Origin of the sequence: Minwuia sp., from assembly GCF_048007105.1 — a bacterium.
Lineage (GTDB): Bacteria > Pseudomonadota > Alphaproteobacteria > Minwuiales > Minwuiaceae > Minwuia.
The window spans coordinates 3704196-3815398 of sequence record NZ_CP180352.1 but is presented as its reverse complement, the minus strand read 5'-3'; the positions used below and the strand labels follow the sequence as shown (position 1 = coordinate 3815398).

Annotated in this window: 101 protein-coding genes, 1 tRNA gene, 9 pseudogenes and 1 riboswitch (2 of these 112 cut by a window edge); of the genes and pseudogenes, 53 read left to right on the top strand and 58 right to left on the bottom strand. The window is 65.7% G+C overall.

What is annotated here, in order from left to right; translation table 11 throughout:
- The 5 genes in view from ACMVY4_RS18515 to ACMVY4_RS18495 are tightly spaced (at most 8 nt apart) and all read right to left on the bottom strand, a layout consistent with a single transcriptional unit that may run on beyond the window.
- Positions 1 to 682, bottom strand: partial view of an NAD-dependent epimerase/dehydratase family protein gene (locus tag ACMVY4_RS18515; protein ID WP_416897445.1) — the 5' portion only. 410 nt of this gene lie to the left of the window's left edge; 682 of the gene's 1092 nt are visible here — the first part of the coding sequence; its start codon is at positions 680 to 682; its stop codon lies beyond the left edge, outside the window.
- Positions 669 to 1904: a DegT/DnrJ/EryC1/StrS family aminotransferase gene (locus tag ACMVY4_RS18510; RefSeq protein ID WP_416897444.1), complete on the bottom strand. Its 1236-nt coding sequence runs from the start codon at positions 1902 to 1904 to the stop codon at positions 669 to 671. Before ACMVY4_RS18510 ends, ACMVY4_RS18515 begins: the two co-directional genes overlap by 14 nt.
- Positions 1819 to 2832, bottom strand: a complete 1014-nt coding sequence (locus ACMVY4_RS18505; RefSeq protein WP_416897443.1) for a Gfo/Idh/MocA family protein — start codon at positions 2830 to 2832, stop codon at positions 1819 to 1821. Before ACMVY4_RS18505 ends, ACMVY4_RS18510 begins: the two co-directional genes overlap by 86 nt.
- A complete protein-coding gene (locus ACMVY4_RS18500) occupies positions 2829 to 3518 on the bottom strand; it encodes a cytidylyltransferase domain-containing protein (protein ID WP_416900348.1) in 690 nt (229 codons plus the stop codon). The genes ACMVY4_RS18505 and ACMVY4_RS18500 overlap by 4 nt, the downstream gene beginning before the upstream one ends.
- Positions 3519 to 3526: 8 nt before the next feature.
- A complete protein-coding gene (locus ACMVY4_RS18495) occupies positions 3527 to 5299 on the bottom strand; it encodes a tetratricopeptide repeat protein (protein ID WP_416897442.1) in 1773 nt (590 codons plus the stop codon).
- 197 nt (positions 5300 to 5496) lie between these two features.
- Here ACMVY4_RS18495 and flbT point away from each other — a divergent pair, with 197 nt between their 5' ends.
- From flbT to ACMVY4_RS18480, 3 genes are all read left to right on the top strand, one after another.
- Complete coding sequence (flbT, locus tag ACMVY4_RS18490) at positions 5497 to 5901, top strand: flagellar biosynthesis repressor FlbT (protein WP_416897441.1); 405 nt, start codon at positions 5497 to 5499, stop codon at positions 5899 to 5901.
- Positions 5882 to 6241: a flagellar biosynthesis regulator FlaF gene (gene flaF / locus ACMVY4_RS18485; protein WP_416897440.1), complete on the top strand. Its 360-nt coding sequence runs from the start codon at positions 5882 to 5884 to the stop codon at positions 6239 to 6241. The genes flbT and flaF overlap by 20 nt, the downstream gene beginning before the upstream one ends.
- Before the next feature lie 61 nt (positions 6242 to 6302).
- Positions 6303 to 7061, top strand: coding sequence for a glutathione S-transferase family protein (locus tag ACMVY4_RS18480; protein WP_416897439.1), 759 nt, complete (start codon positions 6303 to 6305; stop codon positions 7059 to 7061).
- 63 nt (positions 7062 to 7124) lie between these two features.
- Here the strand turns inward: ACMVY4_RS18480 and ACMVY4_RS18475 are convergent, their stop codons facing one another.
- The 5 genes and pseudogenes from ACMVY4_RS18475 to ACMVY4_RS18455 all read right to left on the bottom strand — a co-directional run bounded on the left by ACMVY4_RS18475 (position 7125) and on the right by ACMVY4_RS18455 (position 12878).
- The gene (locus ACMVY4_RS18475) at positions 7125 to 9227 is read right to left on the bottom strand and encodes a sodium-translocating pyrophosphatase (protein ID WP_416897438.1); all 2103 of its coding nucleotides are present in this window, start codon (positions 9225 to 9227) and stop codon (positions 7125 to 7127) included.
- 140 nt (positions 9228 to 9367) lie between these two features.
- Positions 9368 to 9946, bottom strand: a complete 579-nt coding sequence (locus tag ACMVY4_RS18470; protein ID WP_416897437.1) for an MFS transporter — start codon at positions 9944 to 9946, stop codon at positions 9368 to 9370.
- A gap of 64 nt (positions 9947 to 10010) precedes the next feature.
- Positions 10011 to 10469, bottom strand: a pseudogene (locus tag ACMVY4_RS18465) (MFS transporter); the annotation flags it as partial.
- A gap of 177 nt (positions 10470 to 10646) precedes the next feature.
- Positions 10647 to 12158 (bottom strand): M81 family metallopeptidase, encoded by a 1512-nt coding sequence (locus ACMVY4_RS18460; protein WP_416897436.1) that lies wholly within the window; start codon positions 12156 to 12158, stop codon positions 10647 to 10649.
- A 3-nt stretch (positions 12159 to 12161) separates the two neighbouring features.
- Entirely contained in the window at positions 12162 to 12878 is a 717-nt protein-coding gene (locus ACMVY4_RS18455) for a pyrimidine 5'-nucleotidase (protein WP_416897435.1), read from the bottom strand.
- 107 nt (positions 12879 to 12985) lie between these two features.
- Between ACMVY4_RS18455 and ACMVY4_RS18450 the strand changes: the two genes are divergently transcribed.
- The gene (locus ACMVY4_RS18450; protein WP_416897434.1) at positions 12986 to 14212 is read left to right on the top strand and encodes a DUF2336 domain-containing protein; all 1227 of its coding nucleotides are present in this window, start codon (positions 12986 to 12988) and stop codon (positions 14210 to 14212) included.
- A 40-nt stretch (positions 14213 to 14252) separates the two neighbouring features.
- Positions 14253 to 15248, top strand: coding sequence for an NAD-dependent epimerase/dehydratase family protein (locus ACMVY4_RS18445; protein ID WP_416897433.1), 996 nt, complete (start codon positions 14253 to 14255; stop codon positions 15246 to 15248).
- Positions 15249 to 15251: 3 nt separating this feature from the next.
- On the opposite strand, the gene ACMVY4_RS18440 is transcribed toward ACMVY4_RS18445, so the two are convergent.
- From ACMVY4_RS18440 to ACMVY4_RS18430, 3 genes are read right to left on the bottom strand one after another with little or no spacing between them, the layout of a single operon-like run.
- Positions 15252 to 16103, bottom strand: a complete 852-nt coding sequence (locus ACMVY4_RS18440; protein WP_416897432.1) for a TauD/TfdA dioxygenase family protein — start codon at positions 16101 to 16103, stop codon at positions 15252 to 15254.
- Positions 16085 to 16879, bottom strand: coding sequence for a class I SAM-dependent methyltransferase (locus ACMVY4_RS18435; protein ID WP_416897431.1), 795 nt, complete (start codon positions 16877 to 16879; stop codon positions 16085 to 16087). Before ACMVY4_RS18435 ends, ACMVY4_RS18440 begins: the two co-directional genes overlap by 19 nt.
- Positions 16880 to 16892: 13 nt before the next feature.
- Entirely contained in the window at positions 16893 to 17774 is an 882-nt protein-coding gene (locus ACMVY4_RS18430; RefSeq protein ID WP_416897430.1) for a DMT family transporter, read from the bottom strand.
- 37 nt (positions 17775 to 17811) lie between these two features.
- Here ACMVY4_RS18430 and ACMVY4_RS18425 point away from each other — a divergent pair, with 37 nt between their 5' ends.
- From ACMVY4_RS18425 to ACMVY4_RS18405, 5 genes and pseudogenes are all read left to right on the top strand, one after another.
- Complete coding sequence (locus tag ACMVY4_RS18425; protein WP_416897429.1) at positions 17812 to 18675, top strand: amidohydrolase family protein; 864 nt, start codon at positions 17812 to 17814, stop codon at positions 18673 to 18675.
- A gap of 8 nt (positions 18676 to 18683) precedes the next feature.
- The gene (locus tag ACMVY4_RS18420; protein ID WP_416897428.1) at positions 18684 to 19289 is read left to right on the top strand and encodes a hypothetical protein; all 606 of its coding nucleotides are present in this window, start codon (positions 18684 to 18686) and stop codon (positions 19287 to 19289) included.
- A gap of 91 nt (positions 19290 to 19380) precedes the next feature.
- On the top strand, positions 19381 to 21675 hold the full coding sequence (locus ACMVY4_RS18415) for a bifunctional salicylyl-CoA 5-hydroxylase/oxidoreductase (RefSeq protein WP_416897427.1): 2295 nt from the start codon (positions 19381 to 19383) through the stop codon (positions 21673 to 21675).
- Positions 21676 to 21677: 2 nt separating this feature from the next.
- A complete protein-coding gene (locus ACMVY4_RS18410; protein WP_416897426.1) occupies positions 21678 to 22154 on the top strand; it encodes a MarR family winged helix-turn-helix transcriptional regulator in 477 nt (158 codons plus the stop codon).
- Positions 22151 to 23768, top strand: a pseudogene (locus tag ACMVY4_RS18405) (benzoate-CoA ligase family protein). The gene ACMVY4_RS18410 and the pseudogene ACMVY4_RS18405 overlap by 4 nt, the downstream one beginning before the upstream one ends.
- Here the strand turns inward: ACMVY4_RS18405 and ACMVY4_RS18400 are convergent.
- On the bottom strand, positions 23765 to 24607 hold the full coding sequence (locus tag ACMVY4_RS18400) for an endonuclease/exonuclease/phosphatase family protein (protein WP_416897425.1): 843 nt from the start codon (positions 24605 to 24607) through the stop codon (positions 23765 to 23767). The pseudogene ACMVY4_RS18405 and the gene ACMVY4_RS18400 overlap by 4 nt on opposite strands.
- Before the next feature lie 188 nt (positions 24608 to 24795).
- Between ACMVY4_RS18400 and dnaK the strand changes: the two are divergent.
- The 6 genes and pseudogenes from dnaK (at position 24796) to ACMVY4_RS18370 (ending at position 34625) form a co-directional block, all read left to right on the top strand.
- Positions 24796 to 26735: pseudogene (gene dnaK / locus ACMVY4_RS18395) on the top strand (molecular chaperone DnaK).
- Between the two features lie 77 nt (positions 26736 to 26812).
- Positions 26813 to 27955: a molecular chaperone DnaJ gene (gene dnaJ / locus ACMVY4_RS18390; RefSeq protein ID WP_416897424.1), complete on the top strand. Its 1143-nt coding sequence runs from the start codon at positions 26813 to 26815 to the stop codon at positions 27953 to 27955.
- 24 nt (positions 27956 to 27979) lie between these two features.
- Positions 27980 to 29701: a phosphoribosyl-ATP diphosphatase gene (locus tag ACMVY4_RS18385; protein ID WP_416897423.1), complete on the top strand. Its 1722-nt coding sequence runs from the start codon at positions 27980 to 27982 to the stop codon at positions 29699 to 29701.
- The gene (locus tag ACMVY4_RS18380) at positions 29694 to 30116 is read left to right on the top strand and encodes a DUF1489 family protein (protein WP_416897422.1); all 423 of its coding nucleotides are present in this window, start codon (positions 29694 to 29696) and stop codon (positions 30114 to 30116) included. The genes ACMVY4_RS18385 and ACMVY4_RS18380 overlap by 8 nt, the downstream gene beginning before the upstream one ends.
- Positions 30117 to 30186: 70 nt before the next feature.
- Entirely contained in the window at positions 30187 to 32184 is a 1998-nt protein-coding gene (locus ACMVY4_RS18375) for an HD-GYP domain-containing protein (RefSeq protein ID WP_416897421.1), read from the top strand.
- Complete coding sequence (locus ACMVY4_RS18370) at positions 32181 to 34625, top strand: heparinase II/III domain-containing protein (protein ID WP_416897420.1); 2445 nt, start codon at positions 32181 to 32183, stop codon at positions 34623 to 34625. The genes ACMVY4_RS18375 and ACMVY4_RS18370 overlap by 4 nt, the downstream gene beginning before the upstream one ends.
- Here ACMVY4_RS18370 and ACMVY4_RS18365 read toward each other — a convergent pair.
- Together ACMVY4_RS18365 and ACMVY4_RS18360 are read right to left on the bottom strand one after the other, a co-directional pair.
- Entirely contained in the window at positions 34622 to 35308 is a 687-nt protein-coding gene (locus tag ACMVY4_RS18365; protein WP_416897419.1) for a glycerophosphodiester phosphodiesterase family protein, read from the bottom strand. The genes ACMVY4_RS18370 and ACMVY4_RS18365 overlap by 4 nt on opposite strands.
- 14 nt (positions 35309 to 35322) lie before the next feature.
- Positions 35323 to 35790 carry a RidA family protein gene (locus tag ACMVY4_RS18360; protein WP_416897418.1) on the bottom strand — a complete coding sequence of 156 codons (468 nt, stop codon included), beginning with the start codon at positions 35788 to 35790 and terminating at the stop codon, positions 35323 to 35325.
- Positions 35791 to 35876: 86 nt separating this feature from the next.
- Between ACMVY4_RS18360 and ACMVY4_RS18355 the strand changes: the two genes are divergently transcribed.
- Together ACMVY4_RS18355 and ACMVY4_RS18350 are read left to right on the top strand one after the other, a co-directional pair.
- A complete protein-coding gene (locus ACMVY4_RS18355; protein ID WP_416897417.1) occupies positions 35877 to 37103 on the top strand; it encodes an adenylate/guanylate cyclase domain-containing protein in 1227 nt (408 codons plus the stop codon).
- Complete coding sequence (locus tag ACMVY4_RS18350; protein ID WP_416897416.1) at positions 37096 to 38106, top strand: agmatine deiminase family protein; 1011 nt, start codon at positions 37096 to 37098, stop codon at positions 38104 to 38106. Before ACMVY4_RS18355 ends, ACMVY4_RS18350 begins: the two co-directional genes overlap by 8 nt.
- A 7-nt stretch (positions 38107 to 38113) precedes the next feature.
- Here ACMVY4_RS18350 and ACMVY4_RS18345 read toward each other — a convergent pair whose 3' ends face one another.
- Both ACMVY4_RS18345 and ACMVY4_RS18340 read right to left on the bottom strand, forming a co-directional pair.
- Complete coding sequence (locus ACMVY4_RS18345) at positions 38114 to 38812, bottom strand: GGDEF domain-containing protein (protein ID WP_416897415.1); 699 nt, start codon at positions 38810 to 38812, stop codon at positions 38114 to 38116.
- 138 nt (positions 38813 to 38950) lie between these two features.
- Positions 38951 to 39913 carry a 2-hydroxyacid dehydrogenase gene (locus ACMVY4_RS18340; RefSeq protein WP_416897414.1) on the bottom strand — a complete coding sequence of 321 codons (963 nt, stop codon included), beginning with the start codon at positions 39911 to 39913 and terminating at the stop codon, positions 38951 to 38953.
- A 76-nt stretch (positions 39914 to 39989) separates the two neighbouring features.
- Here ACMVY4_RS18340 and ACMVY4_RS18335 point away from each other — a divergent pair, with 76 nt between their 5' ends.
- The 6 genes from ACMVY4_RS18335 (at position 39990) to rplS (ending at position 44468) form a co-directional block, all read left to right on the top strand.
- Positions 39990 to 40790: an EipB family protein gene (locus ACMVY4_RS18335; RefSeq protein ID WP_416897413.1), complete on the top strand. Its 801-nt coding sequence runs from the start codon at positions 39990 to 39992 to the stop codon at positions 40788 to 40790.
- Between the two features lie 173 nt (positions 40791 to 40963).
- On the top strand, positions 40964 to 42316 hold the full coding sequence (ffh, locus tag ACMVY4_RS18330; protein WP_416897412.1) for a signal recognition particle protein: 1353 nt from the start codon (positions 40964 to 40966) through the stop codon (positions 42314 to 42316).
- A 42-nt stretch (positions 42317 to 42358) separates the two neighbouring features.
- The gene (gene rpsP, locus ACMVY4_RS18325; protein ID WP_416897411.1) at positions 42359 to 42811 is read left to right on the top strand and encodes a 30S ribosomal protein S16; all 453 of its coding nucleotides are present in this window, start codon (positions 42359 to 42361) and stop codon (positions 42809 to 42811) included.
- Positions 42812 to 42838: 27 nt separating this feature from the next.
- Entirely contained in the window at positions 42839 to 43384 is a 546-nt protein-coding gene (gene rimM / locus ACMVY4_RS18320; RefSeq protein ID WP_416897410.1) for a ribosome maturation factor RimM, read from the top strand.
- The gene (gene trmD, locus ACMVY4_RS18315) at positions 43381 to 44094 is read left to right on the top strand and encodes a tRNA (guanosine(37)-N1)-methyltransferase TrmD (RefSeq protein WP_416897409.1); all 714 of its coding nucleotides are present in this window, start codon (positions 43381 to 43383) and stop codon (positions 44092 to 44094) included. The genes rimM and trmD overlap by 4 nt, the downstream gene beginning before the upstream one ends.
- On the top strand, positions 44091 to 44468 hold the full coding sequence (rplS, locus tag ACMVY4_RS18310; protein ID WP_416897408.1) for a 50S ribosomal protein L19: 378 nt from the start codon (positions 44091 to 44093) through the stop codon (positions 44466 to 44468). Before trmD ends, rplS begins: the two co-directional genes overlap by 4 nt.
- 51 nt (positions 44469 to 44519) lie before the next feature.
- Here rplS and ACMVY4_RS18305 read toward each other — a convergent pair whose 3' ends face one another.
- A complete protein-coding gene (locus ACMVY4_RS18305; protein WP_416897407.1) occupies positions 44520 to 44906 on the bottom strand; it encodes a VOC family protein in 387 nt (128 codons plus the stop codon).
- On the opposite strand from ACMVY4_RS18305, the gene soxA reads away from it, so the two are divergent.
- Entirely contained in the window at positions 44905 to 45678 is a 774-nt protein-coding gene (gene soxA, locus ACMVY4_RS18300) for a sulfur oxidation c-type cytochrome SoxA (protein ID WP_416897406.1), read from the top strand. The genes ACMVY4_RS18305 and soxA overlap by 2 nt on opposite strands.
- Here the strand turns inward: soxA and ACMVY4_RS18295 are convergent.
- Genes ACMVY4_RS18295 through ACMVY4_RS18285 form a run of 3 tightly spaced genes read right to left on the bottom strand, consistent with a single transcriptional unit; the run spans position 45675 to position 48421 of the window.
- The gene (locus ACMVY4_RS18295) at positions 45675 to 46952 is read right to left on the bottom strand and encodes an FCSD flavin-binding domain-containing protein (RefSeq protein WP_416897405.1); all 1278 of its coding nucleotides are present in this window, start codon (positions 46950 to 46952) and stop codon (positions 45675 to 45677) included. The two genes, soxA and ACMVY4_RS18295, sit on opposite strands and share 4 nt — an antisense overlap.
- A 12-nt stretch (positions 46953 to 46964) precedes the next feature.
- Positions 46965 to 47249, bottom strand: coding sequence for a c-type cytochrome (locus ACMVY4_RS18290; protein ID WP_416897404.1), 285 nt, complete (start codon positions 47247 to 47249; stop codon positions 46965 to 46967).
- A 5-nt stretch (positions 47250 to 47254) separates the two neighbouring features.
- Positions 47255 to 48421 (bottom strand): serine hydrolase domain-containing protein, encoded by a 1167-nt coding sequence (locus ACMVY4_RS18285; protein WP_416897403.1) that lies wholly within the window; start codon positions 48419 to 48421, stop codon positions 47255 to 47257.
- Between the two features lie 63 nt (positions 48422 to 48484).
- Between ACMVY4_RS18285 and ACMVY4_RS18280 the strand changes: the two genes are divergently transcribed.
- Positions 48485 to 49423, top strand: coding sequence for an alpha/beta hydrolase (locus tag ACMVY4_RS18280; protein ID WP_416897402.1), 939 nt, complete (start codon positions 48485 to 48487; stop codon positions 49421 to 49423).
- Here ACMVY4_RS18280 and ACMVY4_RS18275 read toward each other — a convergent pair.
- The 9 genes and pseudogenes from ACMVY4_RS18275 to hemB form a co-directional block, all read right to left on the bottom strand.
- Positions 49420 to 50112, bottom strand: coding sequence for a B3/4 domain-containing protein (locus tag ACMVY4_RS18275; protein WP_416897401.1), 693 nt, complete (start codon positions 50110 to 50112; stop codon positions 49420 to 49422). The genes ACMVY4_RS18280 and ACMVY4_RS18275 overlap by 4 nt on opposite strands.
- On the bottom strand, positions 50109 to 50987 hold the full coding sequence (locus ACMVY4_RS18270) for a heme-dependent oxidative N-demethylase family protein (RefSeq protein ID WP_416897400.1): 879 nt from the start codon (positions 50985 to 50987) through the stop codon (positions 50109 to 50111). The genes ACMVY4_RS18275 and ACMVY4_RS18270 overlap by 4 nt, the downstream gene beginning before the upstream one ends.
- Entirely contained in the window at positions 50984 to 51580 is a 597-nt protein-coding gene (locus tag ACMVY4_RS18265; RefSeq protein WP_416900347.1) for a septation protein A, read from the bottom strand. Before ACMVY4_RS18265 ends, ACMVY4_RS18270 begins: the two co-directional genes overlap by 4 nt.
- A gap of 37 nt (positions 51581 to 51617) precedes the next feature.
- The gene (gene ftsY, locus ACMVY4_RS18260; protein ID WP_416897399.1) at positions 51618 to 52556 is read right to left on the bottom strand and encodes a signal recognition particle-docking protein FtsY; all 939 of its coding nucleotides are present in this window, start codon (positions 52554 to 52556) and stop codon (positions 51618 to 51620) included.
- Positions 52556 to 53800 carry a tRNA (N(6)-L-threonylcarbamoyladenosine(37)-C(2))-methylthiotransferase MtaB gene (gene mtaB, locus ACMVY4_RS18255; protein ID WP_416897398.1) on the bottom strand — a complete coding sequence of 415 codons (1245 nt, stop codon included), beginning with the start codon at positions 53798 to 53800 and terminating at the stop codon, positions 52556 to 52558. The genes ftsY and mtaB overlap by 1 nt, the downstream gene beginning before the upstream one ends.
- Positions 53797 to 54648 carry a diaminopimelate epimerase gene (dapF, locus tag ACMVY4_RS18250; RefSeq protein WP_416897397.1) on the bottom strand — a complete coding sequence of 284 codons (852 nt, stop codon included), beginning with the start codon at positions 54646 to 54648 and terminating at the stop codon, positions 53797 to 53799. Before dapF ends, mtaB begins: the two co-directional genes overlap by 4 nt.
- Before the next feature lie 52 nt (positions 54649 to 54700).
- The gene (locus ACMVY4_RS18245; RefSeq protein WP_416897396.1) at positions 54701 to 55489 is read right to left on the bottom strand and encodes an SDR family NAD(P)-dependent oxidoreductase; all 789 of its coding nucleotides are present in this window, start codon (positions 55487 to 55489) and stop codon (positions 54701 to 54703) included.
- Positions 55490 to 55540: 51 nt separating this feature from the next.
- Positions 55541 to 56149, bottom strand: a complete 609-nt coding sequence (locus tag ACMVY4_RS18240) for a Panacea domain-containing protein (RefSeq protein ID WP_416897395.1) — start codon at positions 56147 to 56149, stop codon at positions 55541 to 55543.
- A gap of 35 nt (positions 56150 to 56184) precedes the next feature.
- Positions 56185 to 57178: pseudogene (gene hemB, locus ACMVY4_RS18235) on the bottom strand (porphobilinogen synthase).
- A gap of 86 nt (positions 57179 to 57264) precedes the next feature.
- Between hemB and ACMVY4_RS18230 the strand changes: the two are divergent.
- The 5 genes and pseudogenes from ACMVY4_RS18230 to ACMVY4_RS18210 form a co-directional block, all read left to right on the top strand.
- Positions 57265 to 57495, top strand: a pseudogene (locus ACMVY4_RS18230) (hypothetical protein); the annotation flags it as partial.
- A gap of 74 nt (positions 57496 to 57569) precedes the next feature.
- Positions 57570 to 58844: pseudogene (locus tag ACMVY4_RS18225) on the top strand (molybdopterin-dependent oxidoreductase); the annotation flags it as partial.
- A gap of 21 nt (positions 58845 to 58865) precedes the next feature.
- Positions 58866 to 59510, top strand: a complete 645-nt coding sequence (locus ACMVY4_RS18220; RefSeq protein WP_416900346.1) for a molybdopterin dinucleotide binding domain-containing protein — start codon at positions 58866 to 58868, stop codon at positions 59508 to 59510.
- Positions 59507 to 60295: an enoyl-CoA hydratase/isomerase family protein gene (locus ACMVY4_RS18215; RefSeq protein WP_416897394.1), complete on the top strand. Its 789-nt coding sequence runs from the start codon at positions 59507 to 59509 to the stop codon at positions 60293 to 60295. Before ACMVY4_RS18220 ends, ACMVY4_RS18215 begins: the two co-directional genes overlap by 4 nt.
- A gap of 118 nt (positions 60296 to 60413) precedes the next feature.
- Positions 60414 to 61865 carry a M81 family metallopeptidase gene (locus tag ACMVY4_RS18210; RefSeq protein WP_416897393.1) on the top strand — a complete coding sequence of 484 codons (1452 nt, stop codon included), beginning with the start codon at positions 60414 to 60416 and terminating at the stop codon, positions 61863 to 61865.
- A 3-nt stretch (positions 61866 to 61868) separates the two neighbouring features.
- On the opposite strand, the gene ACMVY4_RS18205 is transcribed toward ACMVY4_RS18210, so the two are convergent.
- The 3 genes from ACMVY4_RS18205 to ACMVY4_RS18195 all read right to left on the bottom strand — a co-directional run bounded on the left by ACMVY4_RS18205 (position 61869) and on the right by ACMVY4_RS18195 (position 65142).
- The gene (locus ACMVY4_RS18205; protein WP_416897392.1) at positions 61869 to 63188 is read right to left on the bottom strand and encodes a Rieske 2Fe-2S domain-containing protein; all 1320 of its coding nucleotides are present in this window, start codon (positions 63186 to 63188) and stop codon (positions 61869 to 61871) included.
- A gap of 66 nt (positions 63189 to 63254) precedes the next feature.
- Positions 63255 to 64130: a hypothetical protein gene (locus ACMVY4_RS18200; protein WP_416897391.1), complete on the bottom strand. Its 876-nt coding sequence runs from the start codon at positions 64128 to 64130 to the stop codon at positions 63255 to 63257.
- A gap of 88 nt (positions 64131 to 64218) precedes the next feature.
- Positions 64219 to 65142 carry a ketopantoate reductase family protein gene (locus tag ACMVY4_RS18195; protein WP_416897390.1) on the bottom strand — a complete coding sequence of 308 codons (924 nt, stop codon included), beginning with the start codon at positions 65140 to 65142 and terminating at the stop codon, positions 64219 to 64221.
- A gap of 98 nt (positions 65143 to 65240) precedes the next feature.
- Between ACMVY4_RS18195 and ACMVY4_RS18190 the strand changes: the two genes are divergently transcribed.
- The 6 genes and pseudogenes from ACMVY4_RS18190 (at position 65241) to ACMVY4_RS18165 (ending at position 71061) form a co-directional block, all read left to right on the top strand.
- Entirely contained in the window at positions 65241 to 65873 is a 633-nt protein-coding gene (locus ACMVY4_RS18190) for a biliverdin-producing heme oxygenase (protein WP_416897389.1), read from the top strand.
- A pseudogene (locus ACMVY4_RS18185) lies at positions 65870 to 67129 on the top strand (GAF domain-containing protein); the annotation flags it as partial. The gene ACMVY4_RS18190 and the pseudogene ACMVY4_RS18185, both read left to right, overlap by 4 nt.
- Positions 67083 to 67313, top strand: a pseudogene (locus ACMVY4_RS18180) (hypothetical protein); the annotation flags it as partial. The pseudogenes ACMVY4_RS18185 and ACMVY4_RS18180, both read left to right, overlap by 47 nt.
- A 33-nt stretch (positions 67314 to 67346) precedes the next feature.
- Entirely contained in the window at positions 67347 to 68462 is a 1116-nt protein-coding gene (locus ACMVY4_RS18175) for an HWE histidine kinase domain-containing protein (protein ID WP_416900345.1), read from the top strand.
- A gap of 82 nt (positions 68463 to 68544) precedes the next feature.
- On the top strand, positions 68545 to 69303 hold the full coding sequence (locus tag ACMVY4_RS18170; protein ID WP_416897388.1) for a response regulator: 759 nt from the start codon (positions 68545 to 68547) through the stop codon (positions 69301 to 69303).
- A gap of 96 nt (positions 69304 to 69399) precedes the next feature.
- Positions 69400 to 71061: an AMP-binding protein gene (locus tag ACMVY4_RS18165; protein WP_416897387.1), complete on the top strand. Its 1662-nt coding sequence runs from the start codon at positions 69400 to 69402 to the stop codon at positions 71059 to 71061.
- Positions 71062 to 71065: 4 nt separating this feature from the next.
- Here the strand turns inward: ACMVY4_RS18165 and ACMVY4_RS18160 are convergent, their stop codons facing one another.
- Positions 71066 to 72268: a CaiB/BaiF CoA transferase family protein gene (locus ACMVY4_RS18160; protein WP_416897386.1), complete on the bottom strand. Its 1203-nt coding sequence runs from the start codon at positions 72266 to 72268 to the stop codon at positions 71066 to 71068.
- A gap of 311 nt (positions 72269 to 72579) precedes the next feature.
- Here ACMVY4_RS18160 and katG point away from each other — a divergent pair, with 311 nt between their 5' ends.
- On the top strand, positions 72580 to 74772 hold the full coding sequence (gene katG, locus ACMVY4_RS18155; protein WP_416897385.1) for a catalase/peroxidase HPI: 2193 nt from the start codon (positions 72580 to 72582) through the stop codon (positions 74770 to 74772).
- 103 nt (positions 74773 to 74875) lie between these two features.
- Here katG and ACMVY4_RS18150 read toward each other — a convergent pair whose 3' ends face one another.
- The 7 genes from ACMVY4_RS18150 to ACMVY4_RS18120 all read right to left on the bottom strand — a co-directional run bounded on the left by ACMVY4_RS18150 (position 74876) and on the right by ACMVY4_RS18120 (position 81787).
- The gene (locus tag ACMVY4_RS18150) at positions 74876 to 75256 is read right to left on the bottom strand and encodes a response regulator (RefSeq protein ID WP_416897384.1); all 381 of its coding nucleotides are present in this window, start codon (positions 75254 to 75256) and stop codon (positions 74876 to 74878) included.
- Positions 75249 to 77150, bottom strand: a complete 1902-nt coding sequence (locus ACMVY4_RS18145) for an ATP-binding protein (protein WP_416897383.1) — start codon at positions 77148 to 77150, stop codon at positions 75249 to 75251. Before ACMVY4_RS18145 ends, ACMVY4_RS18150 begins: the two co-directional genes overlap by 8 nt.
- Before the next feature lie 49 nt (positions 77151 to 77199).
- A complete protein-coding gene (locus ACMVY4_RS18140; RefSeq protein WP_416897382.1) occupies positions 77200 to 77616 on the bottom strand; it encodes a response regulator in 417 nt (138 codons plus the stop codon).
- Between the two features lie 47 nt (positions 77617 to 77663).
- Complete coding sequence (locus ACMVY4_RS18135) at positions 77664 to 79049, bottom strand: aminotransferase class I/II-fold pyridoxal phosphate-dependent enzyme (protein WP_416897381.1); 1386 nt, start codon at positions 79047 to 79049, stop codon at positions 77664 to 77666.
- Between the two features lie 543 nt (positions 79050 to 79592).
- On the bottom strand, positions 79593 to 80378 hold the full coding sequence (locus tag ACMVY4_RS18130; protein ID WP_416897380.1) for a transporter substrate-binding domain-containing protein: 786 nt from the start codon (positions 80376 to 80378) through the stop codon (positions 79593 to 79595).
- A 24-nt stretch (positions 80379 to 80402) separates the two neighbouring features.
- Positions 80403 to 81110 carry an amino acid ABC transporter permease gene (locus ACMVY4_RS18125; RefSeq protein WP_416897379.1) on the bottom strand — a complete coding sequence of 236 codons (708 nt, stop codon included), beginning with the start codon at positions 81108 to 81110 and terminating at the stop codon, positions 80403 to 80405.
- Positions 81107 to 81787, bottom strand: coding sequence for an amino acid ABC transporter permease (locus ACMVY4_RS18120; RefSeq protein ID WP_416897378.1), 681 nt, complete (start codon positions 81785 to 81787; stop codon positions 81107 to 81109). The genes ACMVY4_RS18125 and ACMVY4_RS18120 overlap by 4 nt, the downstream gene beginning before the upstream one ends.
- Positions 81788 to 81969: 182 nt before the next feature.
- On the opposite strand from ACMVY4_RS18120, the gene ACMVY4_RS18115 reads away from it, so the two are divergent.
- The 7 genes and pseudogenes from ACMVY4_RS18115 to ACMVY4_RS18085 all read left to right on the top strand — a co-directional run bounded on the left by ACMVY4_RS18115 (position 81970) and on the right by ACMVY4_RS18085 (position 88255).
- On the top strand, positions 81970 to 82866 hold the full coding sequence (locus ACMVY4_RS18115) for a MurR/RpiR family transcriptional regulator (protein WP_416897377.1): 897 nt from the start codon (positions 81970 to 81972) through the stop codon (positions 82864 to 82866).
- 41 nt (positions 82867 to 82907) lie between these two features.
- On the top strand, positions 82908 to 83738 hold the full coding sequence (locus ACMVY4_RS18110; protein ID WP_416900344.1) for a bifunctional allantoicase/(S)-ureidoglycine aminohydrolase: 831 nt from the start codon (positions 82908 to 82910) through the stop codon (positions 83736 to 83738).
- The gene (locus tag ACMVY4_RS18105) at positions 83735 to 84244 is read left to right on the top strand and encodes an ureidoglycolate lyase (protein ID WP_416897376.1); all 510 of its coding nucleotides are present in this window, start codon (positions 83735 to 83737) and stop codon (positions 84242 to 84244) included. The genes ACMVY4_RS18110 and ACMVY4_RS18105 overlap by 4 nt, the downstream gene beginning before the upstream one ends.
- Before the next feature lie 180 nt (positions 84245 to 84424).
- Positions 84425 to 85471, top strand: a complete 1047-nt coding sequence (gene dctP / locus ACMVY4_RS18100) for a TRAP transporter substrate-binding protein DctP (RefSeq protein WP_416897375.1) — start codon at positions 84425 to 84427, stop codon at positions 85469 to 85471.
- A gap of 132 nt (positions 85472 to 85603) precedes the next feature.
- Positions 85604 to 86194: a TRAP transporter small permease subunit gene (locus ACMVY4_RS18095; RefSeq protein WP_416897374.1), complete on the top strand. Its 591-nt coding sequence runs from the start codon at positions 85604 to 85606 to the stop codon at positions 86192 to 86194.
- A 22-nt stretch (positions 86195 to 86216) separates the two neighbouring features.
- Positions 86217 to 87562: pseudogene (locus ACMVY4_RS18090) on the top strand (TRAP transporter large permease).
- Positions 87563 to 87796: 234 nt separating this feature from the next.
- Positions 87797 to 88255 (top strand): hypothetical protein, encoded by a 459-nt coding sequence (locus ACMVY4_RS18085; protein ID WP_416897373.1) that lies wholly within the window; start codon positions 87797 to 87799, stop codon positions 88253 to 88255.
- Between the two features lie 25 nt (positions 88256 to 88280).
- On the opposite strand, the gene ACMVY4_RS18080 is transcribed toward ACMVY4_RS18085, so the two are convergent.
- The 5 genes from ACMVY4_RS18080 to ACMVY4_RS18060 all read right to left on the bottom strand — a co-directional run bounded on the left by ACMVY4_RS18080 (position 88281) and on the right by ACMVY4_RS18060 (position 92490).
- Positions 88281 to 88356 (bottom strand) — tRNA-Ala (locus ACMVY4_RS18080).
- 79 nt (positions 88357 to 88435) lie between these two features.
- The gene (locus ACMVY4_RS18075) at positions 88436 to 89728 is read right to left on the bottom strand and encodes an O-acetylhomoserine aminocarboxypropyltransferase/cysteine synthase family protein (RefSeq protein WP_416897372.1); all 1293 of its coding nucleotides are present in this window, start codon (positions 89726 to 89728) and stop codon (positions 88436 to 88438) included.
- A gap of 235 nt (positions 89729 to 89963) precedes the next feature.
- Positions 89964 to 90482: a PAS domain-containing protein gene (locus tag ACMVY4_RS18070; protein ID WP_416897371.1), complete on the bottom strand. Its 519-nt coding sequence runs from the start codon at positions 90480 to 90482 to the stop codon at positions 89964 to 89966.
- 118 nt (positions 90483 to 90600) lie between these two features.
- The gene (ribB, locus tag ACMVY4_RS18065) at positions 90601 to 91257 is read right to left on the bottom strand and encodes a 3,4-dihydroxy-2-butanone-4-phosphate synthase (RefSeq protein ID WP_416897370.1); all 657 of its coding nucleotides are present in this window, start codon (positions 91255 to 91257) and stop codon (positions 90601 to 90603) included.
- A 104-nt stretch (positions 91258 to 91361) separates the two neighbouring features.
- A riboswitch (FMN riboswitch) is annotated at positions 91362 to 91519 on the bottom strand.
- Positions 91520 to 91617: 98 nt separating this feature from the next.
- Positions 91618 to 92490, bottom strand: coding sequence for an alpha/beta fold hydrolase (locus ACMVY4_RS18060; protein WP_416897369.1), 873 nt, complete (start codon positions 92488 to 92490; stop codon positions 91618 to 91620).
- Positions 92491 to 92663: 173 nt separating this feature from the next.
- Here ACMVY4_RS18060 and ACMVY4_RS18055 point away from each other — a divergent pair, with 173 nt between their 5' ends.
- From ACMVY4_RS18055 to ACMVY4_RS18035, 5 genes are all read left to right on the top strand, one after another.
- Positions 92664 to 93467 (top strand): enoyl-CoA hydratase/isomerase family protein, encoded by an 804-nt coding sequence (locus tag ACMVY4_RS18055; RefSeq protein ID WP_416897368.1) that lies wholly within the window; start codon positions 92664 to 92666, stop codon positions 93465 to 93467.
- Between the two features lie 65 nt (positions 93468 to 93532).
- Entirely contained in the window at positions 93533 to 93730 is a 198-nt protein-coding gene (locus tag ACMVY4_RS18050; RefSeq protein WP_416897367.1) for a ferredoxin, read from the top strand.
- 2 nt (positions 93731 to 93732) lie between these two features.
- The gene (locus tag ACMVY4_RS18045; protein ID WP_416897366.1) at positions 93733 to 94938 is read left to right on the top strand and encodes a cytochrome P450; all 1206 of its coding nucleotides are present in this window, start codon (positions 93733 to 93735) and stop codon (positions 94936 to 94938) included.
- A gap of 100 nt (positions 94939 to 95038) precedes the next feature.
- Complete coding sequence (locus ACMVY4_RS18040) at positions 95039 to 96100, top strand: phosphotransferase (RefSeq protein ID WP_416897365.1); 1062 nt, start codon at positions 95039 to 95041, stop codon at positions 96098 to 96100.
- 257 nt (positions 96101 to 96357) lie between these two features.
- Positions 96358 to 97176 carry a flagellin gene (locus tag ACMVY4_RS18035; protein WP_416897364.1) on the top strand — a complete coding sequence of 273 codons (819 nt, stop codon included), beginning with the start codon at positions 96358 to 96360 and terminating at the stop codon, positions 97174 to 97176.
- Between the two features lie 84 nt (positions 97177 to 97260).
- Here ACMVY4_RS18035 and ACMVY4_RS18030 read toward each other — a convergent pair whose 3' ends face one another.
- The 3 genes from ACMVY4_RS18030 to ACMVY4_RS18020 are packed head-to-tail and all read right to left on the bottom strand — an operon-like array spanning position 97261 to position 102165.
- On the bottom strand, positions 97261 to 100434 hold the full coding sequence (locus tag ACMVY4_RS18030) for an efflux RND transporter permease subunit (protein WP_416897363.1): 3174 nt from the start codon (positions 100432 to 100434) through the stop codon (positions 97261 to 97263).
- 36 nt (positions 100435 to 100470) lie between these two features.
- Entirely contained in the window at positions 100471 to 101610 is a 1140-nt protein-coding gene (locus ACMVY4_RS18025; RefSeq protein WP_416897362.1) for an efflux RND transporter periplasmic adaptor subunit, read from the bottom strand.
- Positions 101611 to 101628: 18 nt separating this feature from the next.
- On the bottom strand, positions 101629 to 102165 hold the full coding sequence (locus ACMVY4_RS18020; RefSeq protein WP_416897361.1) for a PadR family transcriptional regulator: 537 nt from the start codon (positions 102163 to 102165) through the stop codon (positions 101629 to 101631).
- A 149-nt stretch (positions 102166 to 102314) separates the two neighbouring features.
- Between ACMVY4_RS18020 and ACMVY4_RS18015 the strand changes: the two genes are divergently transcribed.
- Positions 102315 to 102797, top strand: coding sequence for a PAS domain-containing protein (locus tag ACMVY4_RS18015; RefSeq protein WP_416897360.1), 483 nt, complete (start codon positions 102315 to 102317; stop codon positions 102795 to 102797).
- Here the strand turns inward: ACMVY4_RS18015 and ACMVY4_RS18010 are convergent.
- The 5 genes from ACMVY4_RS18010 to panB form a co-directional block, all read right to left on the bottom strand.
- Positions 102785 to 103984, bottom strand: a complete 1200-nt coding sequence (locus ACMVY4_RS18010) for a mandelate racemase/muconate lactonizing enzyme family protein (protein ID WP_416897359.1) — start codon at positions 103982 to 103984, stop codon at positions 102785 to 102787. The two genes, ACMVY4_RS18015 and ACMVY4_RS18010, sit on opposite strands and share 13 nt — an antisense overlap.
- 73 nt (positions 103985 to 104057) lie before the next feature.
- Positions 104058 to 105458 (bottom strand): class II fumarate hydratase, encoded by a 1401-nt coding sequence (gene fumC / locus ACMVY4_RS18005; RefSeq protein WP_416897358.1) that lies wholly within the window; start codon positions 105456 to 105458, stop codon positions 104058 to 104060.
- A 140-nt stretch (positions 105459 to 105598) separates the two neighbouring features.
- Positions 105599 to 106492: a phytanoyl-CoA dioxygenase family protein gene (locus tag ACMVY4_RS18000; protein WP_416897357.1), complete on the bottom strand. Its 894-nt coding sequence runs from the start codon at positions 106490 to 106492 to the stop codon at positions 105599 to 105601.
- A gap of 11 nt (positions 106493 to 106503) precedes the next feature.
- A complete protein-coding gene (locus tag ACMVY4_RS17995) occupies positions 106504 to 107340 on the bottom strand; it encodes a phytanoyl-CoA dioxygenase family protein (RefSeq protein WP_416897356.1) in 837 nt (278 codons plus the stop codon).
- Positions 107337 to 108203, bottom strand: coding sequence for a 3-methyl-2-oxobutanoate hydroxymethyltransferase (gene panB / locus ACMVY4_RS17990; RefSeq protein WP_416897355.1), 867 nt, complete (start codon positions 108201 to 108203; stop codon positions 107337 to 107339). The genes ACMVY4_RS17995 and panB overlap by 4 nt, the downstream gene beginning before the upstream one ends.
- Before the next feature lie 89 nt (positions 108204 to 108292).
- On the opposite strand from panB, the gene ACMVY4_RS17985 reads away from it, so the two are divergent.
- Positions 108293 to 108760, top strand: coding sequence for a MarR family winged helix-turn-helix transcriptional regulator (locus ACMVY4_RS17985; protein WP_416897354.1), 468 nt, complete (start codon positions 108293 to 108295; stop codon positions 108758 to 108760).
- A gap of 3 nt (positions 108761 to 108763) precedes the next feature.
- Here ACMVY4_RS17985 and ACMVY4_RS17980 read toward each other — a convergent pair whose 3' ends face one another.
- The 3 genes from ACMVY4_RS17980 to ACMVY4_RS17970 are packed head-to-tail and all read right to left on the bottom strand — an operon-like array spanning position 108764 to position 110998.
- Positions 108764 to 109699 (bottom strand): LLM class flavin-dependent oxidoreductase, encoded by a 936-nt coding sequence (locus tag ACMVY4_RS17980; protein WP_416897353.1) that lies wholly within the window; start codon positions 109697 to 109699, stop codon positions 108764 to 108766.
- A 3-nt stretch (positions 109700 to 109702) separates the two neighbouring features.
- Positions 109703 to 110698 (bottom strand): NAD-dependent epimerase/dehydratase family protein, encoded by a 996-nt coding sequence (locus ACMVY4_RS17975; RefSeq protein WP_416897352.1) that lies wholly within the window; start codon positions 110696 to 110698, stop codon positions 109703 to 109705.
- Between the two features lie 12 nt (positions 110699 to 110710).
- Complete coding sequence (locus ACMVY4_RS17970; RefSeq protein WP_416897351.1) at positions 110711 to 110998, bottom strand: DUF1330 domain-containing protein; 288 nt, start codon at positions 110996 to 110998, stop codon at positions 110711 to 110713.
- A 65-nt stretch (positions 110999 to 111063) separates the two neighbouring features.
- On the opposite strand from ACMVY4_RS17970, the gene ACMVY4_RS17965 reads away from it, so the two are divergent.
- Positions 111064 to 111203, top strand: the start of a protein-coding gene (locus tag ACMVY4_RS17965) for an enoyl-CoA hydratase/isomerase family protein (protein WP_416897350.1). Its footprint extends 646 nt past the window's final position; only the first 140 of its 786 coding nucleotides appear in the window; its start codon is at positions 111064 to 111066; its stop codon lies beyond the right edge, outside the window.

The following is a 111203-nucleotide window of genomic DNA, read 5'->3' as shown; positions in this document are numbered from 1 at the left end:
GCAGCGCATTCTCGATCAGCGCCTGGCCGACCCGGCGGCTGACGCAACGCTCGCCGTAGAGCGCCGAGGGGCGGATGATCGTGAACGGCAGGTCAAAGACCTGATTGTAGGCGATCACCATCTTCTCGCCGGCGAACTTCAGCGCGCCGTAGATGCCCATCGGGTTGCAGGCGGTCTCCTCGCTGACGACGCCGTCTGCGAAGGTGCCGTAGACCATCGACGAAGAGAAATAGACGAAGCGCTTCACGTTGAGCCGCGTCGAGCGGGCGACGTCGAGCGCGTTCTCCAGCGTGCGCAGCGAATGGTCGAAGGTGGAGTAGGGGTCCTTGTTCGACCGGTTGGCGTGGGCGACGGCGGCCAGATGCACGATGGCGTCGGGGTTCAGGTCCTCCATCGCCTCCGACAGGCCGTGATAGTCGCGGGCGTCGATTTCCACGAAGGGCACGCGGGCCTGGTGGAGCAGGTTCATCCGCTGCTTGATGAAGTTGAGATAGATCTCGCCGTTCGGGTTCGTGTACCGCTCCCGCTCGATGGCGTAGTAGTTGTTGACGCCCAGGCTGTCGATGACGGCGACGTCCACGCCCTCCGACTTCATCTTCAGCGCCATGTTGTGGCCGATGAAGCCCGCGCCGCCGATGATGACGACCTTCTGACCCTTCAGCGGGTGATTACCGGATGACATCGTTGATGGCTCCCTTCAGCGAGCTGGCGATACGGTCCATGTCGGCCTCGTCGAGATGCGGGCCGACCGGCAGGGCGATCGACTGGTTGGAAATGCGCGAGGCGACGGGGTAGTCCGCCGGGTTGAGGTCGTACTTCTCGCGGTAGTAGGTCAGCATCGGCACCGGGCCCGGGTAGTAGACCGAGCTGCCGATGCCGCGGTCCTTGAGGCCCTGCACGATCTCGGAGCGGCGGCCTTCGGCGCGGCCCTTCAGGATCACGCTGAGGCAGTAGTGGCTGCTCTCCAGATGTGCATGGTTCGACTGGAACAGATCGATCTCGTCGATCTCCTTCAGGCCGGCCTCCAGGCGCCAGTAGTTGCGGTGACGCGCGGCCAGGAAATCCGGGATCCGCTTCAGCTGCTGGATGCCGATGGCGGCCTGCAGTTCGTTCATGCGGTAGTTGAAACCGAGCTGGGTGACGTCGTAGATGCCCGGCTCCTTGCGCTCGACCACGGTCCGGTCCAGGCCGAAGGCCTTCTGACGGCGGACGCGGGCGGCGATTTCGGAATCGCGGGTCAGCAGCATGCCGCCTTCGGCGGTGGTCATGTGCTTGACCGGGTAGAAGGAGAAGCAGCCCAGGTCGCCGATCAGGCCGGCATGGACGCCGTTGACATAGGAACCGACGGCTAGCGCCGCGTCCTCGATCACCGGCAGTCCGTACTTCGCGGCGATGGCCATGACACGGTCCATGTCGACCGGCATGCCGAGATAGTGGACCACCGAGATCGCGCGGGTCCGGTCGGTGATGGCGTGCTCGATGCGGTCGATGTCGATATTGCCTGTCTCGGGTTCGGCATCGACGAAGACCGGCTTCGCACCGCAGTACTCCACCGCATGGGCGGTGGCGGTATGGGTCTGCGCCGGAACGATGACCTCGCCGCCGGCGCCCAGCTTCATCTGGAAGTAGCCGAGATGCAGGCCCGCGGTGCAGGAGGAGACTGTGATCGCCTCGCCGCCGCCGCACCATTCGGCGAAATCGGCCTCGAACAGTTCGGCGCGGGGGCCATGAACCAGCTGCGGGCTGTCCAGAACCTCCAGAACGGCCTGCCGTTCCTCGTCGCCCAGGATCGGGCGGCCGAAGTGGATCGGCGGCAGCTCAGATTGGCCGGACGGGCTCGGGCTGGCCGGAATGGACGGCGCGCTCGATGGCGAAGCAGAGGGAGAGGGCGTCGAATACGGCATCCTGTCCTACCTCCGGCTCGCGGCCATGCAGGACCGCATCAACGAAATCTTCGAGAAGATCGCCTTTGTCGACACCGGGATACGCCTCCGTGATTGGCTCCGGCCGAACGCCGGGATCACGGGAACGGTAAACAAACGCGCTTTCCAAACCGTTAACGAAGGTCGCCTCTGTTCCATGCACCTCGAGGCGGTGGAAATGGGGATGTACGCAGCCGCCATTGCAGCCGATCGAGGCGACCAGCCCGCTCTCGAAACGCACGAGTGCGCGCACCAGGTCGAAGTTCCGGAAGGCGCTGCCCTCGGTCGCGATGCGGTTGCCGAATGCGGTGACCTCGACCGGCCTGTCGCCGGTGAGCCAAATGACCAGATCGGCCATGTGAACCGCGCCCCCCATCACCAGCGAGTAGCCCGGAAGCTCGCCGCGCCAGCCGGAAATCAGCTTGTGGATGCGGCCGTACTGATACTCGGCGTCGATGTTGAACAGCCGGCCCATACGGCCCGAGCGGATTTCCTTGCGCAGCCACAGGAAGCGGGGGCAGCGGCGCAGGATCAGGTTCGAGGAAATGCGCAGATGCGGCTTTGCGCGCAGCGCGGCGCGGACCTCGTGCGCATGATCTTCCTGCAGCACCAGCGGCTTCTCGACAAAGAGATGCTTGCCGGCGTCGATGGCCCGCATGACCTGCTCGTAGTGGTGCTGGTCGTAGGAGGCGATCGAAACGATCTCGATGTCCGGATCGTCCAGGATCTCGTCGGCGCTGGCCGTCATCGACCGGTCAGGATGGCGGGTCGCCACATCGGCGCGCTTTGCATCGGAGAAATCGGCAAGCCGGGTGACACGGCAGTTGGGATGACGTTCGTAGCCGGAGATGTGCCGCTCGCCGACGCCGAGGCCGATGATGCCGGCGCGGATCAGGACCTCGCCGTTCATCCGGCTTCGGCGATCCGGGGCGCCAGTTCGTGCCAGCGGTAGCGCCAGGCCGGGCTGTCCAGCTGATGCGCCAGCTTCCGGAATCGCCGGAATTCCTCTTCGGTGTCGATCACCATGGACGCCTGTCCCAGATTCTCGTCCGCCTTCAGGGAGACGATGTTGAACCGCTCGGCGTGCCGGTAGAACCAGGTCGTCACATGCTCGCGGTCTGCAGGATCGGCCATCTCGGCCTCGCCCTTCAGGAAGGCGTGCGATGCCAGAACCTCGACGGACTGGCCTTTCGGATAGGTTCGCTCGACCACATTCGAGACGATGTCAGGCCGTTCGGTACGAAAGGTCTCGACGGCGAGATCCACCAGCCGGTGATCGATCAGCGGGCTGTCGCCCGAAACGCGGACGAAGGCGCGGACGGGGAACTGCTGCAGCACGGTCCTGAACCGGCCCGCGACGTCCAGCAGGGGTCCGCGGACGACCGGCGTGGACCGGGCCGCGCAATGCGCCGCCAGCGCGTCGTCGAGCGGATCGTCGGATGTCGCGACGATCAGCGGGCGGCCGGCGCGGCAGAGCTCCAGCGCATCCAGCGTGTAGTCGATCAGGCGGCGGCCGGCGACGGTGCGCATAACCTTGGCCGGGCAGCGGCTGGAGCCGGTGCGCGCCTGAACGATGATCGGGATCAGGTCGTGCATGCTCACGGTCAGTCCAGCCCGAGCCTTTCGCCAGTGCGGATGCGAGCTTCCGTGCAGGGCTTCTTCGGCCATTCGCCGGGCTCGCGGGCGACGAAGATGTCGGTGTTGGGGAACCAGGGCTCGATGCCCGAACCGAAGTGAAAGCGGTCAGGCTTGTGCAGCAGGGTCACGGCGGGGATGCCCATCGCGCCGGCAATGGCGACCGGCGAGGAGGAAATCGAGACGACGAAGTCCAGACCGGCGGTCCAGGCGGCGGCCTCGTCCAGCTGCTCGCGGCGGTCGATGCCCTCGAAATCGTGGATGATGATGCCCTTGTCCTCGGCCAGGCGGGCGCAGTCCTCGCTGGCGTCCTTGTACATGCAGTTGACGAAATGGGCGCCCTTCGCCTGCAGGTCGAAGAAGGGGGCGAAGTCGGTCAGTGACATGTAACCCTTGGCGCGGATCGGGGTGACGTAGCCGCCGGTCCAGCAGATGCCGACCTTCGGGCCTTCGCCGATGGCGTCGAACTTCGCCTTCCAGTAAGCGGCGCGCTCGGGGTCGGGGATCAGGTAGTTGCCGTTGCGCGCGAAGCTGTCGATGCCGTCCCGGACGATGCCGAAGATCGAGCCGGAGGGGATGAACAGGTCCGGCTTCGGAATGCCGTCTTCCTTCAGCCAGCCGTAGTGGCGGTGGATCTTGGCGTTCGAGCGGAAGGTGACGTGGCGGTGCACGGTCGCCTCGGGGAAGGAGCGCTGGAACCAGCTCACGAGACGCCGGTCGCACTCGATGATCACGTGGCCGGCCCGCTCGATCACGTCGCGGTAAGCGCTGCCGAAGATGATGGCGTCGCCGATGCCCTGCTCGTCCGAGACAAGGATGCACTTGTCGGAGATGTCCTCGCCCTGCCAGCGCGGCAGGTCGTGGACGAAGACCACCGAATCGCCGCGGCGGCGGTCGAGCCGCCACTCGTATTCCTGCCAGCCTTCCTCCAGGTCGCCGACGCCGAGCAGCGAGGACGCGTAGGAGAAGTGGGTATCGGCGTCGTCGGGACGCAGATCGACGGCCTTCTTCAGGAAGGGCAGCGATTCCTCGAACCGGCCCATCGACGAGTAGGCGTGACCCAGGTTGGACCAGGCGATGTCGTAGTCGGGATTGAGCCGCAGCGCCTCGTCGAAGAAGGGGCGGGCCGCGTCGGCGCCGCGGTCTTCGGCGACCGTAACCGCAAGCGCCTGCCACAGGCTCTCGTCAGACGGCTTCTGCTCGATGGCGAATTTCAGCGTGTCGATCGCTTCGCCGTAATTGCCCTTGGCCCGCTTGACGGCGGCCAGCGCGGTGGGGCCGCGGGGGTCGTCGGGGCAACGCTGGATCACCAGCGCGTACATGCGTTCGGCCGCATCCAGCATGCCCAGATCCTGGGCCAGCTGGCCGACGCCGTAGACCAGTTCCGGATCCTCGCCCGCGATCTCGAGGGCGCGCTCCATCGCGTGGATCGCTGCCTGCACATTGCCGGCGTAGCGGAGATTGTTGCCCAGCACGAGCAGGGTGTCGCCGTTCGACGGGTCAAGGCAATGCGCCCTCAGAAACTCCGAGGCCGCCTCGTTGAACTGGCCGTCATTGGCGAGCTTGTTGCCGCGGCTCAGATGCTGGATCGACCGCTTCAGTTCGGCGCGCGTCGGCTTGCGTTCCGGATCGACGCGGTTCAGCACCTCGACGAACTGGATCGTGTCGCCCTGGAGGATCGAGCGGTGAACCTTCGGCGCGGTCTTGGCTTCGGGACGGGTCTTCAGTCGGGCGGAGGACATGGCGGTCTCGTGATCGTTTTCGAAACGCCGCAATCAAAGCCGGGCAGGGTGAAGATTTGCTTAAGCACGTTTTGCCCGCCGACTTTCTCCGCCGTTAACGATAATTCAACCTCGTCGGGATCAATCTGCGTTCCATGCCCGGTTCGCCGGGTTCGTGTTCACGTATCTCGGAGCGGCCGGCGACGGCCGAGGACTGTATGGCCCTGAAACTGACGCTCAAGCCCGGCGAGAAATTCGTCATCAACGGCGCGGTCATCGCGAACGGCGACCGGCGGGCGACCCTGGTACTGCATAACAAGGCGTCGATCCTCCGCGAGCGCGACATCCTGAAAGCGAACGAGGTCGACACTCCGGCGAAGCGAATCTACTTCGCCATCATGTCGATGTACCTCGACGAGAAGGTCCGGCCCGGCTTCTACGAAGAATTCGTGCGGCGCATGTCGGAGTTCATGGGAGCGGTCAGCGACCCCGACGCGCTTTCCACTTGTGTCTCCATCAGCCAGTGCGTCATGGAGCGTCAGTACTACAAGGGTCTGACGCTGTGCCGGCGACTGCTCGACTTCGAACAAGAGAGGCTGAATTATGAGCCTGCAGGCGTATAGCAAGGCGCAGCGCGTCGCCGAGAGCCCGCGCGATACCGAGTACCGTCTTTTCGCAGAGATCACCCGTCGCCTCATGGAGGTGAAGGATCTGCCGCGGCATGAACCGGGTGTGATCGAGGCCGTGCACCGCAACCGCCGGCTCTGGTCGACCCTGATGTCCGACTGCTCGAAGGAGGGCAACATGCTGCCCGAGCAGACCCGGGCGTCGATCATCTCGCTGGCGATCTGGGTGGACCGTCATTCCAGCAGCGTCATGCGCGGCATGGAGACGGTCGACGACCTGATCTCGGTGAACCGCACCATCATGGAAGGCCTGGCGCAGCGGCCCGCCGCCGCCTGACTTTCCAAGCCTGCGGACTGCGCTACCATCCCTCCCTGCCTGAATCGGGGAGGAAAAAGGCATGTCGACATTCGTATCCGTAACCGAGGCCCGCGCGATGCCGGGCCTCCGCATTGCCTGTCTGCGCGGGGTTCCGAGCCCCTGGACCGAAGCGGCCAAGGCCATCTTCCGGGTCAAGGGCCTGGACTGCCAGTATGCCGGACAGGCCGAGGACGATCCTGACAACGCGATTGCCGGGTGGGCGGGGAATTCCTCGGTCCCGGTCGTCGCCTTCGAGGACGAACCGCTGCGCACCGGCTGGGCGGAAATCCTGCTGCTGGCCGAACGGCTGGCGCCGGCGAAGCCGCTGCTGCCGGACGGCTTCGAGGCCCGCGCCGAGGCGATCGGTCTGTCCCACGAGATCTGCGGCGAGATGGGTCTGGGCTGGGCGGCGCGCAATTTCCTCGTCGGTCTCGGATTCGAATCCGACGGCGCCAGCGGCTTTCACCCGAAGGTCGGCAAGTTCCTGGCCGGCAAATACGGCTATCGCGAAAGCGAGGACTACCGGCAGCGGGTCATCGCGATCCTCGAAGCCCTTTCGGCGCGGATCGCCGGCAAGCCGTTCCTCGTCGGTTCGTCCCTGACGGCGGTCGACATCTACTGGGCCGCCTTCTCCAACCTCGTCGCGCCGTTGCCGGCGGAGAAGCTGCCGATGCATCCGCGTTTCCGCGCCATGTGGGAATCGGTGCCCGACGATGTGAAGTCCGCCGCATCCGGCGAACTGATGGCGCACCGCGACCGCATATACGAAACCTGCTTCGAGCTCCCGGTCCCGCTCTGAACAAGGAAAAGCCCCGCGGAGGCTAACCTCCGCGGGGCTCTTCGGACCAACGGTCCCTGAAGCTTAGTGGGCGAGGATCGCCAGCAGCAGCAGGGCCATGATGTTGGTGATCTTGATCATCGGGTTCACGGCCGGGCCGGCGGTGTCCTTGTAGGGATCGCCGACGGTGTCGCCGGTCACCGAGGCCTTGTGCGCCTCGGAGCCCTTGCCGCCGTGATTGCCGTCCTCAATGTATTTCTTGGCGTTGTCCCAGGCGCCGCCGCCGACGGTCATGGAGACCGCGACGTAGAGGCCCGTGGCGATCACGCCCATCAGCATCGCGCCGACGGTGGCCAGCGCCTGCGCCTTGTCGCCGCCGGTCACGCCCAGAATGACGAAGTAGACGACGATCGGCGCCAGCACCGGCAGCATCGACGGCACGATCATCTCCTTGATCGCGGCCTTGGTCAGCATGTCGACCGCCCGGCTGTAGTCGGGCTTCGAGGTGCCGGCCATGATGCCCGAATCCTCACGGAACTGACGGCGGACTTCCTCGACGACCGAGCCGGCGGCGCGGCCGACAGCGGTCATCGACATGGCGCCGAACAGGAACGGCAGCAGGCCGCCGAAGATCAGGCCGACAACCACATACGGGTTGGACAGCGCGAAATCGACGACAACGCCGGCGAAGTACGGGTACTGATCCGGATTGGCGGCGAAGAAGGCCAGATCCTGCGTGTAGGCGGCGAACAGCACCAGGGCGCCGAGACCGGCGGAACCGATCGCGTAGCCCTTGGTGACGGCCTTGGTGGTGTTGCCGACGGCGTCCAGCGCATCGGTGGTGTTGCGCACCGATTCGTCCAGTTCGGCCATCTCCGCGATGCCGCCCGCGTTGTCCGTCACCGGACCGTAGGCGTCCAGCGCGACGACCATGCCGGCCAGCGCCAGCATGGCGGTGACGGCGATGGCGATGCCGAACAGGCCGGCCAGCGAGTAGGTGACGATGATGCCAGCGCAGATGATCAGCGCCGGGATCGCCGTCGACTGCATGCCGATGGCCAGACCCTGGATGATGTTGGTGGCATGGCCGGTATTGGACGCCTCCGCCACCGAACGCACGGGCTTGTACTCCGTCGAGGTGTAGTACTCGGTAACCCAGATGATCAGACCGGTGACAACCAGGCCGGCGATGGCGCAGATGAACAGGTCAAGACCGGTGAAGCCTGCATTGCCGATCTGGCCCATGCCGACGGTCACCGAGGTGATCGGGTAGATCGCGACGGCCGAAAGCACTGCGGAAGCGATGAAGCCCTTGTAGAGGGCGCCCATGATGTTGTTGGACGATCCCAGGCGGACGAAGTAGGTGCCGATAATCGAGGTCACGATGCAGGCGCCGCCGATGGCCAGCGGATACAGCATGGTGGCCGCGGCCAGCTCGCCGGCGAACAGGATCGACGCCAGCACCATGGTGGCCACGACGGTCACGGCGTAGGTTTCGAACAGGTCGGCGGCCATGCCGGCGCAGTCGCCGACATTGTCGCCCACATTGTCCGCGATCACGGCGGGGTTGCGGGGATCGTCTTCGGGGATGCCGGCCTCGACCTTGCCCACCAGGTCGGCGCCGACGTCAGCGCCCTTGGTGAAGATACCGCCGCCGAGACGGGCGAAGATGGAAATCAGCGATGCGCCGAAGCCCAGGGCGACCAGCGGATCGACCAGGCCGCGGCCCTCGACGCCCATGCCCAGCAGCACGGCGTAGTAGCCGGCGACGCCCAGCAGGGCCAGGCCAGCCACCAGCATGCCGGTGATGGCGCCGGCCTTGAAGGCGATGTCCAGACCCTTTGCCAGACCCTGACGCGCGCCCTCGGTGGTGCGCACGTTGGAGCGGACGGAGACGTTCATGCCGATGTAGCCGGCCGCGCCGGACAGCACGGCGCCGATCACGAAGCCGACGGCCACCAGGCCGCCCAGCAGGATGGCAAGGATGATGGTGACGACCACGCCGACGATGGCGATGGTCATGTACTGGCGGTTCAGATAGGCGCGGGCGCCTTCCTGGACGGCGCCTGCGATCTCCTGCATGCGCTCGTTGCCGGCAGGCGCTCCCAGCACCTGCTTGGCGGTCACGATGCCGTAGACAATCGCGAGCGCACCGGCGACAAGCACCAGCAACAGTGTGGTTTCCATGGTTTGTATTCCCCTGTCATAGAGAACATAAGCGACGCGACAGGAATCCCCTCCGGATTCGCCCCTCGCCTAGGTCAAAGTGGCGGCTATATGCCAAAGACGGCCTTGCGGCGCAACAGGCGCGCCGGAATGCGTCATATTCACGCGCGCTGCGGGCGGTATGCCGAAAACATCAGCCAGATCGCGCCCAGCATTGCGATGGACACCAGCGGCGCGGCGGTCATCGCCACGGCGTCCCATCCGAGCCGGTCCAGCAACTGTCCCGAGCTCAGCGACGACATGGCCACCATGCCGAAAACGAGGAAGTCGTTGACGCCCTGGACGCGCGGGGCCTCCTCGGGCGTGTAGCACTCGGCCAGCAGCGTCGTGCCGCCGACGAACATGAAATTCCAGCCGACGCCGAGCAGCACCAGCGCGGTCCAGAAGTTGATCATCTCGATGCCCGAAAGCGCCACCGCGACGCAGACCAGGTTCAGGATCGCGCCCACGACGATGATCTTCAGCACCCCGAACCGGGTGATCAGCGCGCCGGTGAAGAAGCTGGGCAGGTACATGGCGACGACGTGCCACTGGATGACCGTCGTGGAATCGTCGAACTCGAAGCCGCAATGCTTCATTGCCAGCGGAGTCGCGGTCATGACCAGGCTCATCACGCCGAAGCCGATCATGGCAGAGCCGGCAGCGACCCAGAAGACGGGGTTCCTGACGATCTGGCCCATCGGGCTGGCCGCGTTCGTCTTTGGTGGTCCGCTTTGGCTTCGGAATGTCGAGGAACATCAGCACCAGCGCCGAGAGCAGCGCCAAGCCTGCCGTACCGACAAAGCAACCGAGGAAGAAGACCTGCGGTATCATGTCCTTGGTGTGCTTGGCCAGTTCCGGTCCCAGGAATCCCGCGGCCAGCCCGCCCGCCATGACATAGGACACGGCCTTGGGCCGGAAGAAGACCGGCGACATGTCGACGGCCGCATGGCGGTACTGCTGGAAGAAGGCGGAGAACATGCCGATAAGCATGGTCGCCACACAGAACAGCCAGAAATTCGCCTGCAGAAGGGCAAAGGCGCCGACGCCGCTGCCGACGACGCCGAGCAGAGAGCCGAGGACGAAGCCGGTCCGGCGGCCGAAACGGCCCATGAAGATCGCGGCCGGGTAGGTCGCAAGCATGGTGCCGGTGACAACGGCGCTGACCGGCAACGTCGCGAGCGCCTTGTCCTCGGCCAGCGAGTAGCCGATGAGGGGACCCATCGCGATCATGGTCGACATGGTCGAAACGCCGAGCGCCTGGCACACGGCCAGCAGCACGACATTCCGCTTCACGGTCGTATCGACGGTCTGAACGGCAGCTTCTGTCATGGCGCAGAGGTATACAGGCTGACCGCCGGGGCAGTCAGCATCAATTCTGCATGGCCTGCATGTAAATTTCTAATCCGCGCCTTCGAAAACCGGACCCAGGGGGCCGAGGCGGACACCGGACCGGAGGTTCCGGTAGTCATTGTTGGCCGGCCGGTCGATGAAGGCCCCGGGCGCCTCGACGATCAGGATGGTCTCGGCGATGTCGGTGAAGTCGCCGCGGAAATGCACCGAGGATTTAAGGCCGAGGATGGGCACGTCCTCCGGTTCGATGCCGATGTGGCGGAACATCTCCTTGTCGGCCGCCTGCATCCGGTTCTCGCAGACCACCACCCGAACGCCGCCTGTCTCCAGAACCGCTGTCAGGCCCAGATTGGCGTTGGTGCCGCCATAGAAGGGGCCGGTGCAGAGGAAGCGGCCTTCGGACAGGGCCGTCACCTTGAAGTCGGCTTCGAAAGGCGGGTCGCCGGCCGTGAACAGCTTGCCGCCCAGCGCCAGGGTCAATGTCGCGCCGACGCCTGCCCTGTGCGCCGCCTGCGCAGCGTCGGGGTCGGTCAGATGTCCGATGACCGCCCCTTGTGCGCCACCCTCCACGAGCGCCCGCAGCAGGCCGGTGGTGTCGGAGGTGCCGCCTGCGCCGGAATTGTCCTGGGCGTCGCACAGCACCACGGTCTTCGTTGCGACATTGGAGAGGCGCTTGGCCTCATCGACAGCGCCGGACGGAGAGAGCATCGGCTCGGCGAACTCGCCCTCGCGGGAGATAATGTAGTCGGCGATTTCCCGCGCTGCGCGGTCGGCGCTCTCCTGATCGTCGGCATAGGCGACGATGGCGGGGCCGCATTCACGGATGTCCGCGGGATGGAAGCCCGGGGTGTAGCTGGTGGTCGATACCGCGCCGCCTTCCAGCTTCGCGACCAGTTCGTAGACCGACTTCGACGGCTCCACCATGGTGCACTGCCCGGTCAGCGGCGGCAGGAAATCGAGCTTGATGAAGGCCTTCGCCTGTTTCGGCCGGCCTTCCAGCAGGCCGTGGAGATGCCGCGCCGTGCGCCTCCCGGTCTCCGCCATGTCGATATGGGGGTAGGTGCGGTAGGCGATCAGCACATCCGAGAGCGCGACCATACGCTCGGTGATGTTGACGTGCAGATCCAGGCTGACGGCGATGGGGATCTCGTCGCCGAGCCGCTGACGCAGCCGGGCGAGCAGTTCGCCTTCGCCATCCTCGTGATGCTGGGCGACCATGGCGCCGTGGAGGTCCAGATAGATGGCCGAAGCGCCGCCCTTCACCGCCGCTTCCAGGCCGTCGACCATCTTCGCCGTGATCCGCTCATAGGCATCTTCGGTGACATATCCGGCCGGGACCGCAGCGGACCAGCAGACGGGCGCCAGATCGTAGCCGAGGTCCCGCGCCTCGTTGATGAACCCGCCGGTGCCGATATTGATCGGCGGGAAGACGGTCAGCATCTCCTCGCCTTCGGTCAGCGGGGGCCATCCCTCGCCCCGGGCGAAGTGGTCGTAGGTCGTCAGAATCGGCGCGAAGGTGTTGGTCTCGTGCAGGAAACCCGCGATGGCGATAGTGGTCACGGATCAGCGCTCCTCTTCCGGATCGGCCCGTCCCTCGATCACATCGAGGGCGCGGATCAGGAAATCGTTCAGGTCCTCGGTGATGTAGTTGATGTGTTCGCCTTCCGACGCCTCGAAGCTCCATTCCGAGATGCCCGGAATCCACACGGTCGTGAATCCGACTTCATGGGCCGGCGCCAGGTTGCGGGCCATGTCCTCGAACATCACGGCGCGGGCCGGATCGACCTCGTGCTTCTGGATGAACAGTCGATAGGGTTCGACGCTCTTCTTGGGCTCGAACTCCGAATGCACGATGTCGAAGATGCCCTCGAAGCACTTCTCGATGCCCAGATGCGTCATGATGTTGAGCGCGTGGTTCACGGAGCCGTTGGTGAAGACCAGCCGGCGTCCCGGCAGCCGTTCCAGCAGGCCGGGCAGTTCGGGATTCGGCGGGATCGGCGACAGGTCGATCTGGTGCACGTAATCCAGGAAATCGTGCGGATCGATGCCGTGATGGTCCATCAGTCCCTTCAGCGTGGTGCCGTGGGACATGAAGTAGCCCTTCTGCATCCGGTGGGCCTCGTCCTCGCTGACCTCAAGCAGATCGCGGATGAAGTAGCGCATGCGGTCGGAGACCTGCGCGAAGAGGTCGGAACTGGCCGGATAGAGCGTGTTGTCGAGGTCGAAGACCCAGGTGTCGATGTGGCGGAGGTCGGGCCTCCTTGTCGCGGGATCAGGCATGCGCGGCACTTAAGGATGCTTCGCCGCGCGCCGCAACCGGTTAACGGGCGGTTAGGCAATCTCCGCCATGATGCCGCGGACAGCTCATACACGCGGAGAGAGACGGTATGGCCGACGACAACCGCACCGCCGGCGCGGACTACAGCACCGCAAAGATGGTCCTCGAAAGCCCTGACAGCGCCGCCCGGAAGGCGCTGGCCCAGAGCGCCGACACACAGCCGGAGGTCCTTTACTATCTGGTCGAAGACGACGATCAGAGCGTGCGCGCGGCCGTCGCCGCGAATCCCTCGACGCCAGTACAGGCCGATCTGAAGCTTACCGAAGACACCGACGACGAGGTCCGGATCGAACTGGCCCGCAAGATCGGGCGCCTGATGCCGGGCCTGCAGCATCAGCGCCAGGTCAAGCTGCGCGAGCTCACCATCCAGGCGCTCGAGAAACTGTCGGAGGACAAGCTGCCGGATGTCCGCGCGGCCCTCTCCGAGACGATCAAGGCCATGCCGGAGATTCCGAAGGATGTCGTGCTGCGCCTTGCGCGGGACATCGAGGAGATCGTCGCGGCGCCTGTCCTCGAATACTCGCCGCTGCTCAACGATCACGATCTGGTCGAACTGATGGCAGCCGGGGTGACCATGGGCGCTCTGCCGGCCATCGCCCGCCGCCATGGCATCGGCAAGGCGGTCTCCGATGCCGTCGTCGCCAGCGCCGACATGCCCGCCATCGCATCGCTGCTGCGCAACAACTCCGCCGAGATCCGCGAGCGGACGCTGAACGACGTGGCCGACGACGCCGAAGGGGTCGAGGAACTGCACGAGCCGCTGGTCGTCCGTCCCGAGCTGTCCCAGCGCGCCATGCGGCGCATTGCGAGCTTCATTTCCCGCGCGCTGCTGGAGCAACTCGCCGAGCGCAGCGGGCTCGACAACAAGACCCGCCGCGTGATCGCCGAACAGGTCAACGAACGCCTGGCCGTTGACAAGGACGCCGACGCCAAGCTGGACGCCGACTTCGCAGAACACCTCGCGAAGCAGGGCAAGCTCAACGACGAGGTCATGCGCGGTGCGATCGAGAAGAACCGCCGGGACTTCGTCATTCATGCGCTGGCAGTGCTGACCAAACGCACCGACAAGGGCGTCGAGCGCATCATGGAAATGCGCAATGGCAAGGCGACGACGGCGCTGGTCCATCAGGCCGGCCTGAGCATGCGCACCGCACTGATGATGCAGCAGCGCATAGCCAAGGTGCCGCCGAGCCAGATCGTGCCGGCCAAGAACGGCGTCGACTTCCCGATGTCGCCCGAGGAGATGGAATACCAGATCGCCCACATCAACGATTGAGCCGCTTGCGCGGTCCGGCCGGAGGCCCGACACTCGGGCCATGGCGGACAGAACGGCATTCCTGACGGGCGGCACCGGCTTTCTTGGCCGCAACATCGCCGAGCAACTGGTCAAGGACGGCTGGCAGGTCATGGCGCTGGCGCGGAGTTCTGCGGACACGCAGGCGCTGCGCGACATGGATGTCGCCATCGCTGAAGGCGATCTCACGGATGCCGGTTCGGTGCTTGAGGCGATGCCCGAAGGCTGCGATGCCGTCTTTCATGCCGCCGCGATGACCTCGGTCTGGAAGCGGCAGGCCGATGAACAGCGTGCGATCAATGTCGGCGGCACCGGGAATGTTGTGGAGGCGGCGCTCGCGAAGAAGGCGGGCCGGCTGATCCATACATCGACCTGGAATGTCTATGACTGGACCGGCGGCGTGATCGACGAGACGACGCCGAAGTCGGGCCGGGATTCCTGGATCAACTACAACCGCACCAAACACGAGGCCGAGGACGTGGTTCTGGAGGCCGTCGCCGGCCGCGGTCTCGAAGCCGTCATCCTCAACCCCAGCCATATTCTCGGACGCTACGATACGTCGAACTGGGCGCGGCTGGTAACCATGGCGGCGCTCGGGCGGCTGCCGGGCGTGCCGCCCGGGGCGGGCGATTTCGCTCATGGCGTCGCAGTCGCGAAGGCGCATATCGCCGCCGTGGACAAGGGGCGGAGCGGCGAGAACTACCTGCTGGGCGGGCCGCATGCGCGGTTCCTTGAGCTGGTCCAGCTGGTGGCGAAGACCGCGCATCAGGACCGGGTCCCGAGGATGCCGACCCCCGCCTTCATGCTCCGGACCATGGCGCGGGTCGAAGAAGGCGCCGCTGCCTTCACGGGGCGTCAGCCCCAGGTGACGCCGGAGGCGGTGGAGATGGTCTGCGCCGACGTCACCATCCGCTCGACCAGGGCGCAGGACGAACTCGGCTACGAACCCTCATCGCTGGAAAAGGCGGTGGAGGACAGCTACGGCTGGCTCATCCGCGCGAAGATCCTCAGATCCTGAAGCTCAGGCCGCCGCTGCGGTAAAGGATCCGTCCCGGACCTGGCAACGCCACATCACGCGGCGCTCGTCGGCGCTGAAGGAGTCACGGCGATGGATGGCCGAGCGGTTGTCCCAGACCAGCAGGTCATTGGGCGACCAGCGGTGCGAGTAGCAGAACTCGTCGCGCGTGCAGTGCGCCCAGAGCGCGTCCAGCAGACTGTCGCTCTCCGGAACCTCCATGCCGACGATCCAGCTGTTGGTGCGCCGGCCGAGATAGATCGTGTCCCGGCCGGTCACCGGATGGTTGCGGATGATCGGGTGCCGGGCGCCGGGCGCATCCTTGACGTCGACGACGTCGGACATGCCCTTCCGGAGTTCGCCGGCCGAGGTGTAGCTCGAATCGTGATTGGCCTGCCGCGCCTCGATGGCTGCGCGCAGGTCGGCGGGCAGCGCCTCGGCGGCCGCATACATGTTGGCGTACCAGGTGTTGCCGCCATTCGTCACCACCTCGCGCCCGTAGAGCACGGAGGCCGAAGGCGGTTCGGGGATGTAGGACATGTCCGTGTGCCACTCGGCCTCGCCGGAACCCAGCGCGCCGATCGGCTGGCCGTTCTCGATGACGTTGGAGATGACCCACATCTCCGGCGCTTCCTCGTCGCGCCGCCGCCCGGCGCTGGCCGGCGGCTTTTCCAGTTCGCCGAAGCGGCGGCTGAAATCGCAGAGCTCGGACGGCGACAGGTGCTGGTCCTTGATCACGATCAGGCAGCGGTCCAGCCAGAACTTCTCGATGGCCGCGAAGTCCGCGTCCGACACCTGACGGACGTCGATACCGGAGATCTCGACGCCGGTCACCGGCGTCAGGTTGCGGGTCTGCATGGGTGTCCTCCCACCTCCTCTTTCCCGGCTCTGGAATATCCCCTTCGGCTCGGTACCGCAACGGCTGCCGCGGCCTTCCTGCGGCGGCGCCCGCGCGCCTTCTCGCGAGACGGCGTTGCCGCGTAGATCTGTTTCTGGGCCTCGACCATGATGACGCCGGAGAAACCCGGCCAGAGGCGGCTTCCCATGCGCTCCAGCAGACGGTTGGCCCGCAGCACCGGACGCCACGGCACCGGCGGCATGTGCAGGCCGCCCCGCACCCGTTCGGGCTGGAACATGCTGGATTGCAGCAGACGGGTCAGCTGGCCCGACGAATAGGGGTGGCCGTGGCCGAAGGGCGTGGCCTCCGCCCGGCTCCACAGGCCGCGCCGGTTCGGCGTGATGAACAGCGCCGAACCGCCGGCGTTCAGGACCCGCCAGATTTCGCGCAGCATGGGCCGGGCGCTCTCGCTGGTCTCCAGCGCATGGACCACCAGAATCCGGTCGAAGCTCTGGTCGGGCAGAGGCAGTTCCAGCTCGTCGGCCAGCGCGACGCGGTTGGGTCCCTCGCGCGGCCAGAACCTGACGCCCTGATTGGCCGGCATGATCGCGGCGACGCGCTCGGCCTCGTTCATGAACGGCCGGAGATACGGGGTCGCAAAGCCGATGCCGAGAACACGCTGGCCCGTCAGGTCCGGCCATGTCTCGCGGATATCCTGCGTCAGGTGGCGGCGCGCCACCTGGCCCAGATGGCCCTGATAGAACTGGTTGAGATCGACGATATCGGGGCGCCACATGGCCGGAAATCTATCATGGCGTCCGGCCGGGCCGCAGCATTTCCTTGGCCGCGAGCGCCGCGCCGCCGGTGATCAGGACGCAGGCCACCAGGATGCGGAGGCTGGCGGCGGCCTCGCCGGCGGCGATCAACACCAGCGTGGACAGCAGCGGGGCCAGATAGGCAGCTGCGCCGAGCACACGAAGGTCGCCGCGCTTTGTGCCGTGGTCCCAGAGAAAGAAGGCTCCGCCGACCGGCCCCAGCCCCAGTCCGAACACGGCCAGCCATTCCAGAATCGAGGCTGGCCAGACCGTCTGTTCGAAGGCCAGATGCGCGAGGCAGGCCAGCACGGCTGTGACGGCGCAGAAGCCGCCCACGGCGTCGCTCGGCACCGCGGCGAAGTGCCGGTTCAACGTCGAATACCCGGACCAGATCAGGGCGCAGGCCATGGCGGCGAAATAGCCCGACGACAGTTCCTCGAAGCCGACGCCGCGGGCGCCCACGATGACCGCGGCGCCGGCAAAGCCGGCCAGCGCTCCGACAACATGGAACCAGCGAAGCCGTTCGCCCGGCAGCAGGGCCGAGAACAGCACGATTAGCAGCGGCCAGAGATAGGCGATCAGGCTGGCGTCGACGACTGGCGCATTGCGCAACGCGACGAAATACATGGCGTGATAGCCGAACAGGCCGGTCACACCGAGCACCCAGGCGCCTGCAGGGACTCGCAGCCGCCGTAGCGGGTTCTCGCCGCGCCGGATCCAGATGCCCAGCGCGATGATGAAGGCGACGAGGAAGCTCATCGCGGTCAGCTGCAGCGGCGGCACGCTGCCGCTGGCGGCCGTGAACAGCGCCAGCAGGGCCCAGAGCAGGATGGCGCCGACGCCGATCAGGGTTGCGCGATTTCGCTCCGCCGTCATGCTTCCGTCTCTGGCTTGGAAAAACGGGGCGGAAGCTATGCGGAACGGTTTCTCGAGGCAATTGCTCACAGCGGCCGTCCTTTCCGTCCTGCTGCCGGTCTGGGCAGCCGCGCATGACAACCTGCCGATCTTCGACGCCCATGTGCACTACAAGGAACCGGCCTGGGGGCCGTATCCGCCATCGACAGTGATCGAGCTGTTCGACAGGTCCGGCGTCGCGATGGCGCTGGTCTCATCGACGCCTGACGAAGGGACCATCAGGCTCTGGCAGTTCGCGCCGGGCCGTGTGGTACCGGAACTGCGGCCTTATCACGGGGAATGGGGGTCGGGGAACTGGCAGGATGCGCCGCACATGCTGGAATATCTGCGGCAGCGGCTGGACGACTGGCCGCACCGCGGCATCGGCGAGTTCCACATTCACCAGATCAGTACGGCTGACCGCGAACTTCTGGCCGCGGTCGCCCGCCTCGCGGTCGAGCGCGAGATACCCATCCATCTGCATTCGGGACCCGAGCCGGTCGATCTCTTCTACGAACTGGAGCCGGGACTGACGGTCATCAGGGCGCATACGGGTCTTGGCGAGACGACGGCGACGATCATGGACACGATGTCCCGGCACCCGACGCTCCATGCTGACACTTCGCTGCGCGAATACGGTATCATGCAGGGCGACGAGATCGATCCGGACTGGAAGTCCATCCTGACCCGGTTCCAGGACCGGCTGATGGTGGGATCGGACACCTGGATCAACGGGCAGTGGGCCAATTACGAGCAGATCATCGCCGATCACCGGACCTATCTGAACAAGCTGCCGCGGGAGATCGCCGAAAAGATCGCCTATCGCAACGCCGAGCGGCTCTATGGCATCAAGGTCCACATGGGTCTGATCGGAACGAAGTGAGCTGAACCGTGCTGACACTCTTTCATACGGCCGAAAGCAATATCGGCGTCTTCGAGACCGCTGCCAAGGCAGCCGGCTATCCCGGGCCGTTGCGCCATGTCCTGCGCGACGACCTGCTGAAGGCGGCCGAGGCGGCTGGCGGGCTGACGGACTCGATCCGTGCCGAGGTTCGCGATGCCATCCGCGCGGAGGCGGGCGGCCGCCTTGTCTGTACATGCTCCACCATCGGCCCGGGCGCAGACGATGCGGCAGCGGAGGGCCTGAACGTCCGGCGGGTCGACCGCGCGCTGGCGGAGCAGGCTCTGGCCGCCGGCCCGAGGATCGCGGTGGTCTACGCCGTCGCGACCACCGAAGGGCCGACACGGGACCTCTTCGAGACGGTGGCGCGGGAGGTATGTCCGGATGCCCGGATCGACATGGTCCTTGCCGAGGGCGCCTGGGAACGGTTCCGGGCAGGTGACGCCGAAGGCTATTTCGACCGCATCGCCGCGACGGTGGCAGAGCTGGATCCAGACTGTGACGCGGTCGCCCTGGCGCAGGCCTCGATGGCGCCGGCTGCGGCGCGCTGCGACCGGAAAGTCCTGACCTCGCCGGGGGCGATATTCGGAGCGTGATGCTTCGAGATCAAATATTTCAAACTTGAAATAACACAGTTGGACGCATACCATCCGTACGTCTTCAATCGACGAGCGGAAGAGGTGACCGATGCGCGTGGCATGTCTGGGCGGCGGACCGGCGGGGCTCTACTTCGCCATCTCGATGAAGCTCCGGAATCCGGCCCACGAGATCACCGTCATCGAGCGCAACCGGCCTGACGACACCTTCGGCTGGGGGGTGGTGCTCTCCGAGGAAACCTTGACCAACCTCCACGACAACGACCCGGTCTCCGCGGCGGCGATCCGCGAGCATTTCGCCTACTGGGACGATATTGCGGTGGTCCACAGGGGCGTGCGAACCGTCTCGACCGGTCACGGCTTCTGCGGCATCGGCCGGATGCGGCTGCTGTTGCTGCTGCAGGAGAGGGCGAGGGAACTCGGCGTCGAACTCCGCTTCGAGACAGAGGTCGAGAACGCGTCCAACCTTGCTGCCGAGTACGACGTGGTGGTCGCTTGCGACGGCCTCAACTCGAAAGTCCGACGGGATCTTGCCGAGCAGTTCCGGCCCGACGTGGATCTGCGGAAGCTGAAGTTCGTCTGGCTGGGCACCCGCCAGAAATTCGATCAGGCCTTCACCTTCATCTTCGAGGAGACGCCGAAGGGCTGGGTCTGGGCGCACGCCTACCAGTTCGACAACGACACCGCGACCTTCATCGCCGAGTGCTCCGAGGAAACCTTCGCTGCCTATGGCTTCGGCGAGATGAGTCAGCAGGAAAGCATTGCGGTCCTGCAGGACATCTTCCGCGATCACTTGGGCGGGCACGCGCTGATGACCAACGCCAACCACATCCGCGGTTCGGCCTGGATCAACTTTCCCCGTGTGCTCTGCGAAAGCTGGCATCACGGGAACATCGTGCTGATGGGCGACGCCGCCGCGACGGCGCATTTCTCCATCGGCTCCGGCACCAAGCTGGCCCTGGAGAGCGGCATCGCGCTGGCCGACTACCTGCTCAGCGAGCCGACCATCGAGGGCGCCTTCGCCAAATACGAGGACGAACGCCGCACCGAGGTGCTGAAGCTGCAGTCGGCGGCCCGGAATTCGATGGAATGGTTCGAGGACGTCGAACGCTACCTCCATCTGGATCCGGTGCAGTTCAACTACTCCCTGCTGACCCGTTCCCAGCGCATCAGCCACGAGAACCTTCGTCTCCGGGATGCGGACTGGCTGGAAAGCGCGGAAGGCTGGTTCCAGAACCAGGCCGGTGTCGGCGCCAACGAGCCCGTCCGGGCGCCGATGTTCGCGCCCTACAGGCTCCGCGGGATGGAACTGAAGAACCGCGTCGTGGTCTCGCCGATGGCGCAGTACAAGGCCAGGGAGGGCTGCCCGACCGACTGGCATCTCGTGCATCTGGGCGAACGTGCGAAGGGCGGGGCGGGGCTGGTCTACACCGAGATGACCTGCGTTTCGCCCGAGGGCCGGATCACGCCCGGCTGCCCCGGACTCTACGACCCGGAACACCAGGCGGCATGGCAGCGCATCGTCGATTTCGTCCACACTGAGACCGAGGCGAAGATCTGCTGCCAGATCGGCCACTCGGGCCGAAAGGGCTCGACCCAACTGGGCTGGGAGGAGATGGACGCACCGCTGAAGGAGGGCAACTGGCCGTTGCTCTCGGCCTCGCCGATCCCCTGGTCCGCGCGCAATCAGGTGCCGAAGGAAATGGACCGCGACGACATGGACCATGTCCGCGACCAGTTCGCCGGCGCCGCGGAAATGGCGGCGCGCGCCGGATTCGACATGATCGAACTGCACGCCGCCCACGGCTATCTGATCTCCTCCTTCATCTCGCCGGTCTCCAATCACCGGACCGACGCGTATGGCGGCAGCCTGGAGAACCGGATGCGCTATCCGCTGGAGGTCTTCCGGGCCATGCGAGCGGTCTGGCCGGCCCGGAAGCCGATGTCCGTGCGCATCTCGGCGCATGACTGGCGCGGCGAGGAGGGCATCACGCCGGAAGACGCGGTCGCCATTGCGCAGGCCTTCTCCGAGGCCGGGGCCGACATCATCGATGTGTCGGCAGGCCAGACCTCGGTCGAGGCCGATCCTGTCTATGGCCGCATGTTCCAGACGCCGTTCTCCGACCGGATCCGCAACGCTGCGGGGATTCCGACCATGGCTGTTGGCAACATCTACGAGGCCGACCACGTCAACTCGATCCTGATGGCCGGCCGCGCCGATCTTGTCTGTCTCGCGCGGCCGCATCTCGCTGACCCGTACTGGACGCTCCGGGCCGGATCGGACATCGGCGACAGGCACGAGAAGTGGCCGGATCCCTACTTGGCCGGCCGCGACCAGCTCTGGCGGCTCTCCGACCGCGCCGAGCCGGCCCAGGTTAGGGTCTGAGCATGTCGGCCGGCGCAGCCCGCGAAACCGCCGATGCCGCCAAGGAGCGGCTCAGGCTCTGGCTCAGGCTGCTGAAGCTCTCGCGCATGATCGAAGGCGATCTCCGGGAGAGGCTGCGTTCCGAGCACGAGACGACGCTGCCGCGCTTCGATGTCATGGCGGCGCTCTACCGCGCCGAGGCGGGGATGAAGATGAGCCAGCTTTCCGGCGCGCTCAGGGTTTCCAACGGCAACATCACCGGCATCGTCGACCGGCTGGTGGCGGACGGCATGGTCGTGCGCGCGCAGGTCGAGGGTGACCGCCGGGCCATGCTGGTACGGCTGACGAAACGGGGGCGCGAGGTCTTCGCGGCACTCGCAGCGGAGCACGAGAACTGGGTCGACGGGCTTCTGGCCGAGGTCGGTCCGGAGGAGGCGCGGGCGCTTTCCGGAACGCTGAAACGTATCGCGGACCATCTGGAAGAAGGGGCGGCAGGATGACGGCACTCGGACCGACCGGACACGTGGACAGCTTCGCGAGGGACAACCTGCCGCCGGCGGACCAGTGGCCGGACTTCCTGCTCGACGGCTTCGAATATCCGGAATGGCTGAACATCGGTGTCGAACTGACAGACCGGCTGGTGGAGCAGGGCTTTGGCGACAACACCGCGCTGATCGGCAATGGCCGCCGCCGCACCTACAAGGAACTGGCCGACTGGACCAACCGCATCGCCCACGCCCTGATCGAGGATTACGGCGTGAAGCCCGGCAACCGGGTGCTGATCCGTTCCGCGAACAACCCGGCCATGGTCGCCTGCTGGCTGGCCGCGACCAAGGCCGGGGCGGTGGTCGTGAACACCATGCCGATGCTGCGGGCCGGCGAACTCGCCAAGATCGTGGACAAGGCTGAGGTGAAGCTGGCGCTCTGCGATACCAGGCTGATGGACGAACTGGTTGCCTGCGCCAAGGACAGCCGCTTTCTGGAAAAGGTCGTCGGCTTCGACGGCACGGCCAACCACGATGCGGAACTGGACCGGATCGCGCTGAACAAGCCGGTCAAGTTCGAGGCGGTGAAGACCGGCCGCGACGATGTCGCGCTTCTGGGCTTCACGTCGGGCACGACGGGCCAGCCCAAGGCGACCATGCATTTCCACCGCGACCTGCTGATCATCGCCGACGGCTACGCAAAGGAAGTCCTGGGCGTGACGCCGGACGATATTTTCGTCGGCTCGCCGCCGCTCGCCTTCACCTTCGGGCTGGGCGGTCTGGCGGTCTTTCCGCTGCGCTTCGGCGCGACCGCGACGCTGCTCGAGCAGGCGACGCCGCCGAACATGGTCGAGATCATCGAGACCTACAAAGCCACCGTCTGCTTCACTGCGCCGACAGCCTACCGCGCCATGCTTGCGGCGATGGAGGAGGGGGCGGATCTGACCTCGCTCCGCGCCGCCGTTTCGGCGGGTGAGACCCTGCCGGCGCCGGTCTACGAGGACTGGCGACGCAAGACCGGCAAGCCGATGCTGGACGGCATCGGCGCCACGGAAATGCTCCACATCTTCATCACCAACCGCTTCGACGATCACCGTCCGGCCTGCACCGGCCAGCACCGTTGCCGGCTACGAAGCGAAGATCATCGATGATGAGGGCAATGACGTGCCCGATGGCGAGATCGGCCGGCTGGCCGTGCGCGGTCCGACCGGCTGCCGCTATCTCGCGGACGACCGCCAGAAGGACTACGTGGTCGGCGGCTGGAATGTCACCGGCGATAGTTTTACCCGCGATCCCGACGGCTATTTCCACTTCGCCGCCCGCAACGACGACATGATCATCTCGTCCGGCTACAACATTGCCGGGCCGGAGGTGGAGGCTGCCCTGCTTGCCCATCCGCACGTCGCCGAGTGCGCCGTGGTCGGCAAGCCGGACGAGGAGCGCGGGGCCATCGTCGAGGCCCACGTGGTGCTGAACGAGGGCGTTGCCCCCGACGGCGAGACGGTCAAGCGGCTGCAGGATCACGTGAAGGGCGCCATCGCGCCGTACAAGTATCCGCGCTCCGTGGTCTTCACCGACGCCCTGCCGAAGACGGAGACCGGCAAGATCCAGCGCTTCCGGTTGCGTTAGCCCGTCAGGGTGATCTTGAGGCCGTGATGATCCGATAGCGGGATCAGGCTGCCGTCCGGCAAGGGCACTACTTCTTCATGCATGAAAACCTCCGCCGTCGCGCGCCATCCCCTGGGCAGCCGCCTTCCGCAGATCAGGTCGATGTCATGGTCCGGTTCGTCGAGACCGTCGCTGACCAGCGCATTGGACTTTGACCACGTGTTCAGGTCCGGACCGAGCTTTTCCGCCGCATGCATGGCGAGATCGCGCCAGCCGCGGCCGGTGATCGCCTCATGGGTGCGGGGTTCGTAGGCCTCGCTGGCGTTGAAGTCGCCGCCGAGCAGCATGGGCATCTCCGGCCCCTGCTCCATCAGGTCGAGGGCAATGCCGACCTGCTTGCGGCGGGTGTGCGGGGCCTTGCGCTTGATCGAGGCCCGGCCCCGCCCGTCATAGCTTGCGTGCAGCGTCCCGATCCGCATCGGCCCCAGCGCGGTTTCCACATCGCAGGCGAGCACGCCCTTCGCCGCCACCACGACCTCGATCCAGTCGTTGGCGGGGAAGGCGCCGTGCCGCGTCTTGTCCGATTTCCAGTCGTCCCGGATCAGGATGCACAGCCCGCAATCCCTCATCCCGCCGGGCCCGAACACGGCCCTGTAGCCGTCGATCCGGCTCAGCCGGCCCCGGATGTCGTTACCGTAGGCTTCCTGCAGCAGCCAGATGTCGACCGCTTCGCGCCGCGCCGCCAGCGCCTCGACGATGGGCGCGGTTCTGATGGCCCGGTGCGGCACGGCATCCACCAGCGGAACGCCGAGGACCGAGAGCCGGGCGAGACCGATATTCCACGTCGCGATTGTCAGCATTTCACCCCTCTGCATGCCTGCCTTGCCGGGTTGCGACGATGATCACACACCCCTATATACCCTTGGTCCGCGGCAGGGCACGCAACATCGTGATCCGGGCTGAGCCGCAACAAATCAATGTCGAACCACCGGGGATGTGGGCGGCGCCTGATGGGCCAACCGCATCGGCCAAACTTGAAGAGGCATGAATGTCCAAGGTTATTGGAATCGATCTCGGCACCACGAACTCGTGCGTGGCCGTCATGGATGGCAAGAACGCCAAGGTTATCGAGAATTCGGAAGGCGCACGGACGACACCGTCCATGGTCGCCTTCACTGAAGACGGCGAGCGTCTGGTCGGTCAGTCGGCCAAGCGTCAGGCGGTGACGAACCCGTCGAACACGCTGTTTGCGATCAAGCGCCTGATCGGCCGCCAGCACGGCGACCCGGTCGTGGCCGACGCGCAGAAGACGACGCCCTTCAACATCGTCAAGGCCGACAATGGCGACGCCTGGGTGGAGGCCGGCGGCGAGAAATACGCGCCGTCGCAGATCTCCGCCTTCATCCTCCAGAAGATGAAGGAAACGGCCGAAGTCCTATCTCGGCGAGAGCGTCACCCAGGCGGTTATCACCGTCCCGGCCTATTTCAACGACTCCCAGCGTCAGGCCACCAAGGACGCCGGCAAGATCGCCGGTCTCGAGGTCCTGCGCATCATCAACGAACCGACCGCGGCGGCGCTGGCCTATGGCCTCGACAAGGCCGAGGACGGAAAGCTGATCGCGGTCTACGACCTGGGCGGCGGCACCTTCGACGTCTCGGTCCTGGAGATCGGCGATGGCGTCTTCGAGGTCCGCTCGACCAACGGCGACACCTATCTGGGTGGCGAGGACTTCGACATGGCGCTGGTCAACTACCTGGCCGACGAGTTCAAGAAGGAGAACTCGATCGACCTGCGTGGCGACAAGCTGGCGCTGCAGCGTCTGAAGGAAGCGGCTGAAAAGGCGAAGATCGAGCTGTCGTCGTCGACGCAGACCGACATCAACCTCCCCTACATCACGGCCGATCAGTCGGGTCCGAAGCACCTGACCATGAAGCTGAGCCGGGCCAAGTTCGAGAGCCTTGTCGGCGATCTGATCAAACGCACCGTCGCGCCGATGCAGGCCGCGCTGAAGGATGCCGGTCTGTCGGCGGGCGAGATCGACGAGGTCGTGATGGTCGGCGGCATGACCCGCATGCCGAAGGTCATCGAGACCGTGAACGAGTTCTTCGGCAAGGAGCCGCACCGCGGCGTGAACCCGGACGAGGTCGTGGCGCTGGGCGCGGCGATCCAGGCTGGCGTGCTGCAGGGCGACGTCAAGGACGTGCTGCTGCTGGATGTCACTCCGCTGTCGCTGGGCATCGAGACGCTGGGTGGCGTGTTCACCCGCCTGATCGAGCGCAACACCACGATCCCGACCAAGAAGTCCCAGGTCTTCTCGACCGCCGAGGACAACCAGTCCGCCGTGACCATCCGGGTCTTCCAGGGTGAACGCGAGATGGCTGCCGACAACAAGATCCTGGGTCAGTTCGACCTGGTCGGTATTCCGGGAGCCCCGCGCGGCGTGCCGCAGATCGAGGTGACCTTCGACATCGACGCCAACGGCATCGTCAACGTCTCGGCCAAGGACAAGGCGACCAACAAGGAGCAGGCGATCCGCATCGAGGCGTCCGGCGGTCTGTCGGATGACGAGATCGACAAGATGGTCAAGGACGCCGAGGCCAACAGCGAGGCGGACAAGAAGCGGCGCGAAGTCCGCGGAAGCCCGCAACCACGCCGAGGGTCTGATCAACGCCACCGAGAAGACCCTGACCGATCTTGGCGACAAGGTCCCGGCCGCCGAGAAGAGCGCCATCGAGGCGGCGATCGCCGATCTCCGTACTGCGCTCGAAGGCGACGACGCCGAAGCCATCAACGAGAAGGCCCAGGCGCTGTCGCAGCTCTCGATGAAGCTGGGCGAGCAGCTCTACGCCCAGCAGGGCGATGAGGGCGATGCCGAGATGGGTGCGGAGAGCGACTCCGACGGCAAGACCAAGAGCGACGCCGACGACGACATCGTCGATGCCGACTTCGAGGAAGTCGACGACGACGATAAGAAGAAGTCGGCCTGACCGGCTGCGGAACGAGCACGGCCCCGTCACATGGCGGGGCCGTTTCCCTCATGCCGTACCGGAGGGGCTAACGGTAGATGGCGAAGAGCGACTTTTACGATCTGCTCGGCGTTGAGCGCGACGCGGATGCGAACGGGCTGAAGCGCGCCTATCGCAAGAAGGCGATGCAGTATCACCCGGACCGCAATCCGGGCGACAAGGAAGCCGAGCAGAAGTTCAAGGAACTTTCCGAAGCCTATGACGTGCTGCGCGATCCCGAGAAGCGCGCGGCCTACGACCGTTTCGGCCATGCCGCATTCGAGGGCGGGATGGGTGGCGGCCGGGGACCGTCGGGCGCCGATTTCGCGCATTCCTTCTCGGACATCTTCGACGACCTGTTCGGCGAGTTCATGGGCGGCCGCGGTGGCCGCCGCACCGGCCCGATGCGCGGCGACGACCTGCGCTACAACCTGGAGATCACGCTGGACGACGCCTATCTGGGCAAGCAGGTGCAGATCACCGTGCCGGCGGCGGTCAACTGCGGCACCTGTTCCGGATCCGGCGCCAAGCCGGGGACCTCGCCGGTTTCCTGCACGACCTGCCAAGGCGCGGGCAAGGTCCGGATGCAGCAGGGCTTCTTCATGATCGAGCGGACCTGCCCGAACTGCAACGGGCAGGGGCAGGTCATCCAGGATCCCTGCACCGACTGCGGCGGTCAGGGCATGACCCAGGAAGAGAAGACCCTGTCGGTGAACATTCCCGCTGGCGTCGAGGAAGGCACGCGCATCCGCCTTTCCGGCGAAGGCGGCGCGGGCGCCCGCGGCGGACCGTCCGGCGACCTTTACATCTTCCTGACCATTGCGCCGCACCCGATCTTCGAGCGTGACGGCATGCACCTCTATTGCCGAGTGCCGATCCCGATGACCACGGCCGCGCTCGGCGGCTCGGTCGAGGTGCCCTCGATCGACGGCGGTCGCACGAAGGTCAACATTCCGGCCGGCACCCAGACCGGGAAGCAGTTCCGGCTGCGCGCCAAGGGCATGCCGCAGCTTCGCGGCGGCACTTTCGGCGACCTCTACATCCAGACCCAGGTCGAGGTGCCGGTGAACCTCACGCGGCGTCAGAAGGAACTGCTGAAGGAATTCGCCGAGGAATCCGAGGCCTCGTCCAGCGCCAACAGCCCCGAGACCGAGGGATTTCTTGGCAAGGTCAAGGAGTTCTGGTCGGATCTGACCGACTGATCCGCCGGGACGGGGGAGGGGACATTGCCGGACTACGCCATCCTGCAGCGGCTGTACGACCTCGCGGTCGAGCGGAAGTCCGCCGACCCGTCGACCTCCTATGTTGCCGGACTGCACGCCAAGGGCGAAAAGAAGATCGCCCAGAAGGTCGGCGAGGAGGGTCTGGAGACCGCCATGGCCGCGGTGTCCGAGCCGCGTGAGGCGATTGTCGCCGAAAGCGCCGACCTGCTGTTCCACCTGCTGGTGCTCTGGGCGCACAAGGGCATCGATCCGGCGGACGTGATGCAGGCGCTGGAGGCGCGCGAAGGCACATCCGGACTCACCGAGAAAGCTGCGCGCAAGTCCCGGCCAGATCCTGAACGGGTGAGCCTGCGCGCCGCCCATCTTCTGGTGCTGCCGTTCTTCGCGGCGGCGCTTTTCATTCTGCTTTATCCGGGCCTCGGCATGCCGCCCGAGGCCGCTGCCGGCGGCGCGCTGGCGATCGCGGTGGTCGGCATGTGGGCGACCGGCGTCCTGCCCGAGCACATGACCTCGCTGGTCTTCTTCCTGACGGCGATGGTGTTCGGCGTCGCAACCGCTCCGGCCGTGTTCTCCGGGTTCTCGGCAGGCGCCTTCTGGCTGCTGTTCGGCGGCATGATTCTGGGCACCGCGGTCGGAAAGACCGGCCTCGGCGCCCGGCTGGCCCGCTACCTCGCCATCCGGATCGGCGTCTCCTACACCGGTGTGATCGTCGGCATCGTGGCTGTGGCCCTGGTGCTGAGCTTCGTCATGCCGTCCGCGACCGGTCGGGCGGTCCTGCTGATGCCCGTGGCGATCAGTCTGGCCGAAGCCTTCCGCTTCGAGCCCGGAAGCAATGGCCGCCTGGGCATCACGGTGGTCGCGGCGATGTCGGCCGTCATCCCGGGCTTCGGCATCCTGCCGGCCAATGTACCGAACCTTGTCATGGCGGGCGCGGCGGACACGATCTACGGCCTGACCCTGAACTACGCCAGCTTTCTGCTGCTGCATTTCCCGATCCTCGGCATCCTGAAGGCGATCTGCATCGTCGTCATCGTGCGGGTGCTGTTCCCCGACCGGCTGCCTGAAGGCTCGGACCCGGAAGCGCCGCCCGCGCGCCTGACCGGACCCGAAAAGCGGCTGGCCTTCATTCTGGTGATGGCCCTGACGCTCTGGGCGACCGATGTCCTGCACGGGGTCTCGCCGGCCTGGGTCTCGCTCTTCGCCGGAATCCTGTGCCTGCTGCCGCCCTTCAGCCTGATCGAATCCGAGAAGATCTCCGAGGCGGTGCAGTTGAAGCCGCTGATCTTCATCGCGGGTGTGCTGTCCCTGGGCGCCGTCGTGGTCTCCTCCGGTTTTGCCGATCAACTCGCCGGTGCGTTCCTGGCGGTCGCCGGTCTCGCGCCGGGTGACGATTTCGGCAACTTCGCGACCATTGTCGGCGCTTCGGTCATGACCTCCGTCCTCGGCACCGCGCCGACGGTGCCGGCGGTCTGGACGCCACTGGCCGGCGGGCTGGCGGAGGCCACCGGCTGGCGGCTCGAGACGGTGGTCATGATTCAGGTGCTGGCGTTCTCATCGGTCATCCTGCCCTACCAGGTGCCGCCGCTGGTCGTGGCCCTGCAACTGGGCAAGGTGCCGATGGCCGCCGGGATCAAGGCGGTTCTGGCCCTGGCGGCGGTGACGCTGTTCGTCCTGTTGCCGCTTGACTACCTCTGGTGGGGCATGCTCGGCATGTTCGATGGCTGACGGCACGGTCCATCTGGTGAAGCTCTGCGTCGGCGTCGACAGCGTCGAGCAGCTCGCCGAGTTCCAGCGCGCCCGGGCTTCGCGGAACGAGGCGCTGCGCCACGTCACCCGCAACCGGCCGCGCCGCGACGACGAAGTCCTGAACGGCGGGTCGATCTACTGGATAATAGCCGGCGCCATCCGGGTGCGGCAGCGGATCGTCGATCTGGAAGTGGTGCAGACCGGCGAGGGCGTGAAGTGCGGCCTTCTCTTCGATCCGGAACTCGTCCGCACCGAGCCATGGGGCCGCCGCCCGCATCAGGGCTGGCGCTATCTGGAGGCGAAGGACGCGCCGCCCGACCTGCCGGACGGTGAGGCCGCCGAAGACCTGCCCGACGACCTGCGCGCGCATTTGCGGGAGATCGGCCTCCGCTGAAGGGTATGTTAACCTTGCCGCGGTGTAAGATTGGCCGCCTCGCACATCAGCCGCACAGAGCCGCATCGCCATGACCGATACCGCGCAGAACGCGCAGTCCGATCCGATCCGCGACGACCGTCGCAAGTACCGGCGCTACACGGTTGTTGCCTTCGGATGCCTGCTCCTCATCGGGCTGGGCCTCACCGCGCTGATCGTCAACTACGCGGACAATGAACGCCAGCGCCTGCGGGAGGACTGGTTCGACCGGATCGGCGTCGTCGCCGACAGCCGCCGCGCCGCTGTGGAAGGCTGGCTGACGCAACGCCGCAACGAGGCGCTGAAGCTCTCCGGCCACCGGGCCGTCCAGTTCTACATGGTCGACCGTGCCGATCCGGAAGTGCCGCGCGAAGCCGTCGACGGGCAGCTCATCTATGTCGAGGAACTGCTCGGCGACGAAGCGGTCCGCGCCGGCTATGGCGGTGTGGATGAAGAGGGGCGGCAACTGCCGGGCGGTGTGCTGCTGCTGGATGCCGAAGGACTGGTGCTGACCGCGACGACGGCCGCACCGCTGCTGGAAGCGGCGCCGTTCGATGCCGGGCAGCTGGCCGCGCGCGGGGCCGCCGTGTCCCCGGTCTTCGATGTCGATGGCGCGCCCATGATCGCGATCCGCGCCGCTGTTCCGGCGATCGAGGCCGGCGCCGCGCCGCTGGGCCAGATCATCGCCTTCCGGCGTCTCGACGACGATTTCCGCGGCCTGCTCGACCAGCCCGGCGAGGACCCGGCGACGAGCGCGACCTGGCTGATTCAGAGCGGCGGCGCGGAATTGCGGATGATCGGCCGCTCGGGCGCCGAACACAGTGACGCCGCCATGGCGGCGCTTGCCGGCCAGCCACGTGGCGCCGGGGTCTACGACGCCAACATCGGCCGCGTGATCGCCGTCGGAAGGCAGGTCACCGACATGCCGTGGACTGTCATTCGCGCCGTCGACCGAGACCGGGCACTGGCCGACGACGAGGCGCGTATCCGGCTGGTGCAGATCGTCTCCCTGCTCGGCGTGGCCCTGTTTGCGCTGGGCATCCTCGTGGCCTGGCGCTTCGCCGTCAGTCACCGCCTCGACCGTGCTTCCCGGCAGATCGCCGCGTCGCGCGACGAGACCGACCGGCTGAACCGCCTGCTGCAGCGTCTGATCAATGCGGTGCCGGCCGGCATTCTGGCGCTTGGCACCGACGAGCGGGTCCGCTTCGCCAACCGGCATGCAGTCGCGACGGCGGCGATCGAACCGGAAGACGCTGTTGGCAAGGACCTGATCGGCATCTTCGGGCCAGGCCGGGCTGAGCCGTTGATGGAGGCCAATGCCGAAGCGAGGCGCGACGGCGAAACGGTCTGGAAGACCGACGACATCAACGAAGCCGATGGCCGTCATGTCGTCAGGCGCTCCCACGTGCCGCTGGACGATGACGGCGTGCTGCTGGTCAGCGAGGACATGACCGACATTGTTGTCGAGCGCGAAGCCAGGGCGGCGCAACTGGATGCACTCGTCAACGTGCTGGTCGATCTGATTGATGCCCGCGACAAGTACGCCGCCAGCCACTCGCGGCGCGTCGCGCGGCTGTCGCGCCGCATGGCTGAGCAGCTTTCCCTGTCCGAGACGGAGGCCGCCGCTGCCGAGACCGCGGCCCGCCTGATGAACCTGGGCAAGCTGAAGATCGATCCGGAACTGCTGACCCGCGACGGCAACCTTTCCGAAGACGAACGCGCGCAGGTCCGCGACAGCATGCTGGCCTCAGCCGATATCGTCGAAGGCGTGGCCTTTGATGGGCCGGTGGTGAACACGCTCCGGCAGTTGCGCGAGCGCTTCGACGGCGGCGGAGAACCGGCCGGCATCGGCGGAGCCGACCTGCTGGTGACGGCGCAGATCGTCTCGCTGGCGAACGCCTATGTCGCCATGATCAGCGACCGGGCGCACCGTGCCGCACTGCCCAAGCAGGAGGCGCTGGAACAGCTCTGGACCCAGGCCGGCAAGGTCTGGGACCACACAGTGGTGGCGGCGCTCGTCAACTCGACCGGCGCTGCAGACCGGACTTGACCCCCGGCTTCGGAAGGCTGTTCCGGGCGCTGGCGCTGGCCACCGGCCTGGCGGCGCCGGGTGGAGTGGCTGCGTGGGATGCGCACCAGAATCCGCCGCCGCTGCCCCGCAACATCCAGGACTGGGTCACGCCCTCGGGCAAGAAGGAGTTCCGCGAGTTCCCGCAGGACGGCAGCGTCCAGATGGAGAACCCGCCGGTCTTCGGCTGGAAGTCCGACCGCACCGCCTACACCTACCAGCTCCGCATCCTCCGCGACGGGCAGCCTTTCCGGATGGAAACGATGCGGGACAATCTATTCCGGCCCGAAGACCCGCTGCCGACAGGCACCTATCAGTGGCAGGTGCGGCGGCTGGACCGGAGTGGCGCGCCGCAGGGCGGCGGCGTCCGTGAGGGCTGGTCGGAGCCGCGGCGCTTCCGGCTCTCCGACGCGGCCAACAGCTTTGGTGCCCCGCCGCTTCTGAAGGCTGCCGAAACCGCCCAGAACGCGTCGAGGCCGAGGTCGCTGGCCAAGGGCGTGGCGAACCTCCGCGACAGCCGCGCGGACCTGTTCGGCCTTGTCGAGCGCCGCTTCCTGAGCGATGCGCGCCGCCCGATCGACTTCGGCGAGCTTCGACGTCAGGTGGATTCGGCGGGACGTGGCGGCCTGCGCAGCGGCGAGGTCCGGGGCAAGACCCGCGAGATCATGCGGCGCATGAACGACGCCGTGGCGATCTACGCGCTGAGCCCGCCGGGCGACAGGCGGCGGGCGCAGGCGCAGCAGGCCGGCGAGGCCTATCTCCGCGGCATGGTCTCCCTCGACGCGGTGGGGCGCACCGGCCACGCAGCGGACGATCTGCTCAACATCCGCATCGCCAAGACCATGGCCCGGGCCTACGACATTCTCTACGGCGAACTCGATGCCGGATTGCGGGCCCAGATCCGGCGCCACATCGAACTTCGGGTGAAGCCGGCCTTCAAGTACTTCTTCGTCAACGAACGCGGCAATCTCAGCCAGTACGCGCTGAGCAGCCACGGCTTCCAGATCGCGACGCACCTGCTGGCGATTTCGTCGCTGATGATCGGCGAATCCAAGGATGCGGCTGCCTGGTTCCACGGGGCCTATCCGCTGGTCTCGGCGATCGTGACCCCGTGGGGCGGCGGCGACGGCGGGTATTCCAACGGCGTGAATTACGGCGTCTGGGAGTTCGTGAACCACATCGACAGCTGGGACGTGATCGAGAACGCCACGGGCTTCCGCGCCTTCGACACGGTCTGGGTCCGGAATTTCGTCAGCTTCCTGAACTACGCCACGCCGCCCGGCGTCGCCTATGCCGGTTTCGGCGACGGTGGCGAACTGCTTCGGCCGGTGCTCTGGGCCGAGATCGTCCGGCTCTATCAGGAGCGCGGCCGGCCCGAGGTGGCGGTGCGGCTGCTGGAGGACTGGCAGGCCTATCTGCAATCGCGCCGGATCACGGATGAGGTCTCGAACGCCTTGCTCTGGCCGCGTCTCTTCGCCAGCCCGCAGAGCGGCGGCGGTCCCCGGGCGCAATTGCCGGACGCCGCGATCTTTCCCGACATCGGGTGGGCCATGATCCACTCGGATCTGGGTTCGCCGGAACGCTACTCGGTTCTGTTCAAGTCGAGCCAGTACGGCTCCTTCAGCCACAGCCATGCCGACCAGAATTCGTTCCACATCATGGGGGCAGGCAAGCCGCTGCTCATCGACAGCGGCTACTATGACGGCTACCGCACGCCGCATCACAACAGCTGGACCCGGCAGACAAGGGCGCACAACGCCATCACGTTCGACGGCGGCCAGGGTCAGCCGATCGACGATCCGGACGCATCGGGCCGGCTGATCGACTACTGGCGCTGCGGCGAGGTCGTGAAGCTGACTGGCGAGGCCGCCACGGCCTATGGCGGCGATGTCACACGGGCGGAACGCACGCTGGTCCGTCTGCCCGGGAGCGTCCTGTTGATCCACGACTACATGGAGGCGCGGACGCCGAAACGCTGGGAATGGAACTTCCACGCCGCGGTGCCCATCCGCGCCGGAACCGGGTTGACCGCGTCGGTCAGCAACGGCGCGGGTCGCGCCGACATCGAGGTGCTGAACGGACCGGAGATGAAGCTGAAGGTCTCCGACGGCTTCCCCGAGAAGCCCGATCCCCGGAAGCTCGGCGAGGCGCCGGATCAGTTTCACGGTGTCTTCGTCGCCGACACGGCCTCGGCGGTCCTCTCGATGCTGACCGTCATCCGGCTGGGTGGTGCCGAGACCGCCGTTTCGGCTTCGCGCAGCGGGCAGGGACGCATCGCCTTCCGGACCGGCGACCACGAAGGCACGGTCGGGCCGGGCGATCTCTACCTGGCCAGGGACGGCGCCGATGTCACTTCGGGCGACTGCGAGGTGCGGCCGCGGGCCAGTGCAGCGCGCGGGCGTCTCAGAACAGGACCGCGTTAGGGCCAGAAGCCCTCGAAGATCATGTTGTCGGCGTGGCGCTTCGCGCGGCGCCGGTCGGCATGGCTGCGCACGGTCCAGGTCAGAACCGGCAGGTCCGCGGGCACGTCCGGCGGCACCGGCAGATCGCCGACATGCCAGGCCACAAAGTCCGGGCGGCAATGCGGAATGAAGGACGGCAGGTAGCGCGGCTCCCGCGCGCGGAAACTGAATTGCAGTTTCTCGTAGGCGATCAGGCCGCGGGGCCAGTCTGGCCGGTTGTCGGCGAACCAGCGCACGATATCCGGATCGAAACTCTGTACGGCGAAGGGACCGTCATAGCCGTCCAGAACCGCGGCCACGGCGCCGGGCAGACGCGGATCGCCCATCTTCAGTTCGATCAGCAGCGGCAGATCGGGAAACAGGGCCACCGCGTCACGCAGCAGTGGCGGAGTCTCGCCGCCGCCGTGGATACGGAGCCGCGAGATCTGCCGCACGGTCCGGTCCGAAAGCTTGCCGGGTACGCCGGTCAGACGCTTCAGGCCGTGGTCGTGAAATATGACGACTTCGCCGTCCCGGCTCAGCTGGACGTCCACCTCGGCCGGAAATCCGGCTTCGAAAGCGGCATCCAGCGCCGCCAGGCTGTTCTCGGGACAGGCGGGTCCGGGCCGGTGAAGCCCCCGATGCGCGATCGGGGCCGCCGTCATCCAGCCGGGCAGGCTCACGCGATTTCGGCGACCGCGTCGATTTCGACGGCGACGCCCAACGGCAGGACATTCACGCCAACCGCGAAGCGGGCATGCCGTCCCGCATCGCCGAAGATTTCCACCATCAGGTCGGAGGCGCCATTGGCGACCGCCGGGTGCTGGGTGAAGTCTGCCGTGCAGTTCACGAAGCAGCCCAGCTTGACGATGCGCTTCACGCGGTCGAGGTCGCCGCCGCAGGCTTCCTTCAACTGGGCGATGATGTTGAGCGCGCAGGTCCGGGCCGCCTTCTGGCCGTCCTGGACGGTGTAGCCGTCGCCGAGGCGTCCGATCGAGGTGAGTTCACCGTTCCAGAACGGCACCTGTCCGGCGACGAAGACCTGATTGCCGGTGATGGCGAAGGGCACGTAGTTGGCTGCCGGGGCCGATGCCACGGGCAGTTCGATGCCCAGTTCCTTCAGTCGCGCTTCGATCTTGCCAGCCATCATTGCCTCCCTTTCGGTTCTAGCGTGGGGTCTTATCGCCCATCGCGTGGTTGGCGGCAATCTGACTTCATCGCATAGTGCGGGTCATGGGGGAGCGAGCGGAAGCGGCGGACATCGACGGCGTCATCGCGTGGACGATCCGCGCAGGCCTGGAGAGTCTCGAACAGGACGCATTGATCTCGGGCTTCTGCGAAAGGCTTGTCGCCGCCGGCGTGCCACTTGCTCGGATGCAGCTTGGCACCGGCGTCGTGCATCCCTCGATCCGCGGCTTCAGTGCGACGTGGTGGGACGATCAGGGGCTGGTCGCCGAACAGTCCTTCAGCCACTCGGACCGGGCCGACCCGGCCTGGCACCGCAGTCCTCTGGTCTACATGCTGCAGAGCGGCACGGAAGTCCTCACGGTCAGCCTCGAGGACGGAAACCGGCCGGCGCAGTGGTTCGCGCTGTTCGACGACCTGAAGCAGGTCGAGCTTACCGAATACCATGCCGAACTGTTCCCCTTCGGCTGGACCTCGACCGCCGATCACGAGACACACATCGGCGAACTGGGTGTCATCACCAGCTGGAGCACGCGGCAGCCCGGCGGGTTCGGGAAGGCGCTGCCGGATCTCAGGCGCGCGGTCGCGGTGTTCGCCCTTGCGCTCAAGACACGCGTCTTCACCGACAGCGCCAGAGCGCTGATGCAGACCTATGTCGGTCAGGACGCCGGCGAGCGCATCATCCATGGCGACGTGCACCGCGGCGATACGCAGGTCATCCGGGCGGCAATCCTGCTCGCCGATCTGCGGGGCTTCACCAGCCTGTCCGACCGCCACGATTCGGCGGAGATCGTCGGTCTGCTGAACCGATACATGGCGGTACTGTGCGGGGCGGTGGAGCAACACGGCGGTCAGGTGTTGAAGTTTCTCGGGGACGGTCTGCTGGCGGTTTTCGACAGCCGGGACGGCGCTGAGCGCGCCACACAGGCGCTTGCGGCGGCAGTCCAGGCGCTGAAGGGGACGGACAGTCTGAACGCAACCCTGAGGGCAGAGGGCGCGCCTTGGATGCCGCTGGACATCGCGCTGCATCTGGGCGACGTCTCCTATGGCAATGTCGGGGCCGAGGGGCGGCTCGACTTCACCATCATCGGGCCCGCGGTCAACGAGGCGGCGCGCATGGAGGCCGCCTGCAGCGACCTGGAGCGGCACCTTCTGATATCGGCGGCGTTCGCGGTCGAGCTTGGCGATCCGGACCGGCTGGAGGATCTGGGCGAGCACAGGCTGCGCGGCATCGCGGCGCCCCGGACGCTGTTTGGACTGAGAGTGCATGACTGAAGACAATCCATCCTTCGACGGTTTTTTCCCGGTGCCCGACTGGGCGCCGCATACGCGGACCTGGATGTCCTGGCCGACCGATCCCGAGGAGATGCCGGGCGGCCTGCTGGAATCGCGCGTCGCCTTCGCTCACATCGCGCGCGCCATCGCCCGCCACGAGCCGGTCCGGATGATCGTTCCGGCTGACGTCGCGAAGGAAGCCGCCCTGACGCTCGGGCCGAGGGTGGAAATCATCGAACGGCCGTCGGCGCATGGCTGGATCCGCGATCTGGCACCGACCTTCATCACCACCGAGGACGGCCGTATCAAGACGGTCGCCTGGAAGTTCAACGGCTGGGGCGGACGCCACATCGTCCATGAGGAGGATCACGGCTTCGCCGAGGAACTGGTCCGGCTGATGGATTTCGCCAACTACCGCGGGCCGATCGTGCTGGAGGGCGGGGCGGTGCAGACCGACGGTCTGGGCACGGCCATCGTCACCGAGCAGACGCTGTTGAGTCCCAACCGGAACCCGCTGATCGGCCGCAGCGAGGCCGAGGAGATCCTGATGCGTTTCTTCGGCATCGTCCGGGTGATCTGGCTGGGCGAGGGGATCAGCGGGCTGAAGGGCGGCGGCGGCCATGTGGGGCGGTTCTGCCGCTTCATCCGGCCGGGCGTCGTTGCCATTCATTCACCGGACGATCCGGAGCATCCGGACTTCCGCGCCATGCAGGACAATCTGAACCGGCTGAAACTTGCGAGGAGCCCGTTCGGGGGCGAGGTCGAGGTGATCGAGTTCCCGGTGCCCGAGAAGATCCAGCCGGCCTCGTCGAGCTACATGGGGTTCTATCTGGCGCGTGGCGTGGTGCTGACGCCCCGGCTCAACGATCCGGTCGACGACGAGGCGCTTCGGCGGATCGCGGAGTTGTTCCCGGACAGGGAAGCGGTTCAGGTGGAGGCCGAGGCGGTCGGCGGTTCGCTGCACCACATGGCGCTGGGCGAACCGGAACCGACGGCCCTCTAGCCGGCGGTCAGCCGGTGGCGATGGCGACCAGCTGGGTCTTGCGGTCCCGCTTCTGGGCGTACATGGCCTTGTCGGCGCGGGCCAGGACGTCATTGACCGAGGTCTTGCCGTCATAGGCCTGGATGCCGAAGGACACTGACAGAGGCACCGATGCGCCGCCGAACTCGACGCGGCTGCTGTTCAGCTGCGCCTGCAGCTTCTTGGCCTTGCGCAGGCCGTCGCGGATGTTCGTCGAGGTCAGCACGATGACGAACTCGTCGCCGCCGATCCGCGCCGCGATATCGTCGGCGCGGGTGTTGTCCGACAGGATGGAGGCGATGAGCTTCAGCGCCTCGTCGCCGGCGGCGTGGCCGTGGCGGTCGTTGACGCCCTTGAAGTCGTCGATATCGACATAGCAGATCACACCGGTCTCGCCGTGCCGGCTGGCGCTGGCGATCAGGCGGCCCAGCATGCATTCCAGGCCGCGCCGGTTGAGCAGGCCGGTGAGCTCGTCGGTGCGGGTCATCGTCTCCAGATGGGCGATGCGCTCCTTCTGCTCGGCAAGCTGCTGTTCGGCGTGAATGGCGAAGTCGAGAACCTTCTCCAGCAGCATCAGCCGCTCGCCGTCATAACTGGCGTCGGGTGAATAGAACCGTCGGGAGATCTCGCTGGTCAGGCGCGCCAGCGCCGGGTTCAGGGCTGTTTCTGAGGATATGGCCAGGCTCATGCTGATCTCTCCGTCGGTTGGGGTCTCGCAACGATGGAAAGCAACCGCCGTGCCGAGTTTGGCCAGTCAACGATTTCAAAAGGTTAGGGTGTTCGCGCCGCCCTGCCACTGCATCCGGAGGCACAATTTGCCCTGTCGTCAGAGGGCGGTAGGGCAAGCTTTACCGGCAAAGAAGGCGTCGAGATTGTCCAGGCAGCAGAAGCCCATTGCGTCGCGGGTGTTGTCCGTGGCGCTGCCCAGATGCGGCAGCAGGAAGACGTTGGGCAGGCTGCGGTAGCGGACGTCCAGCGCCGGCTCTCCCTTGAAGACGTCGAGGCCCGCCGCGCGGAGCCGCCCGCTCTGCAGCGCCTCGATCACCGCATCGTCGTCGACGATGTCGCCCCGGGCGGTGTTGACCAGAACCGCGCCGGGAGGCAGGGCCGCGATGAAATCCGCGTCCACCATGCCGCGGGTCTCGTCGGTCGAGGGACAGCTGACCGAGAGGAAATCGGCAACGGCGGCAAGGCCTTCGGCGCTGTCGTGGTAGATCGCATCGCCCTCCAGTTCGGGCGCGAGGCGGGTACGGTTGTGATAGTGGACCGCGAGGCCGAAGCCTCTGGCGCGGCGCGCGATCGCCTGTCCGATACCGCCCATGCCCAGAATGCCGAGCCGGGCGCCGGTCAGATCCTTGCCCAGCAGCATGGTCGAGTACCAGCCGTTCCATTCGCCCTGCCGCACAAGCGTCTGGCCTTCGTGCGCCCGTCGTGCCGCGCCGAGCAGGCACAGCATGGCGATGTCCGCGACGGCCTCGTTCAGCACGTCGGGCGTGTTCGTGACCGTCCGGCCGCTGGCCTTCACCGCCTCGATGTCGATGTGCTCGTGGCCGACCGAGAAGGTCGAGATGATCTTCACACTGCCGGGCAGGCGGGCGACCGCCTCGGCGGTGACCTTCTCCGAAGAGCAGATCATCAGCCCGTCCTTTCCCTCGGCCTTCGCCAGCCACTCGTCCTGCGGCATGATCCGGTCGTCCGGATTGAGTTCGGCATCGTAGTCGCGGGATGCGCGCGCCGTGACGGCATCCGGCATGCGGCGCGTGACCAGCAGGGACGGTTTCGAAGCCATGTCCTCTCCCTCAACCTTGTAATGGTGCCCTTTCCGTCTCAGGTTAGTGCCGAACATAAACCAGTGCGAGACAACCATGCGCTTTGTGGCAGCAGTCCTGACGATCGTGTTTCTGGCCCTCCCGGCCCATGCGGGACTGGATCTCCGGCCCCACCGGGCGGTCTATGACATGGAGCGCCTGAAGCGGGACAACGGTTCGGCCTTCGCCCAGGTGGGCGGGCGCATGGTCTATCACTACGACCGGACCTGCGAAGGGACGACCTACAATCACCGCATGCTGCTGGACCTGATCAGCGCCCAGGGCAACGCCATCCGCTCGGAGACCATCCTGAGCTTCTACGAAACCGCGGATGGCAAGGTACTGCGCTTCCAGGTGCGCGAACTGGTCAACGAGACCCCGATCGTGGAACTGGAAGGCAAGGCGGTCCGCGCATCGGCTGCGGAACCGGCGACGATCACCTATTCGAAGCGGGAAGGTGCCAAGGGCGATCCCATTGAAGCCCTGCCGGGCAATGTCCTGTTCCCGCTGCAACATACCGACGACTTGATCCGGGCGGCTCTCGACGGGGCCATCACCCACAACGCCAGGACCTTCGATGGCGACGAGCTTTCACAGGTCGACAGCTTCATCCAGCCGGCCAAGAGCGGCGGGACCGAGGATGCGGTGTTGCCGGAGTCCATGGCCGGGATGAAGTCCTGGATCACCCGCGTCTCGTTCTTCAAGTTGGACGCGCGGGACTCTGCGCCCTTCTACGAGACGCAGATGCGCTTCTGGGAGAATGGCCTTTCCGGCGATTTCACGATGGAGACAGACGATCTGGCCGTGGTGGCGCGGCTGAAGGAAGTCGAACTCTACGATCAGCCTGTCTGCAAGTAGCCGCCCGAGATTGACTTGAGCGGCAAGCGGGCGTAGAAGCCCGCCACCAGCCGGAAAGCGTGACTTTCCGTGTCGCCCCCGACGGGCGATACACATCGGCCGACGAGTTTCGTCCGCCGGTGCATTCTGCGTTGTGCATGGGTCTGGCTGGGCGGTGGTTTGGAGACAGGGCGATGTTCGAGAGCCTGAGCGACAGACTTGGTGATGTCTTCGGCAAGCTGCGCAAGCGTGGCGCGCTGAACGAGAAGGACGTGGGCGAGGCGCTGCGCGAGGTGCGTGTGGCGCTGCTGGAGGCCGATGTCGCCCTGCCTGTCGTCAAGGACTTCATCGACGAGGTCCGCAAGGAGGCCATCGGACAGGAAGTCATCCGCTCGGTCTCGCCGGGCCAGATGGTCGTCAAGATCGTCAACGACCACCTGATCAAGGTGCTGGGCGACGAACCCGAGGATCTGAACCTGAGCGCGGTGCCGCCGGTGCCGGTGCTGATGGTCGGCCTGCAGGGTTCGGGCAAGACGACCTCGACGGCCAAGATCGCGCTCCGGCTGAAGAACCGCGAGAAGAAGAAGGTTCTGATGGCCTCGCTGGACGTTCGCCGTCCGGCCGCGCAGGAACAGCTCAAGGTGCTTGGCGAACAGGCCGAGGTCGCGACGCTGCCGATCGTGCCGGGCCAGATGCCGGTCGATATCGCCAGGCGGGCGATGCAGTCGGCGCGGCTTCAGGGCTTCGACGTGGTCATGCTGGACACCGCCGGCCGGCTGCATGTCGATGAGCAGCTGATGGCCGAAGTGGCCGCGGTCCGCGACGCGGTCGGTCCGCACGAGACCCTGCTGGTCGCCGACGCGCTGACCGGCCAGGACGCCGTCAATGTGGCCAAGCAGTTCGACGAGCGCATCGGCCTGACCGGCATCATGCTCACCCGCGTCGACGGCGACGGCCGCGGCGGTGCGGCGCTCTCGATGCGCGCGGTCACCGGCCGCCCGATCAAGCTGATCGGCGTGGGCGAGAAGCTGGACGCGCTGGAGGGTTTCCACCCCGACCGGATCGCGAACCGCATCCTCGGCATGGGCGATGTCGTCGGTCTGGTCGAGAAGGCCCAGGAATCGATCGACGAGGAAGAGGCCAAAAAGCTCGCCCAGAAGTTGAAGAAGGGCGAGTTCGATCTGGAGGATCTCCGCGGTCAGCTGCAGCAGATGCAGAAGATGGGCGGTCTGGAAGGTCTGGCCGGCATGCTGCCGGGCGCCAAGCAGGTCAAGAAGCAGCTCGCCGACGCCAATATCGACCCGAAGATGCTGAAGCGGCAGGAGGCGATCATCTCCTCGATGACGCCGAAGGAGCGCCGCAATCCGAAACTCATCAACGCCTCCCGCAAGAAGCGCATTGCCGCCGGTTCGGGCGTCGAGGTGCCCGACGTGAACCGCGTCCTGAAGCAGTGGAAGCAGATGTCGGTGATGATGAAGAAGGTCAAGAAGATGGGTAAGTCCGGGATGATGCGTGCCGGACTTCAGGGAATTCTGCCGCGCATGTAGCCGCGGCTGACACGAACAGCGAAACCAAGGAGAAGATTGACCATGGCTGTGAAGATCAGGCTGTCCCGAGGCGGCGCCAAGAAGCGCCCGTTCTACCGGATTGTCGTGGCCGACGCCCGCGCGATGCGGGACGGCGGTTTCATCGAGCGTATCGGCACCTATGACCCGATGCTGCCGAAGGGCGACGAGAACCGCGTCGTGATCGATCTGGAGCGCGCGAAGCACTGGCTGGGTCACGGCGCGCAGCCGACCGACCGCGTCTCGAAGTTCCTCGAGAAGGAAGGCGTGCTTTCGCCCAAGACCCGCAACAACCCGCAGAAGGCCAAGCCGGGCGCGAAGGCGCAGGAGCGCATCGAGGCCGCCCGCATGAAGGCCGAGGAAGAGGCGCAGGCGAAGGCCGAGGCCGCTGCGGCGCCGGTCGAGGAAGCCCCCGCCGAGGAAGCGCCGGCGGAAGAGGTTGCCGAAGAGGCCGCCGAGGAGAAGACGGAGGCGTAACCGCCTTCCGTCCCTCCAGGTCGCGCCATGTCCGGTAACCGGGTTCTTCTGGCGGTTGTCACTGGCGCCCACGGCGTCAGTGGCCGCGTTCGACTGAAGACCTTCACCGAGGCGCCGGAAGATGTCGGCGCCTATGGGCCGGTCACCGACCGCAGCGGCGAACGGCAGTTCGGGCTGAAGGTCACCGGCGCGACGAAGGGCGGGGTGATCGCCGAGCTGTCCGGAGTGCGCAAGCGTGAGGACGCCGAGGCGCTGAAGGGCGAGGAACTCTATGTCGGACGGGAGGCGCTGCCGGACCTGGACGACGCGGAGGACTTCTACCACGCCGACCTGATCGGCCTCGCGGTCGAGACGGTCGATGGCCAGCGTCTGGGGATTGTTCGCGCGGTGCATGATTTCGGCGCCGGCGACGTGCTGGACGTGAAACCGTCGAAGGGGCCGGGGCGGATGCTGCCCTTCACCCTGGATGTGGTGCCGGAGATCGACCTGCCGAACGGTGTGCTGAAGGTGCTGCTGCCCGACGAGATCGAGGTGATCGACACCGGGGAGGACGACGGCGGAGAGGCCGGATGACCGCCAGCGGCTTCGACGCGACGGTGCTGACCCTGTACCCGGAACTGTTTCCGGGTCCTCTGGGTGTCGCGCTGTCGGGAAAAGCGCTGGAAACCGGTCTCTGGGGCCTGAAAGTGGTGGACATCCGGCACTTCGCCCACGATAAACACCGGTCCGTCGACGACACCCCGTTCGGGGGCGGCGCGGGCATGGTGATGCGGGCGGATGTGCTGGGACCGGCCATCGACGCGAACCATGACGGCGCGGCGCCGTTGATCTATTTCAGCCCGCGCGGGCGGCTAATGGATCAGGCGCTGGTCGAGGAGGTCCGGGACGCCGGCGGCGCGACGCTGGTCTGCGGACGCTTCGAGGGCGTCGACGAGCGGGTACTGGAAGCCCGGCCGGTGATGGAAGTCAGCCTCGGCGACTTTGTCCTGTCGGGCGGCGAGTTTGCGGCCTTCGCGCTGCTGGATGCGGTGGTGAGGCTGTTGCCGGGTGTGGCGGGAAATGCCGAGAGCCTGGCGGAAGAGAGTTTTGCGGACGGGCTGCTGGAATATCCCCAGTACACCCGGCCAAGGGAATGGGAGGGCAAGAACCCTCCCGAGGTGTTGCTGAGCGGCGACCATGCCCGCATCCGCACCTGGCGCAAGGCAGAGGCCGAGCGGATCACCAGGGAGCGGAGACCGGACCTCTGGCGGCGCTACACAAGCGAAGAAGGAACAGAGCAATGAACCTGATCGAACAGATCGACGCCGAAGAGATCGCCCGCGTAACCGAGGGCAAGACCATTCCGGATTTCCAGCCGGGCGATACCGTGCGCGTGAACGTGCGCGTCACCGAGGGCAACCGCGAACGCGTGCAGGCCTTCGAGGGCGTCTGCATTGCGCGGCGCAACCGCGGCCTGAACTCGGCCTTCACGGTGCGCAAGATCTCCTACGGTGAGGGTGTGGAGCGTGTCTTCCCGCTCTATTCGCCGACCATCGACAGCATCCAGGTGGTCCGCCACGGCAAGGTGCGCCGCGCGAAGCTGTATTACCTGCGCGGCCGCCGCGGCAAGTCGGCCCGTATCGCCGAGCGTCGTGTGGAGCGCGCCGCCAAGAACTGAGTGGAACGCGCCGCCGGCAGCTGCGGCGGCGCACGCTGAAATTCAGGGCCGTCAGGCGTTCGCGTCTGGCGGCCCTTTCAGTTCCACCACATTCCCGTCCGGGTCCTCGATATAGATCGACGGGCCATCGCCTTCGGCGCCGTAGCGCGTGACCGGTTCCGGGGCTTCGACGCCGTGCGTCTCCAGTTCCCGCCGGATCGCCCTCGCGTCCCAGGGTTCGATTCGGATGCAGAAATGGTCCATGTTCGGACCCTGAACCGGGCCGTCGGCCGGGACGAGGTCGATCATGCAGGCCCCCGCGCGCATCTGGACGAGGCCGAGCCGCTCGACCGTGCGCTCGACCTTGCATCCCAGCAGCCCCGTATAGAACGCCAGCGCGCGGTCCATGTTCTGAACCTTCAGGACAACATGGTCGATGTTTGCGATGCTGAGTGCCATGACGATACCGCGCCTTCTTCTTCTGTTGGTCTTCGGGACAATCTGGTTCGCCGCCGCCGCACCGGCAATGGCCGATCCGCCCGACCCGCCGCTGTCGGGCCTGAACTGGGCCACGCCGGCGGTTAGGGAAATGCAGCAGGACGATTTCGCCAATCCCGGCATGTTCTGGCTGGAGAAGGGCGAGAAACTGTTCGGGAAGCGGGAGGGCGAGACGGGTCTGGCGTGCCGGACATGCCACCTGCCACGGGCCCTCAAGGGCGCGGCCGCGGCCTTCCCCGTCGTGCGAGACGGACAGGTGGTCAACCTTGACGGGCAGGTGAATGGCTGCCGCGAGAGGCATATGCGGGCCGAACCCTACGAAATCGAGAGCGAGGAACTGCTGTCGCTGACGCTCTATCTGCGCAGCCTGTCGGCGGGCGAACCCGTGGCGGTCGACATCTCGGGCGAGGCCGAACCCTTCTTCCGCCGTGGTGAGGCGCTCTACCGTCAGCGGCGCGGACAGATGAACCTCGCCTGCTTCCAGTGCCATGACGACCGTCCGGGACAGTGGCTGCGCGGCGAACAGTTGAGCCAGGGTCAGATCAACGGGTTTCCGGCCTATCTGCTCCGCTGGTCCGGCGTCGGCTCCGCGCATCGGCGATTCCGGTTCTGCGACGACCAGCGCGTCGCCGAACCTCTGCCCATCGGGTCGGACGACTATCTGGCGCTGGAACTCTACGTCGCCTGGCGCGGCAACGGCCTGCCGGTGGAGGCGCCGGCCGTCCGCCGCTAGCCGAACATGTCCTGGGTGATGGCGTCGTACCAGCCTTCGGCGTAGTGGGCTTCCGCAGCCCGGAAGTCCGCGTCCGCGTCCTTCGGGCTGAGACCGCCGGAGCCTTCGATGCCGACGATGCTGTCCGGCGTCGAGCGGTAGACCTTGGCGACCGAGATGCCGTAGTCGGGCGCCACGAAGCTGTAGCAGGTGTTGGCGAAGGAGCCGTCGACCGGCTGCCGCCCTGTCAGGGCCGCAACCACGTTCAGCGCCGCGATCTTGCCCTGGCTGTTGGCGGAGAAGCCCGATTTCGGCATCGCGCCGGCGACCGCGGAGTCGCCGATGATGTGGACGTCCTTCGCCTTCCGGCTCTCGAATGTGACGGGATCGACCGGACACCAGCCGTCATCGTTCGCCAGCCCCGCATTGGTGGCAATGACGCCGGCGGTCTGCGGCGGGATGAAGTTGACCACGTCGCCCTTGTGGACCGTGCCGAAGGCGCTTTCGAGCTCCAGCTTCCGGGCGTCGACCCGCACCACCTCACCGTCATCTGCCGCCGCCAGATGTTCGATCATGCCCGGATAGAGCTGCTTCCAGGCCTGCTTGAACAGGCCCTCCTTGGAGAACTTGGACTTCGGATCCAGGATCAGGATCTTCGACTTCGGCTTCGCCGTCTTCAGGTAGTGCGCGATCATCGAGGCGCGCTCATAGGGACCGGGTGGGCAGCGGAAGGGATTCTTCGGCGGCGAGATGATCACCGTCCCGCCATCCTGCATCGCTTCGAGCTGAGCGCGCAGGTCCCGCGTCTGCGGGCCGGCCTTCCAGGCGTGCGGCATCAGGGCCAGCGCCGCCTTGTCGTAACCCGGAATGGCCTCGAGATCGAAATCGATGCCGGGCGACAGGATCGCCTTGTCGAAGCCGATCTCGCGCCCGCCGGGCATGCGGATCAGGCGTGCGCCCGGATCGATTCGGCCGGCGCGCTGGTGGATGACCGTGATGCCCCACTTGCTCGCGAGGTTGTCGTAGCGGTGGGCGATGGAATTCAGCGGACGGACACCGCCGAGCACGAGATTGCTGAACGGGCAGGTGTAGAAGACCTCGTTCTGCTCGATGAGGGCGACCGAGAGCTTCGGCGCGATCTTGCGGATGTACTTGGCTGCCGTCGCACCGCCGAAGCCGCCGCCGACCACGACCACGTCAAAGCGTTCCTGCGCCCGGGACTTCGTCGAGACGAGCACGCTCAGGCCGGTCGCGAGGGCCGCCTTGCCGACGGTCCGGCGGGAGAATCGGGGCATGGGGGGAACCTCCTAGCGCAGACGGTCGAAATGGGCGGCGAGCGCCTCGATGTCGTCGTCGGAATATCCGGTCGCGATGCGGCCCATCACGGTCGAGGGCCGCTCTCCGGAGCGGAACTCCTTCATGGTCCGTGCGAGGTAAACACGGTCGTGCCCGTCCAGCGCCGGCATCGAACTCGGGCTCTTGCCGTCGGTGCCGTGGCAGCCGGCGCAGGAGAGCGCCAGCACGGCGCCGCGGTTCAGTTCCTGTGCGCCCGCGGGAAGCGCAGTCAGCGCGGCGACGACGGCAGCAAGCAACAGTCTCAAAGTCCCAGCCCCTCATAGACGGCGTTCCGGAAGGCGCGCCGGATCGGGTAGGCCTTCGACGGCATGTACTGCGTCAGCAGGATCGCGGTCGCATCCAGTTCCGGACTGTTGAAGAAGAAGGTCCCGGCTGCGCCCGACCAACCGTATTCGCCGGCCGGGCCGCGGCTGCCGGCCAGCTGCGGGTCGACGATCACCGACATGGTCAGCCCGAAGCCGATGCCTGCCCAGGTGTCGCCGCTGAATTCCGTGACGCCCATCCCTGCCATGTCTCGCCCTTCGGGCAGATGATTGGACCGCATCTCTGCGATTGTATCGGGCGAAAGAAGGCCCTTGCCGCCCTCCGCCAGCATGCGCGCGAAGGCGAGATAGTCGTCCAGTGTCGAGACCAGACCGCCGCCGCCCGACGGGAAATCCGGCGGCTGCAGGAAGCGGCTGTCGTCCCAGCGGTCGATGGGCGGGTTGCGGCCCTGGTCCGGCGCCGGATAGACCGAACAGAAGCGGTGGCGCTTGTCTTCCGGTACGTGGAAGCCGGTATCGGCCATGCCCAGCGGGTCGAACAGCCGGTTCTGCAGGAAGCTGTCGAAGCTCTGGCCGCTCGTGACCTCCACCAGCCGTCCCAGGACTTCCTGCGCCATCGAATACTGCCAGCGGGTGCCGGGCTCGAAGCTGACAGGCATGGATGCCAGCCGGCCGATGACCTCTTCCATCGTGCCGGCGCTGCGCATGCCTTCCAGTCCGTTCTCCTTGTAGAGCTCGGGCAGGGGGCCTTCATAGGAGAGCGGCAGGGTCAGCCCGGCGGTGTGGGTCAACAGATGCCGGATGGTGATCCTGCCCTCGGCGCGGCGGCGCTTGCCGTTGTCGTCCAGGATCCAGAGCTTCGCGAAGGCGGGGATGAAGTTCGCGATCGGATCGTCCAGCGCGAACCTGCCCTCGTCGCGCAGCATCATGACGGCGACGCCGGTCATCGGCTTGGTCATGGAAAAGATGCGGAAGATGGCGTCGCGCGAAAGCGGCCGCCGGCTTTCGCGGTCCTTGACGCCCTCCATGACCAGATGCCGGACGCCTTCGCTGTCGGCAACACAGGCCATGGCGCCAGCGAGACGGCCGGAATCGACATGACTCCGGATCAGCGTATCCAGCGCGTTGAAGCTTCCCTGAAGCATGGCGGTCGTCCTCCCCCGCCAATCATGGGATAATCGGTCCAATAACGGAAGGGAGGGGCGCCAATGACGGTCGAAACCACGGATCACAGGGTCGGGAGCAGCAGGCCCGGCCTGTCCGTGCATCTCAGGAACAAGCGCGCGCCGGGCGGCATGCGAACGGTCCTGATGGTTCATGGGGCGACCTATCCTGGCACGGTGATGTTCGACTACGCGGTTGAGGGCGTCTCCTGGATGGACTGGATGGCAGCCCGCGGATTCGATGTCTGGTGCATCGATCTGCTCGGGTATGGCCTGTCGGACCGGCCCGCGGAGATGGACGCGGCGGCAGGCGACAACGGCCCCATCGTTGACACCGCCGAAGCGGTCCGCGACGTGAAGCTGGCCATCGACTACATCCTCTCCGAACGCGGGATCGGACAGCTCGACCTGCTCGGCTATTCCTGGGGCACGGCGATCGGCGGTCAGGTCGCCGGCGATGTACCCGAGAAGATACGGCGGCTGGTGCTGTCCGGCGCGCTCTGGCTGCGCTCGGGCAATGTGCAGATTCAGGTGGACGGCCAGCTCGGCGCCTACCGGACCGTCGATGCGGACGCCATCGTCAATCGCTGGACCGTGGATCTGGATAACACGCAGAAGGCTGCCATCGCTCCACCTGAGCGGTTCCGCGAATGGGCAGACGCCGCCGTCGCAACGGATCCGGCGTCAGGCGGACACACGCCGCCGCGGCTCCGCGCGCCGACCGGCGTGGTGAAGGACGTGCAGCAGCACTGGCTGAAGGCCGATCCGACCTACGATCCGGGCCGGATCTCATGCCCGGTTCAGATCGTTGTCGGCGAGTGGGACCGCGAGACCACGCCCGATCAGGGCCGCGAGGTCTTCGACCGGCTCACCGGCACTGCGGACCGGCGCTACACCATCATCGGCGGCGGCACGCATTCCATCCTGTTGGAGAACCAGCGCCACCAGCTCTACGAGGTTGTCCGCGGCTTCCTCGACGCCTAGAGCTCGACGGTCGGCGTGTAGCGGTCGGTGACCGCCGCGACGACACGGCCGCCGCAGAAGGTCTCGATATCCCTGGTCAGGTCGGCGACCGCGGCGTGGATGTCGCCTTCGCCCTGCGCCTGGATGGTCAGCACGGCGCGCTTCGTCGAGGCGGTCACCGCGCTCCGGGCGTCCTGGTACCAGTTCCAGCGCCGGCACAGCACCTTGGCGCCGTCGGCATAGACCACCTCGTCCTGCTTGGGCGGGTTCTCGTCGGTCTCGCCGAGCGGGATGAAGCTGTCATTGTCCCGGGCGATCCGGAAGCAGATGTCGCCGCTGACCAGCGCCAGGTCGTCGGCGCCGGCCGGCATCACATGCTTCACCGAGACACGGTTATAGCAGTCCACCAGCGCGTTGATCGTGGCCAGCGGCTTGTCGGCGAGCACGTTGCGAAGGAGCCGCTCGACCGAGGAGCGGTAGCTGGTCTTCTTCACGCCGAAGCCCTTGTAGGCCTCCCGCCAGACGGCGACGCCGGGTATCTGTCCGACGGCCTCGCGCGTGTAGGCGGAGCGGCAGGCGGCTTCGGCCTCCGCGACGGCATCGGACAATCCTTCGGGCCGGGACTCCGAGACGTCCAGATCGTCAGCGACCAGGAAGGCGATGCGTGTGTCCGGGAACTGTTCGACGATATCGGCGATACTCGCTTTCATTCGGCTTTCTCCTCGAGCCATTCGGTGAGCGCAGCCTCGAAACCGGGCAGCGACTTGTAGCGTTTCATCGGCTCCGGCAACGCCCGGGTCGCGGCGAGAAGGTCAGCGGCGCGCCGGGGCGTGTTGACCACGTCCTGCAGCAGCGCCTGATGGATCCGGACGGTGAAGACCACCGTCTCGCTGTCGGGCAGGCGGCGGAGCGTCTGCCGCTCGACCCTGAACCAGAGCTTCCCGCCGATCTTCGCGGCTGTCAGACCGGTGCCGGCGCTGTCCTTGAAATGCCCGCCGGGCTGGAAGAGTTCCGGATCGTCGAGCAGGGAATAGTTCTGCCGCCACAGAAGGCGGTCGGCGGTCAGCCCGGCGAACAGCCGGTCCATGGGACGTTCCAGCTTCTCGGCGTAGCCGGGCACGGGGTCATGGATCGCCGCCAGCGGCTTGCCCAGCTTGGAGGACAGGTTCCAGCGGGTCGGAAAGCAGACCAGGCCGGCGATCAGCCGGAACCCCTCGGGTGACGGCTGCAATACCGTCATGTCCTCCTGAATCAGCCGCGCGGCGGCCAGCAGCGGCGCCCCGGGATCGGGGCGTACCGTCTCGCCGGTGGTCAGGTTGCAGATGCCGCCCGGTGCCGCTTCGAAGCGGTTTGGGTGGTGTCTGGTCAGATGAGCCGAGAGAAAGTCGATGAACTCGCCCTGGGCGGTTTCCGAGCCTGGCAGCGCCTGAAAGACGGTATCGCGCTGCTCGTCGACCAGACGGCGCTTCTGCGCCAGTTCGTCCTCGTATCCGCCGTCGATCTCGATCCAGTCCTCTTCCGCCAGCACCTTCAGTCCCAGCGAGAGCCGGTATGTGCCGCCCTCGGGTGGGAAGTAGGGGATCACGCGGTGTCTCCGCTCCGTTCCGTTTGTCGCTCCTCCGGATGGCGGTTCACGACCCGCATCTGCCAGAGCGCGAAGGCGATGGTGATCGGCATGATGCCGAAGACCTTGAAAGAGACCCAGAAGTCGGTGGTCTGCGTGCGCCAGACGACCTCGTTGACCACGGCCAGAAAGATGAAGAAGCCGGACCAGCGCCAGGTCAGGATGCGCCAGCCCGTATCGGACAGCCGGAAGGCGCCGCCGAATACGAACTTCAGGAACAGTTGTCCGAAGGCGAGGCCGGCGATCAGCGCCACCGCGAACATGGTGTTCACGATGGTCGGCTTCAGCTTGATGAAGAGCTCGTCCTGCAGATAGAGCGTCAGGCCGCCCATCACCAGCACCAGCACGCCCGACACCAGCGGCATCACGGCCGGCTTGCGCTCGATGGCGAAGCTGGTTGCGACTGCGACGACCACGGCCACCATGAAGACGCCCGTCGCCCAGAAGATGTTGTCGGCTTCCGGATTACCGAAGATGCGGTGGCCCGCCGTGTTGACCGCGAAGAAAAGAACCAGCGGCCCCACTTCCGTCGCGAATTTGAGGCCGGGCCCCATGGCGCGGCGTTTCTTCGTCACGGCGGCATCAGTCAATTCAGTCTCCCAGTCCGCAGAGCGCGCGGGCGAAATCGCGGCCGTCGAAGGGCTTCAGGTCTTCGGCCTGCTCGCCGACGCCGACATAGTGCACCGGCAACCGGAACTTCTCGGCAACCGCGACCAGAACGCCACCGCGCGCGGTGCCGTCCAGCTTGGTCATTACGAGCCCGGTGACGTTGCAGACCTGTTGGAACACCTCGACCTGATTGACCGCGTTCTGACCGGTGGTGGCGTCGAGGACCAGCAGCACCGAATGCGGCGCCGTGTCGTCCTGCTTCTTCAGCACACGGATGATCTTCTCCAGTTCGGCCATCAGATTGGCCTTGTTCTGCAGCCGCCCGGCGGTGTCGATCAGCAGCAGGTCGGCGCCTTCGGCCTTCGCCGCCTTCAGCGCATCAAATGCCAGGCCGGCCGCATCGGCGCCCTGGTCGCGCGCGACGACGGTCGAGCCGGTGCGTTCGCCCCATATCTTCAGCTGCTCGATGGCGGCGGCCCTGAAGGTGTCGCCGGCGCAGAGCATTACCCTGCGGCCGCTGTCGGTCTCGTGGCGCGCGATCTTGCCGATTGTCGTGGTCTTGCCGACGCCGTTGACGCCGACCACCAGCACCACATGCGGCTTTGCGCCGGCCTGGATCTCCAGCGGGACCGCCACGGGGTTCAGCACCTTGGCGACCTCGTCTGCCAGCGCTTCGCGGATCTCCTGGTCGGTGACGTCCTTGTTGTAGCGGCTGTCGGCAATGGCACTCGAGATCTTCGCCGCGGCCTGCACACCCAGATCGGCGCGGATCAGGATCTCTTCCAGTTCCTCGATCGCCTCGTCGTCGAGTTTCCGCCTGGTGAAGATGGCGCCGATATTGTCGGTGAGCTGGCTCGCCGACTTGCGCAGGCCCGAGGTGAGTCTGCCGAACCAGCTTCGCTTCTCGCCGCTGTCCGCCATCAGGCCGCCTCCGCCACCAGCGTTTCGCCTTCGACCGCGACGCCGCGGGCGCGGACCAGCGCACCGGGCTCGGCCTCGCGGTTCAGTCTCACGGCTGCGAAATGGGCGGAGTGGCCGCGCAGATCACGCTCAACCAAAACATCGACTTCACGCCCTATCTGACTCGAAAGATGAGACAATACGGCCTTTGTCCCAGCTTCTCGCAGCCGTGCGGCGCGCTCCTTCCGGACAGCCTTGTCGACGGGCGGCATCTTCGCCGCCGGCGTGCCGGGCCGTTCGGAATAGGGGAAGACGTGCAGCCAGGTGAGACCGCAATCCGCCACCAGATCCAGCGTGTTCCGGAACATGGCGTCGGTCTCGGTCGGGAAGCCGGCGATCAGGTCGGCACCGAAGACGATGTCGGGCCGGACCGACCGCGCCCGCTCGCAGAAGCGGATGGCGTCGCCGCGGCTGTGACGGCGCTTCATCCGCTTCAGGATCATGTCGTCGCCGGCCTGCAGCGACAGGTGCAGATGCGGCATCAGACGCGGCTCCTCGGCGATCAGCCGCCAGAGATCCTCGTCCACCTCGACCGGATCGATCGAGGAGAGCCGCAGCCGCTCCAGTTCCGGCACCGAAGCCAGCAGCCGCCGGCAGAGCTGGCCCAGCGTCGGACGGCCGGGCAGGTCCGGCCCGTAGGAGGTGATGTCGACGCCGGTCAGAACGATCTCCTTCACGCCCTGACCGACCAGCTTGCGCGCCTCGCCGACGACCTGACCGATGGGCGCCGAGCGGGAATTGCCGCGGCCATAAGGGATGATGCAGAAGGTGCAGCGGTGGTCGCAGCCGTTCTGGACCTGAAGGAAGGCCCGCGCGCGGCCATCGAAGCCTTCGATCAGGTGCCCGGCGGTCTCCTCGACCGTCATGATGTCGTCGACCAGCACGGGCTCGTTGCGGCCCTTCAGGAAGGCGGCGGCGTCCAGCTTCTCACGGTTGCCGACGACGCGGCTGACTTCGGGCATCGCCGTCCAGTTCTCGGGGGCGATCTGCGCAGCGCAGCCGGTGACGACGATCTCGGCCTCGGGCCGTTCCCGGCGCAGCTTGCGGATCGCCTGCCGTGCCTGCCGCTCGGCCTCGGTGGTAACGGCGCAGGTGTTCACGACGATCACGTCCTCGCGGCCGCGCAGGGTCTCGTGGCCGCGGATGACCTCGCTCTCATAGGCGTTCAGGCGGCAGCCGAAGGTGACGATCTCGGGCCCGTTCATGCCGTGGCCCCGTTCAGCATCTCCGCCGCGATCTCGCCACGGTAGCTGTAGGCGGCGGCGCCGGTCATCAGGATCTCGCCGGTCGGGTTCATGTCGAGGAACAGCGGGCCGCCATCCAGGTCGATACGGGTCTCGCCATCGACCAGACCGCGCTTGCGGGCCGCGGCATAGGTGGCGCAGGTGCCCGAACCGCAGGCCTGGGTGATCCCGGCGCCGCGTTCGTAGACGCGGAGCCGGATCGAGCCGTCATCGCGCAGGCTGGCGACCGAGCAGTTCACACGGTCCGGGAAAAGCGCGTGGCTCTCGACCAGAGGGCCGACCGCTTCGAGTGGCACGGCCTCGGCGTCGTCGACGAAGAAGACCGCATGCGGGTTGCCCATGGAGAGCGCCACCGGATCGGACAGGGTGCAGCCTTCTGCCGTGACCGAAAGATCGACATGCAGCGTATCCATTTCGCGGGCCAGCGGCACCATGCGCCAGTCGAAATCCGGCTTCCCCATGTTGACGGTGATCAGGCCGCTATCCGCAGCTTCGGCATGCAGCAGACCGCCCGGGCTGTCGATGGTCACTGCCGACTTGCCGCTTTCCTCCAGCAGCAGCCGACCGACGCAGCGGGTGCCGTTGCCGCAGGCGCCCGCGCCGGAACCATCGGAGTTGTCGATCCTCATGTAGCAGTCGGCGTCGCGGCTCGGTAGCAGGGTCAGCAACTGGTCGAATCCCACGCCGCGCCGCCGGTCGCCAAGCGCACGGATGATCTCCGGCGTCAGGCCGATATCGGCCTGCCGGGCATCCAGCACGACGAAGTCGTTGCCGAGACCGTGCATCTTGATGAAGGGCAGCGCGTTCATGGTGCGCCTTATATGGGCGGAGGGGCCGCCCTGTCCACGCTGGCGCGGGGCTTCAGCCCATCCGCATGCCGCCGGAAATCGTCAGCGTCTGACCGGTCATCCCGTCGGACTCCGCCGAGCCGAGATAGACGGCCAGATGGGCGATCTCGACCGGCTGCAGCATACGCCCGATCGGGACCCGTCCGACCAGCGCCGTCTGCAGTTGTTCAACGCTGACGCCGAGGATCTCGGCATGGTCGTCGAACTGGTCGATCATGTCGGTCTCGACGAAGCCCGGGCAGATGGCGTTGATGTTCACCTTGTCCCTGGCGTGCTCCAGCGCCGCGCAGCGGGTCATGCCGACGACGGCGTGCTTGGACGTGTTGTAGGCGGACTGGTTCAGGCTCTCCCACTTGCCCGCGGTCGAGGCGATGTTGACGATCTTGCCGCCGCCCGCAGCCGCCATATGGCGGAGCGCGAACTGCATCATGTGAAAGACGCCATAGGTGTTGACCTTCATGATCCGGTCGAAGGTCTCGGGGTCGTAGTCGACGAAACGGCTGGCCTTGTAGATGCCGGCATTGTTGACCAGCACGTCCAGCCCGCCCAGTCCTTCGACGGCGCGCTGGACCATGGCCTCGCACTGGGCGCGGTCGGCGACATCCGCGGCCAGTGTCAGGACCCTGGCGCCGGCGCTGACGCAGTCGGCCAGCGTGTCGCCGAGCTGTTCCAGCCCGGTCGCAGTCAGCAGCAGATCGGCGCCTTCCTCGGCATAGCGGAAGGCGATGGCGCGGCCGATTCCGCGGCTGGCGCCGGTGATCAGCGCGCGGCGGCCGGCGAGGCGGCCCTTGCGTTCGGTCATGATGGTCTCCCCCTGATGCCGCGGCAGTCTGATCGGGCCGCGGCGACGGGGTCAATAGATGCGCTTCTTCGGCATCCAGCGCTGTACCGGCTTGCCGCCGGTGATCACCCGCGGCACGCCCTCGGGCAGTTCCCGGTCCATGTCGGGTTGCGGCGCAGGCTTCTGCGGTGCGGCGGTCCGCTTCGGCGCTTTCTTCGAGGTCCCGCCGCCCAGAAACAGCTTGCGGTAGGCGTCGGCCATCATCTCCAGCGGGATCTCGGCATCGGGCGCAGCCTCGCGGACCGTGGCGAAGATGCCGTCGGTCTCGATGAAGGATTCCAGCTGTTCGATCGGCAGGGCGCCGAACTTTGTCATGATCAGCTTCATGCAGGCTTCGGCGCGGGAGTCGATCTCCTTCTGGCCGATCAGGTCGCCGGCATGTTCGAGGACGGGATAAAGATTCGGATCCGCCGGACCCAGCGATCCGGCGATGAACCGGCTCGGGGCCAGGGGCCGGCCGTCATTCGCCGCCGCGTAGAGCCCCTGCGCCATGTAGAGCAGGTGCTGCAGCTTCCGGGGCTGCAGGCGCACGCCGTCGGCCTTCGCGGCCTCGGTGAACCAGTGGGCCGCGGCGATGGTCGATTTCAGGGCGGTCTTGCGGAAGCTGGGCGTCTCGGACATGCGGCGGATGATCCGCCAACATGGTGAATGCGGGGTTAAGCCCCGGCCTTGATCCGCTTCGCGGCCTCGACGGCGAAATAGGTCAGCACGCCGTCGCAACCGGCGCGCTTGAAGCCCAGCAGGCTCTCCATCATCACCTTCTCGCCGTCCAGCCAGCCATTGGCAGCGGCGCCGGCCAGCATCGCGTACTCGCCGGAGACCTGATAGGCGAAGGTCGGCATGCGGAAGGCGTCCTTCACCCGCCAGCAGAGGTCGAGATAGGGCATGCCCGGCTTGACCATGACCATGTCCGCACCCTCGGCGATGTCCATCGCGACTTCCCGCAGGGCCTCGTCGCCATTGGCCGGGTTCATCTGATAGGTCGCCTTGGTCGCCTTGCCGAGATTCGCCTTGGAGCCGATGGCGTCGCGGAAGGGGCCGTAGAAGGCCGAAGCGTACTTGGCCGCATAGGCCATGATCTGGGTGTTGTGGTGGCCGTTCGCCTCCAGCGCCTCGCGGATGGCGCCGATTTCGGCCGTCCATCATGTCCGAGGGCGCGATCACGTCGCAGCCGGCCTCGACCTGGTTCAGCGCCTGCTGGATCAGCACCTCGACCGTGATGTCGTTCTGTACGTAGTTGTCGCGGATCAGACCGTCATGGCCATGGCTGGTGAAGGGGTCGAGCGCCGCATCGCAGAGCACGCCGACTTCGGGCAGGGCCGCCTTCAGCGCCCGGACCGAACGGCAGACGATATTGTCGGGATTGGTGGCCTCGGTGCCTTCCTCGTTCTTCCGGTCCGGGTCGATGGCCGGGAAGATGGCGACCAGCGGTACGCCGAGTTCGCCTGCCTCGCCGACTGCGTCGACCAGGCTGGAAAGCGACTGCCGCTTCACGCCGGGCATCGAAGCGATCTCGACCGGGTCATCGCCGTCATGCACGAAGACCGGCCAGATCAGGTCGGCGGCGGTGAGCACGTTCTCCGCCACCAGCCGTCTCGACCAGTCCTCGGCCCGGTTGCGGCGCATGCGGACCCGCGGATAGGCGGACATGGGCAGATCGCTGCGTTCGACCTCGGCGGGTCCCGGGCGGCGGAAGGGAAGGGGCTTTTCGCTCATGGCCTTAGAATCCAGCTCGCTTGATTGCTGGCGGCAGCATAGTCCAGCATCGGGCCGCCGGCAAAGACGGCAGCGTCACAGGAAGGAGCAGCGCTTTGGCGGAAATCAGGAAGGCGGCCTATTGCGCCCAGTGCCGCTCCCGCTGCGGCTGCACGGCGGTCGTTGCGGACGGCCGGCTGATGACGATCGAACCCGATCCGTCGCATCCGAGCGGCAAGGCGTTGTGCCCGAAAGGCAAGGCGTCGCCGGAACTCGTCTACCATCCCGACCGCCTGCTGCATCCGATGCGGCGCGTCTCGCCGAAGGGTGAAGGGCCGGCGAATGGAAGCGCATCACCTGGGACGAGGCGCTGGACGAGATCGCGGCCAGGATGTCGGCGATCCGGGATGAACATGGGCCCGAACAGGTTGCCTTCGGGGTCACGACGCCGAGCGGAACGCACATCTCCGACGCCATTCACTGGATCGAGCGCTTCATCCGCGGCTTCGGCAGTCCGAACACGATCTACTCGACCGAGATCTGCAACTGGCACAAGGATGTCGCTTCCCGTTTCACCTATGGCTGGGACATCGGCACGCCCGACTTTGCCAATACCGACTGCGCGCTGATCTGGGGCCATAACCCGGCGACGACGTGGCTGGCGCGGTCGATGGAGCTGCGGGCGGCGCGGGAGCGGGGGGCGAAGACCGTAGTCGTCGAGCCGCGCCGGACCCTCTACGCCAGGCGCGCCGACTGCTGGCTCCGCGTCCGGCCCGGCACCGACCAGGCGCTTGCACTGGGGCTGATCCGGTTGCTGCTGGAGGAACGGCGCTACGACGAGGCCTTCGTCCGGGACTGGACCAATGCAGCGTGGCTCGTCGGCGACGACGGACATCCGACGCGCGCTGGCGATCTGGAGGCAGAAGAGACCGTTCTTTCGAAATTGCGCGAGGCCGTCGATCCATGGACGCCGGACCGCGTCGCGACCGAGACCGGGGTCCCGGAGGACCGGCTGCGGGAGGCAGTGCGGATCCTGAGCGAGGCGGAGAGCGTTGCCTATTACTGCTGGAACGGCGTCGGGCAGAGCGTTACCGCGACCCAGACCGACCGGGCGATCTCGATCCTCTACAGCCTGTTGGGTCACTACGGCTCGAAGGGCGGCAACATTCCCGGCGCCGCCGCGGTCTTCAATGATATCTCCGGTCAGGACCTGCTGACGGAGACGCAGCGGGTCAGGTCGCTCGGGCTTGCCGAACGGCCGCTCGGACCGGGGCGGGGCGGCTGGGTGACTGCGCGCGATACCTACCGCGCCATCCTGGACGGGGAACCCTATCCGGTGCGGATGCTGGTTTCCTTCGGCGGCAATCTGCTGTCTTCGCAGCCTGATTCAGAAATGGCCCGTAAGGCACTGTGCAAAATGGATTTTCATGTCCACACCGATTTCTTTTTGAACGACGCGGCACAGTATGCGGACATCGTCCTTCCGGCGGCGACGGCGTGGGAGCGGGAAGGCCTGAGGACCGGCTTCGATGCCAGTCTGAAGGGTCTCCGCCGGGTTCAGTTGCGTCAAGCGGTGGTAAGCCCGCTCGGCGAGGCGCGGAGCGATATCGACATCGTCCTGGATCTGTCGCGCCGTCTGAGCATGGCCGATGTCATGTTTGGTTGCGACGCCGACACGGGCTATGCCCACATGCTCGCACCGTCGGGCGTGTCGCTGGAAGAGCTGCGCGCCAGCCCGGAAGGTGTCGAGGTGAATGGCCGGGTGAAGGAGAAGCCGCATCTGGATGGCGGCTTCCCGACGCCGAGCGGCGTGATCGAGATCTGGTCGGAGACGTTGATGGCGGCGGGGCAGAAGCCGCTGCCCGCCCTCGATCCCGGCGAACTGCCGTCGTCACCGGATGCGGCCTATCCGCTGCGTCTCGGCTGCGCCAAGACCGTCGCCTACTGCCACAGCCAGGGCCGCAACCAGCCCTCGCTCCGGAAGCTCACGCCGGACCCGGTCGCGGAGATGGCGCCCGAGACGGCCGCCGCGCGCGGCATCGGGGCGGACGACTGGATCGAGATCGAGACGCCGGACGGTGTCTTTGCGGCCCGCGCCAAGCTGGTGGAGGATCACACGCCGGACGCGGTCTTCGCCCAGCATGGCTGGACCGGCGACGCCGCGGGTCGGACGATGAACATGAACAGGGCGGTCTCGACGCGCAGGTCTGACCCGGTCAGCGGCTCAATTCCGCTCCGGGCCTCCTGGTGCGAGGTGCGCCGGATCGGAAACGGGGAGAACCGATGAGCTACAACACCATGAGTTTCGAGGTGGACGGCAATGTCGCCGTCGCCACCTTCAATCGCCCGGACGCCGCCAACGCGCTCAATCTGGAAATGTCGGAGGACCTGTTCGACGTCGCCGTCCGCTGCGACGAGGACCCGGCGATCCGCGCCGTCGTCTTCACGGGCGCGGGAAAGATGTTCTCGGCCGGCGGCGACATCGCTTTCTTCGGCAAGCAGGACAGCCTGCCGGCCATGGTCAAGAAGATGACGCTCTTCCTGCACGGCGCCATCAGCCGCCTGAACCGCATGGACCCGCCCGTGATCTGCGCCGTCAACGGCACCGCCGCGGGCGCGGGCTTCAGCTTCGCCGCCCAGGGCGACATCGTCATGGCCGCCGAGAGCGCCAAGTTCACCAGCGCCTATTCCCGGCTCGGCGTCTCGCCCGACGGTTCGTCCAGCTACTTCGTGCCGCGGCGCATCGGCACCAAGCGGGCGCTGGACCTGATGCTGACCAACCGGGTGCTCTCCGCGGAAGAGGCGCGGGACTGGGGTCTGGTCGACTACGTCCATCCCGACGCGGCGCTGATGGACGAGACCATGAAGCTCGCACATGCGCTGGCCGCCGGACCGACGAAGGCCTATGGCCGGATCAAGAACCTGATCCACGAAAGCCTGAACGAGACCCTGGAAAGCCAGATGGAGCGCGAGACCGTCGGCATCGCCGAAGGCATGCGCTCGGCCGACGGTCAGGAGGGCATCGCCGCCTTCCTCGCCAAGCGGAAGCCCGAGTTCACGGGGCAGGGCTGAACCGCCATCGGACGTCTGTGTTTGCGATTGGCTGTCTTTCCTGATCCCGGCTCGTGGGCCGGGATGACGTAGTGGCCTGAGGGTCGATCCGGAGCGTGACCCGGGGAAGGGAAACCGAATGAAGCTCTTCATGGCCTGTCTCGCAACCGAGACGAACACCTTCTCGCCCATGCCGACGGGACGGGCGACCTTCGAGGACGGCATGGTCGCCCATGGCGACGCGACGTCGAAGCGGCCGGGCGTCTTCTCCGCGCCGCTGCACGAGTGGCGCAGACTCGCAGAGGAAGCGGGATGGGAGGTGGTTGAGGGACTCTGCGCCTTCGCCCCGCCAAGCGGCACCACGGTCGGCCCGCTCTATGAGGAATATCGTGACGAGATCCTGGAAGGGCTGAAGGCGGCGATGCCGGTCGATGTAGTGCTGTTCAACCTTCACGGCGCGATGGTCGCGGATACCTGCGACGACTGCGAGGGTGATCTGCTGGCGCGCGCCCGCGAGATTGCCGGGCCGGACGTTGTGATCGGCGCGGAACTGGATCTGCATTTCCACCTGACGCAGCAGATGATGGACGCTGCCGACCTGCTAGTTTCCTACAAGGAATATCCGCATGTCGATATTCCCGACCGGGCGCGGGACCTGTTCCGGCTGGGGGCGCGGACAGCGGCGGAGATTCGCCCGGTGATGCGGGATTTCGACTGCAGCATGGTCAACATGTACGAGACGCCGAAAGAGCCCATGCGCGGCCTGGTGGACCGGATGCTGGCGCGCGAGGGCGAGGGCGGGGTGCTGTCGCTCTCCATCGCGCATGGCTTCCCCTGGGGCGATGTCGAACGGGTCGGCACGCGCACGCTCTGCATCGCCGATGGCGACGCGGCGCTGGCGCAGAAGGAGGCGGAGGCGCTTGGGCGGGAGCTGTTCGGTCTGCGCGAGGAACTCCGCATTCGCTATCCGGACATCGAAACCGCGATCGACCGCGCGGAAGCCGCCAGTGTGGGGCCGGTGGTACTGGCGGACACGGCGGACAATGCCGGTGGCGGCGCGCCGGGCGATTCCACCTATGTGCTGGAAGCGCTGATCCGGCGCAGGATCACCAACGTCGCGACCGGGCTCTACTACGACCCGATGGCCGTCCGCGCCTGTGAGGAAGCCGGCGAGGGGGCGACGCTCCGACTCCGTGTCGGCGGCAAGATGGGCGAGGCCTCCGGCCTGCCCGTCGATCTGACGGCGGAGGTGGTGGCAATCCGGAAGGGCCTGACCATGCGGTTTGGCGAAATCCCGGTACCGCTCGGCACGGCTGTCTGGCTGTACTCAGCCGGAATCGACCTGCTGCTGAACACGGTCAGGACGCAGGTGTTTCACCCGGAGGCCTTCGAGCAGATGGGAATTCGCCTGTCCGAGCGCCGCATCGTCGTCGTGAAGTCGTCCCAGCACTTCTATGCCGGTTTCGCGCCCATCGCCTCGGAGGTGATCCACATGGCGACCCCGGGCACCTGCACGCCAGACTTCGCCGCGATCCCCGTCACGAAACGCGATGGCGCCTTCTGGCCGCGGGATGAGGGCGTGACGCTCTGACGACTATTCCGCGGCCTCGCGCCCCGGCAGCAGGCCGGGCGCGACGGCGAGGTCGTGGCCGAAACGCTCCTTCACGACGTCGAGGAAGGGCTGAGCCTCAGGTGCGACGGCGCCACCGGAGTGGCAGGCATAGGCCTCGGGCCGGCTGACCTCGACCGGTTCGATGCCCTGTTGCAACTCCTTGGCCCGTTTCAGGATCAGCTTGCGGAAGCGGACCACACCTTCGTCGGACGGTGTGAGCGTTTCCCGGTCGCGTTTCGCGATTCGGCCCTGGCTGTCCTGGATTGCGGCGTCCTGTTCCGACAGGCCGGTGATGCCCATGAACAGCCGCGTCTTCTGCGCCTCGCGGTCGAGCAGGTATTCGTTGCCGCGGTTGCGGTGCGGGAAGTAGTTCTCGTCCACCATGGCGTGAACGCTGCGCCCGCCCTCGTAGCGGTCGAGTTCGTCCCGGCTGATCGGCCGGTCGTCGCACCAGGTGACGGTGAAGATCCAGCAGTTCTCGTCGTCGATCGGCATCCAGCTCTGTGCCGCGTAGGGTTCGCCGGGAAAGGTGCCGGGGGCGAGCGAGTGGTTCGGCATCATGAACTGGCTGATCCGCCAGTAGGTCTCGCCGGGATCGGCGCGGCGCGCGCCGCCCATGATCAGGCCGGCGGGCGTGTCCTCGACGATGAAGTCGGGCGCGCCGTCCTCGTGAATCCATTCCTGGCGCTTGTCGAGATAGACCGGCTTGCCGGTACCCTCTCGCGAAAGGACCTTGTGGACGTAGGAGAAGTGGGCCGTGTCGATGGCGCCTTCCAGCGCCTGGGCCCAGTTGCACTCCTGCAGCTTCTTGGAGATGTAGCGGTTCTCCGGCGGCACCAGCGCCCATTCGACCAGCGGCAGTTCGGGCGCCGCATCCGGTTCCCCGAACCAGGCCCAGATCTGCCCGCCGTATTCGCGGCAGGGATAGGAGCGGATGCGGGTCGTCTTCATGATGTTGTCGCGGGCGCGGCCCGGCTTCATGTTCGGGATATCGACGCAGCTTCCGTTGGCGTCGAACTTCCAGCCGTGATAGACGCAGCGCAGGCCGCACGCCTCGTTGCGGCCGAAATAGAGATCGGCGCCGCGGTGGGCGCAGCGAGGTTCGACCAGGCCGACCTTGCCGTCGCTCTGGCGGAACAGCAGCAGGTCCTCGCCCATCAGCGTCATGCGCTTCGGCGGTTCGTCCACATCGGCGACTTCCTCTGCCAGCGCGATGGGCTGCCAGAAGCGGCGGAACAGATCGCCCATCGGCGTCCCCGGTCCGGTGAGCGTCAGAAGATCGTTGTCTTCCCGTGAAAGCATGGCGTTCGTCCTCCCCGATGAGGAGGATAACACCGGACGCGGCCGGTTCGGAACATGCGACCCATCTCAGCCGCCATCGTGTTCGATGGGCACCACAATCGTACCCGGCGGCGCGGCGCTCAGCGCCGCCTTGAACAGCGTCAGATCGGTCTCGCCGTATCTTCTGCCGTCTTCATCCTCGATCATCTTGACCGGCAGGTATTGCCAGGTCCCGCGCAGATCCACGAAGGCCTGCGGCTCCGCGGCTTCGGTCCCGTTGTTCAGGATCTTCAGCATCTGGTCCGGTGAAAAAGCCGGATCACTATCCTCGGGCGGCGGTGGCGGTTCGACGAGAGTCCGGTAACCCTTTCCGCCGCATCGCGGGCACGGCGTCGCATTGTCGTTTGCATTGCGAGCCGCAGCGGTAAGGCGCAAAGCCCTGGGGAGGACGAAGGATTCCGGGGGAATTTCCCCTTTGCCGTCACAGTTTGCGCAAGGAGCCTGCTCTCGAGGCCAATCATCGACGTGAATTTCAGTGAAGAGGTCGACGAAGCGGCCGCCGACATCGAACGAATTGAATTTCCACTCCGGATTGTATGGCGAACTTCCGACGATCAGGTCGTCTTCAATTCGGTATTCTTCGCCCACATATGCCGCGGTTCTGTTCAGTTCGGCGGCGAGGCTGTTGAGTGTCGGTTCGTCAGGTACGGCTGCGCCGTCGCGCAGGCGGAGTTCGTAGACCGCCTGATCTGCCGTCATGCGCCAGACCTGAGGCTCGACGGGTTCCGGCGGGTTCGACGGATCATGGTTGCTCTTCAGGTAGTCTTCCGGCTCCAGGTCCTGCATGTGTCGGCCGACGTAACCTTCCAGGGCGACCATGACCTCGTAGTAGAGTGTCCCGTTGTCGCCACGATCCTTTCGCGGGTCTTCCGCCAGCATGACGTAGGTGATCGTCGCGCCCATCGATCATCTCCTGATTGCAAAAAACTCACGCCAACACGTAATGCATTTGAGAACATAATGCAAACATGATTGAGCCGATGCAGGCGGGTCACCCGGGCGCGCCGTCCCTGTATGGCAGCAGGGCCGCGTAAATCGTTCGGCACACGGGTGTGTCGATGCCATGCTCGCGGCCCAGGCGGACGATGCAGCCGATGCCGGCCTCCAGCTCCAGCCGTCGTCCGTTCTCCAGATCGACCAGGGTCGAGGACCTTGCGTCGGTCGGCATGGTGTCGAGGCTGGCGATCAGATTGGCGGTGCGGTCTTCCGGCAGCGGCACACCGGCGGCCGCGGACACGGCGGCGGCCTCGTCGACGATGTTCTGGAACAGCTCCCGCAGTTCCGGGATGCGCCGGACCTCGCCAATGGGCTGGCGGCTGAGCGTGGTCGTGCCGCTGGAGGCCGACCAGGCGGCGAACTTCATCCACATCTCGCGCACGGCATTGTCGGTGACGCGGGCGTCGATGCCGGCGCGTCCGCAGGCGGGGACGAAGGCGTCGAGCGTAGGCGTGACGCCCTTCCGGGCCTGTCCGAGCGTGATCGAGGCGGCGGATCCCTTGTGGGTGATTTCGCCCGGCGCCGTGACGTTGGAGGGAACATAGGTCAGGCCGGGTACGATGTGCCGTTCGCCGAGAAGTTCGCCCAGCCGCGCCGGCGCCTCGACACCGTTCAGCACCGGGATCACGGCGGTGGTGTCGTGCATCAGCGCCCGGCATCCTGCCGCCGCCTGGTCGAGATCGTAGGTCTTCACGCACATCAGCACGACGTCAGCGGGACCGATCGAGGCCGGGTCGTCGGTCGCCGTTACCGGCGAGATGCAGCGGTCGCCCAGCGCGGTACGGACACGGAGACCGTCGCGCCGCATCGCTTTCAGATGCGCGCCTCGGGCGATGAAGCTCACCCGCTCCCCGGCATCTGCCAGCAGAGCCCCGAAAAAGCCGCCGAGACCCCCGGCGCCGAAAATGCAGATGTGCATGGTTTCTCCTTGCATGTCGGCCAGTCCGGGAACCTTGCTTGCCGAACGACGTTGCCCAACCGATAATCGGGTGAAACCGGGGCGAGCAAGACCAGTAGATGAAAAAGCGTACGTCCGGATCCCGGGGCGGGGATCCGCAGTCCGGCGCCACGGTCGCCGAGTCCAATCCGCCGACACAGTCGAACCGGCAGTTCCTCAGGACCGCCACAGCCGGTCAGCACACCGAGCTCGATGAATTGCTGGGTCAGATCGATCTTGGCGATCCCATGGGTTATCGGCAGTTTCTTGCCGCCCACGCCTGGTGGGGCGGCGTCGAGAGCTGGCTCACATCGAGCGGCATGACGACGCTTCTGCCTCAATGGACGGGTTTCTGCCGCGCGGGTGCGCTGACCGCGGATCTGACCTCTCTGGGCATGGTTGCGGCCACCACGACGGAATGGCCGCGCCGGCCCCTGCCGGTCGAGGGCCGGCAGCGTGACAGCGCGCTCTGGGGTGCCGCCTATGTGCTGGCCGGCGCCAGCCTGGGCGCGCGGTTCCTTCAGCGCCGGACGGCCGGGAAGACCGGCCGGCCCGATGCCTTCCTCTGCAGCGCCGATGCAACCCAGTGGCCGGACTTTGTTTCGGCGCTCGACAGCCACAGGCTCGACCGGCAGGTGGCTGCGGTCTGGGCGCGGGACGTCTTCGAGCTGGCGTTGTCCGTTGCCGCCCCGCCCAGGGTCGCCGCCGAATGACCGCGCATCCCGTCGATCTCACCAATTGCGACCGGGAGCCGATCCAGTTCCTCGGCCGCATCCAGTCCCACGGTTACCTGGTCGCTGTCTCGCGGGACTGGACTATCCGCTACCTTTCGGAAAACTGCGGTGAACTGTTCGGTGCGGCCGTTGAAGAGGTTCTCGGCGGTTCGGCGCGGCAGTGGTTTTCCACCCGGGCGGTGCACCGGATGGGCGGCATGCTGCAACTGATCGTCAACAGCGACCACGTCGAACACGCCTTCTCGGCACGGCTGTTCGACGATGACGACCGTACCTTCAACGTCGCGGTGCATGTCAGCGGCGAGTTCTATGTCATCGAGGTCGAACCCTGCGCGCCGCGGGCCGATCACGGGACATCCGCCTATGTCGGCAGCATGATCGACCGGCTCCGCGCCATCGCCGACATCCGGGAGATGGAGGACGCCGCCTGCCGCTTCATGCGCAGCCTGACCGGCTTCGACCGGGTCATGGTCTACCGGTTCATGGACGACGGGGTTGGCGAAGTCGTGGCCGAGTCCGTTGCCGAGGGCCGCGAGAGCTATCTGGGGCTGCGGTACCCGGCGAGCGACATCCCGGCGCAGGCGCGCGAGCTCTACCGGCGCAACATGATCCGCGTGATCGCCGATGCGTCCGACCCGGCGGTCGGAATTGTGGGGCAGAAGGGACAGGACGGTACGGGGCTGGACCTGTCGCACAGTGTCTTCCGCGCAGTCTCGGAGATCCATCTCGAATATCTCCGCAACATGGGCGTCGCGGCATCCTTCTCGGCGTCCATCCTGCGCGACGCCGATCTTGCCGGCCTGTTCGCCTGTCATCACTACCAGCCCCGCAACCTGCCGCTGGAGCGCCGTGCCGCGGTCGAGCTCTTCGCCCGCATGTTCTCGCATCTCCGCTTCCTGCGCGAGAACCAGCAGGTCCAGGCGCACCTGGAAAGGACCTTCGACCGTCAGTCGGAGCTGATGGACATGTTGCGCGACAGCCGTCCGGCGGCGGAACGCGCAGACATGCTGATCGAGCGACTGGCCGGTTTCGTCGATGCCGACGGCGTGGCGATGCATCTTGGCGGATATGTTCGACTTGCCGGCGAGACGCCGGGCGCAGAAGTCTGCGGCGAACTCGTCAGGCATCTGGCGGCGCGCGAGGCCGGCGAGATGTTCGTCACCGACCGGCTCGACGAGGATTTCCCGGATGCGCCGCACATTGCAGCCGATGTCGCCGGGGTACTGGCCGTACCTATTGCCGACGGCCAGGTCGGATTATGTGATGTTCCTGCGCAAGCCGGTGACCAGCGTCGTCCGCTGGGCCGGCAACCCGGAAAAGCCGGTACAGCGCGACTCTGGCGGCGACAGGCTCTCGCCGCGGCAGAGCTTTGCGGAATGGCGGGAAACGGTCCGTGGCCGCTCCGAACCCTGGAGCGCCTCGGATATCGCCACGGCGAAGCGGCTGCGGCTCGTGCTCTATGACATCGCCGTCCGGATGCGTGACGCCGTCGCGAAGGAGCGGGAGCGCCAGCAGGCGCATCAGGACATTCTGATCGCTGAACTGAACCACCGCGTCCGCAACATCCTCAACCTGATCCGGAACGTGATCGGCCAGACCGACGCGCGCGGCCTTACGGTCGCGCAGTTCAGCGAGGTCGTCAGCGGGCGGATCGAGGCAATGGCCCGCGCGCATGACCATATCGCCCGGCGTGGCTGGGAGGACGTGTCGCTCATGGCGCTACTGGAAACGGAGTTCTCTGCGTTCCTGGATGATGGCGATGCCGGACGCGTAACAGCCGAAGGACCGGCGGTCCGGCTGACCGCCGAGGCCTTCTCGACGATCTCCCTGGTCATCCACGAACTGCTGACGAACGCGGTCAAGCATGGCGCGCTGGCTGGAGCCGGGTCGGTGTCGATCGACTGGTCGCTGCAGCCGGAGGGGCTGGAACTGAACTGGCTGGAACACGGCGTGCCCGATCTCGCGCCGCCCGAACGCCGCGGCTTCGGCAGGACCGTGATCGAGCGGCTGATCCCGTTCGACCTCAAGGGCGAGGCCGAGATCGAGTTCGCGCCAGGCGGGCTCCGCTGCCGGTTCATTGTGCCCGACCTTCATCTGCGGCGCAGCGAAGGCGAGGCCCCGCGGAGCGCGCCCCGCATCTCGCCGACCCCGCGGCTGGCGGCTGCCGAGCGGCGGCAGACATCTCCTGCCGCGAAACAGGAAGGCAAGATCCTGATCGTCGAGGACAATCTGCTGATCGCGCTGGAGTATGAATCCATTGCCTTCAGGGCGGGGGTCGAGGAAGTGGTCACGGTCTCCGGCACGAAGGACGCTCTCCGCGCGGCCGAGGACCGGCAGCGGCTCGCCATCCTCGACATCAACCTCGGAACCGAAACGACGCTGCCGGTAGCCCGGCGCCTCCATGAACTCGGCGTGCCGCTGATCTTCGTGACCGGCTATGGCGAGGAACTGACCGAGAGCACGAAGGGGCTGGCCAAGAAGACATTTGCCAAACCGGTCGATAACGAGTTGCTTTTCGCTTCCATCGCGGAGATTCTTCGCGCGTCCGGCAAGTCAGATGACCCGTAGGGCCTGCGGTTCCGCCGCGCCGGCCTGTCCCGTCAAGAAGAACCAAGACCCCTGACCCGAGTATCCGAGTAGAATGTCACCATTGCAGATCACGGCTCTCCGGCAGTTCGCCCGCGCGGCTTCCGGCGATCAAATGGGCGGCGACGAGCTGGCCCGCCTCATCATGGCGCACAAGAGCATGGCGGAGGGTGAGGACACTGTCACCGCCTCCCAGATCGCGTCCTTTCTCAGACTCTGGCGCGCAGAAGCCGAGCGTTCCCATGCCGACGCCCGGGCTTTCACCGACGACGCGTTGTGGCGGAGCATGCCGGCCCCGCCCGCCGTACCTCGGTTGCTGCTTCTGCTCACCGATGTGCTGGGTATTCCCCTCAGCGAGGCTGCTGGCATCGTGGGACTTGAGGCCGACGAGGCGGCGGACCTGTTGAAGTCGCAGCGGGAGGCGCTGAAGCCCGAACCCGGCAGCCGGGCGATCATCGTCGAGGACGAACCGATCATCCGTGACGATCTTGAAAGCGTGCTGAGACAGGTGAACGTGGAATCCGTCGGCTGGGCCGAGAGCGTGTCCGACGCCATCGACCTCTGCGTCGACAGGCAGCCCGACCTGATCATCGCCGACTACAATCTCGGCGACGAAAACTTTGACGGAGAGGCGCTCAGACGGCTGCGCCGAGTGACCGATGCGCCCGTGATCTTCGTCACCGGCTTCCCCGAGGAAGTGCTGACGGGCGAGTCGTTCGAGCCGGATTTCGTCATTGCCAAACCCTACCGTGCGGAGGCGATCACCGCCGCCGTCGCGCATTCGCTGGCGACGTCCCCCAGCATCCGCAACGAGGAACTCTGAGGTCATAGACCGCGGAGGGCGTCATGCGCCCGGCCGTGGTTTACGTGCGATCTACCGGCGGGTAGGTTTCGGCAACCAGCAACAGGGGAGATTGCCGTGACCGGACCGCAGATCCAGGCCGAAGCCGCGCCGGAGGCGCCCGAAGCTTCCGATCCCAGAATCCCGCCGCGCGACCGCGTCGTTGTCCGTGACCTGATCGACCGCTGGGACCGCGAATGTCCGGACAAGGTCTTCGCGGTCTTCGACGACGGCACGACCTGGACCTACGCCGACTTGCGGCGGCTGGTGCTGCAGACGGCGCTGGGTCTGCAACAGCTTGGCGTCGAACAGGGCGAGCATGTCGTCGTGTGGCTGCCCAACTCGGCCGAGAACATCCGTATCTTCCTGGCGCTGAACTATCTCGGCGCGGTCTATGTCGCGATCAACACCAGCTACCGCGGCAGCCTGCTGGCCCATGTGCTGAACATCTCCGACGCCCGCCGCATCATCGCCCATGCTGATCTCGCGCCGCGGCTCGCCGACGTCGATACGGCCGCAGTGAAGACCATGGTCTCGGTTGGCGGCAAGGCCGATGTGGCCGGTCTCGACTGCCATGTCTACGAGGATGTGCTGTTGCCGGAGGCGGGGACCATCGCCGCGACCCCGCGCCGGATCGAGCCCTGGGATCCGCACCAGATCATCTTCACCTCGGGCACGACCGGACCGTCGAAGGCGGTGCTGTGCTCCTATCTGCATCTGTTCTCCAACGCCGGACCCGAGACCTGGCCCTGCATCACCGGCGAGGACCGCTTCCTGGTCAACCTGCCGCTGTTCCACATCGGCGGTTCGGGCATCACCTACAACATGCTGGTCCGTGGCGGCTCGATCACGCTGGTCGAACGGTTCGATACCGCGACGTTCTGGGATGTCATCCGCCGAACGGAGACCACGGCGACCTTCCTGCTGGGCGTCATGGCCCAGTTTATCGAGAAGGTGCCGCCGAAGCCGGACGATGCTGACAGCCCGATGAAGACCATGTTCATGGTGCCGCTGGCTGGTGACATCGAGGCCTTCGCCAAGCGTTTCGGGGTGGAGGTCTACACGATCTTCAACATGACCGAGGTCTCGACACCGATCTTCTCCGAGCCGAACCCGACCGTGCGCGGCACCTGCGGCAAGGTCCGCGACGGCGTCCAGGTCCGCCTGGTCGACGAGAACGATTGCGAGGTTCCGGTGGGCGAGATCGGCGAGATGATGGTCCGCACCGACCGGCCCTGGGCGATGAATTCCGGCTATCACAACAATCCGGAAGCAACCGCGAAGGCCTGGCGCAACGGCTGGTTCCATACCGGCGACGCCTTCCGCATGGACGCCGAGGGCAATTTCTACTTCGTCGACCGGATGAAGGACGCCATCCGCCGCCGAGGCGAAAACATCTCGTCCTTCGAGGTCGAGTCCGATGTCGGCGCACATCCATCCGTCCGCGAAGTGGCTGCCATCGCCGTGCCGAACGAGATGAGCGAGGACGAGGTCATGGTCGTCGTCGCGCCGGTCGAGGGGAAGACCATCGACCCGGTCGAACTGATCGAGTTCCTGACCCCGCGCATGGCGCACTTCATGGTGCCGCGCTACGTCCGGATCGTCGACGAACTGCCCAAGACGCCGACCGCGAAGGTGCAGAAGGTTGAGCTTCGTTCCGAGGGTGTCACGGCCGATACCTGGGACCGCGAGGCCGCTGGCATCCGCCTGAAGGGACAGCGGTTCTCGAAAGCTTCCTGAACGCCTACTCCGCGGCGGCGGCGAGTCCCGGGTAACGCACGGCGCCGCCCGACTTCATGGCGGCGATCTCGGCTTCGGAATAACCCCACTCGGCGAGGATCTCGTCCGAGTGCTCCCCGATCGAGGGCGAGTGGGTCAGGGGGCCTTCGCCGTCGATGCGCGGCTGTCCGGGGATGTGGGGCATGGGCACCATTCCGGTCTTGTCGTGCTCCAGATAGGCGATGGCGTCGATGGCCTTGGTGTGTTCGTGGCCCATCATGTCGCCATAGGTCTGGACCGGCGCATTCATCAGGCCGGCTTCGGTCATGTCCTTCGCCCATTCGGCGGTCGAGCGGGTGGCGAAGACCTCGCGGATCATCGGCATCAGGATGTGCTCGTTCTCCAGCCGCTTGTTTCGGTCGGAGAAGCGCGGGTCATCCTTCCACTCCGGCTTGCCCATCACATCGCAGAGCGTGCTGTAGTGGGCTTCGCGCATGGCGGTGATGTTGATGAAGCCGTCCGTGGTCTCCATCGTGCCAACGGGCACGTAGAGCGGCTGACTCGGGCCCTTCTCCAGATAGAATTCCATCATCTTGGCCGACTGGAAGGCGGCGGCGCACTGCATCAGGTTGTTGTCGATGTAGCAGCCGGTGCCATAGCGGAACTTCCGCATCAGCGCGGTGGAAAGGGACTGGAAGCCGTAGAGCCCGGTGATCACGTCGATGGGGATCATGTTGAGGCGCTGCGGCAGGCCGTCCTTGTCCTTGTTCACCGTCATCAGGCCCGAATAGGCCTGAATGACCGCATCGGTCACCGGACGGTTGGAATAGGGGCCGGACTGACCGAAGCCGGTGACCGACAGGTAGATGACGTCCGGGTTGAACGCCTTCACCTGATCGTAGGAGAGACCGAACTTTGCCATGACGCCGGGGCGGAAGGCCTCGACGATGACGTCGGCCTTCTCGGCGATGCGGCGGGCGGCGGCCTGCGCGTCCGGGTTCTTCATGTCCATGGCGAGGGAGCGCTTGCCGCGGTTGAAGGCGATGGAATGCGCGCACTGGTCGTCATAGGTCGCGCCCAGGGTGCGCCCCCAGTCGCCCTCCGGCGGCTCGATCTTCAGGACGTTGGCGCCGTGCTGGGCCAGCAGCATTGTGGCGTGCGGACCGGCGATGCCCTGGGTGAAGTCGAGTACGTTGATCCCTTCGAAGGCGCGGGGCTCGGTGGTCATCCGGGTTTCCTCTCCTCGTCATGTTGTTCCCGCCGACATGCCGTTGCCGCGGACGGTCCGGTCTTCGTCGCGGCGGGAAGGGACGTTCTAGCGAAACAGGCGGCGGCGTCCAGCGCGAACCTGCCATCGCGGGGGCACGGTGCCGCAGCGGCTGTCTGCACCGGATGCAACGCTTGAAGATCGCCCGCGTCCGGCCATGTCTCCGGAAGTGCTGTTGCGGGCGGTTGTGGCTTGCCAAACCGCATCGCCCCACCTAAATTAGAATTATTCTAAATCACTGGCGAAATGCCAGTACGCGATGGGAGAGACGAATGGATGCCAAGGTTGAGGGCGGCTGCCCGGTGATGCACGCCCACACGATGATGGGCTCGATGTCGAACCGGGACTGGTGGCCGAACAAGCTGAACCTGAAGATCCTGCACCAGAACCCGCCGATGGCGGATCCGAACGGTGACAGCTTCGACTACGTGAAGGCGTTCAACAGCCTCGACCTGAAGGCGGTCAAGGACGATCTCTACGCCCTGATGACGGACTCGCAGGACTGGTGGCCGGCGGACTACGGCCACTATGGCGGCCTGTTCATCCGCATGGCCTGGCACAGCGCCGGCACCTATCGTATCGGCGACGGTCGCGGCGGCGCCGCCTCCGGATCGCAGCGTTTCGCGCCGCTGAACAGCTGGCCCGACAACGGCAACCTCGACAAGGCGCGGCGTCTGCTCTGGCCGATCAAGAAGAAGTACGGCAATCGCCTGTCCTGGGCCGATCTCATGATCCTGGCTGGCAACTGCGCGCTGGAATCCATGGGTTTCAAGACCTTCGGCTTCGCCGGCGGGCGCGAGGACGTCTATTCGCCGGAAGAGGACATCTACTGGGGCGAGGAGACCGAGTGGCTGGGCGACAAGCGCTACTCCGGCGACCGGGAACTGGAAGATCCGCTCGCGGCCGTGCAGATGGGCCTGATCTACGTCAATCCCGAGGGGCCGAACGGCGAGCCTGATCCGGTCAAGTCCGGGCAGGACATCCGAGAGACCTTCGCCCGCATGGCGATGGATGACGAGGAGACCGTTGCGCTGACCGCGGGCGGCCACACATTCGGCAAGTGCCACGGCGCGGGCGATGCCGCGCTGGTCGGCGCAGAGCCCGAAGGTGAGGGCATCGAGGCCATGGGTTTCGGCTGGCTGAGCAGCCATGGCAGCGGCAAGGGCGGCGACGCCATCACCAGCGGCCTCGAGGGCGCATGGACGCCGAACCCGACCCAGTGGGACATGGGCTATTTCGACATGCTGTTCGGCTACGAGTGGGAGCTGACCAAGAGCCCCGCCGGCGCCTGGCAGTGGGTGCCGAAGGATGTGGCCGAGAAAGACATGGCGCCTGCGGCGGACGATCCGTCGAAGCGGGTCACGACCATCATGTCGACCGCCGACATGGCGATGCGGATGGATCCGGTCTATGAGCCGATCGCGCGCCGCTTCCACGCCAACCCGGACGAATTCGCGGACGCCTTCGCACGGGCCTGGTTCAAGCTGACCCACCGCGACATGGGGCCGAAGTCACGCTATCTCGGCCCGGAAGTGCCGGAAGAGGATCTGATCTGGCAGGACCCGGTGCCGGCGGTTGATCACGAACTGATCGATGAGGCGGACATCGCCAAGCTGAAGGCCGACATTCTGGCTTCCGGCATTGCGGTCCGGGAACTGGTCGAGACGGCATGGGCGTCGGCCTCGACGTTCCGCGGGTCCGACAAGCGGGGCGGCGCCAATGGCGCGCGCATCCGCCTTGCGCCGCAGAAGGACTGGGACGTGAACCAGCCGGCGCAGCTGGCGAAGGTTCTGGAGAAGCTGGAAGCGGTGCAGTCCGCCTTCAACGACGCCCGGTCCGGCGGCAAGAAGGTGTCGCTGGCCGACCTGATCGTTCTCGGCGGCTGCGCCGCGGTCGAGAAGGCTGCGAACGACGCCGGCCATGACGTCACCGTGCCCTTCCATCCGGGCCGCACCGATGCGACCCAGGAGCAGACCGACATCGACAGTTTCGAGCCGCTGGAGCCGGAGGCCGACGGGTTCCGGAATTTCCAGAAGGAGACCTCGAAGGATGCGGCCGAACGGCTGCTGGTCGACAAGGCCCAGCTGCTGACCCTGACCACACCGGAAATGGCCGTTCTGGTCGGCGGCATGCGCGCGATCGGCGCCAATGCGGGCGGGACCGCCCATGGCGTCCTGACGGACCGGCCCGGGCAGCTGACCAGCGACTTCTTCGTCAACCTGATGGACATGGGCGTGGCGTGGAAGGCGCAGTCGGAAGCCGAGGACCTCTATGACGGCCGGGACCGCAGGACCGGCGAGGTCCGCTGGACGGGGACCCGGGCGGATCTGGTGTTCGGATCGAACTCCGAGCTCCGCGCCATAGCCGAAGTCTACGGCGCGGACGATGCGGGCGGGAAGTTCGTCACCGACTTCGTGGCCGCCTGGTCGAAGGTCATGGATCTCGACCGCTACGACCTCGCCTGATCCGCTCCGACGGCTCACGTCTGCCGACGAAAAACGCCGCAAGAGGTTCATCCTCTTGCGGCGTTCCGATTCTGATTGAAGCGGCCCGGGCCGCAGCAGATGTCTAGGCGGCGGACGACGACTGCATCAGGCAGTCCTCGATCTTGCCGAGCAGGCGGGGCAGAGCGACGGGCTTGGTATCGAAGTCAGCGCACCCGACCTGGATGCTCTTCTCCCGGTCGCTCTGCAGCGCATGTGCGGTGAGTGCGATGATCGGGATCTGTCTTGTCTCGGGATTCGACTTGATGCGCCGCGTCGCTTCCCAGCCGTCCATCTCGCCCAGCGCGATATCCATCAGGATGACGTCCGGCGCCTCGCGGGAAGCCGCGTCGACCCCGCTCGGGCCGTCGACGGCCGTGCAGACATCGAACCCGATCCGGTTCAGGCGCCGGCTCAGCATGTCCCGGTTCATCTGATTGTCTTCCACCAGAAGTATCTTAGGCATGTGCGGCCCCTCCGGCAGCGTTCAGGAAGTTGATTCCCGGAATTGACCTTGCCGTGTCGCGGACTTCACCGCTGGCGAGGGCGTTCAGGGAAGCCAGCAGCTCCATCCGGTCGAGCGGCTTCATCAGGAAGACGCTGGCGCCGGCGGATTCTGCACCGACACCGTCATCGACGACGCTCTGGACGACCACCGGAATGTCGGAAGTGGCCTCCTCGGCTTTCAGGGCCCGGAGTATGCTGACACCGTTCCCGTCGTGCAAGATGGGATCCAGCACGATCATGTCCGGCTTGACCTCGTTGGCGAGGCGGATGCCTTCTTCGATGCTTGCCGCAGTGTGAACGAAGCAGTCCGCGCCGTGGAGGGTCCGCTCCACCTGCAGCAGGTCGGCAGGGTCCTCGTCGACGACCAGAACCCTGCGGTTCTTCAGGCTCTTGAACTGTGCGGCGGATGCGGCGGCCGTATGTCCGGCGGTGGCGGCCTGCTGGCCTTCCGGTTGCAGCGGCAGCCAGATGGTGAAGCAGGAGCCGACGCCGATCTCGCTGCGGACGGTGATGTACCCGCCCATCAGACGGCAAAGCTTCTGGCTCAGCGACAGACCCAGGCCGGTGCCGCCGAACTTGGCGGTGACTTCCGGCGAGGCCTGGCCGAAGTTGCGGAACAGGTTCGTCAGCTGCTCGCGCTTGATGCCGATGCCGGTGTCTTCGACCTCGATGCAGAGCCACATGCTGTCCGAACGCTTGCGCCGGTGCGCCCGCAGATGGACCTGACCGCTGGCTGTGAACTTGGCGGCGTTGCTCAGCAGGTTCATGAGCGCCTGGCGCAGCTTGGTCGTGTCCGCATTGAGCCGGCCGAGATCGTCATCGCAGTCGATCACGAGCTCACTGAAGTTGCGCGCAACCAGCTGGCGGCAGGTGGCGGCCACGGTCTGGATCAGGGCGCTGACCTCGAACTCCTCGTTGTGCAGCTCCATCTTGCCGGCCTCGATCTTTTCGATGTCGAGGACGCTCGTGACCAGTTCCAGCAGATGATGGCCCGCATCCAGGATGCGGCGAAGGTCGGCAACGCCGGTCTCGTCGCGGCCTTCCAGTTCCGCGTCCTCCAGCAGGATTTCGCTGTAGCCGATGATCGCGTTGAGCGGTGTGCGGAGTTCGTGGCTCATGCGGGCCAGGAATTCGGACTTCGCCGCGTTGGCGCGGACGGCGACGTCCTTTGCCTCGATCAGCTGCTGCATCGTGTGCCGGTGATGCTCGAATTCGCGCTCCAGTTCGGACTGCGAGTCGACGACCGTCGCGTAGTAGACGGCCATCATGGAGACGTAGAGCGCGGCCGAGAGGGTCGAGACCACGCCGATGCCGGCCATCTCCTCGAGCGGCACGTGGACCGGGAAGCCCTCGCCGTAGAGATACCAGGTGTAGAAGCCCAGCAGGTTCAGGCAGATGATGCCGACGACCGAGTATTTGATCTTCCTGTCCGGCCCGAAATAGAAGAAGGCGAGGAGCGGGACGGTCAGATACCAGACCATGAACGGCGAGCTGATGCCGCCGTAGTGGTAGCAGCCCCACAGGATCGCGAAGACCAGGTTCTGCACCGATATCAGGCCGACGACATTGTAGACCTTTTCCGGCGAGAAGTAGCCGCTCAGACCACGAAGGATGAACGGCAGCAGCCAGAAGAGGGAGATCGACAGCGCCAGGATATAGACGTGCGGCGACGGCGACGGGTCGAGGAAATACAGGTAGAACGAGATCGTGTGCCCCAGAAAGGGCCCGAAAGTATGGCTCAGCAGGAACATGCGGACACGCTTCATCGCGTACCGGTCGTTCATCAGCTTCGCCGGTGCGATCCATTCCAGGTAGGAATTGATCAGGTCTTCGATCTTGGCCGCAGCAATCATGTTGCCTCCTGGCAGAAGTCGTCCGAAGCGAGGTGAACCGGTTGTCCCGTCAGGTACCGGTCGCCTGGCACGGTGCCGCCATCCGGTCGCGCGCCACATTGAGCAGATCGCGCAGCCTGGCGACCTCAATGGGCTTTGTCATCTCCGCAAGGACGCTCAGCCCGTGCGCCTCGGCCAGCTTGCCGGCGAGCTGGACCATCCGGTCGGTCTGCCCGCTGATGAAGATGATCTCGCCGGAGAAGCCGCACTTGATCAGCTTGGTCAGCAGTTCCACGCCATCGATTTCGGGCATGCAGAGGTCGAGCGAGACAATGTCCGGCTGCCATTCCTGGACCAGCTGCGGAACCGCGGCGGGATTGCATTCGGCCCGCGCCTCGAAACCGCAGCGGGTCGCAACACGGGCGGCCAGATCCGCGGAGTCCGGATTATCGTCGACTGAGAGAAACCGGTCTGCTGCGGTTGTCATGCGTCTGCTCCATCACTCGTTCTGGCGTTGGCCGGGTGTGGCGGCTGTCAGGCCGCGCGTTCTTCACCCTTGGCAGTCTGCGATTCGGTGGCAGCGGGCTTCGGCTGCGGGCGACCGAGGTTCGAACGCCGATACTCGATCTCCGCCAGGTCGATGGCCTTGCGAAGCGAAGCGGTGAGGTTGTCGATGTCGTCGCGGCTGTGCTTCGCCATCACCTGCAGGCGGATGCGGGATCCGTTGCGCTGAACGGCCGGGTACTCGACCAGGTTCACGATCGCGCCGAGCTTGCCGAGATACTTCATCGCGATGCGGGCCATCGCCTCGGCGCCGATGCGAGCCGGCACGATGGGGCAGGGATCGCCCAGCACTTCGATATGGGCGCGGTTCAGCTGCTCGCGCAGATACAGGATGTTGTCCATCAGCGTGCGGCGCAGTTCGCGGCCTTCCGGGGAGCGGATGATGCCCAGCGTGGTCAGGACGATGGCGGCCTGCACGGGCGACAGCGCGTTGGAGAAGGTCTGCGGCGCGCTGTAGTATTTCAGGTATTCCTTCACCGCCCGCGAATTCGAAGCGATGAAGCCGCCATTGGACGCGAAGCTCTTGGAGAAGCTGCCGACGACCAGATCGACCTTGTCGAGCATCTTCTGCAGCGACAGATGGCCGAGGCCGTCTTCGCCGATGCAGCCCATATCGTGCGCCACGTCGACCAGCAGGGTCGCGTCGTATTCGCGGCAGATCTCGTGCAGTTCGGACAGGTCCGGCGTGTCGGCGTGCATGGAGAACAGGCTCTCGGTCACGACCATGATGCCGTTGGTCTTGTCCTTGGCGCGGATTGCCCGCAGCTTCCGGCGCACGCCGCCGGTGTTCAGATGGCCGTAGAGATGAATGTTGGTGGTCGCGGCGATGGCGCCCTGCTGCATGCAGGAGTGGGCGAGCACGTCCATCACGACATGGTCGTTCGGCCGGACCAGGCCCTGGATCGCCGCATAGCCCGCGGACCAGCCCGTCGGATACAGGGTCACATTCTCCATGCCCATGAAACTTGCCAGCTCACGCTCGAGCTTCAGGGAATAGGGCGTGTTGCCGAGCAGGGCGGCGGAGCCGGCGCTGTGCACGCCGAATTCGTCCATCGCCGCCTTGGCCGCCTCGATCACCGCGGGGTGGCTGGAGAGGCTGAGATAGTCCTGGGAGGCGAAGTTGACGCCGGAGATGGAGCGTCCCGTGTCGTCCAGAGCGGTGCTGCAGGCGCGGGGTGCTTCGTCGGCGGAACGGGAATAGGGCCACAGGTCGTGCTGGCGGCGCAGTTCCTGCCACTGGAAGAAGCCTTCGGTGCGGCCCAGCAGATCGATCCCCTGGGGCTCCTTGTACTCGCGCAGGTTTCCTGTGAGGGCTTCGATGGGCGCTACGGTCGGGGTGTCGGAGGGCGTGCTCAAGGGGGTCTTCCTTCTCGATTTGTCCCGTGGCCGGGCGGCGTGCAGCGCCGTTCGTGATGGCGGGGCGGGCCTCTGGCGGAGAAGGATGGCGGCTGGTCCCTAACAATTGGTTAATTTCGACTAATTTCCCATTTGTTGACCTATCAAGTTTCTCAAAAATCCTGTCTTGTAGCGAATTGATTTCTGTCTTTGCCAAATATTTGAATTATTAACGGCTGTTAAGTATAATATATTCTGCATTGTTAACAAATTTCTTCACGAATATTAAGATTTTTGATTGATTTTTCTTGAATGAAAGCGGGTCGCTGAAGGATAGGATGGTCAGATTGTGGTATATAGGTATTGAAAATGCCCTCTTGGGGCGTATTCGATCCCGGACAGAACCCTCACTTGGTGTGCGGCCAGGAATTCGCGGCGATGGCAGAATCGCTGTGGGCGGCGGTCAGGATTCAGAAAAGAAATCCGGGCGCGTTGGCCCGGATTCCAGTCTGTCGAGAGGCCGGGCCAGGTTGATGCCGGGCCGGCGTCCGTCATGTCTTGACCCTACAGCGCGGGCAGCGGCGGCAGCTTCTGGCCGAACCACTTCTCGGAAAGCGCGTTCAGTTCGCCGCCGAGCGTCTTGTGAAGGATGAAGACGTTGACCCACTGCAGCAGGTCGAAGCTGCCCTTCTTCACGCCGATGAAGCAGGGCGATTCCTTGATGATGAACTTGGTCTCGATGGCCTTGTCCGGGTTCTTCTTCGTGAAGTCCGCCGCGACCGTGTTGCCCGTGACCAGTACGTCCACCTGGCCGGACGCGTAGGCTGCGAGCGTCGCCGCGTTGTCGCCGAAGCGGATGATCTCGGCCGATTCCGGGGCCACCTTGGTCAGTTCGAGATCCTCCAGCGTGCCACCGGTCAGCCCGACCTTCTTGCCGGCCAGATCGGCGGGCGAGGAGATCGCCATGTCGGTGGTCGCGAAGGCGCCGGAGAAGAAGGGCGCATAGGCGCTCGAGAACCAGATCGACTTGGCCCGGCCCGGATTGGCGCCCATAGAGGAAATCACCAGATCCACGCGATCGGTTTCCAGATAGGGGATACGTTGCTTCGACGCGACCGGCACGATCTCCAGTTCGACGCCCAGATCGGCAGCGATCAGCTTGGCGACATCGACGTCGTAGCCCTCGTGCTCGCCACTGGCGCCCAGCGCACCGAAGGGCGGGAAGTTCTCGGGCACTGCGATCTTGATGGTGCCGCTGGAGAGCACGTCGGACAGATCGGCCGCCGCCGGCGAGACCGTCCCGGCCGCCGCGAGCGCGGCAAAGGCGAGATTGCGTACGAGTTTGAGCATGGGGTTATCCTTTCTCCCTGTGTGTCAGGCTGCTGCCGCCTGAGGGGCCTTGCGGAAGGTCCCCAGACGGTTTTCGAGGTAGAGGGCGAGTCGCGAGAGCGGGAAGCAGAGCGCGAAGTAGATCAGCGCCATCAGCGGGAAGACGATGAAGGGCTCGGTGCCGTCGACCGGGGCGTTGGCCCAGCGGCGGCCGATGTTCATCAGGTCCTGGAAGCCGATGATGTAGGCCAGCGACGTCCCCTTGATGATCTGCACGCTGAAGCCGACGGTGGGCGCCAGCGCGACGCGCAGAGCCTGCGGCAGGACGATCGCGCGCAGGATGGGGAAGAAGCGCATGCCCAGCGCCCGTCCGCCTTCCCACTGGCCGCCCGGAATGGACTGGATGGCGCCGCGCCAGACTTCGGCGAGGTAGGCGCTGGCGTAAATCGTCAGCGAGGCCATTGCCGAAATCCAGGGATCGACGTCCTGCCCCATCAGGCGGGGGATGCCGAGGCCGGAGAGAAACAGCAGCATCAGCAGCGGCACGGACTGGAAACACCAGATATAGCCCGAGGCGAAGCGGCTCAGACGCTTGTAGCCGGATATCCGCGCCAGCGTGATCAGGCTGCCGATCAGGCCGCCACCCGCGAAGGCGATAGCGGACAGGTAGATCGTGAACTGCGTCGCATAGAAGAGCTGGAAGAGCATGATGCCCATCGGCTTCCCGAACAGGGTGACCAGCAGATCGCTCATTGCCGGACCTTCCAGGCGAAGAAGTGACGGTCGATCGCCAGCATGCAGGCCTTGAAGCTGAGGGCGATGGCGACATAGAGGACCGTCAGCGTGATGAAGACCTCGAAGGACCGGAACGTGCGGCTGTCGATAAAGACGCCGGCATGGGTCAGGTCCTCGACGCCGATCTCGGAGATGACGCCGGTTGTCAGGAACAGGAAGATGAACTGGCTGGTGAGCGACGGGTAGACGTTCGCGATCACCTGGGGCACCACGATCTTCACGAACCGGACCTTTCGCCCGAGACCGAGCGCCTCGGCGGCCTCGATCTGGCCCTTTGGAATAGACAGCAGGCCGGAGCGCAGGATCTCGGCGAAGTAGGCGGAAAAGTTGAGCGCGAGGCCGAGCATGGCGTGCGCCCAGAACGGCCAGGCGTAGCCGAACAGCAGCGGCAGGCCGAAGGCGACGAAGAAGAGCTGGACGATCAGCGGCGTGTTGCGGATGAACTCGACATAGCAGGCGGACAGTTGCGCCAGCACCGGCACCCGTGCATTGCGGGCGACGGCGAGGCCCATGGCGACCACGAATCCCACAATCGCCGCGGTGACGGTCAGCGAGATGCTGAGCCAGATTCCCTCCGCCAGCCGCCACATGAAATCGGCGTTTCGATAGATTTCGAAAAAACGCAGCTCAAGCAAGGTCCGGAGCTCCTGTCGCGCCGTTCACGGGGTATCGCTGGATGCCCCGTGTCTGAAACCGGTGTTTCACTTGGCGAGTAGACACTGAAAAAATCGTCTCAACAAGGCAATTTTTAAAAACTTGTGTTTCAGTTGGCGCACGCCTAGCCTTGACCGGCAACCGAGGAGTCATAGAGCGCGCCATGGCGAAGAAGCCGTCCCCGGCGGCCGGGTCCGGAGACGGTCCGGCGGCCCGGGGCCACACCTCCCTGGAGAAGGCGATCCGCGACCAGTACGCCTCGCTTCCCGAGAGCGAACGCCGCATCGCCGACCAGATTCTGGAGTTCCCGGGGGAGGTCGCCGCGTATTCCGCCACCGAGCTGGCGGCGCTCTCGAACGGGTCCAAGGCCGCCGTCACGCGCCTGATCCAGCGCCTCGGTTTCGCCAGCTACGAGGATGCCCGCCGGGCCGCCCGCGACGCGCAGACCTGGGGTTCACCGGTCTATCTCATGTTCAAGGAGCCGGTCGGGCAGGGCTTCAGCGCCCGGATCCAGTCGCACGTCGAACAGGACGCGCGGAACATCGCGCTGACCATGCAGTCGCTGAACCCCGACACCGTGCGGGCCATCGTCGATGCCATATGCAACGCGCGGCGGGTCTTCTGCATCGGCTGGCGCAACAGCCATTTCCTGGCGGGCTACTTTCAGTGGCAGATCGTTCAGGTGCGCGGCGACGTGCGCCTGCTGCCCACGCCGGGCGCGACCCTGGCCGAGGAGGTCGCCGCCATGACGAAGGACGATGTGCTCGTCAGTGTCGGCATGCGCCGGCGCGTGCCGCAGACGGAAATGGTGATGAACGAGGCGCGCGCGCTGGGTACGCGCGTTCTCTACGTCACCGACATGGCGGCGCCGCCGGTGGAAAGCGCCACGTGGACCATTCCCTGTGCGGTCAGGGGCACGGATCCATTCGACCGTTATGGCTCTGCCCTGTCCCTGCTGCATTTTCTCAGCGTCGCCGTGGTCGAGAAACTGGCCGAGCGGGGACGGGAACATCTCCAGTCGATCGAGCGCGTTCACGACGCCCTCGACGAGTTGAGCTAGGCCGTCGCGCCTGGCGTCCTGCCTGCGGAAGGAACCCGGAACTGATGGAAACGTCCTACTACTCGCCCTCCGGCGGCCTGCCGGGGCCGGAGCATCTGATGACCGGCCGGGCCGTGTTCACGACCGCCTATGCGGTCATTCCGAAAGGCGTCATGGCCGACATCGTCACCAGCAAGCTGCCCTTCTGGCGGGAAACGCGCCTGTGGGTGCTGTCGAAGCCGCTGACCGGATTCGCCGAAACCTTCTCTCAGTACATCGTCGAGATCGCGCCCGGTGGCGGCAGCGACCGCCCCGAGACCGAGCCGGGCGTCGAGGCGGTGCTCTTCGTGACCGAGGGCGGCATGCGGCTGACGCTGGACGGCAATGGCCATGAGCTGACGGCCGGGAGTTATGTCTATCTGGCGCCGGGCACCGACTGGCAGGTCGTCAATGACGGCGCCGCGCCGGTCCGGTTCCACTGGATCCGCAAGGCTTATGAGGCCGTGGAAGGACTCGACCATCCAGAGAGTTTCGTCACCTGCGAGAGCGATCACGAACCGCGTGTCATGCCGGCGGGGCACGACGGATGGATGACGACGCGCTTCGTCGATTCCGACGACCTGCGCCACGACATGCACGTCAACATCGTCACATTCCGGCCCGGCAGCGCGATTCCCTTCAAGGAAACCCATGTGATGGAGCACGGCCTCTACGTGCTTCAGGGCAAGGCCGTCTATCACCTGAACCAGGACTGGGTGGAAGTCGAGGCGGGAGACTACATGTGGCTGCGCGCCTTCTGTCCGCAGGGCTGCTACGCGGGCGGGCCGGGCCTGTTCCGCTACCTTCTCTACAAGAACGTCAACCGGCACATGAAACTGCGGCCCGGCGCATGACGCCTGAAGCGATCACTGCCGTGCCGTTGACGGCAGAAGCCTTCCGGCCTTTCGGCGACGTGCTGGAAGCTGCCGGAACAGCTGACATGGTCATCAATGGTGGCCGGTGCGACCGTTTCCACGACCGGGCGCGGCTGACCTTCGGATCGGGCAGGGCGGGAATCAGCATCTTCCGCTCCGAAGCCGTCGCGTTGCCCTGCCGTCTCGATCTGATGGAACGGCACCCGATCGGCAGCCAGGCGTTCCTGCCGATGACCGACGCCCCCTATCTGGTCGTCGTGGCCGTTGACGAGGGCGGCAGGCCAGGCCCGCTGAACGCTTTCCTCGCAGCGTCCGGGCAAGGCGTGAACTACCTCGCCGGCACCTGGCACGCGCCCTTGCTGGCGCTCGTCGACGGTGCAGCGTTCGCGGTCGTCGACCGAATCGGCAAGGGGGAGAATCTGGAAGAGTTCGCGTTGCCGCACGGCGTTCTGATCGTGTCGGAGGCGGCAGAGAACCCGGCTTAGCGGGCCGTTCGGCGATTCGGCAGCGTGGCATGGGCAATTGACTGTCCGCCCGTAGCGTTGAAGAGTGCCGCGGATGAATGCCCCGGCCATGACGGCTGGCGAACCGCGGGCCCCGACTGCCCGCACTGACAATGAGATCGGGCCTGCTGTCCGATCCGACATGACAAAGGGAGGTATGTCATGACCGACAAGAATTCTGGTCTGTCCCGCCGCAAGGCGCTGGCCGCCGGCGCAGCGCTGGTCGCAGCGCCCGCCATCATCGGCTCGAGCTCGGCTCGCGCGCAGGAGAAGGTCGTCTGGAAGGTGCAGTCGCACTGGCCGAAGGCGTCCGCGTCCTATGGCGACAGCCTGCAGGTCATCGCCGACGAACTGGCCGAGATCACCGGCGGCCGCTTCACCCTGGAACTTCACGGTGCCGGCGAGTTCGCCAAGGGCGCCGAGATCTTCCAGATCGTGAAGAAGGGCGTGGTCGAGATGGGCACCATCTCGCCGGGCTACATCCTGGGCGAGGCGCCGATGGCCGGTCTCTGCCTGGGCGTGCCGGGCACGTTCCGCGAGCCCTGGGAGTTCGAGTACTACCTGAAGAACATGGGCGCCGAGGCCATGTTCAACGAGGAACTGGCCTATCACGGCGTCGTCAGCCGCGCCGAGAAGGTCTACCCGACCGAACTGGTTGTCTCCAAGGAGATCGCCGAGGCCGGTGACTTCTCCGCCATGAAGCTGCGTTCGTCCGGCTCCTACCTGAAGTACCTGGAAGCCGCCGGTGCGGCGCCGCAGTACGTCGCCGGTCCGGAACTCTACCAGTCGCTGGCTTCCGGCGTCGTTGACGGCGCCCATTGGGGTGCGGCGCAGGGCGCCCAGTCCATGTCGCTGTGGGAAGTGGCCAAGTTCCACATGAAGCCGACCATGGGCATCGCCATGGATACGCTGATCATGAACAAGGCGGCGATCGACGCCCTGCCCGAGGATCTGCGCTTCACGCTGATGATGCATCTGGAGACGCGCTTCTGGAAGCGCTGCGCTGAATATCAGTACAAGGAGATGACGGCGCTCGCATCCGGCATCGCAGAGCACGGCGTGCAGGTGAAGCAGTTCCCGCAGGGCGTACTGGACAAGTTCGCCGAAGCGTCGCGCGCCATTCTCGAGGAAGAGCGTGCCAAGGGCGGCAATGCGGCCAAGGGTACCGAGATGCTGGTCGAGTTCCTGAAGGTGCTCGGCTACGCCTGAGCGTGATCCGGGGCCGGGCCGGAGAGTTTTCTCCGGTCCGGCACCTGCGTCCTTTCTGCGTCACGACGCCCGGACCGGCTCCGGACGGCCTGTGGCGTGCCAGACCCGTTTCTGAACTGATTGGATAGTCACATGGGCGCCATCACGGCGATTGCCCGGACAGTCACGACAACCAATCTCTGGATTGCGAAGTTCGTGAACTGGGCGGTCCTGATCCTGTTCGTGCTGCTGCTGGCGGATGTCGTCATGCGCAAGGTGGTCGGTGCGCCGGTCTCCTGGTCGCAGCAGGCCTCGCGGCTGATCTTCGGCGTCTACGCCATCATTGGCGGCGGCTATCTGCTCGCCCGCCGGGAACACGTCAATGTCGACCTGTTCTACGGCAGTTTCTCGAAGAAGCGGAAGGCGGCGGTCGATATCGCGACCTCGTTCCTGTTCTTCTGTTTCCTCCTCGTGCTCCTGCCCAATGCCTATGACATGGCCGCCCAGTCGGTCTGCATGGCCGAGGGCGTGCCGCCCTGGTGCAAGTGGGAGGTGGACGAGCTCGCCGTCTGGAAGGCACCGCTCTGGCCATCGAAATGGATGATCGTGGTCGCGGCCATCCTGCTGTTCCTGCAGGGCATGGTGAAGCTCGCGGCCGACATATTCATCCTGATTGGAATTGACGTGGACGAGAGCGCCTTCGGCCCGATCGCCGACGGTGCGGAGGGCAAGGTCGATGTCTGAGATCGTGGCCAGCTATGCGGCCATGGCCATCGAGTGGAAGACCTTCCTCTTCTTCGGCCTGCTGTTCCTGTTCATCATGCTGGGCGTGCCGCTGACCTTCGTGCTGGGCGGCCTGAGCGTCATCTTCATCTTCGTCGAGTTCCAGGCGAACCCCGCGTCCGACGGCCTCTATCTGGTGGCGTCGAAGATGTGGGACCTGATGGAGACGTCGTCGCTCATTGCGATCCCGCTCTACGTCTTCATGGCGATGGTGCTGGAGCGATCCGGCGTCGCCCACGACCTCTACCGGATGATGCATCTCTGGTGGGGCGGACTGCGCGGCGGTCTGGCCATCGGCACGGTCCTGATCTGCACCATCTTTGCGGCAATGTCGGGCATCTCCGGCGCAGCCGTGGTGACCATGGGCACCATCGCCCTGCCGCAGATGCTCTCGCGCGGCTATGACGCCCGGCTGGCGCTGGGCGCGATCAATTCCGGCGGCGGCTGGGGCATCCTCATTCCGCCCTCGATCCTGATGGTGCTCTACGCCCTGATCACCGAGGTCTCGATCGGCAAGCTGTTCGCGGCCGGTGTCGGTCCGGGCCTGCTGCTTTTCGTGCTCGTGTCCGCCTATATCGGCATCCGTTGCTGGTTCCAGCCGAGGCTGGGCCCGTCGCTGCCGGCCGAAGACCGCGGCACCTGGCCGGAGAAACTCCGCGCCCTCCGCTCGGTGCTGCTGCCGATCATGATCATCGTCATGGTTCTGGGCGCGATCTTCTCGGGCCTGGCGACCGTGACCGAAGCGGCCGCGGTCGGCGTGCTCGGCGCTCTGGTCGCCAGCGCGGTCAACCGCAAGCTGAATACCCAGTTGGTACGGGAAGCCGCCATCCGGACCTTCCGGCTGACGACCCTGATCACCTGGATCGTCTTCGCCGCCCATGCCTATTCCACGGCCTACACCGCGATGGGCGCGGAAAGCTTCATCACGCACATGACCGAACAGATTCCCGGCGGCCGGTGGGGCGCGCTGGTGTTCATGATGATCGTGCTGTTCTTCCTCGGCATGGTGCTGGATCCGGTGGGCATCATGCTCATCACGCTGCCGGTGTTCCTGCCGCTGGTGAATGCGCACGGCTTCGATCCGATCTGGTTCGGCATCCTGTTCGTCGTGATGATGGAGATCAGCTACATGACGCCGCCATTCGGCTTCAATCTGTTCTACCTAAGATCGGTGACGCAATCGGACCCGTCCATGCAGCACCTGACCATGAAGGACATCTACTGGTCGGTCGGCCCTACACGATCGTCGAGCTGTTCGGCCTGTTCCTGATCGTGCTGTTCCCGGCCATCGCGCTGTGGCTGCCGGACATGCTGTTCTCTGGGGACTAGGGGATACGGGCGCAAAGTATGGCGGCCGGGGTGAGACGCCCCAGCCGTTCACGCAGGCTAGCTTGGTTGATGCGCGGGACCCAATTAGTCCTTTGCATAAGGCTAAGAAAACTGGGGCGGATGCGAGGGCACTATTTGCGACAGCGGATCGCAGCTAACCCAGACGGTATTGCGGAAGGCGTCACCATCGGTTCGACAGTACGGGGAACTTTGACAAGGCAATGAGACAAAAAAATGATGCTGGATCAGTTGGCTAGAATCGCTGAATTGGCCTCTTCGGTATTCACGATGATCGGAGTTGCCTTCGCGATCTTCGCGGCGCTCGTTTCGTATCGATCCTTTCGACAAGCGAGAATGCTAAACAGAGAGGTTATTGCCCGACAAATTTATGCATCGGCGGTACAATCGTTCGCTGACAATCCAAAGTTCGCAGAGCCGATGGATATTGAACAATTCAATGATCAAGAAATAGTAAAGTATCGATGGCTCATTACCGGGATGCTCAACGCATTGGATGAAATGCTTACTTCTTCCGCAAAAGAAGATTTCGAGCTGTGGCGGAATGTTTTGCGTCAAATCACGAAATTACATTTTCAGTATATTACGTCTATTGAATTCGCTACAGCTGATCGTCCAACTTATTCGAAGGTCATGATGGGCATCATAGATGAGCGTATTGCAGAGCTGACTTAGTCAAACAGCGCTCGTGAGGGAAAATTGGTGGAGCCGAGGGGAATCGAACCCCTGACCTTCGCATTGCGAACGCGACGCTCTCCCATCTGAGCTACGGCCCCACGAAGACCGGCGGCGTGCCGCCGGGACGCCCGTCTATAGGGGCGGTCCCGGCGGACGTCAAGCCGCGTTTGAGGCCGGTCAGGCCTTGGCCAGCGCCTGCTCCAGATCGGCCAGGATGTCGTCGATATGCTCGATGCCGATCGACAGCCGGACATAGGAATCATTGACCCCCGACGCCTGCTGCTCCTCGGGCGTCAGCTGGCTGTGGGTGGTGGTCGCCGGATGGATCGCCAGGCTGCGCGCGTCGCCGATATTGGCGACGTGATAGAACAGTTCCAGCGCGTTGATGAAGGCCGCGCCGGCGTCCTTGCCGCCCTTGATCTCGAAGCCCAGAAGGCCGCTGTAGCCGCCCTTCATGTAGGCATCGGCGCGCCGCTTCGCCTCGCCGTCCATCAGACCCGGGAAGATCACCTTGTCGACCTTGGCGTGGCCCTGCAGGAAGGCGGCAACCTTGGCTGCGTTCTCCGAGTGCGCGCGCATGCGCAGCGGCAGCGTCTCCAGACCCTGGATGAACTGGAAGGCGTTGAACGGGCTCATCGCCGCGCCCAGGTCGCGCAGCAGGGTCACGCGCGCCTTGATGATGTAGGCGATCGGCCCCAGCGGCTTCACTGCCTGCGACCAGACAGCGCCGTGATAGCTCGGGTCCGGCGTGTTCAGCGCCGGCTGCCGCTCGGGATGGGCCTCCCAGTCGAATGTGCCGCTGTCCACCAGCAGGCCGCCGATGGAGGTGCCGTGGCCGCCGATATACTTGGTCGTCGAGTAGACGATCACGGCGGCGCCATGGTCGAACGGCCGGCAGAGGATCGGCGCGGCCGTATTGTCCATGATCAGCGGAATGCCCTGCTTGCGGCCGATCTCGGCGACCTCGGCGATCGGGAAGACCGTCAGCTTCGGATTGGGCAGGGTCTCGGCGTAGTAGGCGCGGGTCTTTTCGTCGGTGGCGTTGGCGAAGTTCTCGGGGTTCGCCGGATCGACGAAGCGGACCTCGATGCCCTGATCCTTCAGCGTGTTCGCGAACAGGTTCCAGGTGCCACCGTAAAGATCGGTCGAAGAGACGATGTTGTCGCCGGCCTTCGCCAGATTCTGCACGGCAAAGGCGCTGGCGGCCTGACCCGATGCCAGCGCGAGCGAGGCGACGCCGCCTTCCAGCGCCGTGACGCGCTGCTCCAGCACGTCGCAGGTCGGGTTCATGATGCGGCTGTAGATGTTGCCCAGTTCCTTGAGCGCGAACAGGTTCGCAGCGTGCTCGGTGTGCTGGAACTGGTACGAGGTCGTCTGATAGATCGGCACGGCCACCGCGCCCGTGGTGGGGTCGGCGCGATGTCCCGCATGCAGGGCGATGGTTTCCGGGTTCTTGCTCTCGACGGTCATGGTTTGGCTCCTTCTCTTCCGTCAGGAAGCCAGCGGAGGAGGCCGTTCGCCCGATGCGCAACCCGATGTCCGATGGCCGAAGAAGCAACGCGCCGTCCATCTGAACCCGGGGCGGCGCTCGGTCTACTGAGCAGACCACCTCTTTAGCTGTTTTTCCGGATCGTTTCCGTCCCGGGCGCCCGCAAGCTGGCTCAAATCGGCGCGGGAGGGACGCTATGAAGGTGGCGGGCCGGAGTCAAGCTGCGCGGCGGTCGCCCTCTGAAAAGTCGAGGATCTCGCCGGGCGGGTAGGGGCGGTGCCCGAAATCCGCATCGTCGGAATGGAACAGGTTGGAGAACAGCAGCATGTTCACCGCCTCGCCATCCGCCGAAAGCGGCATGATCAGGCGTTTGACTTCCAGCCGCCTGTTGTCCGCGTAGCCGAATTCGGTATGGGAATAGACCGGCCGGCGCATCGTCACCGCTTCCGAGAAGAGCGCATCCAGATAGTCCCGGTATTCGCCGAACTTCAATTCGTGCAGCCAGGTGCCGGTCACGTCCTTTCCCAGGACGAAACTCATCTGGGTGCCGACCAGGCGGTACTTGAAGCGGAGCCGGTCGTTTCCGTGAACGACATCGATCAGGCCGAGATGCTTCAGCAGGCTGGGCACGTCCTCGGGCCGGATGTCCTCGCGCGACGGCAGCGCCTTGCGGCCGGCGCGAAGCCGCCAGTATTCCAGCAGCGTCTTGTGCTGCGGCGTCAGCAAATCGGACATCAGGCGACCATTCTTCTCGAACCCCGGTTGCACTATGAATCAGTGTGAATTGTTCCGCTATCGAAATATGGATGACCAGACAACCAGTTGACGTGTGGGGAACCCGGCCTTCCGCAACTCATCTGCGGTAGTGGTTGCGCCAGGCGGCAAGGTCCTCGATGGTCAGAACGGGAAACCCGTGCCGGCGGGAAAAGGCGCAGATTTCGGGCAGGCGCGCCATGGTGCCGTCGGGGTTGGCCAGCTCGCAAAGCACGGCGGCAGGCTTGAAGCCGGCCAGGCGGGCGAGATCCACGCTGGCCTCGGTGTGTCCCCGGCGGACCAGCACGCCGCCATCCGCCGCCCGCAGCGGAAAGATATGGCCGGGCCGGGCGAGATCCTCGGGCCGCGCCTGGGGCGCGATCGCGGCCCGCACCGTCGTGACGCGGTCTGTTGCCGAGACACCGGTGGTCACGCCCTGCCGGGCCTCGATCGACACGGTGAAGGCGGTCCCCATCGAGGATGTGTTCTCCTCCACCATCGGCGGCAGTTTCAGGCGGTCGAGCAGGTCGCCGCGCATCGGCAGACAGACGATGCCGGAGCATTCGCGTATCAGCATGGCCATCTGCCGTTCGCTGACCGTCTCCGCGGCGAAGACCAGATCGCCCTCGTTCTCGCGGTCCTCGTCATCGACGATCAGCACGCCATTGCCTTGCCTGAAGGCGCTCAGGGCGCGCTCCACCCGTTCGAACGGTGTGCCGAACGGCTCCAGAAGCGATTGATGTCCGATGGTCTGCATGTGGTCCTCCCGCAGTGGCGGGTGACTCATGCCCAGGGCTTGCCGGGCGCTCGAACGCACGGCCGTCAATGCGCAACCGGGCGCAGATACCGCGCACGGACGCATCGCTCTCTCTCCCATCCGGACTGTTACCGTCGGCCCAGGAATCTCACCTGGTCTGCTTGTCCCGAGCGGTTTCGGAAGAAACCGCAAGGCGCTCGCGGGCTTCGGGAAAGTTCCCGTCACCGCCGGTCAGGAATTTCACCCTGCCCTGAGAAAGCGTCACCTAGAAATGTTGCGGCCCCGCCGGATGGCGAAGCCGGATACGAACCTACCGGACCTTCCGCGCGGGTCAAGCGCGTGCAGAGCCGCCATGCGAAATCAGGCAGACGCGATCCGTTTCAACGTGTCGATCGTCTCCTGCGGCTTGTCGAGCAGGAGATGGTGATAGGCGTCCTTCATCTCGACGAAACGGGCCTGGGGCGGCGCGATCTCGCGCATGTAGGCCATCGTTTCAGGCGTGCAGAGCGCGCTTTCGGTGCCCCAGAAGACTGTCAGCGGGATCTCGATCTTCGGGAAATAGCCGGCCTGCTCCTGCCAGAAGGGCGGGCCGAAGGCCGGATGGCCGAAAATGTTGGTGCGCGCCTTCCAGGTCCAGCCCTTCGGCGTCTCCATGACGCCCGTATCGGCGATGTAGGCGACGGCGAAGGGCGTCACGACCGGCTGCTCCGGGATCAGGCGGAACCGCTCGACAGCGATGTCCTTGGACGGGTACTGGCGCTTGGCCACCCGCGGCGGCCCCGGCCGTTTCATGTCGGGCGGGTAGACGGGTGAATCCATCATGACCACGCCGCGGATCAGGTCCGGATGCTCGACCGCGACCCGCATCGACATGCCGCCGCCGAAGCTGTGTCCGATCAGCAGCGGCGGTTCGGCGAAGCCCATGTCCCTGATGACGGCGACGATGTCGTCCTTGAAGCCGCCGGGCGTGACCAGCGCGCGTTCGTCCGAATCGCCCATGCCGGCGAAATCCATGGCCGCGACCCGGTAGTCTTCCGCCAGCGCCGGGGCGATGAAGTCCCACCAGCCCGAATGCGCAGCATTGCCATGGCAAAGCACCAGACCGGGCGCACCTTCCTTGCCGCGTACGCGGTAGTGGATCCGCGCGCCGCCACTCTCGGCGAAGTGCGCCTCCCACGGGCTATCGACCGCGCGCAGGAACCAGTCCGGCGCACCATCCCGCCAGTCGCTCATGTGTTCATCCCCCGAATTCGCCTCGTGGCGATTCATAATCCAGGTCCGGCGGCGGGCAATAGCGGGGCGGTCCGCATGCCGCCATGCGCCGGGGCGCAGACGGCGGAGTTTCGTTTCCCGCTTCGGGGGCATCAGGCATAGTTGTTCCTGCACCATTCACAGGGGAGGAAGTGATGGCTGAGCAATGGCAGGCATCGAAGTTCGAACTCGGCGAGGACGGCGTGGCTCTCTGGACCATGACCGAGCCGGAGATCATGAACCCGCTGACGCCGGAACTGCACAACGACTTCGACACGCTGGTCGACCGGGTCGAGGGCAATGAAGACATCCGCGCCTTGATCATCGCGGGCGAGGGACGGGCCTTTTCCGCCGGCGGCAACGTCAAGGGCATGGCGACGCGGGAATTCAACGCGCACGGCATGCGGAACAAGCTGATTTCCGCGCATCAGTGGGTCGAGCGGCTCTACAATCTGGACTGCCCGGTGATCGCCGCCGTCGATGGCCTCGCCTTCGGAGGCGGTTTCAGTTTCTGCCTGCTGGCCGATTTCGTGCTGGCGAGCCCGAAGGCCCGCTTCTGCTCGGTCTTCGGCCGCATCGGACTGATCCCCGATCTGGGCGTTCTCTACACGCTGCCCAGGATCGTCGGCATGTCGACGGCCAAGGAGCTGATGTACACGGCCCGGAGCATCGATGCGGAAGAGGCGAAGGAGATGGGCATCGTCCATGCCATCCATTCTTCCGAGGCGCTGATGGACGAGGCGCGGACATTCGCCCAGCGGCTGGCCAAGGGCTCGAAACCGGCGATGGCGCTGACCAAGCGCGTGGTCAACGGCGCCTACGAGATGAGCTACCGCGATCTGGTCGATGCCGAGGCCAACGGACAGGCGCTGATGTTCACGACCGACTTCCACAAGGAGGCCGTGCGCCGGTTCATGGCCAAGGAACCCCGTCTCTACGACTGGGATCAGATGAAATAAGAATCATGCTTCATGTTTTGGAGCGATTGTGCTAGGATGCACGCATAAGAAATGGGGAAACGCCGATGAAGATCCGGGTCAACGAGGACAAGTGTCAGGGCCACAACCGCTGCTGCGCGGTGGCGCCCAACCTCTTCGATGTCGATGAACTGGGGAATGCCTTCGCCCTGAATGACGGGGTGGTGCCGGCGGGCGAGGAGGCCAACGCGAAGCTGGCCCGCGACAACTGCCCCGAATTCGCCGTCGAAATCGTGGAGGACTAGCCATGCAGGAACGTAAGCCCGTCACGGACTGGGCGACCGACTACGACATCTTCGACAAGCAATATGTCGACGATCCTTTTCCGATCTGGGAGGACCTGCGGGGCCGCTGTCCGATCGCGCATACCGACCGGAACTTCGGCTCCTGGCTGCCGGTGGACTTCGACGACCTGCAGGCCTTTGTCGGCATGGTGCCGGCGCTCTCCTCCAGGGAGCCGATCGTCGTGCCGCCGGTCGATGTGCCCGATGACGAGATCGGCGCCGATGGCGGCGCGCCGCCGATCACGGCCGATCCGCCGATCCAGAACATGTATCGGCGCTCGATCCTGCCGTTCTTCACGGTGAAGGCGGTCGCCAAGCACCGGCCCTATACCGAGCAGCTCTGCAACGATCTGATCAACCGCTTCCACAACAGCGGCAAGGCGGATGCGGCGGCGGACTACGCGCAGCAGATTCCGCCGCGCGTGATCGCACACATGCTCGGCATCGACGAGAACCGCACCGACGACTTCACGCAGTGGGTCCGGAACGTGCTGGAACTCGGCCTGACCGACGCGGACCTGCGCATCAAGTATCGCAAGGTGATCCGCGACTTCTTCTTCGGCGTCGTGACCGACCGGCGGAAGAACCCGGGCGACGAGGACCTGATCTCCAAGCTGATCGCCTCCAAGGTCGGGGACGAGCCGCTGAACGACAACCAGATCGTGTCGATGTGCAACCTGCTGCTGGTGGCGGGCATCGACACCACCTGGAGCTCCATCGGTGCGGCGCTCTATCACTTCTCCACCAATGCGGAAGACCGCAAGCGGCTGTCGGCGGATCATGAGCTGTTCCCGACAGCGATCGAGGAGATGCTCCGCTTCTACGCGCCGGTGACCATGGCGCGCGTGGCGACAGAGGATGTCGAATACAACGGCGTCACGATCAGGGAAGGCGACCGGGTGCTGATGAACTTCCCCGCCGCCTGCCGCGATCCGAAGCATTTCGAGGACGCCGACAAGGTCGTCATCGACCGCCAGAAGAACCGCCACATCGCCTTCGGCGCCGGCATTCACCGCTGCGCCGGCTCCAACCTGGCCCGGATGGAGATGGATGTGGCGCTCCGCACCTGGTTCGAGCGCATTCCGGAGTTCGAGCTGGCCGAGGGCGCGACCGTTACCTGGGCCGGCGGCCAGGTCCGCGGGCCGCGGAGCGTGCCGGTCCGCTTCTGAAAGACGGGGAGACGCAATCGATGGCGGGTCTGCAGCAATGCAGGCTCGCCATTGTTGTTCATGTTCCTATAATCACGACGTTTCTGGGGAGGAACGGCACGTGAGCACACCAGTATCCGACGTCGAGATCGTCGATGTCCGCCCGCAGCACCAGTTCGATGTCGCCGCGCTGGAGGCGTATCTGTCGGACAATGTCGCCGGCTTCGAGGGCCCGCTGACCGTGCGGCAGTTCCAGGGCGGCATGTCCAATCCGACCTTCCATCTGGAAACGCCGAAGCGGCGCTATGTGATGCGCAAGAAGCCGCCGGGCCAACTGCTGAAGTCGGCCCATCAGGTCGACCGCGAGCACCGGGTGATGGCGGCGCTGTCCGACACGCCGGTGCCGGTGCCCGAGATGATGTGCCTGTGCATGGATGACGACGTCATCGGCCAGGCCTTCTATGTGATGGAACATGTCGAGGGCCGTGTGCTGATCGACCCGGCCGTGCCGTCGATGACGAATGCGGAGCGTACGAAGCTCTATGACCACTTCACCGAAGTGCTGGCGCATCTGCACATGGTCGATCACGTTGCAGTCGGGCTTGAGGATTTCGGCCGGCCCGGCAACTACTACTCGCGGCAGATCTCCCGCTGGTCCAAACAGTATGTCGCCTCGGTGACCGAGGAAATCCCGGAGATGGATTTCCTGATGGAGTGGCTGCCGGCCAACACGCCGGACGCCGAGGAAGTCTCCGTCGTCCATGGCGACTACCGCATCGGCAACTGCGTCCTCCATCCGACCGAACCGCGCATCGTGGCGGTGCTGGACTGGGAACTCTCGACGCTGGGCCATCCGCTCGCGGACCTGGCCTATGTGGCCCAGGAGTATTACGGCCACGCGGCGGCTGGCGGCTTCGCCGATATCGATCCGACGACGATCGGCATTCCGTCCGAGGATCAGTTCCTCCGCCGCTATTGCGAGTTGACGGGACAGGGCGAGATCGAGAACTGGCCCTTCTACATCGCCTACACGATGTTCCGTTCCGCGGCGATCGTGCAGGGGGTCTACAAGCGGGGCCTCGACGGCAATGCCTCATCCGACGCGGCGAAGAACTTCGCCGGCTTCGCGCAGCAACGGGCGAAGTGGGGCATGGACGTCCTGAAGAAGGCCGGCGTGGTCTGAATCCCGCCGCCGGAGATCGCTGACCCGGCAACAAATGACCTGTTAACCAAGGACATTCCCGCCGCCGCAGGGAAAGAACTGCCGGGCCGCCGCGGCCCCGGACTCGTGCTGCATTTCAGTTTTTATATTGAAAACAGATAGTTGGATGCATTTTCGGCATCTGGCACAGCCATTGAACTGTTCCGGCCATGCCACACCGCAACGTGTGGGTGAACCGCGGGGCTCATGAAGGCAGCCCGTCTGAACAGGAGAAAGAAATGCTTTCGGTCAACACCAATACCGGCGCGATGGTGGCTCTGCAGCAGCTCAACGCCACGAACCGCGATCTCAGCGAAGTCCAGAACCGCATCAGCACCGGCCTCAAGGTCGCCGGGCCGAAGGATGACGGCGCCGTCTTCGCAATCGCCCAGAACATGCGCGGCGAGATTGCCGGCTTCGAAGCCGTCAAGACCGCCCTCGACAACGCCGTCAGCGTCGTCGATGTCGGCCTCGCCGCCGGCCAGTCGATTTCCGATCTGCTGATCGAGATGAAGGAAAAGGCGGTCGCCGCTCTGGACCAGAGCCTGGAGACCTCCAGCCGCAACGCGCTGCAGAACGACTTCGCCGCGCTGCGCGACCAGATCGGGACCATCGTCGGCAACGCCGAATTCAACGGCTTCAACATCCTCAGCGGTTCCAACGCCTCGCTGTCGGTGCTGGCCAACCCGGATGGCGCGACCATCACCGTAAGCGCCCAGAACATGTCGACCGGCACCGCAGGCCTGTCGATCTCGGCCCTGAGCCTGGCGACCGCGACCAATGCCGGCGCCGCACGCTCGGCCATCGATGCGGCCATCAACACCGCCAACCAGAACCTTGCGGTCCTCGGCACGCGCGCCAAGACGTTGGAGATCCACACCGGCTTCGTCGACAAGCTGATCGACAGCCTGACACAGGGTGTCGGCAATCTGGTGGATGCGGACCTGGCGAAGGAAAGCGCGAAGCTCCAGGCCCTGCAGATCAAGCAGCAGCTGGGCACGCAGGCGCTCTCGATCGCCAACCAGTCGCCGCAGGCCATCCTGTCGCTGTTCGGCTAAGACAAGCCCTTCAGCTCCAACGGTTCACCGGGGCCCTCGGACGGAAACGTCCGGGGGCCTTGGTGATTCTGGGGGAGGCGCTGCCTACTCGGCGGGGGCCAGATCCATTTCCGGCGTCTGCTGACGGTCGCCCTTCTTGCCGCCGCCCGAGACCGCCTCACCGAGGCGGGCGCCGAGAGCGAGCAGACAGGGTGTCACGATCAGGGTCAGGATGGTCGCGAAGCCGAGGCCGAAGGCGACGGCGCTCGCCAGCTGCACCCACCACTGCGTCGACGGCGCGCCGACGGTGATGGAGCGTTCGAAGAAGTCGATATTGGCCTGGAAGATCATCGGCATCAGGCCGCAGATCGTGGTCACCGTGGTCAGCAGAACCGGCCGCAGACGCTGGGCGCCGGTTCGCACGATGGCCTCGTAGCGGTTCATGCCGGATTTCTCGAGCCACGCGTAGGTATCGATCAGAACGATGTTGTTGTTCACCACGATGCCGGCCAGCGAGATCACCCCGACGCCGGTCATGACGATGCCGAAGGGCTGTCCCATCACCAGCAGGCCGATCATCACGCCGATGGTCGACATGATCACCGCCGTCAGGATCAGGAAGGCGCGGTAGAAGCTGTTGAACTGGGTCACCAGGATGATGCCCATGATGAACAGCGCGATGATGAAGGCGTTGCCGAGGAAGGCCTCGGCCTTGGCCTGTTCCTCGTCCGCGCCGCGGAAGGCGATCTCGATGTCGGACCCGTAGTCCTGCTCGTCCATCCAGGCCTTGATCTCCTGGACCTTGTCGTCGACCAGCAGACCTTCGGCGACATTCGCCTTCACCATCAGGCGAAACTTGCCGTCGACGCGTTCGATGGTGCCGACCTTGGGCTGCGGTTCGCGGGTGACGAAATTGGAGATCGGGACCATGCCGTTCGGCGTGTTGATGGTCAGGTCCTCCAGCTGGTCGAGGTTGCGGTATTCCTCGGGGAAGCGGACGCGGATCTCGACGTCCTCCTCGGCATCGTCGGGCAGGTAGTCGTCGACCAGCACGCCGTTGGTGACGAACTGGATCATGCCGCCGATCGAGGCCACGTCCGTGCCGAAACGGCCGGCCTGCGACCGGTCGACGACATAGGCCCACTGAATGCCGGGCAGGGCGCGCGAATCCTCGATGTCCTGCAGACCCTCGACGGTTTCCAGATACGCGCGGATATCGGCCGCGACCGGCTCCAGCTTCTCGCGGAAGTCCGACGTGATCTGGACCTGGATGTCCTTGCCCGTCGGGGGGCCTGCCTCGGGCTTGCGGGGCTCGACGACGATGCCGGCGATATCGGCGGTCTTCTGGCGGATGTCGGGGAAGATTTCCGAGACCGGACGCCGCTCTTCCCAGTCTTTCAGCTCCAGGTTGATGATGCCGATGACGTCTTCGGAGATGTCGTTGCCGTCCTGATCGCGCTTGCCGGCGCGGGTGTAGACGCTGTCGAAATCGCCGAACGCGAGGATGCGGTTCTCCACCTTGCGGACAAGCGCGTCCTGCTCGGCGATCGACAGGTTGCCGCGGGCATGGACGTAGACCAGCGCCTGCTCCGGCTCCACGTCGGGAAAGAACTCGACGCCCTTGCCGAACACGCCATAGGCGGCATTCACGCCGATCAGCGAGACGACGGCGAGGACGACCACGATCGGCGGGCCGACCAGCGGGCGCCGCACCAGCATGGACAGGAAACGTGCATAGACGCCGGTGAAACCGGGAATCTCCCGGATGGAGCCGGTCTCGGCCATGGCCACGGCGCTGCTCTCGCCGGCGGAACCCTTGCCGAAGATGGAGCCCAGGGTCGGTACGAAGATGAGCGCCATCAGCAGCGAACCCGACAGCGTGGTGATCAGTGTCAGCGGCAGGAACTGCATGAACTCGCCGACCACGCCGGGCCAGAACAGCAGCGGCATGAAGGCGGCGAGGGTGGTCGCGGTCGAGGCGATGATCGGCCATGCCATGCGCTTCGCCGCAAGCCCGTAGGCCTTCTTGCGATGCTCGCCCTCGGACATCTTCCGGTCCGCGAACTCGGTGACCACGATGGCGCCGTCGACCAGCATGCCGACGGCCAGGATCAGCGCGAACAGCACCACGATGTTGATGGTGAAGCCGAAGATGTAGAGGTAGAGGATGCCGATCAGGAAGCTGCCCGGAATCGCGACGCCGACCAGCAGCGCCGAGCGCAGGCCGAGCGCGGCGACGACCACGATCATCACCAGCAGGACGGCGGAGATGACGTTGTTCTGCAGGTCGGTGAGCATCGTCCGGATCTGCTCGGAGCGGTCCTGGCTGAAGGTCACGTTCAGCCCGGCCGGCCAGCCCTGGGACGTTGCGCCGACGACGGCCTTCACCTGGTCGATGGTGTCGATGATGTTGGCGCCGGTCCGCTTCTTCACCTCCAGCGCGACGGCGGGACGGCCGTCCAGACGGGCGACGTTCTCGACGTCCTTGAAGGTCCTGCGGATGGTGGCGACGTCCTCAAGCGTGACCACGGCGTCGCCTTCGGTCTTGATCGGCAGGGTCAGGACGTCCTTGGCCGTCTTGAACAGCGCCGGCACCTTGATCGGGTTCCGGCCCAGCCCGGTATCCTTGACGCCCGCTGCGACGAGGCGGTTGTTGGCGGTCATGGTCCGGATCAGTTCCTGCTGGTCGATCTGGTAGCTCTCCAGCTTCGCCGGATCGATCAGGATCTCCAGCATCTCGTCGCGGTCGCCGGCCATGTCGACGCCCAGCACATTGGGCAGGCCCTCGATCCGGTCCTGCAGGTCGCGCGCGACCTTGAACAGCGCCCGCTCCGGCATGTCGCCCGACAGGGTGACGACCAGCACCGGGAACAGGCTGAAATTCACCTCGTTGATCTGCGGTTCGTCGGTGTCCTCGGGCAATTCGCTCTTGGCGAGGTCGACCTTCTCGCGCACGTCGTCCATCGCCTTGTCGACATCGAAGCCGGCGTCGAACTCCAGCACCACCGAGCCGAAGCCGTCGGCGGCGATCGAGCGCATCTCCTTCAGGCCCTCGATGCCCTGAAGCTCCTGCTCCATCGGCCGGTTCAGCAGCCGGGCCGCATCTTCCGGGCTGATGCCGTCATGGGTCATCGAGACGTAGAGGATGGGGACGTTGATGTCCGGATCGGATTCCTTCGGAATCGAGATATACGCCGCGATACCCGCCAGCAGGATCAGCAACAGCGTCGCGATGACGGTCCGGGCCCGGCTCAGGGCGGCGTCGATAATGGCCTGCATGTCGTCTCTCCCTCGTCCGGCGCGGGGCCGGCTGGATCAGTTGCTGGCGACTTCCACGATCTCGCCGTCGTTGACGTATTCCTGGCCGACTGTGATCACCTCGACGGTCTCCGGCAGCCCGCCGACCCAGACGCCTTCCGGGCCTTCGGACAGGATCTCGACCGGCATGAAGCGGACGACCTTGCCGGGCCCGACGGCGCGGATGCCGACGACGCCCTTGTCGTTCAGGGTCAGGACTGCCGGGGAGATCCGGTGCGCCGGGGCCTTGCCCGCGGCCAGCCGGATCTCGGCGGTGATGCCGTCGCGGATCTGGCCGTCGGCATTCCCGACCTCCACCTCGACGCGGAAGGTGCGGGTCGCCGGGTCGGCGGTCGGGGCGATGAAGCGCACCTTGCCCGAGACATTCATGCCGCCGACCAGGGTGGCCGTCGCCGGCGCGCCCTCTTCGATCCGACCGACCTCGCGTTCGGCGACATTGCCGACCACCAGGATCGGATCGCGGTCGACGATGGTGGCGACGGGATCGCCGATGCCGAGGAAGCTGCCGAGCTGAACCTGACGTTTCGCAATCGTGCCGTCGAAAGGCGCACGGATGGTGAGCTGGGAAATCTCGACATTGACTCGGGTCAGTGCGGCCTGTGCGGCGTCCAGCTGGGCCTCGGCGGCGGCCACGGCGGTGTCGGACTTGAAACCCTTCGCAGCCAGCTTGACGGCGGCGTCGCGTTCGATCTGGCGCTGCTTCACGGCGGCGACGGCCTCGAGCCGCCGCGCTTCGCGGTCCTGGGTGCTGAGGCGGACGATGGCGTCGCCCTTCTTCACCTTCTCGCCCTTGGCCTTGTAGATGTCGACGACGCTGCCGCTGGTCTCGGCCATCAGATCGACGGTGCGCACGGACTCCGTACGGCCGCGCAGGACGACGTCGACAGTGCGGACCTCGGCGCGGTTGGTCTCGGTCTGGACGACGACCTTGTCGCCATGGCCTGTGACGGTTTCCTGACCCGCGGGGGGCGCTGCCGGCGCAGGGGTCGTTGTGGTTGTCGGCTCGCTCGACTCAGCCGTCCGGGTGGCGCCTTCCTCGGAAAGCGCCGCCTGGATCTCGTCCTGGAAGATGCCGGAGCCGAGCCAGATGACGGCCGCCAGTGCGATGATGACGGCGATGATGACGGATCGTTTCAAGGTCGGCTCCTGTGTCGGTCAGTCGGCGGCCGTGTTCGCCATGAGCGCCTGCGCTTCGAGCAGGTGCCTGTTCTCGTTCAGATATTCGCGTTCGGCGCGGTAAACCGCGGCGCCGAAGCCGTGCATGAATCTGTCGACGTTGCTTGCTTCGCCTTCGTGACAGCCGTCCAGATCGTCAATCTTCGTATCGAGTTCCCGGATGCGGCTGTCGATCAGATGCGCGACGCGGGACGGGGCCATCAGGTCGGCGAACATCAGCATCGCCAGGAATTCCGAGCGGATCCGGTCCTTGCGCGGTTCGCGGGCCAGGGCATCGAGAAACACCATCCGGCCCGTCGGCGTGATCGAATAGACCTTCTTGTCGGGGCGGCCGTCCTGCGCCTGTTCGGTGCAGGTCACCAGCTTCTCCTCGGTCATCTTCGTCAGCGCCGGGTAGATCGAGCCGAAGCTGGCGTCGTAGAAGTGGCTCAGGTCCTGTTCGAAGGTCTTCTTGATCTCGTAGCCGGTGGAGTCGCGCATTGTCAGCAGCCCCAGGCAGAGGGTTCGGATATCCATCCAGGCGGTTCCTCGCTTGATTTCCAATCGATATATTTCAGATCGATATATTTTTCAAGCTGGATTGTGCGCTGCAAAAGCGGTTCTTAATCGGTTTTCAATGTTTGCGATACAATGTGCTCCACTGGCACAACCGGGGTGGGCGGTCGATGAGCCTTGAGATTTTTCAGGATCCGGCGGAGGAGGATATCGCCGATCCAACTCTCAGGGCGTTGTGGCTCTACTGGCAGAGCCTCAGCCGTCGGAAGAGCAGTCTGCCTTCGCGCAGGGATATCGACCCGGCCGATATGCAGTCGATGCTGCCCTGGACCTTCCTGATCGATCCGAAGGGTGAGGGCGGGTATCGCTATCGCCTTGTCGGCACCCGCATCGTCAAGGACATGGGCTACGACATGACGGGCCAGTTGGTGGCCCGCGCCTATGCCGGGCCCGACTGGCCGGAAGTGAAGAAGGACTACGATTTCGTTGTCGCCAGGGGACAGGCCTGCATGACCTACAACAGCGTCGTGCTGGTGCCGTCCAATGTTCACTACACCTATGCGCGGCTGCTGCTGCCGCTGGCTTCCGACGGCGAGACCGTTGACATGTTGCTGGGCGGCGCCGTGCAGAGCGCGCCGCGTCAGAGGGCCTGAGCCGCGACCTCCGCATCGTCGCGGTCGAAGACGCCGGGCAGCAGTCGCGTGCCCAGCCCCGGCCCGCCGGGCGGTGAGACCTGCCCGTCGGCAACCTCCGGCAGGTTCTCCGCCAGTTCGCGGTACCAACCGAAATAGAAGGCCCGGACGAATTCCTGGATCAGGGCGTTGGGTGTCGCGAGGACGAAATGGACCGAGGCCGCGAACTGCAGCGGCCCGGTGCAGTCGTGCGGCGCGACCGGCAGACCCGACGCCTCAGCGACGGCGGCGATCTTGCGCGCTTCGGTCAGGCCGCCGCACCAGCCGAGATCGGGCATGGCGATATCCACGCAGCCCGCCCCGAGCATGCGGTTCCAGTCCCGCAGCCCGCCCACGGTCTCCGACGCCGTGATCTGGGCGTTCGTGGCCTGTCGCAGCCGCCGGAATCCCTCGAAATTGTCCGGCCGGATCGCGTCCTCGATCCAGAACGGTGCGTGGGGCTTCAGCGCCTCGGCAATCCGGGCGGCGGCGGGCGGCGACCAGAGCCCGTGCAACTCGCACATGATGTCCATCTTCGCGCCGACGGCCTTGCGGATCTTGGCGAACGGCGCGACAGCTTCGGCCATTTCGTCGGCCGTTATGTCGAAACCGCCGCTGCGTTCCGCCGCGAAGTCGAAGGGCCAGATCTTCATGCCGGTGACGCCCATCTCCAGCAGGCTCTCGGCAAGCGCGCCAGCATCCGTAAGGAAGGCGTCCAGATCCTCGTAGGGACCTTCGGCCTCGTCCTTCAGGCCCCAGTTGCCCGTCTCCTGCATCGGCTTCTCGCGCACGTAGCGATAGCCGGCGCAGGTGTTGTAGACGCGGATTCCGTCGCGGCAGAGCCCGCCCAGGAGATCGTGAACGGGCTGCCCCGTCGCGCGGCGAACCAGATCGTAGAGCGCCATGTCGATGGCCGACTTGCCGCGCATCTCGGCGCCTGACCCCGAATACCCGACATAGGGCGTGATATCGCGATGAATGGCGTTGATCTGGCGCGGATCGCGGCCCAGCAGGATGTCAGCGGCTGTTTCGTGCACATAGGCCACCGCGGCCTTCGAACCATAGAAGGCCTCGCCAACACCCTCCGTGCCGTCATCGGCTGTCAGGCGCACCCAGAAGAGGTTGGGAAACTCACCCAACCTCAGCGTTTCGACCTTCGCGATCCTCATGCGGTGAGGCTAGGCCCCTCCGTTTCGCCCGACAAGCGGGATGCGTGTGGGTAACGCCACCGGCGGCGGCCGGTCAGTCGACCTCGTCGGGCCGGGTCATGGCCAGCGGATCGACCCAGCGGTCGTAGTCGGCCTCGCTGACGCCCTGAGCGATCGCGGTTTCCCGCAGTGTGGCGCCGGTCTCATGCGCGGATTTGGCGATCTGCGCGGCGGCTTCGTATCCGATATGCGGCGCCAGCGCGGTCACCAGCATCAGCGACTGCTCCATCAGTTCGCCGATCCGTTCCTCGTTGGCCTCGATGCCGCTGACGCAGTTGTCGGTGAAGGAGCGGGTGGCGTCCGCCAGCAGCCGGATCGAATGAAGGACGTTGTAAACGATCACGGGCTTGAAGACGTTGAGCTCGAAATTGCCCTGGCTGCCGGCGAAGGTGACGGCCGACGCCGCGCCCATGACCTGGGTGCAGACCATGGTCATGGCTTCGCTCTGGGTCGGGTTGACCTTGCCGGGCATGATCGACGAGCCGGGCTCGTTTTGCGGCAGGATCAGTTCTCCCAGCCCGGAGCGCGGACCGGAAGCGAGGAACCGGATGTCCTGCGCGATCTTGAACAGGCTGGCGGCCAGCGTGCTCAGGACGCCGGCGATCTCCACCATGGAATCGTGCGCAGCGAGCGCCTCGAACTTGTTCTCGGCAGAGCGGAAGGGGTGGCCCGTGATCTCTGCCAGCGTCTCCGCCACCGCCTCGCCGAAGCCCTCCGGGCTGTTGAGACCCGTGCCGACCGCGGTGCCGCCCTGGGCCAGTGCGTAGAGGCGGGGCCGCGCCGTGCGTATCCGCTCCATGCCCAACTCGACCTGCGCGGCGTAGCCGGAGAAGGCTTGTCCCAGGGTCAGCGGGGTCGCATCCTGAAGATGCGTCCGGCCGATCTTGACGATGCCCTCGAAGGCCTCGGCCCTGGCCTCGAGCGCGGCGTGAAGACGCCTGAGCGCCGGCATCAGCGCGCCGGCCAGCTGCTCGACTGTCGCCACATGCATGGCCGTCGGGAAGGTGTCGTTGGACGACTGCGAGCGGTTGACGTGATCGTTGGGATGCACGGGCTGCTTCGCGCCCAACTCGCCGCCAAGGATCTCGATGGCGCGGTTCGAAATCACCTCATTGGCGTTCATGTTCGTCTGTGTGCCGGATCCGGTCTGCCAGACGACCAGCGGGAAGTGGTCGTCCAGGTCGTTTGCGGCCACTTCGGCGGCAGCCTGCATGATGGCGTCGCCGATTTCCGGCTCCAGCAGGTCGAAATCCATGTTGACCTTGGCCGCCGCCTGCTTGACCAGGCCGAGGGCGCGGATGAAGGGAGGCGGGAAACGGTCCGCGCCGATGCGGAAGTTCTGCAGGCTGCGCTGGGTCTGTGCGCCCCAGTAGCGGTCTGCCGGGACCTCGATGTCGCCGAAGGTGTCGCTTTCTGTTCGCGTACCCTGTGCCATGCCCGAGTTCCCTCCTGCGGGGCCGGTCCCAAGGCGGACCGCAAGAGATGTGGCGTGGTCAGGGGCATCCGGCACCATGCAATCATGCCGTGCGTCGTTTGCACGCAGGCCGCCGGCGGCTTCGAGCCGGTGGTTCTGCTTCAGGCGGCCTTCTCGTCCTCGCCGGCCTGCGCCGCGAAGATGGAGGTGTAGCCGCCCGACCAGTCCGGCGGGATCTGGCAGGGGCGCGGGTCGTGCACCGCCCATTTCGCCGGATGTCCGCGCACGACTTCATAGGCATGGGACGACGGATCCGGATGCGGCGTGTAGGCCCGGGCGTCCGCCGAGGAATAGCTGTTCAGCAAGAGTGGCCTCGGATTGGGCGAGGTGCTGGCCACCGAATAATGCACCGTCCTGCAGTTGTGGATCGTGATCGATCCGGCCGGTCCGGTCATGTAGGCGGCGCGGCTCATGTCGATGGCGGCATTGTCCGTGTCGCTGAGCATGCCGGTCCAGTTGCCACTGGCGTCGTACTGGTCGTAGAGCGGGCCGTTGTGGCTGCCGGGCAGCACGCCGACGGCGCCGTTCGACATGTCGGTGTCCGCCAGATAGCAGCCGATGGCGAGCACGTTGTAGTTTGTGTGCGGATAGAACTGGATGTCCTGGTGCCACTTCACCTCGCTGGTGGCGTCGGGCCATTTGAAATTCAGTTTGGAATGGTGGAACAGCACGTCCGGCCCCAGCAGATCGGCGGCGACATCGGCGATGAGACCGGTGGCGAAACCCCAGTAGCCCTCGTGCTGATCGTCGGGCCGCTTGATCCGGCGGACCACCGGATGCTCGGCGGTGTGCTGCGGCGCAACGTCGAAGACCTTGCCGGACTTCGTCTCCTTGCGGCTCGCCCCGACGAATTCGTCGGTGATGGCGACCATCTCGGCCACGGTTTCCTTCGGCACCAGGCTATCGACACAGAGATAGCCCTGCTCGAAATAGAATTCCCGCTGCGCCTGGCTCAGGACGCGGGCCGGCTCCTTCAGGATCTCCTCGGGCGTCATGTCGGTTCCTCCTAGTCGCGCAGCTGCTGTTTGTCGGTGCCGGAGAGCAGCGCCTTCACCAGCCGTTCATTGGCATCCTTGTGGGTCGCCAGAGCCCTTTCGCTCAGGTCGGCATCCGGACCGTCCAGCAGGTCGAAATGCCCGTATTCGTCGACGCCGCGCACAAGAACGGCCGTGTCACGCACCTTGGTCTGCCGGACGGTCGTCGGAATGTAGCGGATCGCCAGCCCGATACGGCGGTCGTCGGTCGTGTTCGGGTGCGAGCCATGGGTCATCAGCACATGATGCAGCGAGAACTCGCCGGCCCTCAGCGGGATATCGGTGGCGAGACTCTCATCGACCTCGACCTGGATCTCCTGGCCCCGGCTCAGCAGGTTGTTCTGATGGAAGGTGTCCTCGTGCGCATGAAGGCCCTCGCGATGACTTCCCGCCAGAAACTTCATGGCGCCGCTTTCGACAGGCGCATCCGACAGCGCGAGCCAGGCAGTCAGTACCTGATCGTGCGGCTCCAGGCCCCAGTAGGTCGCGTCCTGGTGCCAGGAGACGTAGTTCCCGTCCTTTGGCTCCTTGATGAAGAAATTGGTGATCCAGCACAGGATGTTCGGGCCGATTGCCGCTTCCACGGCGTCCAGCACGTTCTCGTTGCGGATCAGTTCGTCGGCCCACGTGAAAAGCAGGTGGACGTCGGTTCGCATGGCCGATTTCAACGGCCCGCCAAGGGCCATCTCGGACGCTTCCAGCCGTTGTCTGTAGGACAGGGCCTCAGCCTCGTTCATGGCGCGGACCGGAAAGTAAAATCCGTCGCGGGCATAGGCCTCGGCCAGGGCGTTGGGCGTCTGGATACTCATGATCCTGCCTCCAGGGCATCTCTCAGCTTCTGCGCTTCGTCGGCGTTCATCCTGTAGGTGTGCTCGTCGTCCGGGAAGGTCCCGGCCCGGACATCGGCAGCGTAGTCGGCAAAGGCTTTCGAGGCGACTTCGGCGACATTGCCGTATCGCTTTGCGAACTTCGGCTTGAACGTGTCGAAGCCGCCGATCAGGTCGTATCCGTTCAGCAACTGGCATGTCCCGGCCGATCCCGCCCCGATGGAGAAGGTGAAGATGCCGACCGCCTCGTCGACGGCCTTGCCGACCGCCCGGGGCATCGCCTCGATCTCGAGGCCGATGGCGCCGGCCTCTTCGATGGCTTTCGCATTGTCGATGATCTTCAGCGCCTCGTCGGCGGTTCGCCCCTGCATCTTGAAGCCGCCCAGCCTGTGGACGAAATGAGGCGTCAGACCGACATGGCTCATGATCGGCACACCGGCGTCGGCCACGGCCTTGATGATCTCGAACATCTCACGGCCGCCCTGCATCTTCAGCGCGTCCGCGCCGGACTCCTTCATCATGCGGACCGCATTGGTGACCGCAGTTTCCTTCGTGGCGTAGGAGCCGTAGGGCATCGAGACGATGCAGAACGTGTCGGGTGCGCCGCGCCGGACCGCCCTGGTATGCTCGATCATCTGATCGACGGTCATGGGCAGGGTGGTCTCATGGCCGTAGAGCGTCATGCCCAGGCTGTCGCCGACCCCGACAATGTCGACGCCGCCGCGTTCCGCCCATTGCGCGGAGAGGTATTCGCCGACCGCAACCATCACAAGTCGCTCGCCGGCAGCCTTCTTCCTCGCCAGATCCGGGACGGACAGTTTCCGGCGCTCGCCCGGCTCGCCCATGTCTCCTCCGTTGATTGAATTATTGTTCCATTTGGAACAGTATGATCGAAACGTCCACACCGGACAAGTCCCGTCGACAAGAGGCGCACATGACCGACAGCACCCTGAACCGCGATCTTCGTGCGCTGTTTCACCAGAAACCCATCGGGGACACGTTCCGGCTGTCGTTCATGGCCAACTCCCTGGTGCTGCCGGTCTATGACGAGATCAAGCGCTGCCACGGTCTGAACCGCGGCGAGTACCTGCTGGTCCATTGTCTGTCCCATCTGCCGGTCATGACCGCCCAGGATGTCGCCCGGATCACGGGGCGGCCCAGGAACTCGATATCCCGTGCCGTTCACCGGATGCTGGAGGACGGCTACATCGCGCGGGCGCCGGACCCGGATGACGGGCGGCAGGCGCGTCTCACAGTGAGCGGGAAGGGGCGTGCACTGGTCGAGGCGGTCACGCCCCTGTTCGAGGCGCGGCAGGAAGAGCTGTTCGAACCTCTTTCGGCGGAAGACCGCTGCGAACTCGACCGGCTGCTGACCAAGCTGACTGCCGCTGCGCCGATCTAGTTCCTACCAGCCGAGCTGTTCTCGGATGCGGGCGATGGCGTCCTGGTGCTTCTCGTGGTCGCCGGCGAAACGGAGCACGATGTGGCTGGCGCCGGCGTCGGCAAAGCCCTGCAGCCATTCGGCCGCTGCGGCTGCGGGGCCGGCGAAATTCGCCTGGATGCGGCGCATGTTCTCGCCCGGGACCTTGTAGTAGGTCGCCATGTAGTCGGTCATGCGCCGGTCGGCTGCGTCCGCGTCCTCGTCGATGGTCATGGTCAGATAGACCGCGAAGGTGATGCTGTCGGGATTCCTTCCGGCCTCGGCGGCGTGGGCGCGGACCGCCTCCCAGCGCTTCGCAAGCGTCGCCGCGTCCGGGCCGATCGGAAACCAGCCCTCGAACTCCTTCGCCGTGCGCTTCAGGCCGGCAGGCGCACCCGCGGCGCTCCAGATCGGGATGCCGCTGTCGCGGAAGGGGCGTGGGGCGAGCGCATCGCCTTCGACGGTCCATCGGCCTTCCCACTGTGCCGGTTCGCCGGTCCAGAGCCTTCGGCAGAGCCGCATCCCTTCCATCATGCGCCCGACGCGCTTCTCGAACGGTACGCCGGCCGCCTCGAACTCCGCGCGGACGTTGGGCACGTCGGTGGCAATGCCGACACCCAGGATCAGGCGGCCTTCGGATACCTGGTCCACCGTCGCGGCCATGTGGGCGAGGATCACCGGATTGCGCAGCGCCGGCAGCAGGACCGCAGTCCCGAGTTCGGCTTTCGTGGTCCGTGCGGCGACGGCGGCCAGCAGCGTCAGCGGTTCGTGCCGGGGCCGCGCCAGCAGGCTGTCGCCGATCCAGAGCGAATCGAAGCCGAGGTCCTCGGCCCGCTCGGCCAGTGCCAGGATCGGGCCGGTCTCGTGCTTCCCGGCCATGATCCGCTCGCGCGTCGGCAGCAGGTATCCGAGTTTCGCCATGGGTCAGGCTCCAAAAACGGGATTCTTTGCGAAGGCGACGGCGCTTTCAAGTATCTCCGGCACCGGCCGGATATCGACGCCGAGACTGTCGCGGCGGGTGAAGTCGAAGGTCGTCGGCGGTTCCGGCTCTTCGTCAAGAGGCTCGGGCATGACCATGTCCGGCATGAGACGCTGCAGTTCGGTGTAGATGTCCTGCCAGTGCCGGCTTTCCTTCACGCCAAAATAGCGTCCGCGCGCCGCCGGGTTTTCGTACGCGGCGAGGAACAGGGCGGCGATGTCGTCGACATGGATCATCGAGGTGGAACCGTTCGGCACCTTGTCGTGACGGCCCTTCTCGCCCTTCGCCAACCGGCTCAGCACGGCCATCAAGCCCTCGTCCATGTGGCCGGGAATGATCATCGGCCCGAGCATCAGCGTCGGCAGCAGAATGCATGGCCGCATCTCGTGTTCGGCGCAGAAGCGGAGCGCTGCCTTCTCCATCACCGCCTTGGTGGCCGACGTGTATTTTCGCGCCGCGCATTGCTGGTCGGGGTCCGACCAATGTTCGGTCTCGTTCTTGTATTCGACCGGCGGCACGGGGTTGGTGCTGCTGGTGGACGAGCAGATGATGGCGTTGCCGACGCCCTGTTTCGCGGCGGACTGCAGGATGTTCAGGCAGCCGTTGACCGTCGGCATGATGATCTCGTCATAGCCCTGCTGCAGGTCCATCTCGGTGGCCTTCATGCCCGACGGGCCGGCATAGGTCGGAATCAGGCAGGCGATGAAGACGGCGTCGCAGCCGAAGGCCGGCGCGTCGAAGTCGCCGGGTCTGGACATGTCGGCGTCGAACAGCGTCAGCCGTTCCGCCGCGCCGGGAAGCGCCATCAGATAGGGGTGCTTGGCCGGGTCCGCGCTGTCGCGCATGGTCCCGTGCACCCGGTAGCCGCGGGCGAGGCAGGCCTTGACGATGTTGGAACCGACAAGCCCGCTCGCCCCGGCGACGCATACGGTCTTCGGCATTGGGCCGGGCCCTCAGAGGCCTTCGAGAATGATGAACTGGCCGTCGGCGGCGCCTTCACGTTCCTTCTTCGCCGCCTGGTATTCGGGCGAGTTGTAGAAGCTGCGCGCCGCATCCATGTCCGCGAACTCCAGAACCACCACCCGGCGGCTTTCCTCGGGGCCTTCAAGCAGTTCGACCGCGCCGCCGCGGGCGAGATACTTGCCGCCATGCTTGCTGATCGCGGCCGGCGCGAGGGCCTTGTAGTTCTCGTACTTGTCGGGATCGGTGACGTTCACACGAGCTATGACGTAGGCGACCATGGTTCTTCCTCCCCTTGGGCGATTAAGCTGCCGCCAGCCTAACGCATTCCATTGGGGAGGAAATCATGGATTGGGAGTTCTGTTCGGTCGAGCGCAGCGGCCGGATCGTGACGGTGCGTTTCGACAGGGGCTATCCCGCGAATCCGATGTCGGATGCACTGATGAAGGAGCTGACCGATCTCGCCCGCTGGCTGGACGAGGATCT

What these genes read in the sequence shown, in the direction of transcription:
- ACMVY4_RS18510 (WP_416897444.1), bottom strand. Translation starts at nt 1,904, where the DNA reads ATGCCGTATTCGACGCCCTCTCCCTCTGCTTCGCCATCGAGCGCGCCG.
- ACMVY4_RS18505 (WP_416897443.1), bottom strand. Translation starts at nt 2,832, where the DNA reads ATGAACGGCGAGGTCCTGATCCGCGCCGGCATCATCGGCCTCGGCGTC.
- ACMVY4_RS18500 (WP_416900348.1), bottom strand. Translation starts at nt 3,518, where the DNA reads ATGCACGACCTGATCCCGATCATCGTTCAGGCGCGCACCGGCTCCAGC.
- ACMVY4_RS18495 (WP_416897442.1), bottom strand. Translation starts at nt 5,299, where the DNA reads ATGTCCTCCGCCCGACTGAAGACCCGTCCCGAAGCCAAGACCGCGCCG.
- flbT (WP_416897441.1), top strand. Translation starts at nt 5,497, where the DNA reads ATGGCCCTGAAACTGACGCTCAAGCCCGGCGAGAAATTCGTCATCAAC.
- flaF (WP_416897440.1), top strand. Translation starts at nt 5,882, where the DNA reads ATGAGCCTGCAGGCGTATAGCAAGGCGCAGCGCGTCGCCGAGAGCCCG.
- ACMVY4_RS18480 (WP_416897439.1), top strand. Translation starts at nt 6,303, where the DNA reads ATGTCGACATTCGTATCCGTAACCGAGGCCCGCGCGATGCCGGGCCTC.
- ACMVY4_RS18475 (WP_416897438.1), bottom strand. Translation starts at nt 9,227, where the DNA reads ATGGAAACCACACTGTTGCTGGTGCTTGTCGCCGGTGCGCTCGCGATT.
- ACMVY4_RS18470 (WP_416897437.1), bottom strand. Translation starts at nt 9,946, where the DNA reads ATGGGCCAGATCGTCAGGAACCCCGTCTTCTGGGTCGCTGCCGGCTCT.
- ACMVY4_RS18455 (WP_416897435.1), bottom strand. Translation starts at nt 12,878, where the DNA reads ATGCCTGATCCCGCGACAAGGAGGCCCGACCTCCGCCACATCGACACC.
- ACMVY4_RS18450 (WP_416897434.1), top strand. Translation starts at nt 12,986, where the DNA reads ATGGCCGACGACAACCGCACCGCCGGCGCGGACTACAGCACCGCAAAG.
- ACMVY4_RS18445 (WP_416897433.1), top strand. Translation starts at nt 14,253, where the DNA reads ATGGCGGACAGAACGGCATTCCTGACGGGCGGCACCGGCTTTCTTGGC.
- ACMVY4_RS18440 (WP_416897432.1), bottom strand. Translation starts at nt 16,103, where the DNA reads ATGCAGACCCGCAACCTGACGCCGGTGACCGGCGTCGAGATCTCCGGT.
- ACMVY4_RS18435 (WP_416897431.1), bottom strand. Translation starts at nt 16,879, where the DNA reads ATGTGGCGCCCCGATATCGTCGATCTCAACCAGTTCTATCAGGGCCAT.
- ACMVY4_RS18430 (WP_416897430.1), bottom strand. Translation starts at nt 17,774, where the DNA reads ATGACGGCGGAGCGAAATCGCGCAACCCTGATCGGCGTCGGCGCCATC.
- ACMVY4_RS18425 (WP_416897429.1), top strand. Translation starts at nt 17,812, where the DNA reads ATGCGGAACGGTTTCTCGAGGCAATTGCTCACAGCGGCCGTCCTTTCC.
- ACMVY4_RS18415 (WP_416897427.1), top strand. Translation starts at nt 19,381, where the DNA reads ATGCGCGTGGCATGTCTGGGCGGCGGACCGGCGGGGCTCTACTTCGCC.
- ACMVY4_RS18410 (WP_416897426.1), top strand. Translation starts at nt 21,678, where the DNA reads ATGTCGGCCGGCGCAGCCCGCGAAACCGCCGATGCCGCCAAGGAGCGG.
- ACMVY4_RS18400 (WP_416897425.1), bottom strand. Translation starts at nt 24,607, where the DNA reads ATGCTGACAATCGCGACGTGGAATATCGGTCTCGCCCGGCTCTCGGTC.
- dnaJ (WP_416897424.1), top strand. Translation starts at nt 26,813, where the DNA reads ATGGCGAAGAGCGACTTTTACGATCTGCTCGGCGTTGAGCGCGACGCG.
- ACMVY4_RS18380 (WP_416897422.1), top strand. Translation starts at nt 29,694, where the DNA reads ATGGCTGACGGCACGGTCCATCTGGTGAAGCTCTGCGTCGGCGTCGAC.
- ACMVY4_RS18375 (WP_416897421.1), top strand. Translation starts at nt 30,187, where the DNA reads ATGACCGATACCGCGCAGAACGCGCAGTCCGATCCGATCCGCGACGAC.
- ACMVY4_RS18365 (WP_416897419.1), bottom strand. Translation starts at nt 35,308, where the DNA reads ATGACGGCGGCCCCGATCGCGCATCGGGGGCTTCACCGGCCCGGACCC.
- ACMVY4_RS18360 (WP_416897418.1), bottom strand. Translation starts at nt 35,790, where the DNA reads ATGGCTGGCAAGATCGAAGCGCGACTGAAGGAACTGGGCATCGAACTG.
- ACMVY4_RS18355 (WP_416897417.1), top strand. Translation starts at nt 35,877, where the DNA reads ATGGGGGAGCGAGCGGAAGCGGCGGACATCGACGGCGTCATCGCGTGG.
- ACMVY4_RS18350 (WP_416897416.1), top strand. Translation starts at nt 37,096, where the DNA reads ATGACTGAAGACAATCCATCCTTCGACGGTTTTTTCCCGGTGCCCGAC.
- ACMVY4_RS18345 (WP_416897415.1), bottom strand. Translation starts at nt 38,812, where the DNA reads ATGAGCCTGGCCATATCCTCAGAAACAGCCCTGAACCCGGCGCTGGCG.
- ACMVY4_RS18340 (WP_416897414.1), bottom strand. Translation starts at nt 39,913, where the DNA reads ATGGCTTCGAAACCGTCCCTGCTGGTCACGCGCCGCATGCCGGATGCC.
- ACMVY4_RS18335 (WP_416897413.1), top strand. Translation starts at nt 39,990, where the DNA reads ATGCGCTTTGTGGCAGCAGTCCTGACGATCGTGTTTCTGGCCCTCCCG.
- ffh (WP_416897412.1), top strand. Translation starts at nt 40,964, where the DNA reads ATGTTCGAGAGCCTGAGCGACAGACTTGGTGATGTCTTCGGCAAGCTG.
- rpsP (WP_416897411.1), top strand. Translation starts at nt 42,359, where the DNA reads ATGGCTGTGAAGATCAGGCTGTCCCGAGGCGGCGCCAAGAAGCGCCCG.
- rimM (WP_416897410.1), top strand. Translation starts at nt 42,839, where the DNA reads ATGTCCGGTAACCGGGTTCTTCTGGCGGTTGTCACTGGCGCCCACGGC.
- trmD (WP_416897409.1), top strand. Translation starts at nt 43,381, where the DNA reads ATGACCGCCAGCGGCTTCGACGCGACGGTGCTGACCCTGTACCCGGAA.
- rplS (WP_416897408.1), top strand. Translation starts at nt 44,091, where the DNA reads ATGAACCTGATCGAACAGATCGACGCCGAAGAGATCGCCCGCGTAACC.
- soxA (WP_416897406.1), top strand. Translation starts at nt 44,905, where the DNA reads ATGACGATACCGCGCCTTCTTCTTCTGTTGGTCTTCGGGACAATCTGG.
- ACMVY4_RS18305 (WP_416897407.1), bottom strand. Translation starts at nt 44,906, where the DNA reads ATGGCACTCAGCATCGCAAACATCGACCATGTTGTCCTGAAGGTTCAG.
- ACMVY4_RS18295 (WP_416897405.1), bottom strand. Translation starts at nt 46,952, where the DNA reads ATGCCCCGATTCTCCCGCCGGACCGTCGGCAAGGCGGCCCTCGCGACC.
- ACMVY4_RS18285 (WP_416897403.1), bottom strand. Translation starts at nt 48,421, where the DNA reads ATGCTTCAGGGAAGCTTCAACGCGCTGGATACGCTGATCCGGAGTCAT.
- ACMVY4_RS18280 (WP_416897402.1), top strand. Translation starts at nt 48,485, where the DNA reads ATGACGGTCGAAACCACGGATCACAGGGTCGGGAGCAGCAGGCCCGGC.
- ACMVY4_RS18275 (WP_416897401.1), bottom strand. Translation starts at nt 50,112, where the DNA reads ATGAAAGCGAGTATCGCCGATATCGTCGAACAGTTCCCGGACACACGC.
- ACMVY4_RS18265 (WP_416900347.1), bottom strand. Translation starts at nt 51,580, where the DNA reads ATGGGGCCCGGCCTCAAATTCGCGACGGAAGTGGGGCCGCTGGTTCTT.
- ftsY (WP_416897399.1), bottom strand. Translation starts at nt 52,556, where the DNA reads ATGGCGGACAGCGGCGAGAAGCGAAGCTGGTTCGGCAGACTCACCTCG.
- mtaB (WP_416897398.1), bottom strand. Translation starts at nt 53,800, where the DNA reads ATGAACGGGCCCGAGATCGTCACCTTCGGCTGCCGCCTGAACGCCTAT.
- dapF (WP_416897397.1), bottom strand. Translation starts at nt 54,648, where the DNA reads ATGAACGCGCTGCCCTTCATCAAGATGCACGGTCTCGGCAACGACTTC.
- ACMVY4_RS18245 (WP_416897396.1), bottom strand. Translation starts at nt 55,489, where the DNA reads ATGACCGAACGCAAGGGCCGCCTCGCCGGCCGCCGCGCGCTGATCACC.
- ACMVY4_RS18240 (WP_416897395.1), bottom strand. Translation starts at nt 56,149, where the DNA reads ATGTCCGAGACGCCCAGCTTCCGCAAGACCGCCCTGAAATCGACCATC.
- ACMVY4_RS18220 (WP_416900346.1), top strand. Translation starts at nt 58,866, where the DNA reads ATGGCCGATGTCATGTTTGGTTGCGACGCCGACACGGGCTATGCCCAC.
- ACMVY4_RS18215 (WP_416897394.1), top strand. Translation starts at nt 59,507, where the DNA reads ATGAGCTACAACACCATGAGTTTCGAGGTGGACGGCAATGTCGCCGTC.
- ACMVY4_RS18210 (WP_416897393.1), top strand. Translation starts at nt 60,414, where the DNA reads ATGAAGCTCTTCATGGCCTGTCTCGCAACCGAGACGAACACCTTCTCG.
- ACMVY4_RS18205 (WP_416897392.1), bottom strand. Translation starts at nt 63,188, where the DNA reads ATGCTTTCACGGGAAGACAACGATCTTCTGACGCTCACCGGACCGGGG.
- ACMVY4_RS18200 (WP_416897391.1), bottom strand. Translation starts at nt 64,130, where the DNA reads ATGGGCGCGACGATCACCTACGTCATGCTGGCGGAAGACCCGCGAAAG.
- ACMVY4_RS18195 (WP_416897390.1), bottom strand. Translation starts at nt 65,142, where the DNA reads ATGCACATCTGCATTTTCGGCGCCGGGGGTCTCGGCGGCTTTTTCGGG.
- ACMVY4_RS18190 (WP_416897389.1), top strand. Translation starts at nt 65,241, where the DNA reads ATGAAAAAGCGTACGTCCGGATCCCGGGGCGGGGATCCGCAGTCCGGC.
- ACMVY4_RS18160 (WP_416897386.1), bottom strand. Translation starts at nt 72,268, where the DNA reads ATGACCACCGAGCCCCGCGCCTTCGAAGGGATCAACGTACTCGACTTC.
- katG (WP_416897385.1), top strand. Translation starts at nt 72,580, where the DNA reads ATGGATGCCAAGGTTGAGGGCGGCTGCCCGGTGATGCACGCCCACACG.
- ACMVY4_RS18150 (WP_416897384.1), bottom strand. Translation starts at nt 75,256, where the DNA reads ATGCCTAAGATACTTCTGGTGGAAGACAATCAGATGAACCGGGACATG.
- ACMVY4_RS18145 (WP_416897383.1), bottom strand. Translation starts at nt 77,150, where the DNA reads ATGATTGCTGCGGCCAAGATCGAAGACCTGATCAATTCCTACCTGGAA.
- ACMVY4_RS18140 (WP_416897382.1), bottom strand. Translation starts at nt 77,616, where the DNA reads ATGACAACCGCAGCAGACCGGTTTCTCTCAGTCGACGATAATCCGGAC.
- ACMVY4_RS18130 (WP_416897380.1), bottom strand. Translation starts at nt 80,378, where the DNA reads ATGCTCAAACTCGTACGCAATCTCGCCTTTGCCGCGCTCGCGGCGGCC.
- ACMVY4_RS18125 (WP_416897379.1), bottom strand. Translation starts at nt 81,110, where the DNA reads ATGAGCGATCTGCTGGTCACCCTGTTCGGGAAGCCGATGGGCATCATG.
- ACMVY4_RS18115 (WP_416897377.1), top strand. Translation starts at nt 81,970, where the DNA reads ATGGCGAAGAAGCCGTCCCCGGCGGCCGGGTCCGGAGACGGTCCGGCG.
- ACMVY4_RS18105 (WP_416897376.1), top strand. Translation starts at nt 83,735, where the DNA reads ATGACGCCTGAAGCGATCACTGCCGTGCCGTTGACGGCAGAAGCCTTC.
- dctP (WP_416897375.1), top strand. Translation starts at nt 84,425, where the DNA reads ATGACCGACAAGAATTCTGGTCTGTCCCGCCGCAAGGCGCTGGCCGCC.
- ACMVY4_RS18095 (WP_416897374.1), top strand. Translation starts at nt 85,604, where the DNA reads ATGGGCGCCATCACGGCGATTGCCCGGACAGTCACGACAACCAATCTC.
- ACMVY4_RS18085 (WP_416897373.1), top strand. Translation starts at nt 87,797, where the DNA reads ATGATGCTGGATCAGTTGGCTAGAATCGCTGAATTGGCCTCTTCGGTA.
- ACMVY4_RS18075 (WP_416897372.1), bottom strand. Translation starts at nt 89,728, where the DNA reads ATGACCGTCGAGAGCAAGAACCCGGAAACCATCGCCCTGCATGCGGGA.
- ACMVY4_RS18070 (WP_416897371.1), bottom strand. Translation starts at nt 90,482, where the DNA reads ATGTCCGATTTGCTGACGCCGCAGCACAAGACGCTGCTGGAATACTGG.
- ribB (WP_416897370.1), bottom strand. Translation starts at nt 91,257, where the DNA reads ATGCAGACCATCGGACATCAATCGCTTCTGGAGCCGTTCGGCACACCG.
- ACMVY4_RS18060 (WP_416897369.1), bottom strand. Translation starts at nt 92,490, where the DNA reads ATGAGCGACTGGCGGGATGGTGCGCCGGACTGGTTCCTGCGCGCGGTC.
- ACMVY4_RS18055 (WP_416897368.1), top strand. Translation starts at nt 92,664, where the DNA reads ATGGCTGAGCAATGGCAGGCATCGAAGTTCGAACTCGGCGAGGACGGC.
- ACMVY4_RS18050 (WP_416897367.1), top strand. Translation starts at nt 93,533, where the DNA reads ATGAAGATCCGGGTCAACGAGGACAAGTGTCAGGGCCACAACCGCTGC.
- ACMVY4_RS18045 (WP_416897366.1), top strand. Translation starts at nt 93,733, where the DNA reads ATGCAGGAACGTAAGCCCGTCACGGACTGGGCGACCGACTACGACATC.
- ACMVY4_RS18035 (WP_416897364.1), top strand. Translation starts at nt 96,358, where the DNA reads ATGCTTTCGGTCAACACCAATACCGGCGCGATGGTGGCTCTGCAGCAG.
- ACMVY4_RS18030 (WP_416897363.1), bottom strand. Translation starts at nt 100,434, where the DNA reads ATGCAGGCCATTATCGACGCCGCCCTGAGCCGGGCCCGGACCGTCATC.
- ACMVY4_RS18020 (WP_416897361.1), bottom strand. Translation starts at nt 102,165, where the DNA reads ATGGATATCCGAACCCTCTGCCTGGGGCTGCTGACAATGCGCGACTCC.
- ACMVY4_RS18015 (WP_416897360.1), top strand. Translation starts at nt 102,315, where the DNA reads ATGAGCCTTGAGATTTTTCAGGATCCGGCGGAGGAGGATATCGCCGAT.
- ACMVY4_RS18010 (WP_416897359.1), bottom strand. Translation starts at nt 103,984, where the DNA reads ATGAGGATCGCGAAGGTCGAAACGCTGAGGTTGGGTGAGTTTCCCAAC.
- fumC (WP_416897358.1), bottom strand. Translation starts at nt 105,458, where the DNA reads ATGGCACAGGGTACGCGAACAGAAAGCGACACCTTCGGCGACATCGAG.
- ACMVY4_RS18000 (WP_416897357.1), bottom strand. Translation starts at nt 106,492, where the DNA reads ATGACGCCCGAGGAGATCCTGAAGGAGCCGGCCCGCGTCCTGAGCCAG.
- ACMVY4_RS17995 (WP_416897356.1), bottom strand. Translation starts at nt 107,340, where the DNA reads ATGAGTATCCAGACGCCCAACGCCCTGGCCGAGGCCTATGCCCGCGAC.
- panB (WP_416897355.1), bottom strand. Translation starts at nt 108,203, where the DNA reads ATGGGCGAGCCGGGCGAGCGCCGGAAACTGTCCGTCCCGGATCTGGCG.
- ACMVY4_RS17985 (WP_416897354.1), top strand. Translation starts at nt 108,293, where the DNA reads ATGACCGACAGCACCCTGAACCGCGATCTTCGTGCGCTGTTTCACCAG.
- ACMVY4_RS17980 (WP_416897353.1), bottom strand. Translation starts at nt 109,699, where the DNA reads ATGGCGAAACTCGGATACCTGCTGCCGACGCGCGAGCGGATCATGGCC.
- ACMVY4_RS17975 (WP_416897352.1), bottom strand. Translation starts at nt 110,698, where the DNA reads ATGCCGAAGACCGTATGCGTCGCCGGGGCGAGCGGGCTTGTCGGTTCC.
- ACMVY4_RS17970 (WP_416897351.1), bottom strand. Translation starts at nt 110,998, where the DNA reads ATGGTCGCCTACGTCATAGCTCGTGTGAACGTCACCGATCCCGACAAG.